This is a genomic window from Rhizobium sp. NLR22b, assembly GCF_019685295.1.
Lineage (GTDB): Bacteria > Pseudomonadota > Alphaproteobacteria > Rhizobiales > Rhizobiaceae > Rhizobium.
Genome location: NZ_JABDWM010000001.1, coordinates 1 through 114,290, shown reverse-complemented (window position 1 = coordinate 114,290; position 114,290 = coordinate 1). Strand labels below are relative to the sequence as shown.

The 114,290-nt window shown below is 62.6% G+C and carries 104 protein-coding genes and 1 pseudogene (1 of these 105 running past the window's edge); 51 read left to right on the top strand and 54 right to left on the bottom strand.

Annotated elements, in window-relative coordinates:
- The 3 genes from HJC00_RS00520 to ubiA all read left to right on the top strand — a co-directional run.
- On the top strand, positions 1-99 hold the final stretch of the coding sequence (locus tag HJC00_RS00520; protein ID WP_210628977.1) for a histidine phosphatase family protein. 483 nt of this gene lie to the left of the window's left edge; 99 of the gene's 582 nt are visible here — the last part of the coding sequence; the start codon falls outside the window, past its left edge; the stop codon is at positions 97-99.
- 306 nt (positions 100-405) lie between these two features.
- Positions 406-1,218, top strand: coding sequence for a MipA/OmpV family protein (locus HJC00_RS00515; RefSeq protein WP_221146682.1), 813 nt, complete (start codon positions 406-408; stop codon positions 1,216-1,218).
- Between the two features lie 163 nt (positions 1,219-1,381).
- Positions 1,382-2,341, top strand: coding sequence for a 4-hydroxybenzoate octaprenyltransferase (gene ubiA, locus HJC00_RS00510; protein WP_210628975.1), 960 nt, complete (start codon positions 1,382-1,384; stop codon positions 2,339-2,341).
- 95 nt (positions 2,342-2,436) lie between these two features.
- On the opposite strand, the gene HJC00_RS00505 is transcribed toward ubiA, so the two are convergent.
- Positions 2,437-3,003: a DUF6101 family protein gene (locus tag HJC00_RS00505; protein WP_210628974.1), complete on the bottom strand. Its 567-nt coding sequence runs from the start codon at positions 3,001-3,003 to the stop codon at positions 2,437-2,439.
- Between the two features lie 300 nt (positions 3,004-3,303).
- On the opposite strand from HJC00_RS00505, the gene HJC00_RS00500 reads away from it, so the two are divergent.
- Positions 3,304-6,639: a DUF1217 domain-containing protein gene (locus tag HJC00_RS00500; RefSeq protein ID WP_221163511.1), complete on the top strand. Its 3,336-nt coding sequence runs from the start codon at positions 3,304-3,306 to the stop codon at positions 6,637-6,639.
- A gap of 263 nt (positions 6,640-6,902) precedes the next feature.
- Here HJC00_RS00500 and HJC00_RS00495 read toward each other — a convergent pair whose 3' ends face one another.
- The 3 genes from HJC00_RS00495 to HJC00_RS00485 all read right to left on the bottom strand — a co-directional run bounded on the left by HJC00_RS00495 (position 6,903) and on the right by HJC00_RS00485 (position 10,024).
- Positions 6,903-8,339, bottom strand: coding sequence for an FAD-binding oxidoreductase (locus tag HJC00_RS00495; protein ID WP_221163510.1), 1,437 nt, complete (start codon positions 8,337-8,339; stop codon positions 6,903-6,905).
- Between the two features lie 33 nt (positions 8,340-8,372).
- Positions 8,373-9,347 (bottom strand): L-threonylcarbamoyladenylate synthase, encoded by a 975-nt coding sequence (locus HJC00_RS00490; RefSeq protein ID WP_221146749.1) that lies wholly within the window; start codon positions 9,345-9,347, stop codon positions 8,373-8,375.
- A 68-nt stretch (positions 9,348-9,415) separates the two neighbouring features.
- Positions 9,416-10,024, bottom strand: a complete 609-nt coding sequence (locus HJC00_RS00485; RefSeq protein WP_210628971.1) for a DUF6656 family protein — start codon at positions 10,022-10,024, stop codon at positions 9,416-9,418.
- Between the two features lie 404 nt (positions 10,025-10,428).
- Between HJC00_RS00485 and HJC00_RS00480 the strand changes: the two genes are divergently transcribed.
- The gene (locus tag HJC00_RS00480) at positions 10,429-11,673 is read left to right on the top strand and encodes an aromatic ring-hydroxylating dioxygenase subunit alpha (protein WP_210628970.1); all 1,245 of its coding nucleotides are present in this window, start codon (positions 10,429-10,431) and stop codon (positions 11,671-11,673) included.
- A 117-nt stretch (positions 11,674-11,790) separates the two neighbouring features.
- Entirely contained in the window at positions 11,791-12,258 is a 468-nt protein-coding gene (locus tag HJC00_RS00475; protein WP_168300709.1) for a BA14K family protein, read from the top strand.
- A gap of 113 nt (positions 12,259-12,371) precedes the next feature.
- Here HJC00_RS00475 and HJC00_RS00470 read toward each other — a convergent pair whose 3' ends face one another.
- Positions 12,372-12,635: a DUF982 domain-containing protein gene (locus HJC00_RS00470; protein WP_168300710.1), complete on the bottom strand. Its 264-nt coding sequence runs from the start codon at positions 12,633-12,635 to the stop codon at positions 12,372-12,374.
- 425 nt (positions 12,636-13,060) lie between these two features.
- Positions 13,061-14,056 carry a transporter gene (locus HJC00_RS00465; protein WP_168300711.1) on the bottom strand — a complete coding sequence of 332 codons (996 nt, stop codon included), beginning with the start codon at positions 14,054-14,056 and terminating at the stop codon, positions 13,061-13,063.
- 208 nt (positions 14,057-14,264) lie between these two features.
- On the opposite strand from HJC00_RS00465, the gene HJC00_RS00460 reads away from it, so the two are divergent.
- The 3 genes from HJC00_RS00460 to HJC00_RS00450 all read left to right on the top strand — a co-directional run bounded on the left by HJC00_RS00460 (position 14,265) and on the right by HJC00_RS00450 (position 19,089).
- A complete protein-coding gene (locus HJC00_RS00460) occupies positions 14,265-16,040 on the top strand; it encodes an acyl-CoA dehydrogenase (RefSeq protein ID WP_221163509.1) in 1,776 nt (591 codons plus the stop codon).
- 10 nt (positions 16,041-16,050) lie between these two features.
- Complete coding sequence (locus HJC00_RS00455; protein WP_221146679.1) at positions 16,051-16,803, top strand: crotonase/enoyl-CoA hydratase family protein; 753 nt, start codon at positions 16,051-16,053, stop codon at positions 16,801-16,803.
- A 204-nt stretch (positions 16,804-17,007) separates the two neighbouring features.
- Positions 17,008-19,089 carry a methyl-accepting chemotaxis protein gene (locus HJC00_RS00450; RefSeq protein ID WP_210628964.1) on the top strand — a complete coding sequence of 694 codons (2,082 nt, stop codon included), beginning with the start codon at positions 17,008-17,010 and terminating at the stop codon, positions 19,087-19,089.
- 64 nt (positions 19,090-19,153) lie between these two features.
- Here the strand turns inward: HJC00_RS00450 and HJC00_RS00445 are convergent, their stop codons facing one another.
- Together HJC00_RS00445 and HJC00_RS00440 are read right to left on the bottom strand one after the other, a co-directional pair.
- On the bottom strand, positions 19,154-20,404 hold the full coding sequence (locus HJC00_RS00445; protein ID WP_221163508.1) for a class I SAM-dependent RNA methyltransferase: 1,251 nt from the start codon (positions 20,402-20,404) through the stop codon (positions 19,154-19,156).
- Positions 20,401-21,147, bottom strand: a complete 747-nt coding sequence (locus HJC00_RS00440) for a TlyA family RNA methyltransferase (RefSeq protein ID WP_221163507.1) — start codon at positions 21,145-21,147, stop codon at positions 20,401-20,403. Before HJC00_RS00440 ends, HJC00_RS00445 begins: the two co-directional genes overlap by 4 nt.
- Positions 21,148-21,413: 266 nt before the next feature.
- On the opposite strand from HJC00_RS00440, the gene HJC00_RS00435 reads away from it, so the two are divergent.
- A complete protein-coding gene (locus HJC00_RS00435) occupies positions 21,414-23,357 on the top strand; it encodes a methyl-accepting chemotaxis protein (RefSeq protein ID WP_221163506.1) in 1,944 nt (647 codons plus the stop codon).
- Between the two features lie 298 nt (positions 23,358-23,655).
- On the opposite strand, the gene dxs is transcribed toward HJC00_RS00435, so the two are convergent.
- Complete coding sequence (gene dxs, locus HJC00_RS00430; protein WP_210628960.1) at positions 23,656-25,572, bottom strand: 1-deoxy-D-xylulose-5-phosphate synthase; 1,917 nt, start codon at positions 25,570-25,572, stop codon at positions 23,656-23,658.
- Between the two features lie 264 nt (positions 25,573-25,836).
- Between dxs and HJC00_RS00425 the strand changes: the two genes are divergently transcribed.
- Entirely contained in the window at positions 25,837-27,813 is a 1,977-nt protein-coding gene (locus tag HJC00_RS00425; protein ID WP_221146675.1) for a phospholipase D-like domain-containing protein, read from the top strand.
- 25 nt (positions 27,814-27,838) lie between these two features.
- On the opposite strand, the gene HJC00_RS00420 is transcribed toward HJC00_RS00425, so the two are convergent.
- From HJC00_RS00420 to HJC00_RS00405, 4 genes are all read right to left on the bottom strand, one after another.
- Positions 27,839-28,762 carry a pirin family protein gene (locus tag HJC00_RS00420; protein ID WP_210628958.1) on the bottom strand — a complete coding sequence of 308 codons (924 nt, stop codon included), beginning with the start codon at positions 28,760-28,762 and terminating at the stop codon, positions 27,839-27,841.
- A gap of 89 nt (positions 28,763-28,851) precedes the next feature.
- On the bottom strand, positions 28,852-29,619 hold the full coding sequence (locus HJC00_RS00415; RefSeq protein WP_221154281.1) for an SDR family NAD(P)-dependent oxidoreductase: 768 nt from the start codon (positions 29,617-29,619) through the stop codon (positions 28,852-28,854).
- An 87-nt stretch (positions 29,620-29,706) separates the two neighbouring features.
- Entirely contained in the window at positions 29,707-29,958 is a 252-nt protein-coding gene (locus HJC00_RS00410; RefSeq protein WP_039618216.1) for an exodeoxyribonuclease VII small subunit, read from the bottom strand.
- 2 nt (positions 29,959-29,960) lie between these two features.
- Positions 29,961-30,896, bottom strand: coding sequence for a histone deacetylase family protein (locus tag HJC00_RS00405; protein WP_221154279.1), 936 nt, complete (start codon positions 30,894-30,896; stop codon positions 29,961-29,963).
- A gap of 266 nt (positions 30,897-31,162) precedes the next feature.
- On the opposite strand from HJC00_RS00405, the gene HJC00_RS00400 reads away from it, so the two are divergent.
- Positions 31,163-31,564 carry a thioesterase family protein gene (locus HJC00_RS00400; RefSeq protein ID WP_085777184.1) on the top strand — a complete coding sequence of 134 codons (402 nt, stop codon included), beginning with the start codon at positions 31,163-31,165 and terminating at the stop codon, positions 31,562-31,564.
- Positions 31,565-31,857: 293 nt separating this feature from the next.
- Here HJC00_RS00400 and HJC00_RS00395 read toward each other — a convergent pair whose 3' ends face one another.
- Positions 31,858-32,508, bottom strand: coding sequence for a GntR family transcriptional regulator (locus HJC00_RS00395; RefSeq protein ID WP_221146671.1), 651 nt, complete (start codon positions 32,506-32,508; stop codon positions 31,858-31,860).
- Between the two features lie 165 nt (positions 32,509-32,673).
- Here HJC00_RS00395 and HJC00_RS00390 point away from each other — a divergent pair, with 165 nt between their 5' ends.
- The 3 genes from HJC00_RS00390 (at position 32,674) to HJC00_RS00380 (ending at position 37,051) form a co-directional block, all read left to right on the top strand.
- Complete coding sequence (locus HJC00_RS00390) at positions 32,674-34,098, top strand: malonyl-CoA decarboxylase (protein WP_221163505.1); 1,425 nt, start codon at positions 32,674-32,676, stop codon at positions 34,096-34,098.
- Complete coding sequence (locus tag HJC00_RS00385; protein WP_221146669.1) at positions 34,095-35,609, top strand: malonyl-CoA synthase; 1,515 nt, start codon at positions 34,095-34,097, stop codon at positions 35,607-35,609. The genes HJC00_RS00390 and HJC00_RS00385 overlap by 4 nt, the downstream gene beginning before the upstream one ends.
- A 92-nt stretch (positions 35,610-35,701) precedes the next feature.
- A complete protein-coding gene (locus HJC00_RS00380) occupies positions 35,702-37,051 on the top strand; it encodes an SLC13 family permease (RefSeq protein WP_221146668.1) in 1,350 nt (449 codons plus the stop codon).
- 107 nt (positions 37,052-37,158) lie between these two features.
- Here the strand turns inward: HJC00_RS00380 and HJC00_RS00375 are convergent, their stop codons facing one another.
- Entirely contained in the window at positions 37,159-37,545 is a 387-nt protein-coding gene (locus HJC00_RS00375) for an ectoine synthase (protein ID WP_221163504.1), read from the bottom strand.
- A gap of 232 nt (positions 37,546-37,777) precedes the next feature.
- Between HJC00_RS00375 and HJC00_RS00370 the strand changes: the two genes are divergently transcribed.
- Both HJC00_RS00370 and HJC00_RS00365 read left to right on the top strand, forming a co-directional pair.
- Complete coding sequence (locus HJC00_RS00370; RefSeq protein ID WP_221163503.1) at positions 37,778-38,671, top strand: LysR substrate-binding domain-containing protein; 894 nt, start codon at positions 37,778-37,780, stop codon at positions 38,669-38,671.
- Positions 38,672-39,247: 576 nt separating this feature from the next.
- Positions 39,248-40,387, top strand: coding sequence for an acyltransferase (locus HJC00_RS00365; RefSeq protein WP_210628950.1), 1,140 nt, complete (start codon positions 39,248-39,250; stop codon positions 40,385-40,387).
- A 348-nt stretch (positions 40,388-40,735) separates the two neighbouring features.
- Here the strand turns inward: HJC00_RS00365 and HJC00_RS00360 are convergent, their stop codons facing one another.
- From HJC00_RS00360 to HJC00_RS00350, 3 genes are read right to left on the bottom strand one after another with little or no spacing between them, the layout of a single operon-like run.
- Positions 40,736-41,299: a biotin transporter BioY gene (locus HJC00_RS00360; protein ID WP_210628949.1), complete on the bottom strand. Its 564-nt coding sequence runs from the start codon at positions 41,297-41,299 to the stop codon at positions 40,736-40,738.
- 24 nt (positions 41,300-41,323) lie between these two features.
- Positions 41,324-41,932 carry an energy-coupling factor transporter transmembrane protein EcfT gene (locus tag HJC00_RS00355; RefSeq protein WP_210628948.1) on the bottom strand — a complete coding sequence of 203 codons (609 nt, stop codon included), beginning with the start codon at positions 41,930-41,932 and terminating at the stop codon, positions 41,324-41,326.
- Positions 41,932-42,606: an energy-coupling factor ABC transporter ATP-binding protein gene (locus HJC00_RS00350; RefSeq protein ID WP_221163502.1), complete on the bottom strand. Its 675-nt coding sequence runs from the start codon at positions 42,604-42,606 to the stop codon at positions 41,932-41,934. The genes HJC00_RS00355 and HJC00_RS00350 overlap by 1 nt, the downstream gene beginning before the upstream one ends.
- A 278-nt stretch (positions 42,607-42,884) precedes the next feature.
- Between HJC00_RS00350 and HJC00_RS00345 the strand changes: the two genes are divergently transcribed.
- A complete protein-coding gene (locus tag HJC00_RS00345; protein ID WP_210628946.1) occupies positions 42,885-44,075 on the top strand; it encodes a winged helix-turn-helix domain-containing protein in 1,191 nt (396 codons plus the stop codon).
- A gap of 321 nt (positions 44,076-44,396) precedes the next feature.
- On the opposite strand, the gene ribB is transcribed toward HJC00_RS00345, so the two are convergent.
- From ribB to HJC00_RS00330, 3 genes are all read right to left on the bottom strand, one after another.
- Positions 44,397-45,500: a 3,4-dihydroxy-2-butanone-4-phosphate synthase gene (ribB, locus tag HJC00_RS00340; protein WP_221163501.1), complete on the bottom strand. Its 1,104-nt coding sequence runs from the start codon at positions 45,498-45,500 to the stop codon at positions 44,397-44,399.
- Positions 45,501-45,508: 8 nt separating this feature from the next.
- A complete protein-coding gene (aroC, locus tag HJC00_RS00335) occupies positions 45,509-46,606 on the bottom strand; it encodes a chorismate synthase (RefSeq protein ID WP_221163500.1) in 1,098 nt (365 codons plus the stop codon).
- 153 nt (positions 46,607-46,759) lie between these two features.
- A complete protein-coding gene (locus HJC00_RS00330) occupies positions 46,760-49,939 on the bottom strand; it encodes an EAL domain-containing protein (protein ID WP_221163499.1) in 3,180 nt (1,059 codons plus the stop codon).
- 238 nt (positions 49,940-50,177) lie between these two features.
- Between HJC00_RS00330 and HJC00_RS00325 the strand changes: the two genes are divergently transcribed.
- A complete protein-coding gene (locus HJC00_RS00325) occupies positions 50,178-50,438 on the top strand; it encodes a DUF1344 domain-containing protein (RefSeq protein ID WP_003569889.1) in 261 nt (86 codons plus the stop codon).
- Positions 50,439-50,628: 190 nt separating this feature from the next.
- Here the strand turns inward: HJC00_RS00325 and HJC00_RS00320 are convergent, their stop codons facing one another.
- From HJC00_RS00320 to HJC00_RS00305, 4 genes are all read right to left on the bottom strand, one after another.
- Positions 50,629-51,219, bottom strand: coding sequence for a histidine phosphatase family protein (locus HJC00_RS00320; protein WP_210628942.1), 591 nt, complete (start codon positions 51,217-51,219; stop codon positions 50,629-50,631).
- A gap of 19 nt (positions 51,220-51,238) precedes the next feature.
- Positions 51,239-52,057, bottom strand: coding sequence for an enoyl-ACP reductase FabI (gene fabI / locus HJC00_RS00315; RefSeq protein WP_210628941.1), 819 nt, complete (start codon positions 52,055-52,057; stop codon positions 51,239-51,241).
- Positions 52,058-52,178: 121 nt separating this feature from the next.
- Entirely contained in the window at positions 52,179-53,357 is a 1,179-nt protein-coding gene (locus tag HJC00_RS00310) for a DnaJ C-terminal domain-containing protein (protein ID WP_221154267.1), read from the bottom strand.
- Between the two features lie 319 nt (positions 53,358-53,676).
- The gene (locus HJC00_RS00305; protein WP_210628939.1) at positions 53,677-54,135 is read right to left on the bottom strand and encodes an RT0821/Lpp0805 family surface protein; all 459 of its coding nucleotides are present in this window, start codon (positions 54,133-54,135) and stop codon (positions 53,677-53,679) included.
- Between the two features lie 65 nt (positions 54,136-54,200).
- Between HJC00_RS00305 and pdxH the strand changes: the two genes are divergently transcribed.
- Entirely contained in the window at positions 54,201-54,821 is a 621-nt protein-coding gene (gene pdxH / locus HJC00_RS00300) for a pyridoxamine 5'-phosphate oxidase (protein ID WP_210628938.1), read from the top strand.
- A gap of 4 nt (positions 54,822-54,825) precedes the next feature.
- On the opposite strand, the gene HJC00_RS00295 is transcribed toward pdxH, so the two are convergent.
- The gene (locus HJC00_RS00295) at positions 54,826-55,863 is read right to left on the bottom strand and encodes a polysaccharide deacetylase family protein (protein WP_221163498.1); all 1,038 of its coding nucleotides are present in this window, start codon (positions 55,861-55,863) and stop codon (positions 54,826-54,828) included.
- A gap of 217 nt (positions 55,864-56,080) precedes the next feature.
- Here HJC00_RS00295 and HJC00_RS00290 point away from each other — a divergent pair, with 217 nt between their 5' ends.
- Both HJC00_RS00290 and HJC00_RS00285 read left to right on the top strand, forming a co-directional pair.
- Positions 56,081-57,364, top strand: coding sequence for a D-alanyl-D-alanine carboxypeptidase family protein (locus tag HJC00_RS00290; RefSeq protein ID WP_221146661.1), 1,284 nt, complete (start codon positions 56,081-56,083; stop codon positions 57,362-57,364).
- Positions 57,365-57,445: 81 nt separating this feature from the next.
- A complete protein-coding gene (locus tag HJC00_RS00285; RefSeq protein ID WP_210628935.1) occupies positions 57,446-57,751 on the top strand; it encodes a pyrophosphatase in 306 nt (101 codons plus the stop codon).
- A 16-nt stretch (positions 57,752-57,767) separates the two neighbouring features.
- Here the strand turns inward: HJC00_RS00285 and HJC00_RS00280 are convergent, their stop codons facing one another.
- The 6 genes from HJC00_RS00280 to HJC00_RS00255 form a co-directional block, all read right to left on the bottom strand.
- Entirely contained in the window at positions 57,768-58,781 is a 1,014-nt protein-coding gene (locus tag HJC00_RS00280) for an inorganic phosphate transporter (RefSeq protein WP_221163497.1), read from the bottom strand.
- Entirely contained in the window at positions 58,781-59,422 is a 642-nt protein-coding gene (locus tag HJC00_RS00275) for a DUF47 family protein (protein ID WP_221146660.1), read from the bottom strand. The genes HJC00_RS00280 and HJC00_RS00275 overlap by 1 nt, the downstream gene beginning before the upstream one ends.
- A gap of 164 nt (positions 59,423-59,586) precedes the next feature.
- Entirely contained in the window at positions 59,587-60,078 is a 492-nt protein-coding gene (locus tag HJC00_RS00270) for a GNAT family N-acetyltransferase (protein WP_221163496.1), read from the bottom strand.
- A 14-nt stretch (positions 60,079-60,092) separates the two neighbouring features.
- Positions 60,093-61,508 (bottom strand): metalloprotease TldD, encoded by a 1,416-nt coding sequence (tldD, locus tag HJC00_RS00265; protein ID WP_221146659.1) that lies wholly within the window; start codon positions 61,506-61,508, stop codon positions 60,093-60,095.
- A 199-nt stretch (positions 61,509-61,707) separates the two neighbouring features.
- On the bottom strand, positions 61,708-62,349 hold the full coding sequence (locus HJC00_RS00260) for a peroxiredoxin-like family protein (RefSeq protein WP_210628930.1): 642 nt from the start codon (positions 62,347-62,349) through the stop codon (positions 61,708-61,710).
- Positions 62,350-62,631: 282 nt separating this feature from the next.
- A complete protein-coding gene (locus tag HJC00_RS00255) occupies positions 62,632-63,288 on the bottom strand; it encodes an invasion associated locus B family protein (protein WP_210628929.1) in 657 nt (218 codons plus the stop codon).
- A 315-nt stretch (positions 63,289-63,603) separates the two neighbouring features.
- Here HJC00_RS00255 and coxB point away from each other — a divergent pair, with 315 nt between their 5' ends.
- From coxB to HJC00_RS00225, 6 genes are all read left to right on the top strand, one after another.
- A complete protein-coding gene (gene coxB, locus HJC00_RS00250; protein WP_210628928.1) occupies positions 63,604-64,488 on the top strand; it encodes a cytochrome c oxidase subunit II in 885 nt (294 codons plus the stop codon).
- Positions 64,489-64,505: 17 nt separating this feature from the next.
- A complete protein-coding gene (gene ctaD / locus HJC00_RS00245; RefSeq protein ID WP_210628927.1) occupies positions 64,506-66,206 on the top strand; it encodes a cytochrome c oxidase subunit I in 1,701 nt (566 codons plus the stop codon).
- A gap of 65 nt (positions 66,207-66,271) precedes the next feature.
- Entirely contained in the window at positions 66,272-67,222 is a 951-nt protein-coding gene (locus tag HJC00_RS00240) for a heme o synthase (RefSeq protein ID WP_210628926.1), read from the top strand.
- Positions 67,222-67,362, top strand: a complete 141-nt coding sequence (locus HJC00_RS00235) for a hypothetical protein (RefSeq protein ID WP_004672998.1) — start codon at positions 67,222-67,224, stop codon at positions 67,360-67,362. The genes HJC00_RS00240 and HJC00_RS00235 overlap by 1 nt, the downstream gene beginning before the upstream one ends.
- Positions 67,359-67,967: a cytochrome c oxidase assembly protein gene (locus tag HJC00_RS00230; RefSeq protein ID WP_221146658.1), complete on the top strand. Its 609-nt coding sequence runs from the start codon at positions 67,359-67,361 to the stop codon at positions 67,965-67,967. Before HJC00_RS00235 ends, HJC00_RS00230 begins: the two co-directional genes overlap by 4 nt.
- A 60-nt stretch (positions 67,968-68,027) precedes the next feature.
- Complete coding sequence (locus HJC00_RS00225; RefSeq protein ID WP_064800923.1) at positions 68,028-68,906, top strand: cytochrome c oxidase subunit 3; 879 nt, start codon at positions 68,028-68,030, stop codon at positions 68,904-68,906.
- A gap of 108 nt (positions 68,907-69,014) precedes the next feature.
- On the opposite strand, the gene HJC00_RS00220 is transcribed toward HJC00_RS00225, so the two are convergent.
- Positions 69,015-69,278 carry a hypothetical protein gene (locus HJC00_RS00220; RefSeq protein ID WP_097597707.1) on the bottom strand — a complete coding sequence of 88 codons (264 nt, stop codon included), beginning with the start codon at positions 69,276-69,278 and terminating at the stop codon, positions 69,015-69,017.
- Positions 69,279-69,519: 241 nt separating this feature from the next.
- Positions 69,520-70,161, bottom strand: a complete 642-nt coding sequence (locus HJC00_RS00215; RefSeq protein ID WP_221163495.1) for a chloramphenicol phosphotransferase CPT family protein — start codon at positions 70,159-70,161, stop codon at positions 69,520-69,522.
- Between the two features lie 142 nt (positions 70,162-70,303).
- Here HJC00_RS00215 and HJC00_RS00210 point away from each other — a divergent pair, with 142 nt between their 5' ends.
- The 5 genes from HJC00_RS00210 to rnhA all read left to right on the top strand — a co-directional run bounded on the left by HJC00_RS00210 (position 70,304) and on the right by rnhA (position 73,978).
- Positions 70,304-70,684 carry a DUF983 domain-containing protein gene (locus HJC00_RS00210; protein ID WP_210628923.1) on the top strand — a complete coding sequence of 127 codons (381 nt, stop codon included), beginning with the start codon at positions 70,304-70,306 and terminating at the stop codon, positions 70,682-70,684.
- Positions 70,677-71,432: an SURF1 family protein gene (locus HJC00_RS00205; RefSeq protein WP_221163494.1), complete on the top strand. Its 756-nt coding sequence runs from the start codon at positions 70,677-70,679 to the stop codon at positions 71,430-71,432. Before HJC00_RS00210 ends, HJC00_RS00205 begins: the two co-directional genes overlap by 8 nt.
- Before the next feature lie 74 nt (positions 71,433-71,506).
- Positions 71,507-72,508, top strand: a complete 1,002-nt coding sequence (gene ispH, locus HJC00_RS00200; RefSeq protein WP_210628921.1) for a 4-hydroxy-3-methylbut-2-enyl diphosphate reductase — start codon at positions 71,507-71,509, stop codon at positions 72,506-72,508.
- A gap of 52 nt (positions 72,509-72,560) precedes the next feature.
- Complete coding sequence (locus tag HJC00_RS00195) at positions 72,561-73,526, top strand: homoserine kinase (protein WP_221163493.1); 966 nt, start codon at positions 72,561-72,563, stop codon at positions 73,524-73,526.
- Positions 73,523-73,978 (top strand): ribonuclease HI, encoded by a 456-nt coding sequence (gene rnhA / locus HJC00_RS00190; protein WP_210628919.1) that lies wholly within the window; start codon positions 73,523-73,525, stop codon positions 73,976-73,978. Before HJC00_RS00195 ends, rnhA begins: the two co-directional genes overlap by 4 nt.
- 203 nt (positions 73,979-74,181) lie before the next feature.
- Here rnhA and HJC00_RS00185 read toward each other — a convergent pair whose 3' ends face one another.
- The 3 genes from HJC00_RS00185 to HJC00_RS00175 all read right to left on the bottom strand — a co-directional run bounded on the left by HJC00_RS00185 (position 74,182) and on the right by HJC00_RS00175 (position 76,263).
- A complete protein-coding gene (locus tag HJC00_RS00185; RefSeq protein ID WP_221122523.1) occupies positions 74,182-75,258 on the bottom strand; it encodes a putative zinc-binding metallopeptidase in 1,077 nt (358 codons plus the stop codon).
- Positions 75,259-75,346: 88 nt separating this feature from the next.
- Positions 75,347-75,538, bottom strand: a complete 192-nt coding sequence (locus HJC00_RS00180; protein ID WP_210628917.1) for a CsbD family protein — start codon at positions 75,536-75,538, stop codon at positions 75,347-75,349.
- Positions 75,539-75,657: 119 nt separating this feature from the next.
- Positions 75,658-76,263 (bottom strand): YqgE/AlgH family protein, encoded by a 606-nt coding sequence (locus HJC00_RS00175; RefSeq protein ID WP_088396070.1) that lies wholly within the window; start codon positions 76,261-76,263, stop codon positions 75,658-75,660.
- A 141-nt stretch (positions 76,264-76,404) separates the two neighbouring features.
- On the opposite strand from HJC00_RS00175, the gene HJC00_RS00170 reads away from it, so the two are divergent.
- The 5 genes from HJC00_RS00170 to HJC00_RS00150 all read left to right on the top strand — a co-directional run bounded on the left by HJC00_RS00170 (position 76,405) and on the right by HJC00_RS00150 (position 80,900).
- Complete coding sequence (locus HJC00_RS00170) at positions 76,405-77,244, top strand: protein-disulfide reductase DsbD domain-containing protein (RefSeq protein ID WP_221163492.1); 840 nt, start codon at positions 76,405-76,407, stop codon at positions 77,242-77,244.
- A gap of 81 nt (positions 77,245-77,325) precedes the next feature.
- On the top strand, positions 77,326-77,811 hold the full coding sequence (locus tag HJC00_RS00165) for a peroxiredoxin (protein WP_210628915.1): 486 nt from the start codon (positions 77,326-77,328) through the stop codon (positions 77,809-77,811).
- Positions 77,812-78,362: 551 nt separating this feature from the next.
- Positions 78,363-79,112 carry a metal ABC transporter ATP-binding protein gene (locus HJC00_RS00160; RefSeq protein WP_221163491.1) on the top strand — a complete coding sequence of 250 codons (750 nt, stop codon included), beginning with the start codon at positions 78,363-78,365 and terminating at the stop codon, positions 79,110-79,112.
- A complete protein-coding gene (locus tag HJC00_RS00155) occupies positions 79,109-79,981 on the top strand; it encodes a metal ABC transporter permease (RefSeq protein ID WP_221154253.1) in 873 nt (290 codons plus the stop codon). The genes HJC00_RS00160 and HJC00_RS00155 overlap by 4 nt, the downstream gene beginning before the upstream one ends.
- 16 nt (positions 79,982-79,997) lie before the next feature.
- Positions 79,998-80,900, top strand: coding sequence for a metal ABC transporter solute-binding protein, Zn/Mn family (locus HJC00_RS00150; protein WP_221146657.1), 903 nt, complete (start codon positions 79,998-80,000; stop codon positions 80,898-80,900).
- A gap of 61 nt (positions 80,901-80,961) precedes the next feature.
- Here HJC00_RS00150 and HJC00_RS00145 read toward each other — a convergent pair whose 3' ends face one another.
- The 6 genes from HJC00_RS00145 to thrC form a co-directional block, all read right to left on the bottom strand.
- Entirely contained in the window at positions 80,962-81,270 is a 309-nt protein-coding gene (locus HJC00_RS00145; RefSeq protein ID WP_210628911.1) for a Dabb family protein, read from the bottom strand.
- 106 nt (positions 81,271-81,376) lie between these two features.
- Entirely contained in the window at positions 81,377-81,796 is a 420-nt protein-coding gene (locus HJC00_RS00140; RefSeq protein WP_210628910.1) for a hypothetical protein, read from the bottom strand.
- An 84-nt stretch (positions 81,797-81,880) separates the two neighbouring features.
- Entirely contained in the window at positions 81,881-84,793 is a 2,913-nt protein-coding gene (locus HJC00_RS00135; protein WP_210628909.1) for a sensor domain-containing phosphodiesterase, read from the bottom strand.
- Complete coding sequence (locus HJC00_RS00130; RefSeq protein WP_210628908.1) at positions 84,790-85,404, bottom strand: GNAT family N-acetyltransferase; 615 nt, start codon at positions 85,402-85,404, stop codon at positions 84,790-84,792. Before HJC00_RS00130 ends, HJC00_RS00135 begins: the two co-directional genes overlap by 4 nt.
- Positions 85,405-85,432: 28 nt before the next feature.
- Positions 85,433-86,728 carry a pitrilysin family protein gene (locus HJC00_RS00125; RefSeq protein ID WP_221163490.1) on the bottom strand — a complete coding sequence of 432 codons (1,296 nt, stop codon included), beginning with the start codon at positions 86,726-86,728 and terminating at the stop codon, positions 85,433-85,435.
- A gap of 3 nt (positions 86,729-86,731) precedes the next feature.
- On the bottom strand, positions 86,732-88,156 hold the full coding sequence (gene thrC / locus HJC00_RS00120) for a threonine synthase (protein WP_221163489.1): 1,425 nt from the start codon (positions 88,154-88,156) through the stop codon (positions 86,732-86,734).
- A 263-nt stretch (positions 88,157-88,419) separates the two neighbouring features.
- Between thrC and HJC00_RS00115 the strand changes: the two genes are divergently transcribed.
- Positions 88,420-89,067 carry a hypothetical protein gene (locus HJC00_RS00115; protein ID WP_221163637.1) on the top strand — a complete coding sequence of 216 codons (648 nt, stop codon included), beginning with the start codon at positions 88,420-88,422 and terminating at the stop codon, positions 89,065-89,067.
- A gap of 625 nt (positions 89,068-89,692) precedes the next feature.
- On the opposite strand, the gene HJC00_RS00110 is transcribed toward HJC00_RS00115, so the two are convergent.
- From HJC00_RS00110 to HJC00_RS00090, 5 genes are all read right to left on the bottom strand, one after another.
- Positions 89,693-90,382, bottom strand: a complete 690-nt coding sequence (locus tag HJC00_RS00110; RefSeq protein ID WP_210628905.1) for an HAD family hydrolase — start codon at positions 90,380-90,382, stop codon at positions 89,693-89,695.
- Between the two features lie 187 nt (positions 90,383-90,569).
- Positions 90,570-91,013 (bottom strand): hypothetical protein, encoded by a 444-nt coding sequence (locus tag HJC00_RS00105; RefSeq protein WP_221163488.1) that lies wholly within the window; start codon positions 91,011-91,013, stop codon positions 90,570-90,572.
- A gap of 9 nt (positions 91,014-91,022) precedes the next feature.
- Positions 91,023-91,367 carry a hypothetical protein gene (locus HJC00_RS00100; RefSeq protein ID WP_221163487.1) on the bottom strand — a complete coding sequence of 115 codons (345 nt, stop codon included), beginning with the start codon at positions 91,365-91,367 and terminating at the stop codon, positions 91,023-91,025.
- A gap of 52 nt (positions 91,368-91,419) precedes the next feature.
- Positions 91,420-91,995: a hypothetical protein gene (locus HJC00_RS00095; protein ID WP_210628902.1), complete on the bottom strand. Its 576-nt coding sequence runs from the start codon at positions 91,993-91,995 to the stop codon at positions 91,420-91,422.
- A 135-nt stretch (positions 91,996-92,130) separates the two neighbouring features.
- Complete coding sequence (locus tag HJC00_RS00090) at positions 92,131-93,045, bottom strand: MarR family transcriptional regulator (RefSeq protein WP_221163486.1); 915 nt, start codon at positions 93,043-93,045, stop codon at positions 92,131-92,133.
- 201 nt (positions 93,046-93,246) lie between these two features.
- Here HJC00_RS00090 and HJC00_RS00085 point away from each other — a divergent pair, with 201 nt between their 5' ends.
- On the top strand, positions 93,247-96,768 hold the full coding sequence (locus tag HJC00_RS00085) for an autotransporter domain-containing protein (RefSeq protein ID WP_221163485.1): 3,522 nt from the start codon (positions 93,247-93,249) through the stop codon (positions 96,766-96,768).
- Positions 96,769-96,953: 185 nt separating this feature from the next.
- Entirely contained in the window at positions 96,954-97,193 is a 240-nt protein-coding gene (locus HJC00_RS33110) for a hypothetical protein (protein WP_405048780.1), read from the top strand.
- Between the two features lie 202 nt (positions 97,194-97,395).
- On the opposite strand, the pseudogene HJC00_RS00080 reads toward HJC00_RS33110, so the two are convergent.
- Positions 97,396-98,078, bottom strand: a pseudogene (locus HJC00_RS00080) (ArsR/SmtB family transcription factor).
- A 69-nt stretch (positions 98,079-98,147) separates the two neighbouring features.
- Here HJC00_RS00080 and HJC00_RS00075 point away from each other — a divergent pair.
- From HJC00_RS00075 to HJC00_RS00060, 4 genes are all read left to right on the top strand, one after another.
- On the top strand, positions 98,148-98,477 hold the full coding sequence (locus HJC00_RS00075) for an NIPSNAP family protein (protein ID WP_210628897.1): 330 nt from the start codon (positions 98,148-98,150) through the stop codon (positions 98,475-98,477).
- Positions 98,474-98,824, top strand: coding sequence for an antibiotic biosynthesis monooxygenase (locus HJC00_RS00070; RefSeq protein ID WP_210628896.1), 351 nt, complete (start codon positions 98,474-98,476; stop codon positions 98,822-98,824). Before HJC00_RS00075 ends, HJC00_RS00070 begins: the two co-directional genes overlap by 4 nt.
- Before the next feature lie 126 nt (positions 98,825-98,950).
- Positions 98,951-99,595, top strand: a complete 645-nt coding sequence (locus HJC00_RS00065) for a hypothetical protein (RefSeq protein ID WP_210628895.1) — start codon at positions 98,951-98,953, stop codon at positions 99,593-99,595.
- Positions 99,596-99,765: 170 nt separating this feature from the next.
- Positions 99,766-100,896: a site-specific DNA-methyltransferase gene (locus HJC00_RS00060; RefSeq protein WP_210628894.1), complete on the top strand. Its 1,131-nt coding sequence runs from the start codon at positions 99,766-99,768 to the stop codon at positions 100,894-100,896.
- A gap of 179 nt (positions 100,897-101,075) precedes the next feature.
- On the opposite strand, the gene HJC00_RS00055 is transcribed toward HJC00_RS00060, so the two are convergent.
- The 3 genes from HJC00_RS00055 to mutY are packed head-to-tail and all read right to left on the bottom strand — an operon-like array spanning position 101,076 to position 103,167.
- Positions 101,076-101,441: a nuclear transport factor 2 family protein gene (locus HJC00_RS00055; protein WP_210628893.1), complete on the bottom strand. Its 366-nt coding sequence runs from the start codon at positions 101,439-101,441 to the stop codon at positions 101,076-101,078.
- 5 nt (positions 101,442-101,446) lie between these two features.
- A complete protein-coding gene (locus HJC00_RS00050) occupies positions 101,447-102,061 on the bottom strand; it encodes an HAD family phosphatase (RefSeq protein WP_210628892.1) in 615 nt (204 codons plus the stop codon).
- A 2-nt stretch (positions 102,062-102,063) separates the two neighbouring features.
- Positions 102,064-103,167 carry an A/G-specific adenine glycosylase gene (gene mutY, locus HJC00_RS00045; RefSeq protein WP_210628891.1) on the bottom strand — a complete coding sequence of 368 codons (1,104 nt, stop codon included), beginning with the start codon at positions 103,165-103,167 and terminating at the stop codon, positions 102,064-102,066.
- Between the two features lie 96 nt (positions 103,168-103,263).
- Here mutY and HJC00_RS00040 point away from each other — a divergent pair, with 96 nt between their 5' ends.
- From HJC00_RS00040 to HJC00_RS00020, 5 genes are all read left to right on the top strand, one after another.
- On the top strand, positions 103,264-103,761 hold the full coding sequence (locus HJC00_RS00040) for a DUF721 domain-containing protein (RefSeq protein WP_210628890.1): 498 nt from the start codon (positions 103,264-103,266) through the stop codon (positions 103,759-103,761).
- Positions 103,762-103,990: 229 nt separating this feature from the next.
- Positions 103,991-104,215, top strand: a complete 225-nt coding sequence (locus tag HJC00_RS00035) for a DUF6290 family protein (RefSeq protein ID WP_210631686.1) — start codon at positions 103,991-103,993, stop codon at positions 104,213-104,215.
- Complete coding sequence (locus tag HJC00_RS00030; protein WP_221122530.1) at positions 104,199-104,468, top strand: type II toxin-antitoxin system RelE/ParE family toxin; 270 nt, start codon at positions 104,199-104,201, stop codon at positions 104,466-104,468. The genes HJC00_RS00035 and HJC00_RS00030 overlap by 17 nt, the downstream gene beginning before the upstream one ends.
- A 156-nt stretch (positions 104,469-104,624) precedes the next feature.
- Positions 104,625-105,395 carry a DsbA family protein gene (locus HJC00_RS00025; RefSeq protein WP_405047662.1) on the top strand — a complete coding sequence of 257 codons (771 nt, stop codon included), beginning with the start codon at positions 104,625-104,627 and terminating at the stop codon, positions 105,393-105,395.
- A gap of 102 nt (positions 105,396-105,497) precedes the next feature.
- Positions 105,498-108,959: a chromosome segregation SMC family protein gene (locus HJC00_RS00020; RefSeq protein WP_221146649.1), complete on the top strand. Its 3,462-nt coding sequence runs from the start codon at positions 105,498-105,500 to the stop codon at positions 108,957-108,959.
- A 521-nt stretch (positions 108,960-109,480) separates the two neighbouring features.
- On the opposite strand, the gene HJC00_RS00015 is transcribed toward HJC00_RS00020, so the two are convergent.
- Positions 109,481-110,134 (bottom strand): glutathione S-transferase family protein, encoded by a 654-nt coding sequence (locus tag HJC00_RS00015; RefSeq protein ID WP_221163484.1) that lies wholly within the window; start codon positions 110,132-110,134, stop codon positions 109,481-109,483.
- Between the two features lie 879 nt (positions 110,135-111,013).
- Here HJC00_RS00015 and ppdK point away from each other — a divergent pair.
- Positions 111,014-113,680: a pyruvate, phosphate dikinase gene (gene ppdK / locus HJC00_RS00010; protein WP_221122534.1), complete on the top strand. Its 2,667-nt coding sequence runs from the start codon at positions 111,014-111,016 to the stop codon at positions 113,678-113,680.
- Between the two features lie 18 nt (positions 113,681-113,698).
- Here the strand turns inward: ppdK and HJC00_RS00005 are convergent, their stop codons facing one another.
- Complete coding sequence (locus HJC00_RS00005; RefSeq protein WP_221163483.1) at positions 113,699-113,974, bottom strand: hypothetical protein; 276 nt, start codon at positions 113,972-113,974, stop codon at positions 113,699-113,701.
- Between the last annotated feature and the right edge of the window lie 316 nt (positions 113,975-114,290).

Sequence of the window (114,290 nt, the reverse complement as noted above, 5' to 3'; positions counted from 1 at the left end):
GCTGGCGCGCATTTCGTGCTCGATACCGCCAGCATCAGCGTGCTTGGTTATGAGCACGACCTGACCGAACCGGTCATCCGCCGGTGGAACCAGAGATAGGGCGACTATTTGCTGTTTTTCTCGTGCCGACAACGGCACCTTACCAACCTCTCCCGAGTAAAACGGGGAGAGGGGACGTGCCGTGCGAAAGGTTAGCGGGGACGGAGAGGCTGAGGTTTGTTCCCTTCGCCCCGCAGGCGGGGAGAAAGTGCCGGCAGGCGGATGAGGGGCCGCTCTCGCCGGTTTCCTAGGTCTCGATGACGCGCAATCCCCTCGCCGTGGTTAACATCGCGGTAACGACCTCACGATAAATGTAGCCACCGCCGCTCTCCGCGGCTGTGTTTTTGCGTTTTCTGGAGTGCGGACGTGTTTCATCGATCAGTCGTATCGATCTCCCTGGCTATTGCCTGTTCATCCCCGGCATTGGCGCTCGCGCAGGAAAGCGGCCAGCATTTCTGGTCCGGCGACTGGTATCTCAGCGTCGGTATCGCCGGCTTTTCAGCGCCGAAATTCGAAGGCTCACGGCGCTATGAGTTCCGGTTCAGCCCGCTGATTTCGGCCGGGCGGCAGGGCTCGGCTCCGCGCTTTTCCTCGCGCAACGACAATCCGTCCTTCGCCCTCATGGATAATGGTGCTTTCCGCGCCGGCCTCGTCGGCAAATTCGTGCCTTCGCGCGACGAGGGCGACGGTCATGAACTGAAGGGCATGAAGAAGGTCAAATGGGGAGCGGAAGCCGGCGGCTTCGTCGAAGTCTATCCGACCGATTTCCTGCGCGCCCGCGCCGAAGTTCGCCAAGGCATCCGCTCCCATGACGGGGTCGTTGCCGATCTCGCCGTTGATGCCTTCACCGATATCGCCCCCAACCTGCAATTGTCCGGCGGTCCGCGCGCGACATTCGCCACCAGCGGCTATTATGATGCCTATTACGGCGTCAACGCCAAACAGTCGGCGGCAAGCGGGCTTGATCAATACAAGCCGTCGTCGGGCGTCCAGTCCTATGGCGCCGGCGCGGCCCTGACATGGAAGGCGACGGAAAACCTGTCGGCCAGCTCTTTCCTCGAATACAAGCGACTGGCGGGTCCGGCGGCCGACAGCAGCCTCGTGCGGCAGCGCGGCTCGAAGAACCAGGTGCTCATCGGTGTCTCGGCGACCTACAGGTTCAATTTCTCGCTGCAGTGATTTAATGCATGTCGCCCGGAAGTGTGCCGCGGTTCCGGGAAAACGACATGCATAAACAAAGAGCCGAAGCGCGGCCATACGAAATCAGATTTAATGCGACACGCTTCTGGCGCGCTGCGATCGCTTCTTGACCGGATCGCCGGCCCGCCGCTAGATGAATGGCATGCAAGATACCGGCGAGTTCCACGATCGCGTCTCCGACGCACCTTCCGATAACTGGGTCTACCGGATCCTGCCGCCATGGCTCTGGCCTTATGCGCAGCTTGCACGCTGGGATCGACCGATCGGCTGGCAGCTCTTGATGTGGCCGTGCTTCTGGTCGGCCACGCTCGCCTCCAATGCGGCGATTGGCCAGGGGCTCTATTCCGGCAGCCTGCTGGTGTCCCACCTTTTCCTCTATTTCATCGGCGCCGTCGCCATGCGCGGCGCCGGCTGCACCTATAACGATCTCGTCGACCACGAGATCGATATGGAAGTGGCCCGCACCCGCTCGCGTCCGCTGCCCTCCGGCCGCGTCACCCGCGCCCGCGCCAAGATCTTCATCGGCATTCAGGCGCTGGTCGGCCTCTTCGTGCTCTTGCAGTTCAACTGGTTCACCGTCTTTCTCGGCCTCCTCTCGCTCGGCATCGTCGCGCTTTATCCCTATGCCAAGCGCTTCACCGACTGGCCGCAATTCTATCTCGGCCTTGCCTTTTCCTGGGGCGCGCTGATGGGCTGGGCCGGCATTCTGGGCGGCCTCTCCTTTGCCGCCATCCTGCTCTACGCCGCCTCCGTTGCCTGGACGATCGGTTACGACACGATCTATGCGCATCAGGACAAGGAGGATGACGAGCTGATCGGCGTGCGCTCCACCGCGCGCCTCTTCGGTGATAAGACGAGGCAATGGCTGATCGGCCTTTATGGGCTGACGCTGTTGCTGATGTTTGCGGCCTTCGCGCTCGCCGGCGCCAATCTCATCGCCTTTATTGCCTTGTTCGGCGCGGCCGGCATGTTCGCTTGGCAGATTGTCCGGCTCGATATCAACGATCCCGCCCAGTGCCTGGCGCTCTTCAAGTCGAACAACCGCGTCGGCCTGACCATCTTCCTCGGCCTGTTCTTTTCGCTGCTCTTCGCCCTTCCTTGAGGGCAATGACCCGTAACACGAAAAACCCGGCACAAGCGCCGGGTTTCGAAATTTTCCGAGATATTACCGCCGAAATGGCGCTGTCGCGATTTCGGTCAGTTGCGGGCGATGATTTCCTTGCCTTCGATCTTCATGGCGACGCCCAGCTGCCCGGTGGTGCGACGCACGAGGAAGCGCGGACGGCGATTGGCGAAGTAGGAATGACGGCGGCGCGGCTTGAGGTCACTGGTGCGCAGCGCCCCGATATGCTCTTCGAGCGGCCGGGCGACGCCATCGGCCTCGACCATCAGCATCGGAATGCGGAAGGCCTCCGACCAGCTGCGCCAGTCGGCGGCGATGTCGCTGAGATCATGGGCGACGAGCAGCGGAATGCAGAGTTCCGGATCCGCATGGTGAAGCTCGAGTGTGACGGTGACCTCGCCGTCGCCATGGTCGATGGCGCGGGCGGCGACACCCTTGAAGACGCGCCTCGGCAGGGCAATCGAGAGTGGCAGGCCGCTGGAGGGAAGGACTTTCCGCAGGACCGCGCCGCGTTCGTCGATCGTGATGCTGACGTCATCCGAACAATCATGGATGGCGTAGCTGACCTGCTGCGGAAAGCGGGACGGATCGAGACGCAGCGTCGTGTCAGCCCAAGCGGGCTTCAAAACGGGATTGTTCATTTCATTCTACCCTTGTCTTACCTGAGAGCCGGTTTTCGGTCTTCTCCTCGGGACTTTTCGTCCTCTATGTCCGACAATAGGCGGCCCCCCTTCCGTACAGCTTAAAAATTGCGGTTAAGAAAACTTTGCCTCCCCTGATGGTTATCAAAACCGAATCCGGCAGGGTTTCCGGAAGGTGAACGGCCCGCTGCCCTGAAATGGCGCAGTCCAAAGGTAAGTCTCGGGTAAGTTTTGCGTGGCAAAATGGGCTCACCAGCAGTTTGTCGTTCTTTAGAGATTTTGCCGAAAAGGGCGCTTTTGATGATCACGGCCTCCCTCGCTTACACGATCCTGTCGAAGGACATGACGTCGAGCTTGAACAAGGTCGCCTCGCAGGCGACGGTCAAGAAGGATGCCCAGTACTACGCGGACAATATCAACAAGGTCAAAGACGTCGACGACTTTCTCGGCGATTACAAGCTCTACAGCTACGCGATGAAGGCCTACGGCCTTGAGGACATGACCTATGCCAAGGCCTTCATGAAGAAGGTGCTCGAGAGCGATCTGACCGACCCGAACAGCTACGCCAACAAGCTTTCCGATACGCGCTACCGCGAATTCGCCGCCGCCTTCAATTTCAACGCACCCGACAAGGACGTTCAGACCGATGCTCAGGAGGACGAGCTCATCGGCCTCTACAAGCAGTCCTTCGTCGATGCCGACAAGGCGTCTGCCACCGAGAGCACATATTACAGCAACAATATCGACAGTGTGCAGACCGTCGACGACCTGGTCAACAACACCCGGCTGCGCACCTATGTGCTGAAGGCCTTCAAGATCGATCCCACCTATGCCTCAAAGGATTTCCTGCGGCAGGTGCTGACGAGCGACCTCAGCGACCCGACAAGCGTCGTCAACACGCAGGGCGGCGACAAATACAAGGCGCTTGCCGCCCAGTTCAGCTTCAATGCCGATGGTACGGTCAACGGCAGCGCCCAGACCGCGACGCAGAAGGCGTCGATCATCGAGACCTATACGCTGAACAACCAGTCTGTGATCATCGACAATTCCGTCGGTTCCGATGTCGTCTATGTCAGCAAGACGGCGGCCGAATACAATCAGGCCTATTACACCGCCAAGATCGGTTCGATCACCAACGTCGACGATCTCGTCGCCGACAGCCGACTGACCTCCTATATCAAGACCGCCTACAGCATGGGCGCCGATTTCACCGCGCCGGCGCTGCGCATGGTGTTGACCGACCCCGGTTATGCCCAGCTGATGGGCTTTACCGACGTTTATAACGCCTTCAATTTCAAGGCCGACGGCACGACATCGACAACGGCGCGTGCCCAGACGATCGACCAGTCGAACAAGCTGAAGGACGCGGCGGCAAGCACCGCCAATTATTATAGCGTGACCTCGCGGTCGAGCAGCATCACCAATGTCGACGACCTGCTCGCCGACAGCGTTCTGGCGCGCTATATCAAGGATGCCTACGGCCTCGGCACCAGCTTCAGCAATGCCGAGCTGAAGAGCATTCTGACGGACTCGACCTATGCCGCCGCCCAGGGGAAAGCCGGGCTCAATGCCGACTTCAACTTCAATGCGGACGGCTCGATCAACGGTTCGGTGATCCAGACCGACGCACAGCGCAAGTCGACCACCGACAAATCGGCGGCGAACGCAGCGCACTTCAACGCCATGATCGGCAATATCACCAATGTCGACGACATCATGTCCGATCCCGTCGCCGTCAGCTATCTCAGAACCAGCATGCAGATCGCCGACAGCGTTTCCGACGCAACGCTGAGGAGCTTCCTTGTCGATCCCGCGGCTGCCAGCGCCCAGGGCTATAGCGACGTCCACGATCTCTTCAATTTCAAAACGGACGGCTCGGTCGCGACCCTCTATGCCACGCAGAGTGCGGCGCAAAGCGCCAGCACGGCAAGCAAGGCCGACGATGCCGCCGTCTATTACCAGGCAACGATCGCCGGCATCTCCAATGTCGACCAGCTGCTAAGCGACCGCCGGCTGAACAATTTCATCCGCAACGCCTACGGCATCCCGTCGACCGTCAGCGATGTCGATCTGCGCGCTATCCTGACCGATCAGAGCGGCACCGGCACCTATGCCGACGTCGCCGCCGCCTTCAACTTCAAGGCGGACGGTTCGCTCGAGGATGGCATGGCGGCACAGACATCCGCCCAGATCACCAACACGAAAATTGCCGCCACGGCGCGCACGGACGACTATTCCGCCCGCATGGCGACGATCGCCAATGTCGATGATCTCATCGCCGATCCTGCCATCACCAACTTCCTGAAGAGCACCTACAATCTGCCGTTCGATATCTCGGACGCCGATCTCAAGAGCATCCTGACCGATGCGACCGCCGCTGCCGCGGCCGGCTATTCCGACCTCAATGCCGATTTCAACTTTGCCGCCGACGGATCGCTTCCCGTCGTCAGCTCGATCCAGACCGCAGATCAGGCGCAGACCACCAACGACAACTACATGGCGCGCTATGACGACGAGCGCGACGAGGCGATCGAAGAAGTTGCCGACAATTACAAGAGCATGATGGCCGACAGCACGAGCCTGCTCGATTTCTCCGAGATCAACAGCGTCAACGACTTCCTGCGCACCAATCGAACGGCAGATTTCAAGAAGAGCAACGACAATCTGCCGGATCTCTATCATGTCGCGCTGCAGGCCTACGGCTTGACCGATCAGGATGTGCCGCGCTCGATGATGCGTAAAATCCTGACGAGCGATGCCTATGATCCGGACGGCTATATCGCCTCGCTGAAGGACGAGCGCATCACCAACCTGGCGCGCGCCTTCAACTTCGGCCCCGACGGCAAGCCGGCGGCGCCACTCCAGGCGCTGCCGGACGCGACCATGGCCAAATACGCCACGGACTACAAGGCGCATGTAACCATGCTGCTGAAGGCTGGGCCGGTAAAGGACAAGGCATCGAAGGACGCAACGGCCGAGGTGGATTATTTCGCCAAGGGTATGGCGAAAGTGCAGTCGCTCGACGATTTCCTCGATGATAGCCGCCTGACCGATCTGGTGTTGAAGGCGAACAACCTCGACCCGAAGGATTACGACAAGGCGACGCTGAAGAAGATCTTCACCTCCGATCCCGACGACAAGAAGAGCTACCTCAACACCAAGGCCGATGCGCGCTTCAAGGATATCGTCGCCGCCTTCAACTTCGACAAGGACGGCAATCTGACCCGTGCCAAGATAGGCTCCATCCAGAACAAGGCGGCCGAGGAGAATACCCAGGAGCTCTACCTGCAGCAGACGCTGGAGACCCAGGAGGGCGAAAGCAACGACGGTGTGCGTCTGGCGCTCTACTTCAGTCGCAAGGCCTCCAGCATCACCTCGCTCTATTCGATCCTCGGCGACAAGGCGCTCTATCAGGTCATCACCACGGCCTACAGCCTGCCGTCACAGATGTCGAGCATGGATGTCGCCAAGCAGGCCGATCTCCTCAACCGCTTCGTCAAGCTCGAGGATCTCCAGGATCCGAAGAAGGTCGACAAGCTGCTGCGGCGCTTCACCGCGATGTACGACGTCCAGAACAGCACCCAGCAGTCGCCGGCGCTGCAGATCCTAACCGGCGGCGGCACGCAGCAGGCTTAAGGTGGTTCAGGCAGGAGCGCGCACAGCGGCGCGGGTGGCGGGCCCTCACCGTAACCTTACCGGGGGTGAGCCACTCGTCTCGCCCACGGCGGTGAAGCCGGCGCACCCGCTTCGTTTGGCGAAAAGCTAATCCCATACTCCGTCATCCCAGGCCTTGAAGCCTGGGATGACGGAGTGTGAGGTCGACGGAAGAGCCAATCAGGGCGCTCGACAACGGTCCGTGCCCGCAGGCGGACGAGGGACAATTCCCTGACTGCCGCCGCTCACGCCTCGAGACTGACGACCTTTCCCGGGTTCATGATATTGGCCGGATCGAATGCCCGCTTGATGCGGCGCATCAGTTCGATCTCGATCGCCGGGCGGATCGCCGCCAGTTCGTCGCGCTTCAGCTGGCCGATGCCGTGTTCGGCCGAAATCGAGCCGCCATGGGCGAGCACCAGCCCATGCACGATATGGTTCATTTCGCGCCAGCGGGCGATGAAGGCGGCCTTGTCGGCGCCGATCGGCTGGGAAATATTGTAATGAATATTTCCGTCGCCCATATGGCCGAAGGCGCAGATGCGCGCGCCCGGCATGGCCGCTATGACGGCTCTTTCCGCTTCGGCCATGAAATGCGGGATCTTCGACACCGGCACGGACACGTCGTGCTTGATCGAGCCGCCTTCCGGCTTCTGGGCGTCCGACATGCTCTCGCGCATATGCCAGATCGCCTTCTGCTGGGCGACCGATGAGGCGATCGCGGCGTCCAGCACCAGACCGGCCTCGAAGCCCTGCTCCAGCACGCCATTCATCATCCGCTCCGCCGTTTCGGCTGAATCCGATGTCGAAATGTCGATCAGCACGTACCAGGGGTAAGCCGCTTGCAGCGGATCGCGGACGCCGTCGATGTGGCGCGTGGTGATCTCGACGCCGAAGCGCGGCATCAGCTCGAAACCGGTCAGCGATGTGCCGCAGAGGCTGGCGGCAAGATTGAAAAGCGCAAGCGCATCCTCGACCGAATTGAGGCCGGCGAACGCAACCTGGTGGCCGAGCGGCTGGGGAAACAGCTTCAGCACCGCCCCGGTGATAATGCCGAGCGTGCCTTCGGCGCCGATGAAGAGATCGCGCAGGTCATAGCCGGTATTGTCCTTCTTCAGGCGGCGCAGGCCATCCCAGATCTCGCCGGTCGGCAGCACCACTTCGAGGCCGAGGCAGAGCTGGCGCATATTGCCATAGGCAAGCACGGCCGTGCCGCCGGCATTGGTGGAGAGATTGCCGCCGATGCGGCAGGAGCCCTCCGAGCCGAGCGACAGCGGAAAGAGCCGTCCATGCGCCTCGGCCGCCTTCTGCACATCGGCAAGGATGGCGCCGCCATCGGCGACCAGCACATTCGCCACCGGGTCGACGTCGCGGATCCTCGTCATGCGTTCGAGCGACAGGATGATGTCGGCCTGGCCGGTGCGCGGCGTCTGGCCGCCGACGAGGCCGGTATTGCCGGTCTGCGGCACGATCGCCGTTCCGGTCTCGGTCGCAAGCTTCATGATCTCGGAGACTTCCTCGACCGAACTTGGCTTCAGCAGGAGAGGTGAGGAGCCATGATAGAGCCCGCGGTTTTCGATCAGATGCGGCGCCAGATCGGCGTCATCGCGCAGCGCATATTTTTCGCCGACGATTGCGGCGAAACGGTCGAGAAGATCGGTGGAAATGCCGGCGCTGTTCATCTGGTCGATCCTCTATCGCTTCTATCAGGTCAGTCAGTCGCGGGGCGCGGCGGCCCTTTGCAGCCGGTCGTTGATGGCTTCGCCGAGTCCGTCGTCCGGAATGGGCGAAAAGGCGATGCTCGACACCCCGCAGGCATCGGCTCGCTTCATGTAGTCGAACAGATTGGCCGCCGCTTCCGCCAGATCGCCGCGCGGGCTGAGGTCGAGGGCGATGCGTGCCTGGCGCGCGCCTTCGACCGCCGCACCGCCGAAGACGATCAGCGCTTCGCCGGGTTCCACCGCCGTCGCATTGAGGCGCACGCTGGCGCCCGGCGCATAATGCGAGGCGAGCATGCCGGGCGCCTCGATTGCCGCCGATGCCTTTTTCGCGCGCAGCAGCGGCTGGCCCGCCACGCGCTCGATCTCGCGCGCCGCCAGCCCGCCGGGCCGAAGCAGCCGTAGCCGGCCACCCTCCGCCTTGACGATTGTCGATTCGACGCCGACCGCGCTCGGTCCCGCGTCGAGGATCAACGGGATTCTCGCCCCGAGATCGGCTTCGACATGGGCCGCACTGGTCGCGCTGATGGCGCCTGAGGTGTTGGCGCTGGGAGCTGCGAGCGGCCGTCCGAAGGCGCCGATCAGGGTGCCGGCGAAGCCCTTGGGCACGCGCACGCCGACGCTGTCGAGGCCGGCGGTCGCCAACGCGTGGATCGGGCTTTCAGCCTTCAGCGGCAGTACGAGCGTCAGCGGGCCGGGCCAGAAGGCTTCGGCGAGCGCCCGCGAGACGGGGTCGAACTCGGCATGCTGTTCGGCCATCTCGAGATCGGCCATATGGCAGATCAGCGGATTGAAGCGCGGCCGACCCTTGGTTTCGTAAATGCGGGTGATGGCGGTCGGATTGGTGGCGTCGGCCGCAAGGCCATAGACCGTCTCTGTCGGCATGGCGATGGCAAAACCTTGGGAAAGAGCGGCACAGGCCGCTTCGAGCGCCGCCTGCCTGTCTGCCCTGATGTCGATGATGCGTGCCATATGCTGCCCGTGTCTGGTTCCGGCAGTCATTAGGCTTTCCGCGGCCGGCGATCAATCGCCTTGTTGGCTCACAGTTGGCGGATGATTTCGCGCAGCTGTTCGTTGCGGGCGCCGAGCAGCAGGATGTTTCGGATCGCCGCCTGCGGATCGTGGGTGCGAAAGAGCAGCCCATTGCCGCGCACCGAGCGGTCGATGGTCATCTTTTCGGCGGAATCCTCCCCGGGCTTGATCGCGACGGCGAAATACATCCGGGAATAGCCGACGTCGATCCGTTCGAAGAAATTGTCGTTGTCGCCGATATCGGAATAGAAATTGGAGATGTAGAAGGCCCAGCTCACCTCTTCATAATGGGCGAATTTGGTGCGCGCCGCGGTGACGTGGCAATAGCCGAGATGCGGGCTGTCCTGCAGCGTCCGGTGAAAGATCATCTTCGGAAACTGGATCGAGTGGTGGAAGCCGTTGATGTGCTGATGCGTCTTCTCGCCGGCCGCCTCCAGCTTGCGGCCGGTCTTTGCGGCGACCTCGTCATGGGTGAGGTAGCGCCTTTCCTCGGCCAGCCAGTGCCGCCGTTCGCGGGGGATGCGGCCGGTGCGCAGGAATTCGGAATGCGCGGCGACCAGTTGCCGCTCCTGCGGCCGGATTACTTCTTTCGCGTCGAAATAGCGGAGTCTGGCCATGGTTTACGTGCTTCGTCGGTCTGAGGTCGACAGCGGGATAAGAGCGTATGCTTAAAGCGGTATTAAGAGGCGACCGGCGCATCGGCGGAAGCCGGCGATGTCGTAAATGCGACAATCACCAATATCGGGGAGCCGCCCTCTTTGCCAATCCGGTCTTTACGCAATGTCGCAATTGACGATAATTGCCTGCAGAGTCCGACATCGGGTCGATCGCGAGGGGCTGTGTCGAAGCCTCGGCGCATCCTGTCGTCAATTTCGAAGCCGATGTCGCATTACAACCAAGCGGCAGGAATGCCAGGTGATTAAATGGCGTCATGAACAATTCTCCCGCAGGAGAAGGAAGCAGGCGCGCTTCCATAGCCTTCCGCTTGAAGGCGCGGCAGCCGGTGCACGAGGACATGAAGATGGATATTCGCAGCAACGTATTACGTCAGCTCAAGAACCGCCGCGAGGGCTTCAGCCTCGAACAGCCGTTCTACACCGACGAGGATTATTTCAAACTCGACATGGAGATGATCTACTATCGCGACTGGCTGTTCATGGGCCATGATTGCGAGTTGCCGAAGCCGGGCGCCTATTTCACCGTCCAGATCGGCTCTTATCCGGTCGTCATCGTCCGTGGCCGTGACAATGTCATCCGCGCCTTCCACAACAGCTGTCGTCATCGCGGCTCGCGCGTCTGCACGAAGGAGCACGGCTCTTCCGTGCGTCTCGTCTGCCCCTATCATCAGTGGACCTACGATCTCGACGGCAAACTTGCCTTTGCCCGTCACATGGGCGACGATTTCGACAAAACCGGCTTCAATCTGAAGCCCGTCCACTGCGAGAGCGTGGCAGGCTATATTTTCATCTGCCTCGCCGACACGGCCCCGGATTTCAAGCCGGTGCGCGACAAGATCGAGCCCTATATGGCGCCGCACCGGATCGGCGAGACCAAGATCGCGTTCCAGAGCACGATCATCGAGAAGGGCAACTGGAAGCTCGTCTGGGAAAACAACCGCGAGTGCTACCACTGCGCCGCCAATCACCCGGAACTCTGCCGCACCTATCCGGAAGCGCCGAGCGTCACCGGCACGGACGGCGGCGCCGACGATCCGGAGATCGCCGGCCATTGGGCGCGCTGCGAGGCCGCCGGCCTGCCGAGCAAGTTCCAGATCTCGCCGGACGGTCAGTTCCGCACCGCCCGCATGCCGCTGATCGAGGACGCCGAAAGCTACACTATGTCCGGCAAGCCCGCCGTGCAGCGCCGGATATCCGACGACATCTCGATCAATCGTATCGGCACGATGCTGCTCTTCCACTATCCGACGACGTGGAACCATCTGCTCGGCGACCACGCCATCTCCTTCCGGGTGCTGCCGCTCAACGCCAACGAGACGGCGGTGACGACCAAGTGGCTCGTCCACAAGGACGCGGTGGAGGGCGTGGATTACAATCTCGAGGAACTGACCCACGTCTGGACCGAGACCAACGACCAGGACCGCCGGATCGTCGAGGAAAATGCCTTCGGCATCCACTCGCCCGCCTATGAGCCCGGCCCCTATTCCGCCCTGCACGAGGGCGGCGTCATGCAGTTCCTCGAGTGGTATTCGAACTTCATGGTGAACCGCCTGCAGGGCGACCAGGCGAAAATCTCCGCCGTCGCCTGAGCGCGCCGGTTGACCCCGCTTATCCAAAAGCGGCCCGTTCCGGCCGCTCTTGGAACCATTTTCTCCCGAAAGCGTTGCAAGACCAAGCGGTTATCGTTACTGAACGGAGAGAGAGAAATGATCGGCCTGAGAAACAAAATTGCGACCGCGGTATTGGCCGCCGCCGTCGTGCTGACGGGCTTCGTGCCGTCGCAAGCAATACAGATGCCGGCCGCGCCGCAGGTTGAAAAAACCTCGGCTGTCGAGAACGTCCAATACTACCGCGATTATTATCGGCCTTACCGCCGCGACTACTACCGGCCCGGCTATCGCCCCGGCGCCTACTACCGCCCCGGCTGGTATGGCGGCTATCGCGGCTATTCCTACTACCGCCCCGGCTATCGCCGCTATAACGGCTACTGGTATCCGCTCGCCGCCTTCGGCGCCGGCGCGGTCATTGCTGCTCCGCGCTACGCCGCGCCCGCGCCGCGCATGGGTTCGGCTCACGTCGCCTGGTGCGCGAACCGCTACCGGTCCTACCGCGCCTACGACAACACCTTCCAGCCTTATAACGGCCCGCGCCAGCAGTGCTATTCGCCTTATTGATAGGCCCTGAATGCTGCCCGTCACCCTTCCCCTTTCCCGCAAACGGAAGAGGGGAAGGGCCAAACGTGGGGAGCGAAGCGGAGGGCCGTGGCACGAAGGAACGGCGCAACAACTCAGTGAACGACGGTGATCACCGGAATGCCTGCTTCCTTGGCGGCACGGATTAGCGCTTCCCGCGCGTCCTCAGCCGGAACATCCCCATGGATCGCATCGCGGCACACCATGATAGCTGTAAGATATTCCTCCCCATCGTCGAGGGGCCAGCAGGCGGTCAGCATTTGGGCCGCCTCCCAGAGGCTCGCGACGAGCTTGTATTTTTCCGGCCCGTTCACGACGAGCATCAGAGGGCAAAATTCTCCAGGTGTGTGCCACTTCATGACATTAGACCTCCACACGGTGAACATATTAGTAACCGTGCAAGAACCGTTCCGGGCGAGGTGGTGGCATGAACCAACTGATCACGCGGGCACCGATGTCTGAGATTGCCCGCCATCACCGAGGCCATAATCAGATGGACGAAGCGTCGCAATGCTGAGAGCGGCCGCGTGCCGCATGATGCGATAGGCGCAACGCCGCGGCATCCGCTGCGTCGGCGGCGAGTTTGGCAAGAACGCTAACCCACCCTCCGTCATCCTTCGGCCTTGAGCCGAGGATCCATGCCCGGTACTGGTGGAGGAGGTGTACGTGGATCCAGGGTCAAGCCCTGGGATGACGGAGTGTCGGGCGAGCCCTGTGCCAAACCTCGCAACTCACGACAGAGTAACAACGGAGTTGCCCAGCACGCCAACCGCACCTGTCACATTCAAAGTATATTCACCCGCCGCAGCAGCCACCAGGCGAATGCGATCGAGGCGATGATGAGAGCGACGGCGTATTCGGTGCCGTAGTCTCCGACGGCGAAGGGCAGGTTTGCCGTATTCATGCCGAAGAAACCGGTCACCAGCGTCGGTGGTAGCAGGAAGGCCGTCATGATCGACAGCAGGTAGAGGTGGCGGTTGGTCTCGGAGGATTGCTTTGAATCGATTTCTTCGTGCAGCAGGCGCGCTCGGTCCTGCAACGCGTAGATATCGTGGTCGACCGTTTCCAGCCGGCTCGTCAGCCGCCGCGCCACGTCGTCGAAGCCGAAGGGCATCTCGTCCTCGTCCGCCGCCGCCGCCCGGCGCATCAGCGCCAGCACCGTGCGCAGATGCCGATGCAGCCTGACCACGGTTCGCCGCACCGGCGCCAGCCGGCGGCGCTCGTCGCGCGGGGCGTTGTCGTAGACGATATCCTCGATCTGGTTCAGTTCTTCGGTGAGTTCGATAACGATGGCAATCAGCGTGCGCTGAAATTCGATCACCAGCAGTTCGAAGAGATCGACCGGCCGTGAGAATTTGCCCGGATTTTTCTCGATGAGTGCCCGCGCTCGCTCGACGCTGCGCAGCGGCTGCAACCGGGTCGTGATGATGAAACGGTCGGACATGGCGAAATGCAGCCAGCCGAGATTGTTGGTATCTTGAGCGAAATCGCGCTGACAGTCGACCAGCGTGCCGTAGAGCATCTGCTCGTCGACGGTGATGGCCGCATGCGTGTCATGCGTCGTCAGCGCCGATTTCGCGTCCTCCGTCAGCCCGTTGAGCGTCTCGAGCAGGGCCGGCACGCGGGCGTCGACGAGGTTGAGATGCAGCCAGTAGAAACAGTTCTCCGCCGTCAGATCCGCCACGGTCGCGCTGTTGGTCAGCCGCACTGCCCTCTTTTCTTCAGGTGAGAAGCGATAGGCCCAGACGAAACCGGGTATGTTGACGGGCAATGTATCCACTGTTCGCCGATCCTCTGCGAAGGCGATGTCCATCCTGGAGATTCTTCATGACGCCCATTTGTGCAACTGTGCAAGAGCAAACCGCCACAGCGTGCGAAATATGGCACGGCGGCAGGTGAATCGAAATTGACGTTTACGTAAAAATCAATTAGCCCTTGCCTGGCAGGGACTTTGTGCGAGGTGCAAGCCGGTCCCCCGGAGGAGAAGCATGTACAAGGCGCCCGTCGAGGAAATCGCGTTCACATTGAAGCACGTAGCCGGTATGGGCGAGGCGATGTCCAGCGGTGTTTTTGGCGATCTCGGTGAAGATCTCGTCGAGGCGATTCTCTCCGAGGCGGGACGTTTTGCCACAGAGGAAGTGACGCCGCTCGCCGACATCGGCGACCGCCAAGGCGCCCGTCTCGTCGACGGCGAGGTCCGGTTGCCGGATGGCTGGCGCGATCTTTACCGCAGTTGGATCGCCGGCGGGTGGAACGGTCTAACGGCGCCGGAGGCTTTCGGCGGCCAGGCCCTGCCTGACATGCTGAATGTCGCGGCGCTGGAAATGTGGAATTCCGGCTCCATGGCCTTCGCGCTCGCCCCGACGCTGACGATGGGCGCCATCGAGGCCGTCTACACCCATGGCAGCGCCGCGCTAAAGGAGACATATCTGGCAAGGATGGTGTCCGGCGAATGGACCGGCACCATGAACCTGACCGAGCCGCATGCCGGCTCTGATCTCGGCGCCCTGAAGGCCCGCGCCGAACGCCGGCCCGACGGCAGCTACCGCATCTTCGGCCAGAAGATCTTCATCACCTGGGGTGAGCACGACGCGGCCGACAACATCATCCACCTGGTGCTGGCGCGGCTGCCGGATGCGCCGGCCGGCACGCGCGGCATCTCGCTCTTCCTGGTGCCGAAGTTTCTGGTGAACGACGACGGCTCGCTCGGGACCCGCAACGATCTCTTCTGCCATGCGCTGGAGCACAAGCTCGGCATCCATGGCTCGCCGACCTGCACGATGATTTATGGCGACGGCCGGTTCGGCGACGAAAAGGGGGCGATCGGCTGGCTGGTCGGCGAGGAGAACAAGGGGCTCGCCTGCATGTTCACGATGATGAACAATGCCCGCCTGGCGGTCGGCATGCAGGGGGTGGCGATCGCCGAGGCCGCCACTCAGAAGGCTATCGCCTATGCCGGCGAACGCACACAGGGCAAGGCCCCGGGCTGGTCGGCCGCCGGCATGAGCCCGATCATTGAACATTCTGACGTCGCCCGCATGCTTCTCACAATGAAGGCGCTGACCCAGGGCTCGCGCGCCATCTCCTATGCCTGCGCCCATGCGATCGACATGTCCCGCCGGGCAGGCGACCGCCGCCACTGGCAGGAGCGTGCCGCGCTGTTGACGCCGATCGCCAAGTCGTTTTCAACCGATGCCGGCGTCGAGGTCGCCTCGCTCGGCATCCAGGTGCATGGCGGCATGGGCTTCATCGAGGAGACCGGTGCGGCCCGTTATCTCCGCGACGCCCGTATCGCGCCGATCTACGAGGGCACCAACGGCATCCAGGCGATCGATCTCGTCACCCGCAAGCTGCCGCTTTCCGGCGGCGATCAGGTAAAAGGCTTCATCGCCGAGTTGAAGGGGATCGCCGACGGTGTCCGCCGCTCGAATCTCGATGGTTTCGGCGAGACAGGCGCGCGGCTCGATGCAGCCATCGCCGACCTTGAGCAGGCCACGGCCTGGCTTCTGGAGGCGCTGGCAGACGACAGAACCGCGGAAGCGCTCGCCGGCGCCACGCCCTATCAGCGCCTGTTCGGGCTGGTGCTCACCGGCTGTTATCTCGCCAAGGGGGGCCTGGCCGTGAGCGGCGACGGCAAAGCCGAGGGCCGAATCGCGCTCTGCCGCTTTGCCGCCGAAAACCTGCTCGCCGAGACCGCAGCCCTTCGCGACCGAGTCGTCAATGGCGCGGCAAGCCTTGCCGCCGCCCGCATTCTGCTTGTCTGAGGAAAACTCCATGACCGATCACATCATCGTCGAGCAGCCTTCCGCCCATCCCGGCGTCCAGCTCATCCGCTTCAACCGGCCGGAAAAGAAGAATGCGTTCACGCGGGCGATGTACCGCAGCATGACCGATGCGCTGAATGGCGCCAATGCGGACGCGAAGATAAGGGTGACGGTGTTCCTCGGCACCGATGGCAGCTTTTCGGCCGGCAACGACATCGCCGATTTTCTGGCCGCCGCAACGGGCGGCGGCATGGGAGAGGAGCTGATCGATTTTCTCTACGCGCTCGTCAGATCCGAAAAGCCGCTGGTCTCCGGGGTCGACGGCCTGGCGATCGGCATCGGTACGACCCTCAACCTGCATTGCGACCTGACGATCGCTTCCGACCGCAGCCAGTTCCGCACGCCCTTCGTCGATCTGGCGCTGGTGCCGGAAGCGGCGTCCAGCCTGATTGCTCCGCGCATCATGGGACACCAGCGGGCTTTTGCCATGCTCGCCGCCGGAGAGACCTTCAGCGCCGAGGACGCACGGGAAGCCGGGCTTGTCTGGAAGGTGACGACGCCGGAAGAGGTTGAAAGCCAGACGCTGGCTGCTGCCGCAAAGCTTGCCGCCAAGCCGCCCGAGGCGCTGCGCATCGCCCGCGAGCTCGTCCGCGGCCCGCGCGAGGAAATTATCGCCCGCATCGATGAAGAGGCTCGCCATTTCTCAGCCCGGCTGAAAAGTGCAGAGGCGCGGGCCGCCTTCGAAGCTTTTATGCGACGTTGAGCCCCTATAATCTAACGGTTCTTGATGAGATTTTAAGCTCCTTTTAAGTATAAGCTAAATAACTAGAGCGCGACGGATTCCTCGGCCGTCCGGGCGCATGATGTGCTTGACCCCCTTGTTCAAATTCATCCAACGGTTGCCGCCGCCCATTTGGCAGCGTGCTTAACCGTTGCGCCCCCGAATCTATTTGAAGGAGTGCATGGCATGACAAAGAAGACCAATCTGATGACGCGCATCCTGGTTGCAGCGTCTATCGTGGTTCTAGCCGCTTTCGCCGCCTTTTCCTATTATATCGATTACGTTCAGCGTAGCGTGACCACCTCTTCAATCGAAGCGAATATCAAATCCTCGGGCGAGCAGGCTGCCCACAGCCTTGCCAACTGGATGAATGGGCGCGTCATCCTGACCGCCATGGTAGGCGATGCTGTCGGTAAGGCGGTCGATCGCGACAGCGTGCGCAAAGTCCTGCAGAATGACGTGCTCGTCACTCAGTTTGTCAGCACCTATTTCGGCGATGAGCAGGGCGTCTTCACATCGTGGCCCGACCTGCCGCTGCCGGCGGGTTACGATCCGCGCAAGCGCCCCTGGTATCAGGATGCCGTCAAGGCAAATGCTCCCGTGCTGACTGAACCCTATACCGATGCATCCAGCGGCAATCTAATCATCAGCACCGCGGTCCCGGTTTCCCGCGACGGCAAGCTTGCCGGTGTTGCCGCCAGCGACTTCTCGCTGGAAACCATGGTCAAGATGATCAAGGAGATCAATCTTGGCGGGCAGGGAGAGGCTTTCCTCGTTAATAGCAGCGGCCAAATTCTCATCCACCCCGATGCAAAGCTGGTGACGAAGACATTGGCCGATGCCTTTCCGACGGTCACCCCCTCGATCGGCGGCAGCCTCACAGAGACCGAATTTACCGGCAAACCGGTGCTCGTGTCCTTCGTACCCGTCGAGGGTCTTCCGACTGTAAAGTGGTATCTCGGCTTCGTGGTCGACAGCGACAAAGCCTTCGCCACGCTCAACCAGTTCCGCATCGCGGCCTTCGTCGCCACGTTTCTGGCCGTCGGCATCATGATTGCCGCCATGGCATGGCTGTTGCACGGCCTCGTCATCCGTCCGATCACGGCGATGACCGCCGCCATGCAGAAGATTGCCGGCGGAGATCTTTCCGCCGCCATTCCGGGCGAGGAACGCCATGACCAGATCGGCTCGATGGCGGAGACCGTTGCCGTGTTCAAGGCCAATGCCATCGACCGGGAGCGCCTGGAAAGCGAGGCTGAGCAGGGTCGCTCGCTGACGGAACGCGAGCGCCGGGAACGCGAAGCGCAGAAAACGCGTGAGGCCGCGGAGATCCGTGAGGCCGTCGATGCGCTTGCTGGCGCGCTCGGAGCACTTTCCGAAGGCAATCTTGCCCATCGCATCGATACGCCTTTTGCCTCCCACCTCGATCGCTTGCGCAGCGACTACAACACCTCGGTCGCCAAGCTGGACGCTGCCCTCCAGGCCGTCGGCAGCAATGCCCACGCAATTGACGCTGGAGCGACGGAAATCCGTACCGCCGCGGACGGTCTTGCCCGCCGCACCGAACAGCAGGCCGCCTCCGTCGAGGAAACGGCTGCCGCTCTGGAAGAGATCACCACGACCGTCAAGGATACCGCTCGCCGCGCCGAAGAGGCCGGCAGTCTGGTTGGCCGCACACGCAACGACGCCGAACATTCGGGCGAGATCGTCAGCAAGGCCGTCGATGCCATGACCGGCATCCAACAGTCCTCGGAGAAGATCTCAAGCATCATCGGCGTTATCGATGATATTGCCTTCCAGACAAACCTGCTGGCTCTCAACGCTGGCGTCGAAGCCGCACGCGCTGGTGAAGCCGGCAAGGGTTTTGCCGTCGTTGCCCAGGAAGTGCGCGAACTGGCCCAGCGTTCGGCCCAGGCCGCCAAGGAAATCGAAGGCCTGATCACGACTTCGAATGCTCAGGTTCGTTCAGGCGTCACACTCGTCGGCGATACCGGCAAGGCGCTCCAGTCGATTGTTACGCAGGTGCAGGAAATCAGCCGCCATGTCGAGGCGATTGTGATCGCCACGCGTGAACAGTCGACAGGCCTCGCCGAGATCAACACTGCCGTCAACACAATGGATCAGGGCACCCAGCAAAATGCAGCCATGGTCGAGGAACAGACGGCCGCCAGCCATGGTCTTGCCCAGGAGGCCGCGAAACTGATGCGGCTTCTGGCGCAGTTCAGACTCGGCGCTCAGGAAGCGTTGGCTGTCCGCCGCGCAGCTTGACAAAGGTTATCATCGGAGATGCCCGCGCTCGCCGCGGGCGTTTCCGATTGCCGAATGACGCCGGTTACTTCTCCAGCGTCGCCACCACCTCGACATGCGAGGTCCACAGGAACTGATCGATCGGCGTCACCCCGGTGATGCGGTAGCCGCCCTCGACGAGGATCGCCAGATCGCGCGCCAGCGTCAGCGGATTGCAGCTGACAGCGGCGATCTTCTTCACCGCCGATCGGGCCAGCTCCTTGCACTGGAACTCCGCGCCGGCGCGCGGCGGGTCGAAGACGACGGCGTCATAGGGCTTCAGCTCCTGCGTCATCAGCGGACGGCGGAAGAGATCGCGCTTTTCGATCGTCACCGGCTTCAACCCCTGGGTATTGCGGGCGGCCTGGTCGAGGGCTGCGAGCGCCTTCGCCTCGGCTTCGACCGCATGGACGCGGCCGACCCGCGCCAGCCTGAGCGAAAACGTGCCGGCGCCGGCAAAGAGATCGGCGATCCGTTTCGATTTCCCGGCATGGGCAAGCACCAGCTCCGCCATCGCCTCTTCCGCCGGCTTGGTCGCCTGGGCAAAGCCGCCTGACGGCGGCGAAACCGAGACACCGCCGAAATCGACGAGCGGCTTCGACGGCTCGACCAGGATCTCGCCATTCACCGTCACGCGGGCGATGCCGCGCAAGGCCAGCACGGTTTCGATCGCCTTGCGCCGCTGCGGGTCGGAGAGTTTCTTGATCTCGTCGACCGCCAGGTCGAGGCCGGAGAGCGTTTCGAGCACCGCGATCCGGAAGGGGTCGGCGCTGGACGCGAGCGACGCGGCGATCGCCGTGATCGCCGGCAGCCGGGCAACAATGCCCGGAGACGAGATCGGACATTCCTCGATGGCGACGATATGATGGCTTTCGGCCTGGTTGAAACCGATCAGCATTTCCTTTTCGGTCCTGCGCGCCGCAAACACCACGCGCCGGCGCTCGCCCGGACGGGCCGGGACGATCTCGCCGACCTCAGGCGTCAACCCCTTCGATCTCAGCGCATCGATGACCAGCTGTCGCTTGAAGGCGCGGTAGGGGCCGTCTGCCAGATGCTGCAGTGTGCAGCCGCCGCAGGTGCCGTTGACGCCGTCGGGACCGAAATGCCGGCAAGGCGGCTCCTGCCGGTCGGGTGAGGGCGCCGCGATCGACATGATCGTGCCATGGCTTTTGACGCGGGCGATCGCCACTGTTTCCCCCGGTAGGGAAAAAGGTACGTAGACCGGCCCCTCGGCCTGGTTTGCAATGCCATCGCCCTGGGCGCCGAGTTTCTCGATCGTGACGGTTTCGGTGCTCACGCTTTCAATCCTGCCAGAAGGTATTCCCGATTGCCGTCGCCGCCTGGTATCGGCGAGGGGATGAGGCCGAGGCTCTTCCAGCCCATGTCCTCGGTGAACCAGCGCTCCAGCTCGGAGGCAACCGCGGGAGCAGAGGAGGGATCTTTCAAAAGCCCGCCCTTGCCGATCGCCTCGCGCCCGGCCTCGAACTGCGGCTTGACGAGCAGCACGGCAACGGCGCCCGGCGCGGCGAGATCAAGCGCCGGCGCCAGCGCCAGCTTCAGCGAGATGAAGGAGACGTCGGAGACGATGAAGGTGGCGGGCTCGCCGATATCGTCGGCGCTGAGACTGCGGGCGTTGAGGCCCTCGCGGTTCGTCACCCGCGGATCGGCCGAGATCCGCGGATGCATCTGCCCATGCCCGACATCGATGGCGGTGACATGCGCAGCACCCCGCTGCAGCAGCACCTCGGTGAAACCGCCGGTGGAAGCGCCGATATCGAGACAGTGATGGCCGGCAGGATCGAGCCGGAAATGGTCGAGAGCGGCGGCGAGCTTCAATGCGGCGCGTGAGACGTAAGCCTGTGCCGGGTCGTGGATCTCGATCTCGGCATCGTCGCCGAAGAGCGCGCCGGCCTTGGTTACAAGCTGGCCGCCGATCCTGACGGTGCCGCGCTGCACGGCGTCGCGCGCCCGCGAGCGGCTGGCAAAGAGGCCGCGGGAGACGAGAAGCTGGTCGAGGCGTTGGCTGTTCTGAGCTGACATCGGCTGTGAATGACCGGCAAAGCCGTCGGTTGCAAGCTTTTTATTCCCTGCGGATTGCCGGGCAATTCCTGAGGTGCGCAATTTAAGCAAATTTAAAGTCTGCCCGCATAGGGTCGGCACGATTGCAGCGGTTGGTTCAAACCGCTTGGCGCCATGAAAGCGCAGGCGTCTTCCGCCGATCATGTTTCCGATTCCCAGTCTCTGCGGTTGCGCCTTGTGCGCGGCCGTCTCTCGCCGCGTCGACTGTCGCCAGGAGAAATTCATCGATGTCTGCCAAAAATATATCCTTGAACGGGAAGCTTGCGGCCACGTTCGCAGCCCTCATTCTGATCTTCGTGTCCGTTTCGGCTTTCGTCTATTCGAAGGCGACGGCGTCGGCGGCCGCCTCCGCCGAGCAGGAAAAATCGGAGCTGCTCGTCAATCAGATCGATGATGCGCTGCAGGCCATGCTCGAGCAGGCGGTCAACCTGCGCGGCTTCATTCTCTTCCGCAGCGACAGCACCTATGGCGACGTCTTCGCCAATCGCGAGCGCATGCTGAAGGCGATCGCCGCCGCCAGGCAGACGGCGGCCGGCGAGCCGCAGCTGCTCGAGATGATCGACGGCATGCAGAAGGCTGCCGACCTCTATTTCCATGAGCTTGCCGAACCGCAGACCAAGGCACGCAAGGAAACCGACATGCCGATCGAAGAGGTCGTCAAGATCGGCGTCAACGCGACCAAGGGCCAGCTTGATGGTTTCCGCCAGGCGTCCGCCAAGATCAAGGCCACCGCCCGCGAAAAGTCGAATGCGCTCGCCGCGATCCGGGCCGATGCCAACAGCGATCTGACGACGACGCTGCTGGCCGGGGGCATCGTCGCCTCGCTTGCCGCCACCCTTCTTGCCTGGCTGATGTCGCGCACCATCGTCCGCCCGGTCGTCGGCATGACCGCCGCCATGGATCGTCTCGCCGGCGGTCAGAACGATATCGAGGTCCCGGCTGTCGAGCGCGGTGACGAAATCGGCCGCATGGCCCAGTCGGTTCTCGTCTTCAAGCAGGCGGCGATCGAGAAGCTGCGTCTTGCCGGTGAAACCGACCGCATGCGCGACGATGCAGAGCGCCAGCGCCAGGCAAGCGATGAGCAGAAGGCGCGCGAGGAGGGCGAGCTCCGCTACGCCGTCGACGCTTTGGCCGGTGGCCTGGCCGGCCTTGCCGTCGGCGATGTCGCCGCCCGCATCCAGACGCCCTTCGCATCGCAATATGACAGCCTGCGCAACGACTTCAATAATGCCGTGGAAAAGCTTCAGGCGGCACTCCAGTCGGTCGGCCGCAATGCCTCGGCCATCAATGCCGGCGCCGGCGAGATCCGCTCGGCCGCCGACGATCTTGCCCATCGCACCGAGCAGCAAGCCGCCGCGGTCGAAGAGACCGCCGCAGCGCTCGAGCAGGTGACGACGACGGTGCGCGACAGCGCCAAGCGCGCCGAGGATGTCGGCAATCTCGTCGAGCGCACCCGCCTCGGCGCCGAAAAATCCGGTGATGTCGTCCGCAAGGCGGTCTCGGCAATGCAGCAGATCGAAAAGTCCTCGGGCGAAATCTCCAACATCATCGGTGTCATCGACGACATCGCCTTCCAGACCAACCTCCTGGCGCTGAACGCTGGCGTCGAGGCCGCACGCGCCGGTGAGGCAGGCAAGGGCTTTGCCGTCGTTGCCCAGGAAGTGCGCGAACTGGCGCAGCGTTCCGCCAAGGCTGCAAAGGAAATCAAGGACCTGATCACCAATTCCGGCACCCATGTCCAGACCGGCGTCACGCTGGTCGGCGAAACCGGCAAGGCGCTGGAAGAGATCGTCGCCGAGGTGCAGGAGATCAACCGCAACGTCAACGCGATCGTCACCGCCACGCGCGAACAGTCGATCGGGCTGCAGGAGATCAACACCGCCGTCAACAACATGGATCAGGGCACGCAGCAGAATGCGGCGATGGTCGAGCAGCAGACCGCTGCAAGCCATGCGCTTGCCCAGGAAGCAAGCGCCCTGGACGAGCTGCTGCGCCAGTTCAAGCTCGGAACCGAGCCTGCCGCTTCGGCCCAGAGGACGGCAGTCGCGACACCTGCCTCCCGCCCGGTCGCCTCTCCGGCCCGCGCCCTTGCCAGCCAGGTCACCAAGGCCTTCGCCGGGCGCCAGGCAACCGCCGCAGCTGCGGTGCAGGAGGAGTGGACGGAGTTCTGAGAGCGCTCAGAGTGGGATGCTAGATGAAGAGGGCGGTGCAGTGATGCGTCGCCCTTTTTCGTTGGAGGGACCGCAGATAAACACGAGAATCATACAGCGATCCACTGCGCCAGCGACGCGTTGGGCAAATACGGAGATGGGAGGTGGGGGAGATGCGCCGCCCTTTTATTGAGGGACTTGCGTGTGGCCCCCTCATCCGCCTGCCGGCGGCGGCGTGTCGATTCCCTCTTCTCCCCAGCGGAGAGAAGGTGCCCGTAGGGCGGATGAGGGGGCCACATGGCATGCCCTCACAATTCATCTACCCCGCAACTCCAACAGCAACACCGCGCCCGAGCGCCCGGAACACGGTCGAAACAATCCCGGCGCGGTCCAACCCGGCATGGGCGTTCATCGCTTCCGGCTTGGCCTGTTCCATCCAGATGTCGGGCATGACGAGCGAGCGGATCTTCAGGCCGTTGTCGAGCAGGCCTTCGCTCGAAAGGTATTGCATCACCTGGCTGCCGAAGCCGCCGACCGAGCCTTCCTCGACGGTGATCAGCATCTCGTGGTGGCGGGCGAGCTGGCGGATCAGGTCGCGATCGAGCGGCTTGGCGAAACGCGCATCGGCGACCGTTGTCGAAAGGCCGGCAGCCTCGAGATCTTCGCTGGCGAGCAGGCAGTCGGCAAGCCGGGTGCCGAAGGAGAGCAGCGCCACCTTGGTGCCTTCCTTGACGATGCGGCCCTTGCCGATCTGCAGGATTTCGCCGCGCGCCGGCATGTCGACGCCGACACCTTCGCCGCGGGGATAGCGGAAGGAGATCGGGCCGGCATCATAGGCGGCTGCCGTGCGCACCATGTGCTTGAGTTCGGCCTCGTCGGCCGCCGCCATCACCACGAAGCCGGGCAGGGTCGCGAGGAAGGCGGTGTCGAAGGAGCCGGCATGGGTCGGCCCGTCGGCGCCGACGAAGCCGGCGCGGTCGATCGGGAAACGCACCGGCAGGCCCTGGATCGCCACATCGTGCACGACCTGGTCATAGGCGCGCTGCAGGAAGGTGGAATAGAGTGCGGCGAACGGTTTGTAGCCTTCCGCCGCAAGGCCGGCGGCAAAGGTCACGGCATGCTGTTCGGCGATGCCGACGTCGAAACAGCGCGACGGGAAGGCTTCTGCGAGCTTGTCGAGACCGGTACCATTCGGCATGGCGGCGGTGATGCCGACGATCTTGTCGTCGAGAGCGGCTTCCTGCACCAGCGCTTCGGCAAAGACGCTGGTATAGCTCGGTGCGTTCGGCTTGACCCGCGCCTGCGCGCCCGTGATGACGTCGAACTTGTTGACGCCGTGATATTTGTCGGCAGCGGCCTCCGCCGGCGGATAACCCTTGCCCTTCTGGGTGACGACATGGATCAGCACCGGCCCGCGGCCATTGTCGCGCACATTGCGCAGCACCGGCAGCAGATGGTCGAAGGAATGCCCGTCGATCGGCCCGATATGATAGAAGCCCATCTCCTCGAACATCGTGCCGCCAGTGACGTAGCCGCGCGCGTGCTCGACGGCGCGCGTGATCGCCCGGTCGATATTCTTGCCGAGATAGGCCGTCAGCTTCTTGCCGAAGTCGCGGAAGCCCATATAGGTGCGCCCCGAAGCGAGGCGGGCGAGATAGGCGCTCATTGCGCCGGTCGGCGGCGCGATCGACATGTCGTTGTCGTTGAGGATGACGATGAGGCGGGCATCGAGGGCACCGGCATTGTTCAGGGCCTCATAGGCCATGCCGGCCGACATCGCCCCGTCGCCGATGACGGCGATGACGCGGCGGTCGGTTTTGTCGAGATCGGCGGCAATCGCCATGCCGAGGCCGGCCGAGATCGAGGTCGAGGAGTGCGCTGCCCCGAACGGATCATATTCGCTCTCGGCCCGGCGGGTGAAACCGGAAAGGCCGTTTTCCTGGCGCAGCGTGCGGATGCGGTCGCGCCGGCCGGTGAGAATCTTGTGCGGATAGCATTGGTGGCCGACATCGAAGATCAGCCGGTCGTTGGGCGTATCGAAGACGCTGTGGATGGCGATCGTCAGCTCGACCACGCCGAGGCCGGCGCCGAGATGACCGCCGGTGCGCGACACCGCATCGATCATTTCATCCCGGACCTCGCGGGCAAGCTGCGGCAGGTCGCGATCCTCGAGCTTGCGCAGGTCGGCGGGATAGACGACCTGGTCGAGCAGGGGGGTCTTCGGCAGTTGTGTCACGGGCGGGCGCTCTTTCTTGCTTTTCCTCGTTTCGCTTTATTCGATTAGATCGGGGCAAAACAAGTGCATTTCAGGAACCGAAGGTTTTCACCTTAGAGCATGGCGGAAAAAAGTGTGAGCGGTTTCGGTAGATATCACTTTCTATTTCTGTGAGTTGCATTTGCCCGATTTTCCCAGCCGATCGAACGCGCGAAGAGCTGGCGAGCAGCTTGAATATGACACGGAAGGGTAGCAATGTTGCCTTGCTCACTGGGGAGACGGGTCATGGGAACGATTGTTGCAGCGCATGCCTATGTGAACAACGAGGTCGCCTATGTGGCCTGGGAGATAGACGACAAGATCGACGGATGCCTCGGCTTCGAAGTCGTCCGCGTGTATCTCGACGAGCAGGGAAACGTCGCGAAAAGAGCCGATGGCAGCGAGGACCGGGTGACCTGCGCCGCCTGGGTAGCCTTCAAGGGACAGCGCAATCCGCATTGGCTGCCGCAAACGACCTCGCTCTGGCCGGTGCAGAAGCTCTCCTGGCGCGATCTGACGCTGCGCAAGCGGCGCAACGAGATGAGACGACGGCCGGACGAGGTCCGCGTGCGTTACGAGATCCGTCCACTTGGCGACCTGAAGCCGGGCCTGCAGGCCGCGCCCGATCCGACACCTGAGATCGTCCAAATCAACAAGCGGGACGAAAAGGGCAGGCCGATCAGGAAGCCTGACGGCACCTTCGAGAAAATCTCAGTCAAGGCCTATGAAGGGCCGCCGCGGCCGCTCGGTTATCTCGGGCCGGCCGTCGCCTCCAATCGGGTTCATGTGACGCGCAAGCGCGGCCAGTTCGAATCGACCTTCACCAACGGTATCCTGGCTGCCCAGTGGCTGCGAAACGTCCTGCTGGAAGACGGTGTGAAGAAGCCGAACGAGCTGATCGACATGATTTCCGATCCGGCGAACGGCATCCGCAAATATCTGGCCGGCGATGTCATTCCGATGCTCAGGGAGTTCATGAATGCGCCTGGACGCTTTCTGATCGCCCTCTATGAGTTGGAGGACAAGGAACTGCTCGAGCTTCTGCTGGCCAACAAGGACAGGTTACGCATCATTCTCGCCAACACCGGCAAGGTTAGCGACGATTGGGATGTGCGCAATCATGAGGCGCGCAAGGCGCTGATTGAGGCCGGCGTCGAGATTCACCACCGGATGTTCAACAATTCGAGCCAGATCGGCCACAACAAATTCGTGGTGCACATAGCGCCCGACGGGACGCGCAGCGTGTTCACCGGCAGCACCAACTGGACGGCCACGGGACTTGCCGGCCAGTCCAACAACGCCTTGATCGTCCGCAACGATGCGGTCGCCGCGGCCTATGTTGCCTATTGGGAGCGGATGCTGGAAGATAATGCGACGCTGGAAGCTCCCGTCGAATTCGACGACGGCATGCCGGACAACCAGCAGAGCAAGGCGTTCCGTCGCTCGAACGAGACGCCGTCCATTGTGCCCACCGGCAATGGCGCTTCGGTGGAAGCATGGTTCTCGCCGAACATGCAGAGCCGAAGGAAGGGCAAGGATACACCGCCCGACCTTCGCGAGGTCTACCGGCTCATGCGCCGCGCCGAGCATGCGGTGCTGTTTCTGGCCTTCTATCCCGGACAGTCCGGCAAGGATTGCATCGTCGGCGAGGCGATCGACATCGGCCTCAAGGACCAGAAGCTGATCGTCACCGGCGCCGTTTCCAGCCCCCAGGCCATGCCCAACTATGTCCCCAGCAAAAAGAACGATCCCGACGACGAGGACGACGATGTCGACGCCACCTCGCCGCATACGTTCGACGAGGCCAACGTCTCGATCGTCCGGGCCTCGCGCATCGACGACCGGCAACTGCTGGCGGATTTCGGCGCGGAGGAACTGACGGCCAAGAAGGTCGGCGCCATCATTCACGACAAGGTGCTGGTGATCGATCCCTTATCGGATGAGTGCGTCGTCGTCCTCGGCAGCCATAATCTCGGTTTCAAGGCCTCCTACGCCAATGATGAGAACATGCTGATCGTCAAAGGCGACCGCGCCCTTGCCGAGGCCTATGCGGTGCATATCCTCGATGTCTACGACCACTACCGCTTCCGTGCGGTCGAGGCGGAACTGAAGCGCCAGGGCAAGAAGGGCTGGTCGGGCTTCCTCAACGTCGACGACAGTTGGCAGGACGGCTACGTCAATCGCACGAAGGGGGCGCTGACGCGCTATTTCGCGGCGGGTTGATTTCCAGGCGGCCTATCCGCCGCCGTCACCCCTCCGGCAGAGGCACGAATTCCTCTTCGTCACCCGGCACGATATCGAAGCGGCCAGTGCGCCATTCCTCCTTGGCCTTTTCGATCCGTTCCTTCGAGGAGGAGACGAAATTCCACCAGATATAGCGTTTCGAATTCAGCGCCGCGCCGCCGAAGAGCATTAGATGACAGCCGTCGCCGCCGGCTTCCAGCGTGATCGGATCGCCGGGCCGGAAGACCAGCAACTGATCGGCGACGAAGCGATCGCCTGCGATGACCACCTCGCCCGACAGCACGTAGACGGCGCGCTCCTCATGGCCGGCGCCGAAGGGAAAGCGGACGCCCGGCTGCAGGTTGAGATCGACATAGAGCGTGTCGGAGAACGTGCCGACCGGCGATCTCATGCCTTCGAACGAACCGATGACGACCCGGCCGCGCACCCCTGATGTTTCGATCAGCGGCATGTCGGTCTTTTCCGTATGGGCGAAGGAAGGATCGATCTCCTCCTTGTCGTCGGGCAACGCGAGCCATGTCTGCAGCCCGGACATCAGCAACGGGTGGCCGCGCAGATTGTCCGGCGTGCGCTCGGAATGGACGATGCCGCGGCCGGCCGTCATCAGGTTGATGTCGCCGGGACGGATGACCTTTTCGGTGCCGAGGCTGTCGCGATGGCGGATCTCGCCGTCGAAGAGGTAGGTAACGGTCGACAGGCCGATATGCGGATGCGGCTTGACGTCGAGCGCCTCATTGGGCTTCAGGATCGCCGGTCCCATGCGGTCGAAGAAGATGAACGGCCCGACGAGCCGCCGCTGCCGCGTCGGCAGCGCGCGCCGCACCTGGAAGCCGCCGATGTCGCTCGTGCGCGGAATGATCAGGTTCTCGATCGCATCGCAGGCGAAGGCATCGCCGGGCAGGGGATCTTTACCGGGAAAGAAGGACATGAGGGATCTCCGCTTGCAGGGACGTCGACCACAAATAGTCCCTGCAGCGCCGCGCGTCCAACAGGATGTGCCGAAGAGGCTCCATGATGTCAGATCGCGGTGAAGCCGTTATCGACGAAGAGATGAGCGCCATTGACGAAGCTCGATTCATCGCTGGCGAGATAAAGGGCGGCGCGCGCCACGTCTTCCGGTTCGCCGATCCGTCCCTGCTGCGCGGCAATGGCGGCATCCGAAACATCGACGCCGAGCGCCTGCAGGTCGGCGACCTCGCGCAGCCCGTGCGGCGTGCGGATGAAACCGGGGCAGACGGCGTTGCAGCGGATGTTTCGGTCGCGGAACTCGACGGCGATGGCGCGGGCGAACATGTGCACCGCGCCCTTGGTGGTGTCGTACAGCACTTCCATCGGGGTGGCGGCGACCGCCGAGATCGACGAGGTGCAGACGATCGATCCGCCGCCGGCGGCGATCATCTTCGGCAGCACCGCCTTGGTCATCAGGAACATCGAGCGCACATTGACGGCGTGCAGCCAGTCCCATTCCTGAAGCGTCGTCTCCAGGAAAGGCTTGATGACGATGGTGCCGGCATGATTGAAGAGGACCGTCACCGAGCCATAGCGTTCCTCGACGCCGGCCACGGCGGCATTGACGGCGGCTTCGTCCGAGACATCGGCCGTCCAGCAGTCGGCCTCGCCGCCGTCATCACGGATCTGTTTCACCGTCTCGGCGGCCGCCTGGCCATTGCGGTCGATGATCGCAACGCGCGCGCCTTCGGCCGCAAACAGCTTCGAGGCAGCCCCCCCCATGCCGGTCGCGCCGCCCGAGATGATGGCGACCTTGCCCTTCAATCTGTCCGTCATTGTTTGTCCCCTGATGGTTCCGGAAGGGGATCATAGATCGACCGAAAGCCGATCGCCAAGCGTCTTCAAGTGCCGCGTTCGCTACGCTCAGGCGCCGTCCAGCGGCTCGACGCCCTGTGGCCTGCCGGCGCGGTCGAGCCTGATCTTCTCGATGCGGTTCTCGGCCGCCGAAAGCAGCGTCTCGCAATGTTTCTTCAGCGCTTCGCCGCGCTCGTAGATCTCGATCGATTCATCAAGCGCCACGTCGCCGCGTTCCAGCCGGGCAACGATGCTTTCGAGTTCGGCGACCGCCTTTTCGAAGGAAAGGCCTGATACTTCAGGCTTGGCGCTGTCAGTCATTCTCAACCCTTCATCATTCTCAGAATATGCATGCCCGCCGATTCGGCCAGCCCCTCGAGATCATAACCGCCTTCGAGCAGGCTGACGACCCGGTTCTTCGCGTGCCGGTCGGCCAGTTCCAGGACTCTGCCCGTCGCCCAGTCGAAATCCTCACCCGTCAGATTAATCTGCGCCAGCGGATCACGGTGATGCGCGTCGAAGCCGGCGGAGATGATGATCAGATCCGGCCGGAAATCGTCGAGCGCCGGCAGCACGCGCGATTTGAACGCTTCGCGGAAATGGTCGCTGCCGACATTCGGCGAAAGCGGCGCATTGACGATGGTATTGTGCTTGCCCTTCTCCTCCTTGGCGCCGGTGCCGGGATAGAGCGGCATCTGATGCGTCGAACAGAACAGCACCGAGGCATCGTCCCAGAAAATATCCTGGGTGCCGTTGCCATGATGCACGTCCCAATCGACGATGGCGACGCGCTCGGCGCCATGCCTCTTCTGCGCATGGCGGGCGGCGATCGCCGCATTGTTGAAGAAGCAGAAGCCCATCGCCGTCATCTTCTCGGCATGGTGCCCGGGCGGCCGCGCGGCGACGAAGACATTGTCGGCCTGGCCGGAAAAGACGTCGTCGACCGCCGCCATCGCCCCGCCGATCCCGGTCAGCGCCGCCTGCAGGCTTTTGACGCTGGCATAGGTATCGGCTTCGAGTTGATTGATCCGATCTTCCTCCTCGGGGATCTCCCGCATGACGGCGGCAAGATGCTCCTCCGGATGGGCAAGCAGCACCGCATCCTCGCTCGCCTGCGGCGCCTGCCGGCGCTCCAGCCGTTCGAAATTCGGATGCTCCAGCGCGACGTTGATGGCGCGGATCCGGTCCGACCGCTCGGGGTGTCCGGCGGGCGTCACATGTTCCAGGAAGATCGGGTGTTCGTAAAGACGGGTGCTCATGGAGACACTCTATCGGCCGCTTCTGTCATGTTCCACAGCAGATGGGGCATAGCCCGCCGATTTCAACAAGTGCTCCCGCGGCGCTTGCCCACGCTCGGGGACGCGAACCGTTGCTCGCAATATTTGCTCCGATCGCATCGTCATACCCGCGGCGCGCCTTCGAGAACCTGCAAGCCAGGCTCTAACGCTTTGAATCAAATCTGTTTCGATCCAATGAATTATGCAGTAATGTCGGTTTGGGGGAATGTTGTAAGGCAGTATTGTTGATGAGTGAGTCAAAGCGTCCTGGGGTGACGGAAATACGCGTGCCGTTTCGCGATGTCGATATGAACGGCAAGATGTTCCTGGCCTCCTATATTTCTTACGCTGAATCCGTCATTGCGAGCTTCTGGTCGGCACGGCCCGATGTAGACGACGAACCGCTCTATAGCGCCAGCAAGATCTCCTGCATGCTTCACCGCCCGCTGCACCATGACGAGCCGGCAATCTTCACCGCCGCCATCGACAAGATCGGCGTGCGCTCCATCGGCTTTTTGGTTTCGATCGACACGGGGGAGGAGCGCGCCGCCGAGGTCGAGATCATCTGGCAGGCCCGCAACAGAGAGGACGAGCAGCCGGCCTCCCTGCCGGAGGAAACGCGCGACTGGCTGTATGGGTTTTTGGATTAGGGGCGTTGCGGCGGGTAGCGATGAAGGACGAGCGAGAGACCGGTCGGTGGGACGCCGACGACGTCGTGACGTTCATGTATGGAACACAGAGAGCCGCGTAGCTTCTGGCGCTGCGGGATTTCTGGAAAGCACTTCTCTCGGCCTGGCCCAATAAGAAAAACATTTTCGTTTCCCCGCATCGTGGAGATGAACCTCAAGAGTAAGAGCCCGGTGCTTGCGGTTTTTACGCAGATGGTTTCCTTGATCTCCGCGATGCGCCTCGGCTTTCCGCCGGCTGAAATTTGGGCCTCTCGTCATCTCGACGCCATGCTGGCCACCAGATCGCTGAACCTCTCGCCCTGAATGCCGACATGCGTTCGCAGCAGGCGGCGGGCGGCATCTCCATCTCCGGCAAAGATCGCGTCGACGATGGCGCAATGTTCAGCGAAGGACGTCGAGAGCCGATTGCGTACGCGCAGCTGCAGACGGCGATAGGGTCGCAGGCGTCGATGCAATTGCTGGCATTGCTCCTCAAGGAAATCGCTGCGGCTTGCCGCGTAGATCGCCTTATGGAATTCCTCATTGTCGTAATAATAGGCATCGCTGTCGCCGGCGCCGGCCGATTGTTCGCAGCGGCTGTGGGTGGCGGTGATCGCTTCACGGGAGGCCTTGTCCAGCCGGCGTGCGGCGAGCGATCCCGCCAGGCCTTCGAGTTCCGCCATCACCTCGAACATCTCATAGATCCGGTGCGGCCCGGGATCTATCACGATCGCACCGCGGCGCGGGCGGATTTCGATCAGCCCGATGGCGTCAAGCTGCATCAACGCCTCGCGCACCGGCGTTCGCGATACGCCGAACCGATTGGCAAGCACCGTTTCATCAAGCCGTTCACCGGGGGCGAACTCGTAGGAAAGTATCGCGTTTTCAATCTCATCCCGAAGCCACCGACCGGCATTCTCTGACATTTGTCTCGCATCCTTCATACACAAGCGCCATTCTTGTATACACGAATGTTGACGCCGTATACGAAAGATGACACTCTACATACTACCGATGAAGCCCGACGATGGGAAGCAGATCGTCTGAATGGCCGCACAATACGGCTGGTCTTCGGAAGAGAGGAGAATGGCATGCCCGAGGCGTCTTTCTTCACCGACATGCTGCAAAGCATCACGGATCACGGTCGCCAGCTTTTGTTTTCCGGCTCGCGCAACACACAGGCCGCCGCCAAAGCCGATCTTCAGACCCTCTGTGAAATGCTGCTGTCGAGCCGGGGCGAAGCATCCGGCATGGCCCTTGCGGCCGAGATACTCGATCGCTGGGAGGCCCTCGACAGCGAGGGCGCGCAGACATTCCTCCAGATGCTTCACGAAAAATTCGGACCTGATGCGAGCAAGCTCGACCAGGCGATTGAACGCTACCGCACCGACAAGAGTTCGGCCGCCGTTATTGCGCTCCACCAGGCAGCCGAGCCGCGGCGGCAGGAGCTTCTGCGCCGGTTGAATCACGCGCCGAACGGCACCGCCACGCTCGTTCGCATGCGTCAGCAGCTGCTTGCTTCCAAAGACCGATCAGAAGCCTATGACGCGCTTGATGCCGACTTCACGCATCTGTTCGGCTCCTGGTTCAATCGCGGCTTCCTGACGCTGCGACCCATCGACTGGTCGACGCCGGCAAACATCCTGGAGAAGATCATCAAATACGAGGCCGTGCATGAGATCGCCAGCTGGGAGGAGTTGCGCCGTCGCTTGGCGCCGGCCGACCGTCGATGCTTTGCCTTTTTCCATCCGCGACTGGCCGACGAGCCGCTCGTCTTCGTTGAGGTGGCGCTTACCCGATCCGTGCCGAAGGCGATCGCCGATGTGCTCGATGAGGGCAGGGAGCAGATCAATGCCGACGAGGCGACGACGGCCGTCTTCTATTCGATCTCCAACTGCCAGGATGGCTTGCGCGGGATCTCCTTCGGCAATTTCCTGATCAAGCAGGTGGTGGAAGACCTGCGCCGGGACCTGCCCGGCCTGAAGAATTTCGTCACACTCTCGCCGGTCCCGGGCTTTGCCCGTTGGCTTGCCAAGGTGCGCGCCGCGGCAGACGGCTTGGTTCTATCCGAAGCGGTCCTGAAAATGCTGGCCTTGCTCGACGATCCGAACTGGCCCGGCAAGGAGAACGGCGCGGCCGAAGTGGAGCGCATATTGCTGCCGCTTGCGGCGCGCTACTTCCTGACCGAGCGGACGCCGGAGGGCCGTCCCGTCGATCCCGTTGCCCGCTTCCATCTCGGCAATGGCGCGCGGCTTGAACGATTGAATTTCCTCGGCGACCGCTCGCCCAAGGCTATCCAGCAGGCGCACGGTCTGATGGTCAATTACCTCTACAAGCTCGACGACATCGTCGCCAACCACGAGGCGCTGGCGCAGCGCGGCGAAGTGATCGCCTCGCCCGCCGTCAAAAACCTGCTCAGCCAGAGCGATGACGGCCGCCGCGGCGGCCATGGCCAGCAGGGCTCTCGAGCATTCGTACAACTGATGAATTCCACGCTTGGAGGAGGGCGAAAGTGAGCAACCATCTTTTCGACGCCATGCGGGCCGCCGCGCCCGGCGACGCAGCGTTCATCCGGATCGATAGCACCCGCCTATGGACCTATGACGACGCCTTCGCTCTTTCCGGCCGCATCGCCGGCGCGATGGACACGCTCGGCATCCGCCCCGGCGACCGGGTTGCGGTGCAGGTCGAAAAAAGCGTCGAGGCGCTCATCCTCTATCTCGCCTGTCTTCGCAGCGGTGCCGTCTATCTGCCGCTCAACACCGCCTATACGCTGGCCGAGCTCGACTATTTCATCGGTGATGCGGAGCCGCGTCTGGTGGTCGTCGCCCCGGCCGCACGGGAAGGCGTGGAGACCATCGCCAAACGCCACGGCGCGATCGTCGAAACCCTCGACTCCGACGGTAGCGGCTCTTTGCTCGATCTTGCGCGCGACGAGCCGGCCGACTTTGTCGATGCCTCGCGCGCCGCCGATGATCTGGCCGCGATCCTCTACACCTCGGGAACAACGGGCCGTTCGAAGGGAGCGATGCTCACCCATGGAAATCTGCTCTCCAACGCCCTGACCCTGCGGGACTACTGGCGCGTCACATCAGATGACCGGCTGATTCATGCCCTGCCGATCTTCCACACGCACGGGCTCTTCGTCGCCACCAACGTCACGCTGCTCGCCGGCGCCTCGATGTTCCTGCTGCCGAAGTTCGACGCCGATGAGGTCGTTTCGCTGATGCCGCAGGCAACGATGCTGATGGGCGTGCCGACCTTTTACGTGCGTCTCCTGCAAAGCCCGCGCTTCGACAAACAGGCGGCGGCCAACATTCGCCTGTTCATCTCAGGCTCGGCGCCGCTGCTGGCAGAGACGCATACCGCGTTCCAGGCGCGGACAGGCCACGCGATTCTCGAGCGCTACGGCATGACCGAAACCAATATGAACACGTCGAACCCCTATGACGGAAAGAGGATTGCCGGGACGGTGGGCTTGCCGCTGCCTGACGTGACGGTGCGGGTGACCGATCCCGCCACCGGACAGGTGCTGCCGCCTGAAGAAACCGGCATGATCGAAATCAAGGGGCCGAACGTCTTCAAGGGCTATTGGCGCATGCCGGAGAAAACCGCGGCCGAATTCACCGCCGACGGCTTCTTCATCAGCGGCGATCTCGGCAAGATTGATCGGGACGGCTATGTCCACATCGTCGGCCGCGGCAAGGATCTGGTGATTTCGGGCGGCTACAACATCTATCCGAAAGAGGTCGAGAGCGAGATCGACCAGATCGACGGTGTGGTCGAAAGCGCTGTCATCGGCGTGCCGCATCCCGATTTCGGCGAAGGCGTCACCGCCGTCGTCGTGTGCAAGCCTGGCGCCGTCCTGGATGAAAAGAGCATTGTCAGCGCCCTCCAAGACCGCCTCGCGCGCTACAAGCAACCCAAACGCATCATCTTCGCCGACGACCTGCCGCGCAACACGATGGGCAAGGTTCAGAAGAACATCCTGCGGCAGCAATACGCCGATCTTTACACCAGGACGTAAGGCGACCGCCCTTTGGGAGGAGGCGTGTCGGCATCCGCATCAAACTTGAACGCAACAGCTACGGCGCTGGAGGCGCCGGAGGGAGGGGAATCATGGGTATTGAAATACTGGCCATAGGCCTGCTGGTCGCGATGTTCATCATTGCGACGATCCAGCCGATCAACATGGGCGCGCTCGCTTTTGCCGGCGCCTTCGTCCTCGGCTCCATGACAATCGGCATGAAGACCGGCGATATTTTTGCCGGCTTCCCGAGCGATCTGTTCCTGACGCTCGTCGCCGTCACCTACCTCTTCGCCATCGCGCAGATCAACGGCACCATCGACTGGCTGGTCGAATGCGCCGTGCGCCTGGTGCGTGGACGCATCGGTCTGATCCCCTGGGTTATGTTCCTCGTCGCCGCCGTCATCACCGGTTTCGGCGCGCTTGGGCCGGCCGCAGTGGCCATTCTCGCCCCTGTGGCCCTGAGCTTTGCCATTCAGTACCGCATTCACCCGGTGATGATGGGTCTCATGGTGATCCACGGCGCCCAGGCAGGCGGCTTTTCACCGATCAGCATCTATGGCGGCATCACCAACCAGATCGTCGCGAAGGCCGGCCTGCCTTTCGCTCCGACGTCGTTGTTTCTCTCGAGCTTTTTCTTCAACCTGGCGATATCAGTGCTGGTGTTCTTCGCCTTCGGCGGCGCAAAGGTCATGAAGCACGCGCCGGCAACATCACCTGGCCCCTTGCCCGAACTGCATCCCGAGGGCGTGTCGGCCTCGATCAGGGGCCACGGCGGCACGCCGGCAAAGCCGATCCGGGACCATGCCTACGGCACTGCGGCCGATACGGCGGCGACGCTGCGTCTGAACAATGAGAGAATCACCACCCTGATCGGCCTGACGGCGCTCGGCATCGGCGCCCTGGTTTTCAAGTTCAATGTCGGTCTGGTCGCCATGACCGTCGCCGTTGCGCTGGCGCTGCTGTCCCCGAAGACCCAGAAGGCGGCCATCGACAAGGTCAGCTGGTCGACCGTGCTTTTGATTGCCGGCATCATCACCTATGTCGGCGTCATGGAGAAGGCCGGTACGGTCGACTATGTCGCGAACGGCATATCCAGTCTCGGCATGCCGCTGCTGGTGGCGCTCCTGCTTTGCTTTACCGGCGCCATCGTCTCGGCCTTTGCATCCTCGACCGCGCTGCTCGGCGCCATCATCCCGCTTGCGGTTCCGTTCCTCATGCAGGGACATGTCAGCGCCATAGGCGTGGTCGCGGCCATCGCGATTTCGACGACGATCGTCGATACCAGCCCCTTTTCCACCAATGGCGCTCTTGTGGTCGCCAATGCGCCGGATGACAGGCGAGAGCAGGTCCTCAAGCAGTTGCTGATCTATAGCGCGCTGATTGCCATTATCGGCCCGATCGTCGCCTGGTTGGTGTTCGTCGTGCCGGGGCTGGTTTGACGGCCACCGCCGAACCCATCGCTTTCCGCCCCGGCCCATCGCCCGCGGCGGCGAAAAAACCTGAACGGCGTGGTGTGCGGTATTGGTCGCGGGGCGGGGCGGCCGGCTCAGTATTCCGAACCGCTTCTATTGCTTAGATCGTGACGTTCCGTGCCATTCAATGGTGGATTGAAGACGCTGACGAGGATGAGATCCTCATCCTTGCCACCCCGCAAATAGTGCCGATCGTGTTTGTCGAGAACGTAGATATCGCCGGCGCGGATGGGGAAGACATTGCCGTCCATATCCTCGAGTTCGCCTGCTCCCTGGATGCAGTAGCAGGCCTCCAGATGGTTGCGGTACTGCAGCAGGGCTTCGGTGTTGGCGCGAACAACGGTGTGGCAGACGGTAAACCCCATCCTGTCATCCCTGGTCAGCAGACGATGGCTTGTGCCATTGCCCCAATCGACGAAACGCTCGGTCTGCTCGACTTCTCTCAGGCTTCTCACAAACATGTTCGTCTCCTCGCGAATGGCTGAGATGTGTTGATCTCCGTGATCCATTAGGCACTGCAGCCGCGACTCTTTCAAATGATCTAATTTGAGAGACTTGTTAGAATATTCTACACATAATCTGGCGCGGGCCGAGGGCGATCGGATATTCTCCGGCACGTTCGAAGTGATACTAAAAGATTTGACATATCGGGCGGCCAATGGATCCTGCTGCTTATGTGAGGAATTCGAACATATGCAATTGCCGCCGCTGAACGCATTGAGAGCCTTCGAAGCAACCGCCCGGCTCATGAGTCTTTCAAAGGCCGGAGACGAACTGCACGTGACCCATGCCGCGATCAGTCACCAGGTCAAACATCTGGAGACATGGATGGGACGCAAGCTGCTGCAAAAATCCGGACGCGGCGTTGCACTGACGCCGGCGGGCGCCGAATATTATCTGGCCGTCTCGGGCTCGCTGGCCGCCATCGCCCACGCCACCGGCAACATGCGCAGAGACCACAATATGCGTTCGATAACCGTGGGATGCATTCCTTCGATCGCGTCGCGCTGGCTGGTTCCGGCACTTCCATCTTTCCGGGAGAGCGATCCTGATCTTGATGTCAGGATCGTCTATGCAAAAGCGGAAGAGCGCTTCGATGACGAAAGCCTGGATGTTCTCATTACCATGGGAGAAGACGTGTCAGGGGGACGGGAGAGCCGCCTGCTTTTCTCCAGGCGCAACCAGCCGGTGGCCAGCATTCATTATCTGGCAAAGCGAAACTGGACGGCCGACGGCGTTCCCTTTGCGGCAGCCGAGCTGCTGCACGATGAATCCATGGACGGCTGGAAAGAATGGTTCCGAAAGACTGATATAACGGCGCCCGACCCGCTTCGCGGGCCGATATTCCAGGACTTCAACATTCTTGCCACGGCGGTAATCGCTGGGCATGGCGTCGCACTATGCCCTGTCGAAGTGTTCCGGCGAGAGATCGATCGCGGCGACCTCGTTGTGCTCTCGGACATTTCGACGGCAGAGACTCAAGGCTATTACATGATCACCAGCTCCTGGGCGAAGAAGCCGGTTCGCCGCTTTGCGGAATGGTTCACGGCGGAGTGTCGATCCGGCGGCCCGCCGACCATGGAATAGGCTGGAAACCACGGGCACGGTTCGTTTTGACCCGAGCTGAAATGTCATGAAAGTTTCATATTGGTGCTATTGCGGCGCTTGAAAAATAATCTACACTTTTGATCAGGAAACGCGATTTCCTGAAGCAAACGAAAGGAAACTGATTGGATTCATATCTTCTGACGACCATGCTCGTTGCAGGCCTCCTCGCTTTCGCCGTAACCGCGGTAAAAGCCGGAACAACTGCCCAGACCACCGCAAATACCAGGCGCAGTCCCGATTCGGGTGGCGATGGCGGAATTGGGTTCGAGGTCTCTGATGACGGGGGCTGCGATGGCGGCGACGGTGGAGGAGGAGACTAGATCAACGGAAATCGATAGAACGCCCGACCGCCTCAAGGCGGTTTTTTGTTGCCCGAACAAGACTCTGTTCCAGCCCGGCAAAACAGGCCGCAATCTCAGACGCGCGGGGGTTGCAGAACTGATCCGACGGGCTTAGACGAACGCATCACGCAATGCATTTTTGGGTCGTCGCAGGAAATGTGCGCCCTATCTCAGTCGAGGCGGTGCCGGGGCATAAGTGTTGGAGACAATCAATATGGCAAAATCTGAAGCTGGAAGCCCGTATATTTACGGGATCGACGCACTGCGATTTGTATGCGCGCTGATGGTGACCGTATTTCATCTTGGATTTGCTTCCTGGGCTTCGCCTTTATATCTCCGACCGTATCCAATGCCCGAGATCGAGAACATCGCCCAACCCGGCTGGGTTGGCGTCGAATTGTTCTTCGTCATATCGGGCTTCGTCATCGTTAACTCCGCAGCTTCCGCCAGCGCCTTGTCCTTTCTCAAGGGGCGCATTCTGCGGCTCTACCCAGCGGTATGGATCTGCGCATCGCTGACGCTGATCATCATCGCGACGCAAGACGTCAACAGGCGCATCCTCTGGAATTATCTGCGCTCGATCACGCTCTATCCCGGCGGGCCCTGGATAGACGGCCAATATTGGACGCTGGCATGTGAGATCTGTTTCTACGCCATCGTCTTCATCATGTGCGCGGCTAGGCAAAAGACGAGGATGCCCGCCCTGGCGCTAGGCCTGTCGCTGTCCAGCACGGCATTCATTGCACTGTTATACGCCTTTCCCGATGCAGCCATCCCGTCGATATTCACCGAGACGGCCTGGCGGGCCATTCCCTTCTATTATGGCTGCCAATTCGCTATCGGCATCTACATATGGCTGCTCTCTCAGGGTCGGATGAACCGAATTTCCTGGCTGGGTTTCCTCTGCGCCCTGGCGACGGGGGCTGTTCAGATCTACATGGCAGGCGAGAACACCAGCAACCGTACGCTCGCCGCTGCGGGCCATGGCTTCTCGTCGTTTCCCGCAATCGCTATCTGGGCGGCCGGGCTGGCGTCGATCGTTGCAAGCGTCGGCTACAGCAAGCGGATCAGTCACCTGCCGGCCTCCTTCCTTCAATCGGTGAAGACCCTCGGCTCGATGACCTATCCGCTCTATCTCCTGCATTTCGCCATCGGCGTCCAGCTTCTCGACTGGTTGACTGCTCTGGGATTGGCGCCGCTCCTGGCAATGGTTCTAGCCGTCGCGATCGTCTGCGCAATGTCGCTTGCGGTGTGCAAATGGGGAGAGCCGCCGATCCGGAGGATCTTGCGAGGGTTCCTCGACCGGCTTGGGCAGCGCGCTGCCGAATTTCAGGCGAAGGAGTCTCGGGCTTAGGTGTGAAATCGAGGAGGCCGGGCGCGCAATGACGTCCGATTTCCCCGTCTCGGTTCTTGCCTTGGGGTTTACCCCACTCTCCGTCCTGCTCGGGCTTGACCCGAGCATCCATGTGGCCTCTTGCAGCACGAGGAATGGATTCCAGGCTCAAGGCCTGGAATGACGGAGGTTGAGGAGAGCGATCGGCAGGCCCCCCGCTCAAGGCCCCTGCCGCAGAGCTCACTCCACCCTTGCTCCTGCTCAGGCTTGACGCGCGCATCCACGCGACTTCCTTCAACGCACAGTGGCCGCATTCGGCGGAAGGCGGCCATTGTCGGAATGCTCAGCAGGTATCGGCCGTTACGCGGCTCAAGCGCGCGCCGGCAGCAGGGGATAGCCGACCATGACGGCGCGGCCGAGGAGGGCAGCGACGACGGCCTTGATCACATCGCCCGGGATGAAGGCCATCGAGCCGACGAAGGCTTTCGTGAAGCCGAGGCCTGCGACGGTTGCGAGATAGGTGATGCCGAAGGCGTAGAGCACGATGATGCCGCCGATCATGGCGGCGAGGAAGAAGCTCACCGTCTGGACCAGGCCGGACTGCTTGTCGTTGACCAGCCGTTCGCTGAGATAGCCGGTCACGAAGGCGGCAAAGATCCAGCCGACGAGAAAGCCGGCTGTCGGCGAGGCGAAGATCGCCAGGCCGCCGCGGCCGCCGGAAAGCACCGGCAGGCCGATCGCGACGAGCAGCAGCACGATCAGCACGGCGATCGCGCCGCGCCGGGCGCCGAGCACGACGCCGGCCATCATGACGCCGAGCGACTGGGCGGTGATCGGCACCGGAATGAAGCCGAGCGAGATCGGCGGCAGCAGGCCGAGCGCCACGATGATCGCGGCAAAGAGGGCGGTAAGGACGAGGTCGCGGGTGCTCATCATGAACTCCGTATTAAAAAATCGTTAACTTCCATGCCGCCGAATGCGGCGCGCGTCAATCGCAGCGGCGACATTATCCGCGTCCTTCAGCGTCAGAATGATCAGCGGCGCGAGCAGGCTCGTCGGCCGGACCTTCAGCCCCCGAGCCCTGTGCGCCTCACGGATCGCCTGGTAACGGTTGACGATCTCAGGCACGAAGCGCAGCACCAGGCCGAGAGCGAGGCCGATATCGTCGGCCTGAACCCGGCCGGTGCGTTCGAGCGGGCGGGCGAGCGCCGTCACCTCGTCGATGAACTCGGTAATGGTCGTCGTCGCCGTCACGCTGGCGGCGAGAAGCATCAGCGCCGTCAGCCGCAGCACGGGCACGAGCGCTGCCTGCCATGGGTTGAAGATGAGGTTGAAAAGGGCGACGACCGCAATCGTCAGGAAGATCGGCCGCAGCCGTCGCAGCGCCTCGCCGAGCGGCAGGCCGACCGTGCCGTAGAGGACCGCCGCCACCAGCACGGCGCCCGAGAGCAGAAGGAGATTGTGGTTGATGAACAGCAGGATGGCGAAGGTCGTCAGCGACAGGAGCTTTGCCCGCGGCGAGAGCCGGTGCATGCGGCTGTTGCCTTCGACGTAGAGCGATTGCATCAGGCGGCGATCTCCCTGTAGCGCGCGATGGCTTCGGCCGCCGGCGCATCGGCGGCAAGCCGCCCTTGGTGAAACAGCAGAACCCGCTCGAACCCGGCGATCAGTTCGAGGTCGTGGGTGATGACGATGGCGCTTTCCGGCAGTCCGGCGATGATGCTCTCGACCAGTGCCCGGTTTTTGAGGTCGAGCTGGTTGGTCGGCTCGTCGAGGATGAGAATGCCGGGGCCGGTCGCCAGCACCGAGCAGAGTGCGGCCACCTGCAGTTCGCCGCCGGAAAGCTCGTGCGCGCGGCGATCAGCCAGCGCCTCGGCGCCGAAGCGGGCAAGCACGCCCTCGACCTTTGCCTCGATCTCCGCTTTGTTGAAGCCGCGCCGCTTCAGCCCGAAAGCGATGTCGTCCTTGACGATCGGCAGGATGATCTGGTTCTGCGGCGACTGGAAGATGAAGCCGACATCGGCGACAACAGTCTTCTCGTCGGCCGTGTCGCGGCCGTTGACCATGACGCGGCCACTGGTCGGCTTGGTCAGCCCGTTGATCAGCCGCGCAAAGGTGGTCTTGCCCGAGCCGTTCAGCCCGATGACGCCGATGCGTTTGCCGCGGATGCCGAGCGTCAGCGGCTCCAGCGCCACCCGTGCCCCGAAACTGACCCCGGCATTTTCGAATTGTATGTCCAAACCAGTCCCTCGCATTTTTCACGACAGGGTGATTGCCGACACCAGCCCCTCATCCGGCTACCGCCACCGTCTCCGCGCTTTCGGGGAGACGGGACAAGCCGCGAGCTCTCAGTTCCCATATGCCTATCGTATGGCACGTCCCCTCTCCCCGCGAGCGAGGAGAGGGTTAGGGTGAGGGGCAGCCGCTGGCGCCAACCTGATAGCAGTGCTTCTACAAAGAGCAAATCTCCCTGTCGATATCGGGTGGCTAGGAAGATTTTCCGGATTATGATGCGGCCATGACGAATCTGCTGTCCAATTCCGATGCCCGCCGCGTCTTTCTTGCCAAGCAGGGCCTCAGCGCCCCACCGAACCGCGCCTTGACCAAGGCCGGCCTGCTGCAACTCATCCACGATCTCGGCTTCGTCCAGGTCGACAGCATCCAGACGGTGGAGCGGGCGCATCACCAGATCCTGTTTTCCCGCAACCAGACCTATCGGCGCGAGCATCTGAAGGCGCTGCTGGAGAAGGAACGTGCGCTGTTCGAGCACTGGACGCACGATGCCTCGATCCTGCCCAGCGCCTTCTTCGTCTATTGGAAGCACAAGTTCCGCCACCAGGAGAAGGTCCTCGTCGAGCGCTGGCGCAAGTGGCGCGGCGAGGGTTTCGAGGCGGCTTTCGAGGAGACTTATGAGCGTGTGCGGCGCGACGGCGCGATGCTGGCGCGCGACGTCAAGGCCGATGGCCATGTCTCCGGCGGCTGGTGGAACTGGCATCCGAACAAGACGGCGCTCGAATATTTCTGGCACACCGGCAAGTTCGCCATCGCCGGCCGCTCGAATTTCCAGAAGATCTATGATCTGACCGAGCGTGTCATCCCGGCCGAATTCCGCGAGCCGGAGGTGAGCCGCGAAGATTTTGTCGACTGGGCCTGCCGCAGCGCGCTTGCCCGCCTCGGTTTTGCCACCCACGGCGAGATCGCCGCCTTCTGGAACCTGGTCTCGCCCGACGAGGCCAAGGCCTGGGTATCGGCCCATCGCGACGAGCTGACCGAAGTGCTGATCGAACCGGCGCTCGACGGCAAGGCGCGGCCGTCCTGGGCCCTTGCCGATTTCCTCTCGACGCTCGACAGCCATCCCGATGCCCCGCCGCGCATCCGCGTGCTCAGCCCCTTCGACCCGATGATCCGCGATCGCAACCGCACCGAACGCCTGTTCGGCTTCTTCTACCGCATCGAGGTCTTCGTGCCGGAAGCCAAGCGCGAGTATGGCTATTACGTCTTCCCGCTGCTCGAAGGCGACCGCCTGATCGGCCGCATCGACATGAAGGCCGACCGCAAGAAATCAACGCTCGACGTCAGGCGGCTCTGGCTGGAACCGGGCGTGAGGGCGTCGGCCGGGCGGCTGGAGCGGCTGGAGGCGGAGCTCGAGCGGGTGGCGAGGTTTGCGGGGGTGGAGAAGGTGGTGCTTTTGGAGGGGTGGAGAGGGTAGTCGAATTACTCTCTGCCTGTCTCTCGCCTTTACAAGGGAGGCCGTCATGAGAGCCGGCCGAATGAAGGCGTTTCTGTGCGCCGACGGCGGTTTTGGCAACAACGCCAACCACACTCTCCGTCATCCCAGGCCTTGAGCCTGGGATCCATGCGACTGCTGCTGATGGATGCGGCGTGGATGCTCGGCTCAAGGCCGAGCATGACGGAGAGTGGGGTGCACACGAGGAACCCATTCACCGCGCAGAGGCCTGTTGCCAACGCCATCTGCTAGCGAAATCAGATAGCCAGTCGTGGCCTTGATGAGGGAGGAGAGGGCCTGGCCTCAGCAGATCTCCGTCTTGCTGATCTTGATCCCGAAACCTTCCAGGCCGACATAGTGGCGCTCGCGGCTGGTGAGCAGCCTGATCGAGCTGACGCCGAGATCCTTGAGGATCTGGGCGCCGAGGCCGATTTCCAGCCATTCACTCTCGCGCGTCTGCGCCTCGGCATGGGCTTCGCGGCCCTGGTTGCGGGCCTTGCGGCCGTTGTCGTAATGGCCAACGCCGACGGAGCCCTCTCGCAGGTAGACGATGACGCCGCGGCCTTCCGCAGCGATCTTCTCCATGTAGAAATCGACTGGGCTCTTCCTGCCGAAAAGGTCCTCGGCGACATTTTCCGGATGCAGGCGTACCGGAATGTCGACGCCGTCGCGGATGTCGCCGAAGACGACGGCAAGATGCTGCATCGGGTCCCAGGGCAGGGCATAGGTATGGGCCTTGGCCTTGCCGAACGGCGTGTCGATGTCGAAGCTGGCGCCGTGCTCAACCAGCGTTTCCTTCCGCTGGCGATAGGCGATGAGATCGGCGACGGAGACAAGCTTCAGCCCGTGCTTCTCGGCGAAATAGACCACCTGCGGACCGCGGGTGACGGTGCCGTCGTCATTGACCAGTTCGGAGATGACGCCGATCGGCGGCAGGCCGGCGAGCCGGCAGAGGTCGACGGCCGCTTCCGTATGGCCGGAGCGCATCAGCACGCCGCCTTCACGCGATATCAGCGGAAAGATATGGCCCGGACGGACAAAATCGGCGGCCCCGACATTCGGATTGGCGAGGTTGCGCACCGTCAGCGTCCGGTCGTCGGCCGAGATGCCGGTCGTCGTGCCGTGCTTGAAGTCGACCGAGACGGTGAAGGCCGTCGTATGGGCCGAATCGTTCTCGGCCACCATGGCGTTGAGGTTGAGGCGCTTGGCCTCCTCCTTCGGCATCGGCGCGCAGACGATGCCTGAGGTGTGGCGGACGATGAAGGCCATCTTCTCCGGCGTGGTATGCACGGCGGCAACGATCAGGTCGCCCTCGTTCTCGCGGTCATTGTCGTCCATGACGACGACAATTTCGCCGGCCTCGAAGGCCCTGATGGCGTCGACGACGCGTTTCTGATCGTAAGACATGGACGCTCCTATTTCAGACGGCCGGTCTGGCCGCGATCCCGAAGATAATGATCGGCAATGGCGCAGGCGACCATCGCTTCGCCGATGGGTACGGCGCGGATGCCGACGCAGGGGTCGTGCCGGCCCTTGGTGCGCACGTCGACATTCTTGCCATCGGCGTCGATCGACTGGCGTTCGGTCAGGATCGACGAGGTCGGCTTGACGGCGAAACGCGCGACGATCGGCTGTCCGGTCGAGATCCCGCCCAGAATACCGCCGGCATTGTTGGAAAGGAAGATCGGCGTGCCGTCATTGCCCATGCGCATTTCGTCGGCATTGTCTTCGCCGGAGGTTTCGGCGGCGGTAAAACCATTGCCGATCTCCACGCCCTTGACGGCATTGATCGACATCAGCAGCGAGGCGATGTCCTGGTCGAGCTTCGAATAGATCGGCGCGCCGAGGCCGGCGGGCACGCCTTCGGCGATCACTTCGACGACCGCGCCGATCGAGGAGCCGGCCTTGCGAATGCCGTCGAGATATTCCTCCCAGACCGGGACGATCGCCGCATCCGGCGAGAAGAACGGGTTCTGCCCGATCTGGTCCCAGTCCCAGTTGCGGCGGTCGATCTTGTGCTTGCCGATCTGCACCAGCGCGCCACGCACGGTCACGCCTGGCACGACGAGGCGGGCGATGCCGCCGGCCGCAACCCTTGCTGCGGTTTCGCGCGCCGAGGAGCGGCCGCCGCCGCGATGATCGCGAATGCCGTATTTGAGGTCATAGGTGTAATCGGCATGGCCGGGGCGGTATTGCCGGGCGATCTCGCCGTAATCCTTGGAACGCTGGTCGGTGTTCTCGATCAGCATGGAGATCGGCGTGCCTGTCGTCGTCATCGTCTCGCCGTCGGCATCGAGCATCACGCCCGACAGCACCTTCACCAGGTCGTCCTCGCGCCGCTGCGTGACGAAGCGGGATTGCCCCGGCTTGCGCTTGTCGAGCCAGACCTGCAGGTCTTCGAGCTTGAAGCGCAGACCTGGAGGGCAGCCGTCGACGACGCAGCCGAGCGCCGGACCGTGGCTTTCGCCCCAGGTGGTTACGCGGAAGAGGTGACCGAATGTATTGTGCGACATGTGTTCCCACGGCGGCGCGCCAAAGCCGATCGCGCCATTGCTTGAAAAGGCGCGCCACTCATAGGCCAAAAAACCGCCGAGGCAAAAGCCTTTCTTTGCGTCAAACCGGCAGCGGCGGAAATGCTGTTTCGCTCCTTTGCCGAGGCATCGCCATCACGAAGCCAACCGCCATCCGGTTGCGGCCGCCTCAGCGGCGAAATCGTCGAAGGAGAGGGCCGGCGAGAAGGCATAACCCTGCAGCAGGTCGCAGCCGAGATCGCGCAGCAGCGTGGCATGGGCTGCCGTCTCCACCCCTTCGGCCACCGTCTCGACGCCGAGCGAGCGGGCGATGTCGATGATCGAGGTGACCAGCGCTCGCTCCTGCGACGCGCCGATGATCGGCTGCACCAGCTGGCGGTCGATCTTCAGCCGCTTCGGCTTCAGCTTCAACAGGCTGACGATCGAGGTGTGGCCGGTGCCGAAATCGTCGATCTCGATATCAATGCCGAGCGCCTTGATGCGTTCCAGATTGTGCGAGACCACGTCCTCGCTCTCGTCGAGGAAGATCGATTCCACCAGTTCGAAGGAGATCTCGCCGGGGCGGATATTGAGGCCGGCGAGGGATTCCATCAGGCTGCCGTCATGCAGCCGTCTGGCTGAAACATTGACCGCGACCTTGGGAACGACAATGCCCAGCGCCAACAAGCGGGCCTTGTCGCGCAGCGCCGTTTCCAGCACGATCCGGTCGAGCGTCTGCACGACATTGATCTCGTCGGCAATGCGCAGGAACTTGTCTGGCGTCAGCAGCCCCCTGGAGGGATGCTTCCAGCGCACCAGCGCTTCGACGCCGGTCAGCTCCATCGTCCGGGCGCAGAATTGCGGCTGATACCAGGCGGCAAATTCGCCATTATCGATGCCGGCGAGGATTTCATCGGCCGTGCGCTTGGTGTTGATGATATCGGCCTGAAGAGTGTGATTGAAGAATTCGAAGCGGTTACGGCCCGTGCTCTTTGCGCGGTAGAGGGCGATATCGGCATTGATCAGCACCTTGCGCGCGTCGACATGGATGCCGTTGGCGAGTGCGACGCCGATCGACACGCCGCAGCGGCAGGCAAAGCCCTGGAAATCGATCGGCTGGCGCATCTCCTCGATGATCCGCGTCGCAAGCTCCGCCATCTCCTTATCGCCGACATCGCAGGCGAGGATGACGAATTCGTCACCGCCGATGCGCGCCACGAGGTCGCTGCCGCGGACATTCCTGGCGAGCACCTTCGAAGCATGCACCAGCATCGCATCACCGGCGGCATGGCCGAGCGTATCGTTGATGTCCTTGAAGCGGTCGAGGTCGATGTGCAGGATGGAGAATTTCTGCCGCTGCCGGCGCCCGTCATTGGTCAGGCTTTCCAGCGCGATGTCGAGTTTGCGGCGGTTGGCGAGCGCGGTCAGTGGATCGTGCAGCGAATTGTGCTCGATCCTGTTCTTGGCAAGTTCGAGCTCGATATTCTTGGCGACGGCCTCGTCCTTGGCCGCCTTCAGCCGGATCGTCATCAGCATGTCCTCGGTGGCGTCGAAGGCGATGCCCATGATCTTCATTTCGCCGGTCCCGGTCTGGTAGACCTTGCCGACCGAGCGCACATAACGCACCGAGCCGTCGTTGGCGAGCACCCGGCAGACGAGCGTATGCGTATCGCCGCTTCGCTTGAAGTGGCGCGCGCTTTCGAGCGCCAGCCCGCGATCCTCGGGGTGGATGCGGGAAAGCCAGGTCTCCTCGGTCATGAAGCCATTGCGCGGCGCCAGCCCGTATAGCTCGTGCATCCGTTCATTCCAGATCGAGCCGCCTCTATCCGGCCGCGCCTCCCATATGCCACACTGATAGGAATTGAGCGCCAGGTCGAGCCGGCTCGAAAGCTCGGCGAGCTGACCCTCGCGGCTTGAAAGCTCTTCAAGCGCCAGCTCGAGCTCGGCATTCTTGACCTCACTGACATCCCTGGCCTTGCGCAGCGCCTCGGTGGCCTCCGCATCGGCGGTGACGTCCCAGACGATGCCGATCGTCTTGCCGGCGCCACCGACATCTCTGTAGAGGGCGCCGACAGAGCGCAGGTGCCGGATGCCGCCATCGGCAAGCATGATCCGGTACTGCGCCGTGCAGGCGGCGCCGGCGATGCTGCAGCTGAAGAAATGCACCTCGGCGGTCTCACGATCCGCCGGCAGGATCGCCGCCAGCCATTCGTCGAGCGGCCGGCTTCCTTCCTCCGCCGGCTTGCCGTGCAGTGCAGCGGCGCGTGCGTCCCAAAGGAGGCTGCTCGAATGATCCTGCAGCTCCCAAATGCCGATATTGGACGATTCGAGCGCAAGGTTCAGCCGCTGCGACAGTTCCATGAGCTTTGCTTCGCGCGTCTCCAGTTCGGCAATGTTGCGGTTGCGTTCGCCGAGCAGCAGTGTGGCGAGGAAGATCGGGACGATGATGATGCATCCCGCGGCAACGACGATCAGCCGCAGCTCGCTCCGGTTTTCCGGTATTGCAGCCCAGCCGCCTTTGGGGACGGCGGAAAGCTCCCATTTGCCGCCGGCAAAGCTGATTTCGCGGCGGATCGGATCCTTGTCGTCGATGTCGGCCGAACCGAAGAACGGCGCGGAAAGCGCGGCGTTCCCGGTTGACCGGCCAATATCCCGCACCGCGATGGAAAGATGGTCGAGATTGGGATAGCGCTCCTGGTTTTCGCGGTCGCGCGCCGCCACCAGGCCGGTCGCCTCGTAAAAGCTTTTCCGGTCGATGGCGACCTCCACGGCGCCCCAGAGGCGCCGCTGGCCGCTCTCCTTGACGAAAACCGGGAAGAAGACGGCGAAGGCGTCCCGGCCGTCAACGCTGATCGGGCCGTAGAAGCGCGCCGTCTGGTCGCCGGCGGCCCGGGTCGTCGCTTGCTGCGAGATGGAGGTTTCGCGCACATCGCGGCCGATCCGCCCGCTGCCGGGGCGTCGCGGATAGAGGTCGCTGACGATGAAATCAGGCGCGACGGCGATATGGATGAAAGCCGGGTTCTGGATCAGCAGCCAGTTGATCTGGCGCTCCGTTTCCTCCCGGCTTGCAGCGTTGTTGACGGAGGTCAGATTTGCAAGATCGCGGACCATGGTGAGGCTCATATTGATCTCGGCCTTCACCCTGGCGCGCAACAGGTTCGTCTCGTTCTCGGTGCGGATGTGAAGTTCGCGCATATGAGCGGCAGTATTGGCGCGATCGAGCGCGAAGCCGACCATGGTGACGACGAGGGCGACAAACGCGGAAACCAGAAACGAGAGGCGGCTATTCTTCAAAACGCGTCGCAACCGCTTGCTGTCGCCCAGCCTGGATAGCAAAATGAGACCCCCATATTCGCGGTAACTCTAAAAGGCAGGGGTTAATTTACGATTGCCTGTTGTCGATGTTGAAAACCCGGCAGGCCGGACGGGCGTGGTTAACGCAGCGTCTTGATTATGTTTAAAATGCTATTCATCAATTAGGCGGGAAAAGCCATTCTTACGGGCAATTTTCGCCATATTCAGGAGATTATCTGTGGCAAGTGTTCTCGTGCAGCGTTTCAAGAGGATTGTTGCCATGCGTTTCGTCGTCGCCACGCTTTTGGCCACAGCAAGTTTCCTGTCGCCGATGAGCGGTTTTGCCGAGAGCGCCGATGTCGAGGCGACGATCAAGAAGGTCGACACGGCCAATCTCGTGCTGACGCTCGACGACGGCAAGACCTATCAGGCGCCGGAGGAATTCAATTTCGACGGCCTCGAAGCCGGCGTGAAGGTCATCGTCTTCTACACCGAGGTCGACGGCAAACGCGTCATCAACGATCTCGATATCGTCAAGTAAGCAGACTTCAAGAGAATGACTGGATGAGGTTTGCGCCCAATGGCTGCCCCTCACCCTCTCCCCGTAAAAGCGGGGCGAGGGGACATGTCCACGAGAGCTCAGCGGGGAACGGAGAGTTCGCTGCTTGTCCCTTCTCCCCGCAGGCGGGAAGATGCCGGCAGGCGGATGAGGGGTAAAGCCAGTCGATCCCTTACAGCCAGACGATCGTCCGCTCGCTCGTATCGATCCTGACAATCCGGTCCTGCGGAATGCCGCCTTCGGCGGCGGTGCTCTTCGGCAGGTCGGCAATCGCCTGGAACAGTGTGCGGATAACGCCGCCATGGGTGACGCAGACGGTCGGACGCTCGACGGAGCGCAGCCATGCGCCGGTACGCCAGGAGAGGATTTCGTAACTTTCGGCATCGTCGCCGGGCGGGATGAAATCCCATTTGGAGACGTTGCGTTCGGCCACCCGCTCGCGCTGCGTCGCCTTCAGCTCCTTGATCGTCGAGCCTTCCCAGTCGCCGAAGGAAATCTCCACCAGCCGCGGATCGGTGCGATAGGCAAGCGGCGGGAGGCCCATTGCGGCGCGCATGATTTCCATCGTTGCGCGTGTGCGTCCGAGCGGGCTTGCGACGAAATCGAATTCGCCGACCGTCTCACCGAGGATCTCGGCCAGTGCGATGCCGTTCTGCCGGGCCTGTTCCTGGCCCGTGGCATTCATCGGAACGTCTTTCTGGCCCTGCAGGCGACGCTCGGCATTCCAGTCGGTCTGACCGTGTCTGATCACGTAGATGAGCACGGTCTCGACTCCGGGGAACTTAGTCCTTGACGACCGAAATATCCGGCGCGTCGACCGCCTTCATGCCGATGACATGATAGCCGCTGTCGGCATGGTGCACCTCGCCGGTGACCGAGCGCGACAGGTCGGACAAGAGATAGAGGCCGACATCGCCGACTTCCTCGATGGTAACCGTACGGCGCAGCGGAGCGTTATACTCGTTCCACTTCAGAATATAGCGGAAATCGCCGATGCCGGAGGCGGCAAGTGTCTTGATCGGCCCGGCCGAAACGGCGTTGACGCGGATGTTCTGCGGCCCGAGGTCGACAGCGAGATATTTGACGCTCGCTTCGAGCGCGGCCTTGGCGACGCCCATGACATTATAGTTCGGCATCACCTTTTCGGCGCCGTAATAGGTCAGGGTCAGCATCGAACCGCCTTCCGTCATCAGCTTCTCGGCGCGGCGTGCGACCGAGGTGAAGGAGTAGACGGAAATCTGCATCGTCTTGGTGAAATTATCGGGCGAGGTGTCGATGTAGCGGCCGGTCAGCTCGTCCTTGTCGGAAAAGCCGATCGCATGCACGAGGAAATCGATCTTGCCCCACAGCTTTGCGACATTTTCGAAAACAGCGTCGATGGTGGATTCGTCGGCGACATCGCAGTGGCCGACGAGGGTCGCGTCGATTTCGGCTGCAAGCGGCTCGACACGCTTCTTCAGCGCATCGCCCTGATAGGTGAGCGCAACTTCTCCGCCCTGCGCATGAATGGCCTTGGCAATACCCCACGCAATCGAACGATTGTTGGCGACACCCATGATGACGCCGCGTTTGCCTGCCATGAGGCCGGATGCTTGAGCCATATTTCGCTCCCTAGGATTCTGATCGATCCTGCCTATGGCATAGGCCGTTAATCGGTTCAAGCTTGGCCTGGATCATCAACTGTTAGGGATCGTAACAAAGGGTGCGAATGTCATAAAAATTTCACAGGAACAGGCCTTCGCGCATGCTCCGCATCAGATCGGTGATCTTGTCGTCGGGTTTTTCCCACAGGATGATGCGCAATTCGACGACGAGATCGCCTCTGCTGCCGTCCTCCCGCGGCAATCCCTGGCCGGTAATCGCGATCGTCTTGTCCGAGCCCGACCATGCGGGAACGGTGATGTTCAACGGCCCGGCCGGGCCGTCGATGCGTGCCTCGGTGCCGAGCACGGCATTTTCGATGCTGATCGGGAGCACGGCGTGCAGGTCGAAACCATCGACGGTGAAGCGCGGGTCGGGGGCGATGCGGATATTGACGACGGCATCGCCGCGCTGCATGCCCGGCAGCTTGAAGCCCTGTCCCTTGAGCCTGATCTCGTGACCATCCGTGGTGCCGGCCGGCAGCGCGAAGCCGATTTCGCGGCCTTCCGGCAGCGACGCGGTGATCCAGCCGCTCTTCAGCACGTCGTCGATCGTCACCGTCGCCGTCGTCACCTCGTCGGGCGCTTTCTCGAGGCCCGCATCCTTGGCGCCGGTGAAGCGGCGCACCAGTGATGTCAGAATGCTGAGCGGCAGCGGCAGGTTGGCGCCGGCACTAGTTGGCGTTTCGCCGAGTTCCTCGCTGGCTTCGGTGGTCTCGCCATCCGCACGTCTGCCCTCTTCGGACTGGCCCTGGCCCTGCGTCTGCTGATTATGGGGCTGCTGGTTCTGGGGCTGCTGGGCGCGGCCTTGCGCCTGGCCCCCCGCCGCAGCGCGCGCTTGCGCGCCGAAAATGCGCTCCACCATCTCCTCGGCGCCTTCGCTGGCGCCGGCCTGCTGTCTCTGACCGTCGGCCGCGGCCTTCTGGGCAGCCCGGGCAAGTTCTTCCATCACCCGCTCGGCATTGGCCTGCGCCGCCTTGGCGCGAGCCGCCGCCTCACGCGCGGCCTGGCGCTGCTGCATGATCGTCTGTTCCTGTCTCCTGGCTTCCGCCATCCGCACGGCATTGTCGAACAGGCTGCGCTTGCGCGGATCCCGCAGCGTTTCATAGGCGCGGCCGATCTCGGCGAACCGGGCCGTCGCCGTCGGATCGTCCTGATTGTGATCGGGATGGGCTGCTTTGGCCAAGTTGCGCCAGGCCGCCTTGATCTCGTCTGCCGCCGCGTCGCGCTTGACGCCCAGAATTTTGTAAGGATCGCGCATGTCAAAACCGCCGGTGTTGCGATGCGGGCGCCTGTCCTTGCCCGGCATCCCCGCCCAATATCGAAGTCCAATATCAACATCTGAGGCACCACCGCCCAAAGGCAGGGAGAGCCACTCTCGACACCGATCGTGCGGCCGAGTTGCTAATCACTTCTTATTTCTGTGGAGGGATAGGGAGTGTTTTGCCGTAAATGGTTAGCTCTTTGCTAAGCATTCGGCGGAAAACCGGTGGCCGTTAACCTGTCGCGCGCCGGATCGGTTCCGGCAGATCAAATTTCGGGCGCGATCAGGTTTTCCCGGATCAACTTTCCCGCCGGAATTAACTTTCCGGCTGAAAGCTCAGCAGCTGCCAATTGCCGCCGCCGACGAGGCAGGTCTTGCCGTAGAATTTGGCGATTCCGACATAGGAATGCCGTGTCGTGCGGAACTGCCGGCAGACCTGGCCCGATTCGTTGTTTTCGACGATCGTATCGATGACACCGGCGCTGCCGGTCGATGCATTCGCCCAGGGAAGCGGCTGGCCTTCAAGCTTATGCACATCGGCCGAAGTCACGGCATTGCGCACTGTCATCTCGTCCGAGAGCGTGTCGGTGCTCGGCGGCGTCTGCGGCACGGTGCCGGTGGCCACCGACCGGTCGACCTTGGCCTCGCTCAAGAAATCCATCCCGCCCGCAAGGCAGCCGGAAAGCGACAGCATTGCGGCGCCGACAACCAGGAAGGCGCTGCTGCGTTGCCGCAGGCCCTTTGTATGGCGATATGACTTTGCTATGACTTCCACCCTGCGTCCTGTCCAGTTATCAAAAGCTGGGCGAGTTTTGAATAATCCGGGGCATTTGAACCAATATGTCGGCAAACGAGTTAACAAGCGGTGACTTTACCGAAAGTGGCGAGCCCTTCAAGCTCTTTGCCGAATGGCTGAAGGAAGCGGAGGCCTCAGAACCGAACGATCCCAATGCCGTGGCGCTGGCAACGGTCGACGAAGATGGTCTTCCCAATGTCCGCATGGTTCTCCTGAAGGGATTCGACGATGACGGTTTCGTCTTCTACACCAATTTCGAGAGCCAGAAAGGTCGCGAAATCTTGGGGCAGAAGAAGGCCGCCATGTGTTTCCACTGGAAAAGCCTGCGCCGGCAGGTGCGGTTGCGCGGGCCTGTCGAGATCGTGAGCGACGCCGAGGCCGATGCCTATTTCAAGACGCGGGCGCGCGGCAGCCGCATCGGCGCCTGGGCCTCCAAACAATCGCGTCCGCTCGAAAGCCGATTCGCGCTGGAGAAGGCGGTGGCGGAATACACCGCCCGCTACGCGATTGGCGAGATACCCCGGCCTCCCTATTGGTCGGGCTTCCGCATCCGGCCGACGTCGATCGAATTCTGGAAGGATCAGCAGTTCCGCCTGCATGACCGCATCGAATTTCGCCGCCCGTCCCCAGTCGGGGCTTGGGAAAAGGTGCGGATGTATCCGTGAGCCGCTAGCGGCCCATGATTTTCAGCGGAATGCCGGAGGCAAGCGCCGAGACATAGCGCTGCTTCTGGTAGAAACCGTTCAGCGACATGCGCGGAAGATAGCCGGGCTTGCCCGCCGCCGGCAGCCCCGGCTGCGTCGTGACGGCGACCGAAAAGCCCAGCCGGCGGACAAGCGCTGCCTCGCGGGCGCTTGCCGCCTCCGGCGTGCCGTAGGGATAGGCGATCGTGGCGGGACGGATGCCGGTCAAGGCCTCGACGTAATCAGCCGAAACTTCCATCTCGATTCGCGCTTCGGCCTCCGGCAGGCGGGCAAGGGCGCGATGGCTGATCGTGTGGGCGCCGAGCGCTGCAAGCGGATGTCGGGCAAGCTGCTGCAATTGCGCCGGCCCCATCACCAGGTCGCGCACGATATCGGTCGGCTCGATGCCGTTTTCCCGCGCCAGCGTGTCGATCGCGGCGACGGCGCGGGCCTCGTCGAAGCTGTGGATATACCGGGTGAAGCGGTCGAAGGCATCCCATTGCTGCCGCGGGTCGGCGAGCGCCAGCCGCTCGCTGCCGCGGCCGAAATCGAAGCGGATGTCCTTTGCCTGGCGCAACAGGACGGCGAGCGTTTCCCACCAGATGCTGTGGGAACCTTCGGCAAAACCCTTGGTGACGAACACCGTGAAAGGCGCCCGATGCCGCTCGAACACCGGCAGCGCATGCTCCATGTTGTTGGCGTAGCCGTCGTCGAGCGTAAAAGCCGCAAACGGTCTGCCGCCCTCCGGCTCTGCCAACAGCGCCGGCAGCTCGTTAAGCGGCACGAAGCGATAGCCGTCGCGTGTCAGCCGCCTGAGCGCCGCATCGAGAAAATGCGGGGTGATTTCGAGATGCGCGTTCGGGGCAAAGGCCCGGGCTGCGTGCGGGCGAACATGATGCAGCGTGAAGATGACACCGCGCCCGCGCGCCTGCCGCATCAGGCCGGCCGCGGCGATCAGAAAGGACGCCTCGAGCCCGGCGCCGATCGCCGCCCGTTTTGCCAGTCGCTTCAATTGCCCCGCCATGCGCCGCCCATTGCCTTTTGCGGCAACCTAGCAACCGCAGCTTAAGCCTTGCTGAATCCCGGTTTCGCACAGCTTCTTTCGTTTTCTGTTAACCAAGACGATGAAAAGACTAGAAAAATGGTAGGCGTTGCCGCAAAGTCGCGCCAAACTTGCGGCTTCTGTCACATTGCGAGACATGGCCGGCCCGATCGAGAGCCAGCGCATCAGGGGGAACTCCATGAGAAAGCTTTTGGCGGCTGTTTTGACCGTGACGCTTGCCGTTTCGGCGCCGCTTGCGGCTCTTGCCGGCAGCGCCTCGCTGATCCTTGATGCCCGCACCGGCAAGGTACTGGCGTCCGAAAACGCCGACACGCTCAACCATCCGGCCTCGCTGACGAAGATGATGACGCTCTATCTCACCTTCGAGGCGCTGAAACGCGGCAAGATCGCCTGGGATACGCCGATCAAAATGTCGAGATACGCTGCCGCGCGGCCGCCGACCAAGCTCGGCGTCAAGGCGGGCGGCACCATCACGGTGCGCGAGGCGGTCTACGGCATGATCGTCAAATCCGCCAATGACGCCGCTGCCGCGATCGGCGAGACGCTCGGCGGCTCGGAGAGCGGCTTTGCCCGGATGATGACGGCCAAGGCCCGCCAGCTCGGCATGAGCCGGACCGTCTTCGTCAACGCATCGGGCCTGCCGAACAGCCGCCAGGTGACGACGGCGCGCGACATGTCGACGCTCGCCGTGGCGCTGATGAAGAATTACCCCAACGAATACCGCCTGTTCTCGATGGCAAGCTTCAGTTTCCGCGGCAAGACCGTGCGCGGCCACAACAATCTCATGTACCGCTACCAGGGCATGGACGGCATCAAGACCGGTTATACCAACGCCTCCGGCTTCAACCTCGTCAGCGCCGTCAGAGACGGCAACCGCCGCGTCGTCGGCGTGGTGCTCGGCGGCCGCACCGCCCGCAGCCGCGACGCCAGGATGGAAGCGCTGCTCGACCGCTATCTCGGCCGCGCTTCGTCGTCAGGCGGCGCAAGGCTGGTGGCGAGCGTCGGCGCCAGGGAGCCGGTCGAAGTGGCTTCCGCCGCCGATTCTTCCGACGTTCCGGTGCCGGCGAACGCGCCGCGTCCGGCCGACGATCTCGCGGCAAAGAGCCTGGCCTATGCCGATGACGCCGTCGTGCCGCTGGAGCGCCCGGTCGCGATGGACGAAATCCTGAACGCCGGCAAGACATCGAAGACCGCGGCGAAAAAGGCCGACGGCGACTGGCAGATCCAGATCTCGGCCGCCCCGAGCGCCGATGCGGCGCGGGCGCTTCTTGCCCAGGCGCAGTCGGAAGGCGGCGCGCCGCTCGTTTCCGCCTCGCCCTATACCGAAGCGGTCGGGCAGGGGGCCAACAGGATCTATCGCGCCCGCTTCGTCGGCTTCGCCAGCAGGGAGGACGCCGCCTCAGCCTGCGATGCGCTGAAGCAGCGCTCCTATGACTGCATGCTGCTCCCGGACCGCGGCTGATCGCAACGCCCCACTGAGGCAGTGCGCTCTGGACAAGCAGCGGGAATCAGCGTCTCCTCCATAAACAAAAGGAGAACATTGATGCTGCGCCGTCTTGCCGACCAGTTCGAAGCCGCTTCCTCCGCCCATGTCGCCGAGAGCGGCATCGAGCGCGACGCCGACTGGTTTCTGTTGAAGCTGCAGGAGGAGATGGGTGAACTGACCCAGGCATGGAACCGCCTGACCGGCCGCGGCCGTGCCAAGGGCCGCTCCCCTGAGGACATCAGGCGCGAGCTCGCCGACGAGACGGCCGACCTGCTTGGTCACCTCATGCTGTTTGCTCGCCGTAACGACATCGACCTCGCCGCCGCGATCGAACGGAAGTGGCGGTTTCAGCCGAGCTGGTAAGAAATCGGGAGCGACATCAGAAGATTTTGCTCAAGCCGGTCACCAGCCAGAACGAAACTGCCGAAATCATTGCCGCTGCCGGCAGGGTGATGATCCATGCGATGACGATGTTGCCGGCTAGCCCCCACCTGACGGCGGACACGCGCCGGGCGGCGCCGACGCCGATGATGGCGCCGGTAATGGTATGGGTGGTCGAGACGGGGATACCGAGCCAGGTGGCGCCGAACAGCGTCAAGGCGCCGCCCGTTTCGGCGCAGAATCCCTGCATCGGATTGAGCCTGGTGATCTTCGAGCCCATCGTATGGACGATGCGCCAGCCGCCGAACAAGGTGCCGAGCGCCATCGCTGCCTGGCATGAGATCACCACCCAGAGCGGCACGTGGAAGCTGCCGCCGAGGTAACCCTGCGAATAGAGAAGCACGGCAATGATGCCCATGGTCTTCTGGGCGTCATTGCCGCCGTGGCCGAGCGAATAGAGCGACGCCGACACGAATTGCAGGAAACGGAAGGATCGGTCGACGGCAAAAGGCGTCTGCCGGATGAAGGTCCAGGTCACCGCCAGGATGAGGAACAGTGCCAGGAGAAAACCGATCATCGGCGACATGACGATGGCGGAGACGGTCTTGAGAAGACCGCTCCAGACGATCGAGCTCAACCCCGTTTTGGCAAGGCCCGCACCGACCAGCCCGCCGACCAGAGCATGGGATGAACTGGAGGGAATGCCGAAGACCCAGGTCACGACATTCCAGACGATGGCGCCGATCAGGGCCGCGAAAATCACCTGCGGCGTGACGATCGCCGGGTCGATGATGTCGGTCCCGAGCGTCTCGGCCACATGCAGGCCGAAGAACAGGAAGGCGATGAAATTGAAGAATGCCGCCCAGAAGACCGCATATTGCGGCCTCAGGACCCGTGTCGAGACGATTGTCGCGATCGAGTTGGCCGCATCATGCAGGCCATTGAGAAAATCGAACAGCAGTGCGACGCCGATCAGGCCGACAAGAAGCGGAAGAGCGAGGGCGGCTTCCATCAGACATTCTCGATCACGATGCCGCTGATCTCGTTGGCGACGTCCTCGAAACGGTCGACCACCTTCTCCAGCTCGCCGTAGATCTCGCTGCCGATCATATAGGCCATCGCATTGCCGGCGCCGTGCCGGCGAAAGAGATCCTTGAGCCCCTGCTCGTGCAACTCGTCGGAGCGCCCTTCCACCTGCGTGACCTGCTCGACGATGGCAGAAAGCCGCGGCGCATTGGCGCTGATGCGATCAAGCAAGGGAATGGCCTCGGCAATGAGATTGGCAGCTTCCACAACGGTCTTGCCCATTTCCTGCATCCGTGGATCGAAGCTGGTCTGCTCGAAGAGCCGGATGGTTTTGACGGTTTTGTGCATCATGTCGATCGCATCATCCATGGATTGGATGAGATCCTTGATGTCGCCACGATCGAAAGGTGTGATGAAACTCCGCCGGACGGCCAGCATGACTTCGCGCGTTATATCGTCGGCCTGATCTTCCAACCGCACGATCGTTTCGCATTGATGCTCGATCTCTATTCCCGACAGCAACCTGTCCAGAGCCTGTGCGGCGTCGACGATCGTTCTGGAATGTTGTTCGAAAAGGACGAAGAACCGGTCTTCGCGCGGCATCAACTTTCGAAACCAACCCAGCATGAACACCTCGCAATCCTGGTCTGCGCTATGAACGACGAGCCGTCCTAAACCCTATCCCGTTGAAGAGATAGGGCCGAATTTCGGTTTGTGACAGATTTATGACAGTTGTGCCGCGGCAGGGACATGGCCGTTGCCGGCAGCTGAACCCTTTCCGCCATCGGCGGTCAGCCGACCTTGTACCGGTAAAACTTGCTGTCCACCGCCATCAGCGGGAAGGAGCGGGGCAGGGCGCTCTTGGCAATTTCGGTAAAGCCGTTCTTTTCGTAGAAGCGCTGGGCGGCGACGAACTTGTCCGTCGTGTCGAGGAAGATGTCGGTGAGGCCGGCATCTCTGGCGTGGTCGAACAGGCGCTCGAGAAGCCGCGCCGCCACGCCGTGCTCGCGGCCGCGCACCTCGGCGGCGACGAACATCTTGCGCAGCGCCGCCTGATTGTTGCCGATGTCCTTCAGCCCAAGGGTGCCGACGATGGCGCCGTCCTTGACGGCGACCCAGAACTGACCTTTGCCGGACTGGTAGAAATCCGGGATGACCCGGAGATCGGGCTGCGCATCGGCAGTGATATCGATGCCGAACTCCTCGCGCTGGATCGGCAGGATCACCGACAGCACGTCATCGGCATCGCCTTCGGCAAAGGCTCTGATTTCGATCTCTCCCATCAGATCCTCCCGCCTCAGGCCTGGGTGCCGCCGACGGTGACCTGATCCATGCGCAGATGCGGCTGGCCGACGCCGACCGGAACCCATTGGCCGGCCTTGCCGCAATTGCCGATGCCGGTATCGAGCTTCATGTCGTTGCCGATCATCGACACCCGCTTCATCGCATCCGGGCCGTTGCCGATCAGCATCGCCCCCTTGATCGGCGCGCCGATCTTGCCGTTTTCGATCAGATAGGCCTCGGTGCAACCGAAGACGAATTTGCCGGAGGTGATGTCGACCTGGCCGCCGCCAAAGGAGACGGCATAGACGCCCTTCTTCACCGAGGCGATGATTTCTTCCGGAGTCTTGTCGCCGCCGAGCATATAGGTGTTGGTCATGCGCGGCATCGGCACGTGGGCATAGCCCTGGCGGCGGCCGTTGCCGGTGGGCGCCATGCCCATCAGCCGGGCGTTCTGCCGGTCCTGCATATAGCCGACGAGCTTGCCGTTCTCGATCAGCACGTTGTAGCCCGACGGTGTACCCTCGTCGTCGATGGTGATCGAGCCGCGGCGGTTGTCGATCGTGCCGTCGTCGACGACGGTGACGCCGGGCGCGGCAACGATCTGGCCGAGAAGCCCTGAAAAGGCCGAGGTCTTCTTGCGGTTGAAATCCCCTTCCAGCCCGTGGCCGACCGCCTCGTGCAGCATGACGCCCGGCCAGCCGGAGCCGAGAACGACATCCATCGTGCCGGCGGGCGCGTCGATCGCTTCCAGATTGACGAGCGCCTGGCGCAGCGCCTCGTCGGCGCCGTACTGCCAGCTGCCCTCGGCAATGAAATCGCCGAAGCCGATGCGCCCGCCGCTGCCGTAGGAACCGCTCTCCTGCCGCTCGCCTTCACCGACCACGACGGAAATGTTGATGCGGGTCATCGGTCTTATGTCGCGCACGCGGTGGCCGTCGGCGCGCAGGATGTCGACCACCTGCCAGCTCGCGGCGACCGAGGCGGTGACCTGCCGGACCTTGTCGTCCTTGCCTCTGAGATAGGCGTCGATGTCCTGCAGGACCTTGACCTTCTCCTCGAAGCTCGGCTGGCCGATCGGGTTCTGGTCGCCGTAGAATTTCTTGTTGGTGCCCTGGGGAGCGGCGGCGTAGGTGCCGGAATAGCCGCGCGTCACCGCGCCGACCGCATCGGCCGCCCGCTTCAGCGCCGCCACCGAGAGATCGCCGGCATGGGCATAACCCACCGCTTCGCCGGCAACGGCGCGAAGCCCGAAACCCTGTTCGGTGTTGAAACTGCCGCCCTTCAGCCGGCCATTGTCGAAGGTCAGCGCTTCGGCCTGCGCATGCTCGATGAACAGTTCGCCGTCATCGGCGCCGGCGAGCGCCTCGGCGACAAGGCCGCGCATCGTGGCTTCGTCGGCATCGAAAAGCGTCAGGAGATCGGTGGTCATGGTCTGGCTCCAATGGGCATGTTCGGGAATGCGCTTATCCCCTAGATAGGGCTCCATATAACAAGGAGTGAAGCCCTCGCGGCGAATATTCTTTGTCTCGGGAGGTGGGACGCGCCTCGAAGAGATGCAAACGGTTGATCGCTTTGCGCGGGGTAGACAACGCTAACCACCCGTCGGGGCGTCGAGCGATTTTTTGTCGTCAATGTGCGACTTGCGAAGCTGCCGACATCAATTCCCGGGAATTCGGAGCCTTGAACGTTTGCAGCCCGGCCTCCAGAACTTCAGTGAAGCTCCAGCGGACGATGCCCTCGCGGTCGATCAGGAACTGACCGACAAGCTGCCCATGGTCGGCGGTCATCATCTGCTGATCGGCTTCCGTAATTTGATATCCTTCCTTCTTGTTGAGAAAATCGTCCATCGCCATCACGCCCATAGGCTCTGGCAATTCGCCCGGCAGATCGATTCGTATCGCCATGACCGTGTCGATCCCGACCTCGCGTAAGCCGAAGGCTCGGTGCGAAGCCCGTATCGGGTCGGAAGCCGCAAGAATACCGGGGATCGGATGGTAACGGAAATACAGCCGCGCGCGTTCGACCGGGGTGTTTACCACTGCCAGCGATTGGACGCCTTTCTCACGCAGCATCGGGTTGAGATATGCCATGGCCGCGACATGGCGCCGGCAGAAGGGACAATGCAGGCCTCGAAACAAACCGATCAACAATGGGCTGCGGCCGCGAAAATCATCAAGCGCGATCTTCCCTTCGCGCGAGACTGCATCAAACACAACGTTCGGCACCCGGTCGCCCGGTTTTAGCGGATGGTCGACATAGCGCGTGGACATGGACAACCTCCTCGCTCGGGATCAGTCGAGAAAAGGCGACACGTTAAGTGTTTCGAGGTCGAGACTGAGCGTTGCGAGGCCCGACCTCTTGTCTTACCGCACCGCCAGGATCCGATCCAAGAATGGTCCCACATTGGCCCGCGGGCAAGCGGTAAACGGCGTATCGTGAACGGAAAAGTCCGTTTTCTCAAAATTCAGCCTTTCACCAGAGCGGGGCCGCTGGCGGAAGTGAAGCTGGATTGAGCGGATGAGGGGCGGACCCGCGACAGGCCGCAGCCGCCCTCAAGGCAGCGCGTCAAAACCTTCGGCGAAACCCTTGAGATCAACAGGAATGCCGATCCCTTCTTCCGGGGTCTGGAAGACGATGAAGGTGGCCTGGGCGCCGCTGCGGAAGGTCTTGAGCAGTTCGTCCTCGAGCACGACTTCGGCATAACAGCCGTCGGCGAAGCAGCGGACGAAGTAGGCGCGGCCGATATCCTTGCCGTCGACATTCAGTCCGAGACCGTTCGGCAGGAGCACGCCGAGCGGCGCCAGCACGCGCAGGATCTTCGATTTGCGGTCGGCCGTCTTCAAGACGACGACGGAAAGCCCGACCTCCGGCCGGTCCTCGGCGATGACGTTCTGCATCAGCGCGCATTGTTCCGTCGCCGCACCGGCCGGCTTGTCGCAAACAACCGACCATGCGCCGTGGTTGGATTTCACCGTGCCGGGCGCCTGCGGCTGCGTCTGGCCGGGCGTTACCTGGATATTCGGGTTGGCAGCCGGGGGCTGCTGCGCCGGGGCAGGGGCGGCCGGTGCCGGTGTGGTGGGTTGGGCGGGGGAAGGGGCGGGTTGCTGTGCGAAGACGGGCGTCGTCGCTGCGGCCGCGATGCTGGCAGTCACGAGAAGCGACCGCGCGAGGGAACGGAAACCCATGGAAACCTCTGGATATCGAATCATTGCGGCTATTGTTGAAGCTGCCCACCGGAAATGAAAAGCCCCACCCCGTGAAAACCGGGGGACTGCGGCAGAAATTGGACCTCTGTCAAATAATGTGCGGTGGTCGGATCGGCCGGAAATGGCATTTTTCATATGCTGATGAAAAACTTGGGATGTTTTGCCGTTCGGCCTGCCTGTGCTTTAAGCAAAAATGCCGCATAGACAATTGCTCCTGCCTGTTGCGGCAAATGCCAAACTGTGGTTTGAAGCGCTGAAGATGGCAAGGATTCTGCGTTCGATTTAGCAGGTCAAGCGCTCGAGGGAGATAATAAGGTGATGAAGAAGGCTTATGCAGCTCTGACCGCGCTGGTCTGTCTGCTTTTTGCTTCCGGCACATATGCCGACCAGCCGACGCCGTGGCAGGCGACGCTGCAGCCGGCGGCGACGCCGATTATGCGGGAAATTCATTGGTTCGAACAATATACCCTGTGGTTTATCGTTCCGATCACGCTCTTCGTTCTGATCCTGCTCATCGTCGTCTGCTTCAAGTTCCGCGCCAGCGCCAATCCGGTTCCGTCGCGCACGAGCCACAATACGCTGATCGAGGTCATCTGGACCGTGGGGCCGGTCCTGGTGCTGCTCTTCCTCGCCATTCCCTCGTTCAATCTTCTGACGGCGCAGCTGACGCTGCCCGAAAATCCTGACGTGACGATCAAGGCGACCGCCACCCAGTGGCAATGGAATTATGAATATGAAGGTTCGGGCGACAGCCCGCTCGCCTTCGATTCCTACCTCTTGAAGGATCAGGATCGCGCGGCCGCCGGCAAGGAAGACAAGTCGGTCTATCCGAGACTGCTCGCCGTCGACAACGAACTGGTGCTGCCGGTCAACAAGACGGTGCGCGTTCTCGTGACCGCGGCACCCACCGACGTCATCCACGCTTTCGCCATGCCGTCCTTCGGCATCAAGATCGACGCCGTACCGGGCCGCCTGAACGAGACCTGGTTCAGGGCCGAGCGCGAAGGCCTGTTTTATGGCCAGTGTTCCGAGCTCTGCGGCAAGGACCATGCGTTCATGCCGATCGCCATCCGCGTCGTCTCCGAGGACAAGTACAAGCAGTGGCTGACCGCGGCCGCCAGCGACCTGCCCGGCGCCTACAAGACACTCATGGCCGCAACCGATGGTCCCGCAAAGACCGTCGACGTTGCCGAAGCACAGTAATTAAGGGGATCGGGACAATGGCTGGACCTTCCGCTCACGATGATCATTCTCACGCCCACCACGACCATGCGCATGATGATCACGATCACCATGATCACGGGCACAAGCCGAGCTTTGTCAATCGCTGGCTGTTCTCGACCAACCACAAGGACATCGGCACGCTCTACCTGATCTTCGCGATCATCGCCGGCATCATCGGCGGCGCGCTGTCGGTGGCCATGCGCATGGAGCTGCAGGAGCCGGGCATCCAGATCTTCCACGGCCTGGCCTCGATGGTCTACGGCTATGAAGGCGATGCCGCGATCGACGGCGCCAAGCAGATGTTCAACATGTTCACGACGGCGCACGCGCTGATCATGATCTTCTTCATGGTCATGCCGGCGATGATCGGCGGTTTTGCCAACTGGATGGTGCCGATCATGATCGGCGCGCCCGACATGGCCTTCCCGCGGCTGAACAACATCTCCTTCTGGCTGATCGTCCCGGCCTTCGCGCTGCTCTTGCTGTCGATGTTCGTCGAAGGCCCGGCAGGCGCTTACGGTACGGGCGGCGGCTGGACTATGTATCCGCCGCTGGCAACGAGCGGCACGCCGGGACCGGCGGTCGATCTGGCGATCTTCGCGCTGCACATTGCCGGCGCCTCGTCGATCCTCGGTGCGATCAACTTCATCACCACGATCCTCAACATGCGCGCCCCCGGCATGACGCTGCACAAGATGCCGCTCTTCGCCTGGTCGGTGCTGATCACCGCCTTCCTGCTCTTGCTGTCGCTGCCAGTTCTGGCAGGCGGCATCACCATGCTGCTGACTGACCGCAACTTCGGCACCTCCTTCTTCTCTCCGGAAGGCGGCGGCGACCCGATCCTCTACCAGCACCTGTTCTGGTTCTTCGGTCACCCCGAGGTCTACATCCTCATCCTGCCGGGCTTCGGCATGATCAGCCACATCATCTCGACCTTCTCGAAGAAGCCGATCTTCGGCTATCTCGGCATGGCCTACGCAATGGTTGCGATCGGCGCCGTCGGCTTCGTCGTCTGGGCCCACCACATGTACACGGTCGGTCTGTCGCTCGATGCGCAGCGTTACTTCGTCTTCGCCACGATGGTCATCGCCGTTCCGACAGGCGTGAAGATCTTCTCCTGGATCGCGACGATGTGGGGCGGCTCGATCTCGTTCCGCACGCCGATGATCTGGGCGATCGGCTTCATCTTCCTGTTCACGGTCGGCGGCGTCACCGGCGTCCAGCTTGCCAATGCCGGTCTCGACCGCTCGCTGCATGACACCTATTACGTCGTGGCTCACTTCCACTACGTTCTGTCGCTCGGCGCCGTCTTCGCGATCTTTGCCGGCTGGTATTACTGGTTCCCGAAGATGACCGGCTACATGTACAACGAGTTCGTCGGCAAGCTGCATTTCTGGGTCATGTTCATCGGCGTCAACCTGGTGTTCTTCCCGCAGCACTTCCTCGGTCTCGCCGGCATGCCGCGCCGCTACATCGATTATCCGGATGCCTTTGCCGGCTGGAACTATGTTTCCTCGATCGGCTCCTACATCTCGGCCTTCGGCGTGCTGATCTTCCTCTTCTCGGTCTTCGAGGCCTTCGCCAAGAAGCGCATCGCCGGCGAGAATCCGTGGGGCGAGGGTGCGACGACGCTGGAGTGGCAGCTGCCTTCGCCGCCGCCCTATCACCAGTGGGAACAGCTGCCGCGCATCAAGTAAAGCGCTTGGAAAACCGGACGCCGCATTCGAAACGGCGTCCGGCATAGTAAATTCAGGACGGAATGATGACGGTTATCGACAATCACGAGGCGCTTGCAGAGGACGGCGAAATGTCGGAAGCGAGCGCGCGCGATTATTTCGAGCTCTTGAAGCCGCGGGTGATGTCGCTCGTGGTCTTCACCGCCTTTGCCGGCCTGGTGCTGGCCCCGGGCCACATCAACCCCGTCCTCGGCCTGATCGCCATCCTCTGCATCGCCGTCGGCGCCGGCGCCTCGGGCGCGCTGAACATGTGGTACGACGCCGATATCGACGCCGTCATGAGCCGCACGGCCAAGCGCCCGATCCCGGCCGGCCGCGTCGCGCCGTCGGAGGCGCTCGCCTTCGGTCTGGTGCTGTCGGGCTTTTCCGTCGTCATTCTCGGCCTTGCCGTCAATTGGCTGTCGGCCGGCATCCTTGCCTTCACCATCTTCTTCTACGCCGTCATCTACACCATGTGGCTGAAGCGTTCGACGCCGCAGAATATCGTCATCGGCGGTGCCGCCGGCGCCTTCCCGCCGATGATCGGCTGGGCCTGCGTGACGAATACGGTGACGATCGAGAGCACCGTTCTCTTCCTGATCATCTTCCTCTGGACGCCGGCGCATTTCTGGGCGCTTGCCCTCTTCAAGATGCGCGATTACGAGGCCGTCGGCGTGCCGATGCTGCCGAACGTCGCCGGCGAGCGGGTGACCAAGCATCAGATCGTCGCCTATGCGGTGCTGACCGCCATCTGCGCGGTGCTGCCGTCCGTCCTCGGCTTCGCGAGCTTCGGCTACGGCCTCGTCGCCGCCGTGCTCGGTACGATCTTCATCACCTGTTCCATCGCCGTCTGGCGCATGCCCGACGGCGATCTGAAGATGGTGCCGGCAAAGAAGCTCTTCGCCTTCTCGATCTTCTATCTCTTCGCTGTATTCTCCGCTTTGATGATCGACCGGCTGGCCGCCATGCTGGTTTCGCAAGTGGGAGGCTCGCTCTGATGGATCTCGTCAAGCTCACCGAAAAGCAGATGAAGTCGCGCCGCAACCGCAACATCGCCCTTGGGCTGGTGCTGGCCGGTCTCGTCGTCCTCTTCTATGCGATCACGATCGTCAAGATCGGCGGGGGGATGGCCGGATGAGCGAAAAAGCCGCCGCACCGAGGAAGCAAGGCCGCAACAACGGCGCCGTCGTGCTGATGTGCCTGAGTTTCGTCTTCGGCATGGGTGCGATGAGCTATGCCGCCGTGCCGCTCTACCGCATCTTCTGCCAGGTGACCGGCTATAACGGCACGACCCAGCGCGTCGAGCAGATGTCGAGCATCGTGCTGGACCGCAAGATGCGCGTCACCTTCGACGCCAATGTCGCCCCCGGCCTGCAATGGAATTTCAAGCCGGTCGAGCGCGAGGTCAGTCCGAAGATCGGCGAAACCATCCAGGTCAATTTCGTCGCCGAGAACCGCTCGAACGAGACCCAGCGCGGCCAGGCGGTGTTCAACGTCACGCCGGGCGAAGCGGGCGCCTATTTCAACAAGGTGCAATGTTTCTGCTTTACCGAAACGGACCTGAAGCCGGGCGAGAAGCTGGAAATGCCGGTCGTGTTCTATATCGACCCTGAAATCGTCAAGGCGGTGGAATCGAAAGATATCCACACGGTGACGCTGTCATATACGTTCTACCCGAAAGAGGGTCCGAAGCCTGTCGCTTCGAATGAGGGTGGAACGGTAAAGATTGAAAAGAAACTTTGATCAAGGCTCGTTTCCGGCTATGCCGGGAGCGAAGTGAGGAAGACATCCGGGGATAGCCACATGGCCGATGCGCATCAGAAGAACCACGACTACCACATCATCGATCCGAGCCCGTGGCCGATTCTCGCCTCGCTCGGCGCCTTCATCATGGCGATCGGCGGCGTCTGCTATATGCGTTACCTGAACGGCGGCTCCTTCAAGCTCGCTGGCGCTGAACTCGCCAATCCCTGGCTCTTCTTTATCGGCCTCGTGCTGGTTCTTTACGTCATGTACGGCTGGTGGGCCGATACGGTGAAGGAAGCCCATGAGGGCTCTCACACCCGCGTCGTCTCGCTGCACCTGCGTTACGGCATGATCATGTTCATCGCTTCGGAAGTGATGTTCTTCGTCGCCTGGTTCTGGGCTTATTTCGACGCCAGCCTGTTTCCGAACGAGGCGATCCAGGCCTCGCGCATGGCCTATACCGGCGGCGTCTGGCCGCCGAAGGGCATCGAAGTCCTCGATCCCTGGCACCTGCCGATCTACAACACCGTCATCCTGCTGCTCTCCGGCACGACGGTCACCTGGGCGCACCATGCGCTGCTGCACAATGACCGCAAGGGCCTCGTTCAGGGCCTGACGCTGACCGTGCTGCTCGGCATCCTGTTCTCCAGCGTGCAGGCCTACGAGTATGCCCACGCCCCGTTCGACTTCAAGAATTCGATCTACGGCGCGACCTTCTTCATGGCGACCGGCTTCCACGGTTTCCACGTCCTCGTCGGCACGATCTTCCTGCTGGTCTGCCTGCTGCGCGCGCTGCGCGGCGATTTCACCCCGAAGCAGCATTTCGGCTTCGAGGCAGCCGCCTGGTACTGGCACTTCGTCGACGTCGTCTGGCTGTTCTTGTTCTTCTGCATCTACGTCTGGGGCGGCTGGGGCGCACCCGTCGCAGCCGGCTGATCGGAAGCGATGTTCAAGCGAAAGGCGGGCCTCGGTCCGCCTTTTCTGTTTTGGCTCCACGCACCGTGATCGCAGGGCTTAATCCACGGCGCGGCCCCTGACGTCCCGCTACGATTGAGTGAGAATCACCAAGGTCTCCGGCAATACTCCGTCATACTCCATCGCATCCGCAGCTTGCTTGGACTTCATAAATTCCTCCAGGCGGCCCATGTCGGGAACGTCCATGACGAGGCCAACGCGATTGGACGCCTGTGGATCGACAAACGTACGAATGTTTGTGCAGCCGAGGGGCTCGAAGACCTCTTTGCGGCGCGGTGAAGTGAGCCAATGTTTGACGTCCTTGACGTCGTGGTAGGCCAATATGGTAGGCATAGCATCCTCCTCTCAAAGCCAAGTGGAACACTACGCCGCGATCGATCACATTGATATTACCCGGATGGGCGGGGCGCATCGTCGTCGGCAAATGGCAAAGATGTCGATGTTCTCGTCGATTCCTGCCCCAGCTTCGCACCTGGAAGCGATCATGGTGGCATTTGCCGCCGAACTCGGCGTCGATGCTCGCGTCAAGTCGGTCAAGCCTGAGCCTAATGGAGAGTGGGACGTACGATTGGCATCAACGTCCGCCAGCGATCCTTTCGAAGGCCGAAGGTGCGGGGATGCCGAGATCGAGGCGTTGGCGGATTGCCTCGGCGCATTCGTCGGCGGTCAGCACCGAGGTATCGACCTCCATGTCGTAGATGCCTGGCCGGTGCACCTCGTCCTGCCAGCGCTGCACCGGTTCGGGAACCGGCATGTCCGCAGTGGCGCGGAGATACAGCGTCTCGCGGCCGTCTTGTTCAATGTCTCGCCGCTGCATGATCGTCTCGAGCGGACAGCGCACGCCGACGAACAGCACGGAAAATCCATCGAGACGCCGGGCGCAGTCGGGAAGTATGCCGAGTGGGTGCGAATAGCTGTCGTGATGGCCGAGATCGGCGACGACGTTGAGGCCCAATCCGGCATGGATGGCGATCGACTCGTAAAGGGCGGCATAGAGGAAAGGTATCAGCTCTTCGAGCTCCGGCCGCTCGCCGCCGGGCCTGAGCCCGATGCCGGGCAAATAGCGCTGCGGCGTCATCGCATTGTAGCTGTCGACGCCGAGGTTGATCCACGGTCCCTCGAATTCGTCCTGGATCGCCCGGGCAATGCTGGATTTGCCGCTGCGCGGCGCGCCGTTCAGGATAATGATCTGTCCGGCATGGCTGTCATTGGTCATCAGTCTTCTTCTTCTTCTGTTTGGCGCGAATCGGTGAGGCGAAATCGCGCAGGCATTTCCATTCGGGATGCGAATACTTTATGGGAGAGTTAAGGCAGCATCGAAAAAGCCGCGGTCGCAAGTGGCCGCGCAAAGGAACAGCATGAGCGAGGACAGCGCGCAATTTCCCCCTCTCGATCCGGTGAAAACCGGTATCAAGGGCTGCTGCCCGCGCTGCGGTCATGGCAAGCTGTTCGATGGCCTGCTCGGCCTGAAGCCGCGTTGCGCCTCCTGCGGCCTCGATTATTCCTTCGCCGATTCCGGTGATGGCCCGGCCGTCTTCGTCATCCTCATCGTCGGCTTCATTATCATTGGCATGGTGCTGTGGCTGCAGGTCAATTATGGGCCGCCGATCTGGGTGCACATCCTTATTTTCGCGCCGCTGACGATCATCCTGTCGCTCCTGACGCTGCGCTGGTTCAAGGGCATCCTGATTGCCATGCAGTACCGCCATAATGCCCGCGAAGGACGTCTGAGTGACTGATGTCGATCACGCCGTGCCGCGCCGCCGGCTGCCTGTCATAACCGGCTTTCTGGTGCTGGTTGCCCTTGCCATTCTGGTTTCGCTCGGCACCTGGCAGCTGCAGCGCCTCACCTGGAAGCAAGGCCTGCTCGCCGACATCGCCGCGCGCCAGGCTGCCGCGCCGGTGCCGCTCGCCGGCATCGAGGCGATGGCGGCTTCCGGCGGCGACATCGAATACCGCAAGGTTACCGCCACCGGCCGCTATATCAACAACAAGGAGCGGCACTTCTTCGCCACCTGGCGCGGCCAGACCGGCTTTTACGTCTATACCCCGCTCGAGCTTGCCGACGGGCGCATCCTCTTCGTCAACCGCGGCTTCGTTCCCTATGAGAACAAGGAGCCGGAAATGCGCATGCAGGGCCAGCTGACTGATCAGCAGACGGTCACGGGCCTCGCGCGCGCCAAACTTGCCGGCAAGCCCTCCTGGCTGGTGCCCGATAACGACGTCGCCAAGAACATCTTCTACTGGAAGGACCTCGACGTCATGGCTGACAGCGTCGGCCTGGAGAAGGCGCGCGTCATCCCGTTCTTCGTCGACGCCGATTCCACGCCCAACCCGGCCGGCCTGCCGATCGGCGGCGTCACCCAGGTCGATCTCCCGAACGATCATCTGCAGTATGCCCTGACCTGGTACGGGCTTGCCGCCGTGCTCGTCACCGTGGTGGCGATCTCCTGGTTCCGAAAACCCGGCAGGGCACCTCGGCAATAGTATCGCTTCAATTCCCGGCCATATTGGGCTAGAGGTCCCTTACTCCCATCGGACGGAATTTTGACGGAACGGACATGAATATTGCGGCGAAACCTCCCTTGACGATCAGGCTCTGCGGGCCGCGCGGCTTCTGCGCCGGCGTCGACCGCGCCATCCAGATCGTCGTGCTGGCGCTGAAATCCTATGGCGCGCCGGTCTATGTGCGCCACGAGATCGTCCACAATCGTTATGTCGTCGAGGGGCTGGAGGCCAAGGGCGCCGTCTTCGTCGAGGAACTGGACGAGATCCCGCCCGAGCATCGGGCCCAGCCGGTGGTCTTCTCGGCCCATGGCGTGCCGAAATCGGTGCCTGAGGATGCCGCGAGCCGCAACCTTTTCTATCTCGACGCCACCTGTCCGCTGGTCTCCAAGGTCCACAAGCAGGCAATGCGCCACAATCGACTTGGCCGCCACGTCGTCCTCATCGGCCACGCCGGCCACCCGGAAGTGATCGGCACGATGGGGCAGTTGCCGGAAGGCGCGGTTTCACTGATCGAGACGATCGAGGATGCCGACGCCTACGCCCCGGCCGACCCCGACAATCTCGGTTATGTCACCCAGACGACGCTGTCGGTCGACGATACCGCCGGCGTCATCGCCCGCCTCCAGGAGCGATTTCCCAACCTGACTGCGCCGGCGGCGGATTCGATCTGTTATGCGACGACCAACCGCCAGGAAGTGGTGAAGCAGGCGGCCCCCGGCTGCGATCTTTTCATCATTGTCGGCGCACCGAATTCCTCCAATTCCAAGCGCCTCGTGGAAGTGGCGCTGAGGGCAGGGGCGAAGAAATCGATCCTCGTCCAGCGCGCCGCAGAGCTCGACTGGGAGGAGATCGGCGCGATTTCGACGCTTGGCCTTTCCGCCGGCGCCTCGGCGCCGGAGGTGATCGTCAACGAAATCATCGAAGCCTTCCGCGCCCGCTTCGATGCCCGCGTCGAACTGGCCGAGACGGTGCAGGAAACCGAAAACTTCCTGGTCAACCGCGAATTGCGCAGCATCGAGCTGACCGCGGCCGACATGGCGTTCGTCAACGGCTAGGCCGCGATCGCGTCCCAGGTCATCCATCCATCATACAGAGACGAGACTTCACTTGGCAGTCTACACCGATATCGCCGAAGACGATCTGAAATGGTTCCTGACGGAATATGATGCAGGCACGCTGCTCTCCTACAAGGGCATCGCCGAAGGCGTCGAAAACTCCAATTTCCTGCTGCATACCTCCAAGGCGCCGCTGATTCTGACGCTTTATGAGAAGCGCGTGGAAAAGAGTGACCTGCCTTTCTTCCTCGGCTTGATGCAGCATCTCTCGGCCCGCGGCCTGTCCTGTCCATTGCCATTGCCGCGCCGCGACGGCGCGCTGCTCGGCTCGCTCTCCGGCCGCCCGGCCGCGCTGATTTCCTTCCTCGAAGGCATGTGGCTGAGAAAGCCGGAGGCAAAGCATTGCCGCGAGGTCGGCCGGGCGCTGGCCGAAATGCACGTGGCCGGCGAGGGCTTCGAGTTGAAACGGCCGAACGCCCTGTCGCTCGATGGCTGGCGGGGGCTCTGGGAGAAGTCCGAGGCGCGTGCCGACGAGGTCGAACCCGGCCTGCAGGGCGAGATCCGCAAGGAGCTTGATTTTCTCGCCGCCGCCTGGCCGAAGTGCCTGCCGTCCGGCGTCATCCATGCCGACCTCTTCCCCGACAACGTCTTCTTCCTCGGCGACGAGCTCTCCGGCCTGATCGATTTCTATTTCGCCTGCAACGACCTGCTCGCCTATGACGTCTCGATCTGCCTGAACGCCTGGTGCTTCGAGAAGGACGGCGCCTACAACATCACCAAGGGCATGGCGATGCTCGAGGGTTATCAGAGCGTCAGGCCGTTGAACGGTGAAGAAATCGCCGCCCTGCCGGTGCTCGCGCGCGGCTCGGCGCTGCGCTTCTTCCTGACCCGGCTCTATGACTGGCTGATGACGCCGGAGGGCGCCATGGTCACCAAGAAGGACCCGCTCGAATATCTGCGCAAGCTGCGCTTCCACCGCCAGATCGGCTCGGCCGCCGAATACGGATTGAGCCTATGAAACACGTCGATATCTTCACCGATGGCGCATGTTCCGGCAATCCCGGTCCCGGCGGCTGGGGCGCAGTGTTGCGTTATGGCGAGGTCGAAAAGGAGCTTTGCGGCGGCGAGGCGGAGACGACCAACAATCGCATGGAGCTGATGGCGGCGATCTCGGCGTTGCAGGCGCTGAAGAGCCCTTGCGAAGTCGACCTCTATACCGACAGCGCCTACGTCAAGGACGGCATCTCCAAGTGGATCTTCGGCTGGAAGAAAAACGGCTGGAAGACATCGGACAAGAAGCCGGTGAAGAATGCCGAACTCTGGCAGGCGCTTGAGGAAGCCCGTAACCGCCACAAGGTGACGCTGCACTGGGTCAAGGGCCACGCCGGCCACCCGGAAAACGAACGCGCGGATGAACTTGCGCGCCGGGGCATGGAGCCGTTCAAGAAGGGCAAGGCGATTTCGTTTTAAGTGTGGGAGGTTTTGCCGTTACGCACCTCTCTCAATAAAGCACTGGCGGCGTGAATGTGCCCGTGGGTTCAACCCAATCTCCGTCATGCTCGGGCTTGACCTGCTCGAGGCCGAGGATGACGGAATATCTGGTGTCGTCCCAGCCAATTCGTCCCCGAAAGCCGACAATGGGCGGACTCATCCGATGACGAGCACTTTTCATCTCAATGCTGCGACGCCGTCGCCGCCCCCTGGATCAGCCGATGCAGATATTCGAGCTTGGCCACAACAGGCGAGGAGAGCACGAAGGGATAGGAGTCGGGCTGGCCCATGCTGCGCTGGATGGCGTTGATTGCGAGGCTGAGCGGCACCCAGGCGCTGACGAGCTGCTCGGCGCTCTGTGCCCGATAGGGAAGAAAATCGACCTCGCCTGCGATTTCCTCGTGGCCGCGCGGATCGATGGCGATGCCGAAGGCGCGGGCCGTCTCCAGCGTATCGACGATATGGAGGTAATGCGCGAAGCATTCGGCGAAATCCTCCCAAGGATGTGACGAAGCATAGGCGCTGATGAAATTATCCTGCCATCCCAAGGGCGGGCCGGCGGCATAGTGTTTCTGGAGGGCCGCCGCATAATCCTGCCGCTCGTCGCCGAAGACGGCGCGGAAATCATCGAGGCCGTTCTGATCGCGCACCAGCTTGTTCCAGATGAAATGGCCGGTCTCGTGGCGGAAATGGCCGAGCAGCGTGCGGTAAGGTTCGTTCATCGAGCTGCGCGCTTGTTCGCGGGTGGCGTCGTCGGCTTCGGCGGCGCGGATGGTGATCAGGCCTTCCTCATGGCCGGTCATGGCCGGCACGACATTGCCGTTGCCCTGCAGGGAATCCTCGAGGAAATCGAAGACCAGGCCGCCATGCGGATCTTCGCCGCGATCGGGATGCGGCAGCCTCCAGCGCAGCAGCGAATAGAAGAGATGACGCTGCGCCTGACCGATGCGCCGCCAGCGGTCTATGCCGTTCTGGGTATCGGTGTTCGGAACCAGCCGGTTGTGGCGGCAGGCGGCGCAGAATTCACTGTCGCTCTCGTCCTCCACCAGCCAGTTGCAGATGTCGAGGCCGGCATTGGCGCAGAAGCCCACGTGCCGGTCGGGATCGGAAACGAGCTGCCAGGCCGTCTCATCGCGCGGCTCCAGCGCATGCATCGCGAGGTCGCCGGGCAGGAAGCCGAGGCGATGGTTGCAGCGCACGCAGTGACGATTGTCGAAGTGGACGACCTGGTCGCAATTGTCGCAGGCAAAGAGTTTCATCGTACTGATCTCTGCAAGGCGGGGGGCGGATTAAAAATGCCCGCTGCGCGCGTGCGCAGCAGGCATGGTTTATCCGGGCTGCTGTGGTTCAGAGCCGGTCGACGGCGCCCTTGAGCTTGTCCTTGACCTTGCCGGCTGCGACCTGCCCCTTGCCCTTGGCTTCCTGGACGTCGCCCTTGGCCTGCATGTCGCGATCGCCCATGGCCTTGCCGGCGGCCTGCTTGGTCTTGCCGGCAATTTCGTTTGCCTTGCCTGAAATCTTGTCGCTGGTGCTACCCATCTGTGATGTCTCCATTCTCGGCGACGGACCTCTCGTCCGCGCGGGAAGGGAACGTCACTCGCGCCTATTCGTTCCCGCGACCGTCAGGTGAGCCGCGACCGTCAGGTGAGCCGCGACCGTCAGGCGTGGCCGGCTTCAGCCGAAAGCATGGCGGCGTTGATGCCCATGCCGGCGAGCGCCCGCTCGTATTTGTCGTCGAGATTGCGGTCGAAGATCAGTTCCTCATTGGCAGGGCAGGTGAGCCAGCCATTGTTGGCGACCTCGTTTTCCAGCTGGCCGGCCGCCCAGGAGGAATAGCCGAGCAGCATCGTCGCGCGCTTCGGCCCCGCGCCCTTGGAGATGGCGCGCACGATGTCGAGCGTTGCCGTCAGGCAGATGTCGTCGCTGACCGGGATCGAGGAGTCGCTGGCATAATCGTCCGAATGCAGCACGAAGCCGCGGCCGCTCTCCACCGGGCCGCCCGTCTGGATCGGGAAATCGCGCGCCCGCTGCGGCAGCACGATCGGTTCTTCCTGCTTGATCATGTCGAGATGCTGGAGCACGTCGGTGAAGGTGAGGCTCTGCGGCCGGTTGATGACGAAGCCCATGGCGCCGGCATCCGAATGCGCGCAGATGTAAATCACCGTGCGCGCAAAATTGCGGTCTTCCATGCCGGGCATGGCGATGAGGAACTGGCCATCGAAGAAGCCACGTTCCCGCCTGTTCTTCAGCGTCGATAAGGACATCGTTCCTCCTGCTGCCAGACCGCACCAAGGCCCCGACAAGAGAAAGATGGGCCAATGTCACAAATCAATCAACCGAAAATGAAGATTTAAATGGCCGCGGCTTCTGGCGGCCAGAGAGCACTTTCGGTAAACCGTTGTTCCATGATGATTATTTTCATGGCCCCGCGACGGCTTTTGATGGCGGTCATTTCCGTGGCCGCGGCCCTCGTCCCCTTTTGTTCCGCAAAAGCGGAGATGAGCGCCTGGGCCGAAGCCGAGGGCGGCCGCATGCGCCTGGTGGCGCTGGCGCCCGATGCCAGCGGGAAAATCCGCGCCGGCCTGCAGATCGAACCGAAACCCGGCTGGATCACCTATTGGCGCGAGCCCGGCAACAGCGGCATTCCGCCTCAGGTCACCATCGCGCCGGCCAGCGGTGTGACCCTCGATGCCATTGCCTATCCCGTCCCGAAGCATTTTTTCAAAGGCGGGATCGAGGATATCGCCTATGACGCGCCGGTGACGCTGCCGCTATCCTTGACGGCGGCTGGCAAAGGCGGAGTCGAGATCGACGCCTCGGCTTTCATCGGCATCTGCAGGGATATCTGCGTTCCCTTCCAGGCGAATTTGAGCCTGAAGCTCGGCCGCGCCATGCAGTCGCACCCGGAGGAAGAGGCGATCCTGGCGGCCGCTGACGCGACGCTGCCGAAGCCGCCGTCGGATGATTTCAAGGTGACGGCGCATGCGATCTCAGCTGATCGGAAGACGCTGTCGCTGACGCTCGCTCTGCCGGGTGACGGCAAGGGGACCCCCGATATCATCGTCACCGGCCCGAGCGGTTATGCCTTCACCAAGCAGAGCGGCGGCAAACGCGATGGCGCCACCTTCAAGACCGATATGATGATCGGCAGGCTGCCCAGGGATTACGACATGTCAGGCAAGCGCTGGGGCGTGCTTGTCATCGATGGCGACAGGGCGATGGAGACCACGCTTGCCTTTGAGTGACCGGCACTTATAGTCGCCCTATTCCCAGGCGGCGCCCGCCGCAGAACACGAACCTAACAAGCCAAACCCGAGGAGAAAACCATGACCATCGCGATCGGCGACAAGCTTCCGGCCGCCACCTTCAAGGAAAAGACCACCGACGGCCCGGTCGAAATCACCACCGAGCAGCTCTTTGCCGGCAAGCGCGTCGTGCTCTTTGCCGTGCCGGGCGCCTTCACGCCCACCTGCTCGCTGAACCACCTGCCGGGCTATCTCGAAAACCGCGATACCATTCTTGGCAAGGGCGTCGACGACATCGCCGTTCTCGCCGTCAACGACTGGCATGTGATGGGCGCCTGGGCGCAATCCTCGGGCGGGCTCGGCAAGATCCACTTCCTCGCCGATTGGGACGCCGCCTTCACCAAGGCCGTCGGCCTCGAAGCCGACCTCTCCGCCGGCGGCCTCGGCCTGCGCTCCAAGCGCTATTCGATGCTGGTCGAAGACGGCGTCGTCAAAGCCCTCAACGTCGAGGAAAGCCCCGGCCAGGCGACGGTTTCCGGTGCAGCGGCGATGCTGGAACTGCTTTGAGTTTTCATTCGGAGAGATAAAGGGGCGGCCATTCGGTCGCCCTTTTCAATTGTTGCCGCGCCGCTCGTGTGCTGGCGAATTGGCGGAGACGCCCTCCTTCTTCCCAGGCCACGGCTGCTCTGTCATGCGGAGTAGCTGCCCCTCACCCTAACCCTGTCCCGGTAAACGGGGAGAGCGGACCTGCCACGCGAGAGTCTACCGGGGAACGGAGAGGTCGCGGCGTGTCCCTTCGCCCCGCAAGCGGGCAGAAGGTGCGGGTAGGCGGATGAGGGGCAGCCGCCATCTCCTGGGCCGAGATGAAGGGGCCGACGCCAAGAAAGGGCATGGCGTTCGCGCCCTTTTCAATTCCACGATAGTCCAAGCCTCAATCTTGCCGCAATTGTTATAACATTACAGCAGTAATGTTATTACATTTTAGGATCAGCCATGCCGCGAAACCCCGATCGCCTTCCCATCAGCCTCATGGGACAATCGGCCTTATCGAGGGCAGTCGGCATCACACTGGTCATTGCCGTCCTCTGGCTCGCCATCCGCTGGGCGGTTCTGCTGCCATGACGCCGTTGATCCGTCTCGACAATCTGACCATCGCCTACAACAGGCATCCAGCCGTCCATCATGTCTCCGGCGTCTTTGCGCCGGGCAGCCTGACGGCGATTGCCGGGCCGAACGGGGCGGGCAAGTCGACGCTGCTGAAGGCGATCATGGGTGAGCTTCGTCCGGCCGAGGGCCGGGTCGAGCACCGGCTCGGCCGGGCGGAATTCGGCTATCTCCCGCAGGCGGCCGAGATCGATCGCCGCTTTCCGATCTCGGTCATCGACACCGTCATGCTCGGCGTCTGGAAGGCGAGGGGAGCCTTCAGCCGTGTCGGCCCCCTCGACCTGAAGAGAGCAGGCGAGGCGCTTGCCGCCGTCGGCCTCGACGGCTTTGCCAGTCGCCATGTCGGGTCGCTCTCGGCCGGCCAGTTCCAGCGTGTGCTCTTTGCCCGTCTGCTGCTGCAGGATGCCGGCGTCATTCTGCTCGACGAGCCTTTTACCGCAATCGATGCCCGCACGACCCGGGATCTCGTCGAACTCGTCATCCGCTGGCACGGCGAGGGCCGCACTGTCATCGCCGTGCTGCACGATTTCGAGCTCGTCCGGGCGCATTTCCCACAAACCTTGTTGCTTGCCCGCGAGCTTGTCGGATGGGGCTCGACCGCCGAGGTCATGTCCTCCGCTAATCTGATGAGGGCCCGCGCCATGTCCGAGCGCTGGGATGAGAACGCCGCGGCCTGCTCACCGCAAGAGGCGCCGGCGGCATGACGGTCTACGATCTCTTCTTGGCGCCCTTTGCCGATTTCGGTTTCATGCGGCGTGCCCTCGTCGCCTGCCTCTGCCTCGGGCTCGGCTCGGGGCCGATCGGCGTCTTTCTGATGCTGAGGCGCATGAGCCTGATGGGCGACGCCATGAGCCATGCGGTGCTGCCGGGGGCGGCGATCGGCTATCTCCTCGCTGGCTCGTTGTCGCTGACGGCCATGGGCCTGGGCGGCCTTGTCGCCGGCCTTTCGGTGGCGCTGCTTTCGGGTGCCGTCAGCCGCATGACCGTGCTGCGGGAGGATGCGAGCTTCGCCAGCTTCTATCTCGCATCGCTGGCGCTCGGCGTGCTGATCGTCTCGCTGCGCGGCTCGAACATCGATCTGCTGCATGTGCTGTTCGGCACCATCCTGGCGATCGATGCGCCCGCTCTCTATCAGATCGGCGCGATCACTTCGCTGACGCTCGTCGTCCTCGCCGCCATCTACCGGCCGCTGGTGGCCGAATGCTTCGATCCGGGTTTCCTGCGCGCCGTCGGCGGCCGCGGCCCGGCCTATCATGTCCTCTTCTTGCTGCTGGTGGTGCTGAACCTCGTCGCCAGCTTCCAGGCGCTCGGCACGCTGATGGCGGTCGGCCTGATGATGCTGCCGGCCGCCGTCGCCCAGCTCTGGTCGCGCAGCCTGCCCGCCATGATGCTGATTGCCACCGCCAGCGCCGCCGCCTCCGGCTATCTTGGCCTGATCGCCTCCTACCATCTCGAACTCGCCTCCGGCCCGACGATCATCATGACGGCAGCCCTGATCTACGCCTTCTCAATCCTTTTCGCGCCATCCGGCATCGCCCGGCGCCTCTTTCCCCGCCCGCATCTGAAGGGCTGACCCCAAGGAGACTTCGATGACCTCACGCAGACTGCTTCTCTCCGCCGCCGCACTGCCCTCCCTGATGGCGCTCTCGGCCGCACCCGCCTCGGCCGAAACGCTGAAAATCGTTGCCTCCTTCACCGTGCTTGCCGATGTCGTCAAAGAGGTCGGCGGCGATCATGTGAAGGTGACGAGCCTCGTCGGCCCGAACGGCGATCCGCACGAATTCGAACCGTCACCCGCCGATGCTAAGAATTTGAAGGCGGCGCAGGTCACCTTCGTCAGCGGCGAAGGGCTGGAAGGCTGGATGGACCGGCTGATCACCGCCTCCGGCTACAAGGGCAAGCCGGTGACGGTCTCCGAAGGCATCGCCACCCGCACGATGGAAGAGGATGGTTCTGAGATCACCGACCCGCATGTCTGGAACAGTCCCGTCAACGTCAAGGTCTGGGTTGCCAATATCGAAAAGGCGCTGTCGGCGGCCGATCCGGCCGATGCCGCTGCCTTCAAGGCCAATGCCGAGAAATATTCAAAGACGCTCGACGAGCTCAACACATACGCCCATTCGAAATTCGACAAGATCGCCGACGACCGCCGCAAGGTGCTGACCAGCCATGATGCCTTCGGCTATTTCGGCCGCGAATATAATGTCAGCTTCCTCGCGCCGCTCGGTCTTTCCACCGAGAGCGAGGCTTCCGCCGCCGACGTCGCCAAGCTGATCGAGCAGATCAAGAGCGAGCATGTGAAGGCCTATTTCTTCGAGAATTCCAACGATCCGCGCCTCGTCAAGCAGGTCGCCAAGGCAACCGGCGCCGAGCCCGGCGGCGAGCTCTTTGTCGAATCGCTCTCCGACGCCGAGGGCCCGGCGCCGACCTATGAGAAGATGTTCCGCTACAATGTCGACCAGCTCGCCGCCGCCATGGCGAAATCGAGCTAAAGGCTGGCCGCTCTGAAAGCGCGTCGCATGAGGCTTTGATTCAAGCGGCGCGCTTTAGACGCTAAAGATTGAGGTCGAAGACCAGGATGCCGGCAAGGCCGCCGTCCGTCGAGGCGACGATACGTTCGCCGACGGCAACATGGGCGGGATGGACGAGATAGGCATCCCGCGCTTCAGCGCTTTCGAAGGTCACGGCAAAGCCATCGACGAAGCCGGCATGCAGGCCCTCGGGCGAAACATTCGGCCCGTACTTGATATCCAAAATGCCGGGGATGACCTGTTTCAGCGCGACGATCGCCTCGAACAGCGATTGCTTGTCGTCCATCGTCAGCGCCGTCTTCAGCCGCAGGAACACGCAGTGCAGGATCATTATGGTCCTCCCGATTTTCTGTGTCGGCAGCATAGCTGCGAAAGCCGGGACGGCAACGGGATTTATTTTTCGAGCCAGCCGTTGCCGAGAACCGGAGGAGGCCAGGCTACATCTGGTCGGTCGCCGCCATGTCACGATTGTAGATCTTGCGGACGAGCTCGCCGGCGTGAGCACGGGCTTCGTCCTTCTGAGCCGGCGTCATCGGCCGGCAGGTGTTCCTGAGGTTGGACCGGTCGAGCACGGTGGCCGCAGCCGAATTGGTGATGACGAGGTGCCAGCTGCAGGAGGCCACCTTGTCGACGTTCACCGCGCCATGGCATCCGGAAGACAAGCAGAAAGCCACGGTCTGCTGTGCGGCATGATCGCCCTTCTGTGCCAGCGCCAGCGCCGTCTGGAATTCCTGAGTCCATCGTTCACAATGCTTCACCCCAGGCACGCAGGCCTTCATGACGGGAGGGACGTCACCGGCCTGAAGCGGCGAAACGAAAAAGACGCCGATCGACAGGGCGAGCAGAAGTTTGAGCATCGCAAATTCCTTATGTGATAGGGGAGTGGCGCATATTGCCGGCCGCCGGTCAATCGCCATTTCTAGGGAGGTCGTCGCCGGTGATCACGCCCGTTTCGTCAGCGGAAACCGGTCACGAAGCAGCCGCAGCACCGAGTCCGAGGGCATCGGCGGGCCGAACAGATAGCTCTGCCCGTAGCTGCAGCCCATCTTGGCAAGCTCGATCGCGTCCTCGTTGGATTCGATTCCCTCGGCCACCACCTTCATCTCCAGCTCGCGCGCCATTGATATCACCGATCGGAGCACGGTCGCCTTCTTGTCGCTGCTGTCGCGCACCAGCGCCTTGTCGAGCTTGATCGTATCGAAGGGGAAGCGGGTGAGATAGGCAAGCGAGGAATAGCCGGTGCCGAAATCGTCGAGCGCCAGGCCGATGCCGGCTTCCTTCAGCTTCTGCAGCACGAGGCGGGCCTGTTCCGGATTCTCCATCACCATGGATTCCGTCAGTTCCAGTTTCAGCCGCGAAGGCGGGCAATGCGTCTTGGCGAGAACCGAACGCACGTCGTCATAGAGCTCGTTGTTGAGCAGCTGCACGCTCGACAGGTTGATCGACACGAAGATCGGCAATTCGCCGGTCTGGCTCTGCCAGCTCATCAGGTCGTTGGTCGCCTGTTCGAGCGCGAACATGCCGAGCGCCCCGATGATGTCGGAGGACTCGGCAAGCGGGATGAATTCCGACGGCGGGATATTGCCGCGCTTCGGATGTTCCCAGCGCATCAGCGCCTCGAAGCCGGCGACCTCGACGTCCTCGAGCCGGGCGATCGGCTGGTAGACCATCGACAATTCCTTGCGCTCGATGGCCCGGCGCAGATCGGTTTCGAGCTGCAGCCGGTCGGTGCCGAAATCGCGGAAGGCCGGCTGGAACGGTTCGACGCGGTTGCCGCCGGCCCGTTTTGCCCGATACATCGCAAGCTCGGCGTCGCTCAGCAGCCCGCTGGCGCTCTCCTGCCGGTCGACCCAGGAAGCGAGCCCGATCGAGGCCGTCAGGATGATCTCACGACTGGCGAAGTTGATTGGCACCATGATCGCCTTGCTGACTGCATCGGCAAAATCGGCGACCTTGGCCGGATTGTGCTCGGAGACCAGGATGAGGCCGAACTGGTCGCCGGCAAGCCGCGCCAGCGTGTCCTGTGGTTTCATCAGACGCCGCAGGCGCCGCGTCAGGGCAATCAGGATATTGTCGCCGGCGGCCACTCCAAGCGAATCATTGACCAGCTTGTAGCGGTCGATATCGATCACCATGACAGTCGGACGCAGCGTCTCGCCGGCCGGCGCCAACGCCAGCACAGACTGCAGGCGGTCGAGGAAGACCTGCCGGTTCGGCAGGCCGGTCAGATTGTCGTGCAGCGCATCGTGCAGCAGCCGCTCGACGGAGTTCTTCGGCTCGGTCACGTCGACAATCGTGCCGACGCAGCGGATGATTTCGCCGTTGGAGCCGAGCACCGGCCGGGCGCGGATCAGCAGCCAGTGGAAATGCCCGTCCTCGGCGCGAATGCGGAACTCGTGATTGAGCCGGCCGCGCCGGTGTTCGAGCAGCACGTCGAGCGTGGCGCGGAAGCGGTCGCGGTCGTCGGGGTGCAGCCGCGGCAGCCAGTTGCGCGCTGCCCCATGCATGGTGCCGGGGGAGAGGCCGAGCTTGACCGAGACGTCGGGGATGGTGACCACGCGGTCGCGCGCCACATCCCAGTCCCACACCATGTCGCCGGAGCCGGTCAAGGCCAGAGACTGCCGCTCGAGGTCGGAAAACAGCCCCTGCTGGAAGGCACCACCGGCAAAGGCGTGCTGCATGACGGTAAAGCCGATCAGCAGCACGATCAGCACCAGGCCGCCGCCGAGTGCCGGCTGGATGATGTCGTTGTCGAGCCGGCCGGTGACCGTCAGCCATGCGCCGAACAGCCAGACAAGCGTCAGCGCCCAGGCCGGCACCAGCAGAATGGCGCGGTCGTAGCGGTTGAAGCCGAGATAGATGATGAGCAGCAGGCCGGTCGCCGCCGTCAGCGCAAAGGAAAGCCGGGCAATGCCGGCGGCGATCGACGGATCGTAGATCGCCACGCCGAAGAGCAGGGCCAGGCCGAGCACCCAGGCGAGCGTGGCGTAGCCGAGATGCGCGTGCCAGCGGTTGAGGTTCAGATAGGTGAAGAGGAAGATGACGAAACTCGAGGCCAGCGCCACCTCCGCGCAGGCCCGCCATATTCGCTGGTCGGCCGAGGCGACGCTGATCAGCTTGCCGAGAAAACCGAAGTCGACGCAGATATAGCCGAGCACCGCCCAGGCAAGGGCGGCGGTTGCCGGCAGCATCGACGTGCCCTTGACGACGAAGAGGATGGTCAGGAACACGGCGAGCAGGCCAGCAATGCCGAGCACGATGCCGCGATAGAGCGTGAAAGCGTTGATCGTATCCTTGTAGGCGTTCGGTTCCCAGAGATAGATCTGCGGCAGTTCCGGCGTCGACAGCTCAGCGACGAAGGTGATGACGGCGCCGGGGTTCAGCGTGATGCGGAAGACGTCGGCCTCGTCGCTCGGCTGCCGGTCGAGCGCAAAACCTTCGCTCGGCGTGATGGCGCTGATGCGCTGCGAGCCGAGATCCGGCCAGAACAGCTTGGAATTGACCAGACGGAAATGCGGCGCGACGATGACGCGCTCCAGCTGTTCCTCCGAGACGTTGGCGAGCGCAAACACCGCCCAGTCGCCCTGATGGTTTTCCGAGCTCGCCCGGACCTCGATGCGCCGGCGGATGCCGTCGGCACCGGCGGCCGTCGACACCTGGAAGGCCTCGCCCTGGTTGGCATAGATCTCGGTCGTCGCAGTGAGATCGAGCGCGGTATCGTCACGGGAAATCTTCACCGGTTCGGCCGCCTGGGCAACGCCCGCCGAAAGGGCGAAGACCGCCAGGAAAAGGGCTGCGATCACCGCGATCACTCGTCCGGACGGTGACTTGGGCAGCATGCTGTTTCTGGTCATCGGCTGTCGGTTTTCCTGCCTTTATCCGTATCGGTGGCGAGCCGTGAGAACATCACGTGGTCGTGCCACTGACCGTTGATCTTCAAATATCCGCGCAGATAACCTTCCCGCTGAAACCCGGCCTTTTCAAGCAGACGCATGCTGCGCGCGTTATCTGGAATACAGGCTGCTTCAATACGGTGCAACTCAAGCCCGGAGAAGATGTAAGGAATAACCAACTGAAGGGCCGCATACATATGCCCCTGGCCGGCATGGCGTTCGCCCATCCAGTAGCCGATCATGCAGCTTTGTGCCGCACCGCGCCTGATATAGCCGATGGTGATGCCGCCGACGAGCGTGCGGTTTTCCTTGAGGAAGATGAACAGCGGGATCGACTGTCCCGAGGCATATTCCTGCTTGCCGCGGATGACGCGCGCGCGGTAGGCGCCCTCCGTCAGCTCATCGCGCCGCCAGGTCGGCTCCCAGGGTTCGAGGAATTTGCGGCTTTCGGCGCGCAGCCGGTGCCACTGGGTGAAATCCTGGTAGCGCGGCAGGCGCAAGAGGTATTTCTCATTCTCCAGCTCCACCGCATCCGGCTGCCGCGACAGGAACCGAAACACCGATTTTGGCATCGATCACTCCCGGCAGACGGACGTCGGCTCAGCTGGCCTGCATCGTCTTCGGCGCCGGGACCGAAAGCGAGGCGATGATGTCTTCCATCGGCGCGAGCTGTTCCAGCGGCCCGATTGCCGAAAGCGTCGGCACCGTATCGTAGAACAGCCGGCCGGCGAGGTCGGTCAGCCGCTCGATGGTGATGCCCTCCAGCCGTTGCATCATCTCCGGATTGGAGATCGGCCGGCCGTAGAGCATCATCTGCCGTGCGATCTGGCCGGCGCGGGCGGCCGGGCTCTCCTGGCCCATCAGCAGCTGGGCGCGGATCTGGGCGCGGGCGCGTTCGATCTCCTTCTGGTGGATCTCGCTGGCCGACTTGTGCAGCTCGTCGATGATCACAGGCACCAGCTCCGGCAGGTTTTCGCCGCCGGTAGCGGCATGAATGCCGAAGATGCCGGTATCGGAAAAGCCCCAGTGGAAGGCGTAGACGGAATAACAGAGGCCGCGGAACTCGCGCACTTCCTGGAACAGCCTGGAGGACATGCCGCCGCCGAGGATATTGGCGAGGATCTGCGAGCAGTAGAAGTCGCGGGCGTGGTAGGGCTTGCCCTCGAAACCGAGCAGGATCTGCGCGTCCATCAGGTCGCGCGGCTCGCGCACGCTGCCGCCGATATAACGCGCCGCTTCCATCACCGGCGGCGCCGAAGGCTGCGTCGGCAGGCTGGCGAAACGCTGCTCGACCATGCGCAGGAATTCCTGGTGGTCGACGGCGCCGGTGGCGACCACGAACATCCGATCGGTCGTGTAGTTGCGGCCGAGATAGGTGCGGATCTGCTGCGGCGTGAAGGAGACGACGGTCTCCGGCGTGCCGAGAATGGCGCGTCCGAGCGTCTGGTCACGATAGGCGGCCTCGGAGAAACGGTCGAACACGACGTCGTCGGGGGTATCGTTGGCGGCGTTGATCTCCTGCAGGATCACCTGCTTCTCACGCTCCAGCTCCTCCTCCTCGAAGGCCGATTCCGTCAGGATGTCGGCGAGGATGTCGACGGCGAGCGGCACGTGGTCCTTCAGCACCCGGGCATAATAGGAGGTCGTCTCGGTCGAGGTGGCGGCGTTGACCTCGCCGCCGACATCCTCGATCTCTTCGGCGATCTGGCGGGCCGTGCGGCGCGCCGTGCCCTTGAAGGCCATGTGTTCGAGCAGGTGGGCGATGCCGTGCTCGTCTTCCGTCTCGTTGCGCGATCCCGATTTGATCCAGACTCCGAGCGCAACGCTTTCCAGGTGCGGCATGGTTTCTGTGACTACTGTCAGCCCGGATTTGAGCCGGGTGCACTCAACTGTCATTGGCTATCTTTCTGCGCCTGCTGTCGTCTCGCTGCGGGCGTGCTGGCCGATAAAGGTTTCAACGGCTTTCAGCTCCGGTTTGATGATCTGGAAGCGCTCCTCCCTTTGCATCAGACCAGCAAGCCACGTCGGAAGCGCCGGGTCAATACCGCTGGCCGATTTTACGGCGACGGGGAATTTCGCCGGATGCGCGGTCGCAAGCGTCACCATCGGCGTATTCGCCTTTTCCTTCTTCTTCGCCACGAAGACGCCGATCGCCGAATGCGGATCGAGCAGATAACCGGTCTCGGCATGGGTCTTGCGGATCGTCTCGGCCACCTGCCGCTCACTGGCGCGGCCGGCGCGGAAATCGCGGCGGATCGCCTTCAGCGCTTGCGCGCCGATCTCGAAGCCGTTGGATTGCTTGAGGCTTTCCATCGCGGCGCGCACCTTCGAGGCATCGCGCCCATAGGCTTCGAACAGCAGCCGCTCGAAGTTCGACGAGATCTGGATATCCATCGACGGCGAACTCGTCGCCTTGACCGCCTTCATGTCGTAGCGGCCGGTCTTCAGCGTGCGGGTGAGAATGTCGTTCTCGTTGGTGGCGATGACGAGCCGGTCGATCGGCAGGCCCATGCGCTTGGCGCAGTAGCCGGCGAAGATGTCGCCGAAATTGCCCGTGGGCACCGTGAACGAGACCTTCCGGTCCGGCCCGCCGAGCGCCACCGCCGTCGTGAAATAATAGACGATCTGGGCCATGATGCGGGCCCAGTTGATCGAGTTGACGCCGGAGAGACGGACCCTGTCGCGGAAGGCCGCGTCGTTGAACATCGCCTTCACCAGGTTCTGGCAGTCGTCGAAATTGCCTTCGACGGCGAGCGCATGCACATTCGAAGACGTCGAGGTGGTCATCTGCCGCTGCTGCACCGGCGAGACCTTGCCGTGCGGGAAGAGGATGAAGATGTCGGTGCGCTCGCGGCCGGCAAAGGCGTCGATCGCCGCGCCGCCGGTATCGCCCGAGGTGGCGCCGACGATCGTCGCCCGCTCGCCGCGCTTTTCCAGCGCATAATCCATCAGCCGGGCGAGCAGCTGCATCGCCACGTCCTTGAAGGCAAGCGTCGTGCCGTGGAACAGCTCCATGACGAAGCTGTTCGGCCCGGTCTGGACGAGCGGCGCGATCGCCGGATGGCGGAAGGTGCCGTAGGCCTCGTCGATCATAGCCCGGAAGGTCGCCTCGGGGATCTCGCCATTGGTGAAGGGCGAGAGAATGGTGAAGGCGATCTCCTGATAGCTCTTGCCCCTGAGCGCACGGATCTCCTTCTTGGAGAAGTGCGGCCATTCACGCGGAATATAGAGCCCGCCGTCGCGCGCCAGCCCCGTCAAGAGGGCGTCGCAAAAGCCGAGGGAAGGGGCCTCGCCGCGGGTCGAGATATAGTCCACGTTCGTCATCCTTGATCTATCGCTGGAGAAAATCCGGCCGGGCGCGGCCGTGGCTTGCTTCGCCGGAAACCGAGAAGGTGCGGCCCTGCCGACATATGATCGCCGTTATCTTGTTGAAGTTGCCCGCATCCGGCGGCGAAAAGTGCATCAAAACGGCGCGTACCCAATCGATTTTTGTTTGAGCCGCTGATATAGACCATCGCCAACCGTCGTGAAAGGCCTCACGCAAAAGACATGGGGCCTCCAAGAAACGCTTGTGCAAGGGGTGGAATATCGTGCTCGGCAAGGTCTCGCGTCTCATCGTCTCCGCTTCTCTTGTCGCCCTGCTCGCCGGCTGCAATTCGCTCGGCATAGGCGGCGACAGCAAACCGGAGGCAGCGCCCGCCCAGCCGAACGGCAATGCCCAGATCATGCCGCTGGCGCCCGCCAATCCGTCGTCCAACAATCCGTCGATCGGCACGGCCACGACTGCGCAGGGCACCGTCGCCCCGGTCGTCCAGGGCGCCTGCCCGCAGATCTTCATGCGCGATCAGGATGCGATCTTCCGCACTTACGCCAAGGGCAAGAAGGACGATCCGCAGCAGATCGCCGTCCAGGCCTCCTTCGGCGATTACACCCGCCAGTGCATGCTGAACGATACCAACCTGACGATGACCGTCGTCGCCCAACTGCGCCTCATCACGGGCCCGGCGGGCGCTCCCGGCCCGGTGACGCTGCCGATCCGCGTCAGCGTCCTCGACGGCGAGAACGTGCTCTACTCCGAAGTCACCAAGTTCCCGACCGAAATCCCGGCGGGCTCGCCGGGCACGCAGGTCATCTTCCGCAAGGAAGGCATCAAGATGCCGGTCGGCGCCGGCGCCCTGGTGCGCGTCAACGTCGGCTTCGACACCCAGCCGGCGAAGACGAAGAAGGGCAGCTAGGCCTGCCTTTGTCATGCTCGGGATATCCGTTGGATGCCGAGAGGACATAGCCGCAATCTCAGCCATTGCAACGCCCACACCGTCATTTCAGGGCTTGACTCTGGGATCCACGACCGGCACTCGGCCTCAATTGCTTGCCCACGGGGAAATGTCGCCGCTCCTCACGCAGTGCCAGCCGCATGGATCCCAGGGTCAAGCCCTGGGATGACGGAGGAGAGGTGGTGCCGTGACCCATAATCCCATCTGCGCGGGAGAGAGGCAGTGCCGGGGTGCATAGGCCCCGTCGGCGTGCAAGAGAGGTGGTGTCTGGGTACATCGCCTCAGCAGCCACATGAAGCGACACCAGATGCGGCGCCGCACGAGCTTCGGCAACAGCGGCACTTCACAAGCTGCGCCGCCGGCGCGTTTGGCGAGAACGCCAACCCCACACTCCGTCATCCCAGGGCTTGACCCTGGGATCCACAGCCAGGCACTCGGCTTCAATTAATTGCCCACAGTAAAGATCCCAGGGTCAAGCCCTGGGATGACGGAGGAGAGGCGGTGCCGGGATGCATAAGCCCCGCCGGCGCGGAGGAGAGGTAGTGCCGCGACCGCATCGGCAGCAGCCGAGCGAAATGGTCCGGGCCTAGAGCACGCCTTCCCACGCCGCCAGCGCGGCAACCACGCCCGGCAGGTCGTTCATGCGTGAGATCACCGTCTCGGCGCCGGCATCGGTGAGTTTGTCGGCATGGGCGGGGTAGCTGTGCGAGGCGCCGGTGAAGCCGATGACGCGCATGCCGGCGGCGCGGGCGGCGTGCACGCCGTGGACGGAATCCTCGACCACGACCGTCTGGTCGGGAGAGACGCCCATGCGGCTTGCTCCGTGCAGGAAGATATCCGGCTTCGGCTTGACGCGGTCGGCGCCGAGATCCTTGGCGGAGAAGACGTTGGGCGCAAACAGCGGCTTCAGGCCGACCTTGCCGAGCATCATGTCGAGCCGCTTCGTGCTCGAATTCGAGCAGATGCAGCGCTTCATCGGTAGCCTGGAGACGGCGAATTCGACGCCCGGGATCGCCTTGACGTCATTCGCCAGCCTGAGGTCGAGCAGCTGCTCGGATTTATCCAGCAGCGAGGCCGAAAGCGGGATGCTGGCCTCGCGCTCGACCTGCAGCAGGATGTTGTGCCAGGTCATGCCGGCGAAACGCTCGCCCATTTCCTCGACGCCGATCGGATATCCGGCCTCCGTCAGCAGTGCGGATTCGACTTCGGCCGCGATGATTTCGGAATCGACGAGGACACCGTCGCAGTCGAAGATGATGAGATCGAAGCCGTCCATTGTTCACGCCTTGCTGGAAATCTGGTCTTGTGCGGGGATGCTGCGGCTTTACACGATCACCGGGCAAAGCTCAACCTGATCTCAAGCATGGCTGCGATGCGGCAAGCGACCGGCTCCGTGGTCGCTGCTCAATGGTGATACTGGAGGGGCAGGGCTCGTCGAAGTTCAAGCGGCGAGCCCCGGGCAACTATTGTTCCGGCAGAATGATCTTCTGAGTGGTGGTGCTTTTCACCGGCTTTTCGCCCGGAACATGCGACATCGTACGAGTCGTGCTGTCGAGCGAGCTGCCGTCCGTGCTGGTCTTGGTGCGGGACTTGCTGAACGTGCCCTTGTCGACGGCCTGGGCCTTGGTCTGCGCCTTCAGCTTGTCGCCATTATCGTTGACATGAGTCTTGCTTTGCGCCTTTCCGTCGACCGTGGCCGCACTTCCGCCAGATCCGATCGACGATGTCGTGCCGCCATCGGTCTGGCAGGCGCCCGCCGTTCCGACCGAGCTGGCGGATGTGCCTCCGGCCGAAGCGCTTCCCGCCGTGCCGACGGTTCCGGCCGCATTACACTCCTCCGCAAGGGCGGCCGGGCTCGATGCGAGGAGCGCGATCGAGGCGGCGGCGATAAAGTTGATGGGTTTCATTGCCATCTCCTATTTGTTCGGCTTGGTGATGGAGCAGGTTCCATCGGACCGTTTCGTGATGACGGTGCCGTCCGGCCGGGTCACGCTTGCCGTCGAAAAGCTGTCGACGCTTCCCGATCCAGCCGAGGAGCCCGCCGAGGCGGATGACGAAGTGGAGCCGGTCGAACCGCTGCCTGTCGTGGTCGACGAGGACACGTGCCCGTTGCCGGCCGTGACGGTGGTTGACGTGTCTCCCGCCTGGGATTGGACGATCGTGCACGTCGTCCCGTCGTCGAGCTTGATCTCTTCCGACATTGTCGGGCCGGCGATCAGAATGAGCGAAGCGGCAAGTGCGATTGTGGAAAACCGGGTCATTGGTTTCTCTCCAAGAGTTTGGCCGGCGCCCGGAAGGCGCCGGCCGGGATCATCATTTGCAATCCTCGGTGCCGGCGGCACCCTTCTTGACCTGGCCAGGCGCGCAGCCTTTCTTGCCCTTGTTGTCGTGCGAGCTGCCTGCCGCGCTGCTGCCGGTGCCGACGGTGCTGCCGGTCTTGTCTCCATCCGCCGACGAAGCGCCGGTTCCGACACTCGAGGCCGAATTTGCATCGCCCGAACCTGCGGCGGAACCGCCGGTGCCCACGCTGCTGCTGGACGTGCCGCCGCCGGCCGACGAGCCACCGGTGCCAAGCGTAGAGGCGGAACCGGATCCAGAGCCCGAGCCCGCGGCCGAGCCGCCGGTACCGACCGTGCTGCTCGACGTCCCGCCGCCAGCCGACGAGCCGCCGGTGCCGAGCGTCGAGGACGAACCGGAATTGCAGTTGGTCGCACCAGCCGGGCAGGTGCCCCCGGCAGAGCTGCCACCAGTACCGACGGTGCTGCTCGCAGTTCCGCCGCCCGCCGTCGAACCGCCGGTGCCGACTGTGCTCGAAGACTGCGCAAAGCCGGACGCCGCCGTGCCGGCCAGAAGGGCCGCTGCCAATGCCAGATGTGTTACCTTCATCATAGGATATTCCTCCGATTGTTTGTCAGTTGCCGTCGCATCCGGAGTGGATGGACGACTGTTTGACAAACGACGGTTTTACCCGGCTGTTCCTGATCTAGGCACTCAGTCGGACAAGGCCTCGGACCTTAGGCCGATTTAATCGTTCGGCGCGGCGGCTTCGACTTTTTTGCCGCCGATCAGCGCCGTCAGGCGGCTGTAATGGACCATCTGTCCGGCCACCCAGGTCTCGAACTGAAGGAGCGTCCCATCGGGCATCGAGGCGAGTTCGCCCCCCGCGGAGACGCAATACCAGCCCTTCTCAGCGGCTTCGTCGAGGATGTTGCTGATATGCTGACGGGACACGCCGAAGCGCTCCGCAAGCGCTCGATAAGTCAGGCTTGCGGGGACCTTCGCGTCGGCCGGGCGCTCGCGCAGCGCCTCGGCGATGACGGCGCAGAAAACGAGGTGGCCGGCATCTCTTTCGCTGTGGCGCACGATGGCCGGAAATGGGCCGAATAGGTCGTCCTTCAACGCATAACGTTCCGCGGAGAGCGCCAGCCAGCGCGCCAGCACGTCCTCGTCCTGGGCGAGTTCGTCCGGGCGGATGGGCAGAGGCGGCGCCAGGAGCTCGAAGGATCTCAAAATGGCCAATGGCGAGTGTGCGATTTCCCGCATCAATGCCAGACCCGGCTTCAGGATTTGCGTACGGCGATCCGTCTCCAGTGACATCGCGGTGACAAGGCCCCGGTCACGCAGCCCGCCGATGAAATCGGCGATCTGGCGCGGGCTGCCGGGTGCAGCGCGCTGAAGAAGGGCAAGCGATGGCGCTGGGCCACGCGCTTGAAGCCACTGAATGTAAAGACAAATCAGCACGAAGGAAACGTGATAGCGCTGCTTCTGGGCAAAAAGCTTGTTCGCCGGCAACACCTTCGGCACGCGTGCAATCATTGCCTCGCAATAGGACAGCACCGCGACGCTATAGGAGGGATGGCGCATCAAGCGGGCCGCCTCGACCCACAGAGTGTCCGCGGCGAAGTCATTCACTCCGGCATAGAGGCGTGTCTCGCTCATGTTTCTTTCGTCTGCTTAGATCAATGCAAAGTTTAGACTCTGCCATTGGCGGGAGGCGGTTTATACAGCCTCTGCGTTTAATTTTCTTCAATAAAGTTGATTTTGATGAAAGCACAGGGCCGTATCTCAGTTCACTTCGCCGTTGCCGGTTCAGCATTTATTACACTCTCTCTTTCAGCCGTTACCGCGCAAAGCGATCCCTTGCTCGATTCCTATGTCGAGATCAGCAACGGCGGCGAGTTGGGAACGGATCAGGTCGACATGTCGACGGGTGGATGGATCAGATCCGTGGGGGCCGGAACCGTCAGTCTGGTGCCGGAAATGGATATTATGGACGGCGCCGTTGTGCGTTTCTCCGCCATTGCCGGCAGTGATCTGAATCTCAGGCTTTATCGGGCCGGGAGGGGCGCGGAACTTCATTTCGGCGGCGCCGGCGACACAGGCACCGTCACGCTTGCGGATAACTTCTTCTCGGGCTCAAGCCAGGACGTTTATGTCGATTCTGGCACGCTACTGATCCCGGGGGACGGTCAAGGGGCACTGCTCCGCGCCACCACGACAACCGTTGCATCCGGCGCAACCATCGACTTCGGGACGCACAACGATTGGATAGCCTCTCTTGCCGGCAGCGGCACCATCCGCCTCAACAATGCTAATCTTGAGATCCGAGACTTCACATTCGATGGAACGATCGACGGCGCAAACAGTGTGACCTTCAGCCGGGGCGGAAACTGGCAGGGCAGGTTCGTCGGCGTCGGCGAAGTCGCGCTCTCCGCCAACCGGACGCTAAACATTCTCGATGCCGCCACCGCTGCAAATCTTTCGACGCTCGATTCGCTTCGATTGTCGTCAGGCTCGACCCTGGATCTAAGAACGTACGACGCCTCGCTCAACAACCTCTACGGCTCCGGCATGATAGGCACGACGGAAACGCTGGCGATCGGATCCGGAAATTATTCCGGCGAGATCATCGCCACCCGCGGGCTGACGATTTCCGGGGATTTTCTCTGGTCGGGAATCGCGCAAGGGGGCCTCTCGATCGATGTCCTGTCCGGCGCGACACTGACTGCTGATGGCGGCAAGGTGTTCGGGGGCCTTGCGGACATCAATCTCGACGGGACGTTGACTATCAAGACAAGTGAAGCTGTCGATGCACTAACCGGTAGTGGGAGTGTCGACGTCGCCGGCAACGCCGTTCTTTCCGTTGGAGCTGACAATAGCTCGACCACTTTCGACGGAGTTATATCAGGTGACGGCGGCCTGACCAAAGCCGGCACCGGCACCTTCACGCTCAGCAGCCAGCAGTCCTATACCGGTGCAACGACCATCTCAGCCGGCAAATTGCAGTTGATGTCGGCAAACGCGCTTTCCACCTCGTCCGGACTCTTCATGAATAACGGCACCCAATTGGATATGGGCGGCTTCAACCAGGCTATTGCGAGCCTTTCCGGCGGCGGCGACATTCTGCTCGGCAGTGCCAGCCTGTCCCTTGGCGCTTCCGGCGCGAGCGGGACGTTCAGCGGCGTCATATCCGGCAGCGGCTCCGTTACCAAATCGGGCGCCGGCACTTTTGGGCTATTTGGACCCAACAATTTCTCCGGCGCGATGAATGTGCTGGGAGGAACCCTCTTCGTGTCCTCATCCGCATCTCTCGGTGATGGCAGCGCCACCAATACCGTGACCCTCGACGGCGCGACGTTGCAGACATTCGGCACTGTTGCGTCTCCAGTCGCCCGGGGTGTGGTCATCGGAGGCGCCGGCGGCACCGTGAACACGAACGGCTATGCTGTGACCTTCGCCGGCAACGTGTCGGGTACCGGACGGCTGACCAAGACTGGCGCGGGGACACTGACCCTTTCCGGCAACAACACGCGTTCCGGCGATACGGTGATCGACCAGGGGCGGTTATTCATCCAGAACGGCAATGCATTGGCCGACGGAGCGGGCGTGACCATTACTGATCTTGCCGGAACCGGGCTCGACGTCGCCACCTCCGAAACCATCGGCTCGCTCGCCGGCGGCGGTTCGTCGGGCGGAGATGTGAACCTTTTTAACACGGCGACACTCACGGTCGGCGGCGACGACAGTTCAACCACTTTCGCCGGGTCGATCACCGGCGATGGCAGTCTCGTCAAGACTGGCCATGGCCTCTTTCACCTGACTGGAAACAGCAGCTATAGCGGCGATACGGATGTGCTTGACGGCACGCTGTCGGTCAATGGCAGCCTGACTGGTGCGGTCAACATCGGTTCCGGCGCAAGACTTCAGGGAACGGGAAGCGTCGGCACCGCCTCGCTTGCCGCAAACAGCGTCCTTGCTCCTGGCAATTCGATTGGAACCCTCGCGGTCTCCGGAGATCTGAACCTCGATCCACTCACTCTTTTCGAGGTCGAGATCGGCAGCGCCGGGCTGAGCGACAAGGTCGATGTCACCGGCACCGCCTTCCTGAACGGCGCCAAAGTCCAGGCAATCCTATGGGACCCGGCCGTGAGTTACATCAACGGCCAGTCCTACACGATCGTCTCCGCCGGCGCCGTGTCGGGCACCTTCGGCGATCTGGAGATCGATTCCGCCTTCCTGAAGTCTTTCCTCAGCTATTCCGCCACCGACGTAACCTTGACCCTGCGTACCGTGCTGAGCCCCGGCTCTCTGTTCCCGAGCGCCGCCCTCACCTTTAATCAGCAACAGTCGGCTTACGGGCTCGACTTTCTCGACCAGACGAGCGGTTCCAGCAGCCTGGCGCTCTACAATGCGATTCTTTATAGCGACAGGGCAGAAGCGAGAGATGCGTTCGATCAGCTCTCCGGCGAGATTCACGCCTCGTTGCAAAATGGCCTTTTCAGCGAAGCCGATGACGTGCGCAATGCGGTCTATGACCGGCTGAACGAGGCGTTCGAGACCGGCGGCAAGGCATGGACGAGCGCCTATGGCAATCTTTCCTGGTTGAAGGGCGACGGAAACGCCTCCAGCGCGACGACGGCGCGCGGCGGTGCGCTGTACGGTGTCGACTGGGTGATCGACGATCGTTCGGCCGGGGTGTTCGCAGGCGTCGGACAATCGTCTTTCCAGATCCCGGACCTTGGCTCCACGGCCAATATCGACAGCGTGCATCTTGGCCTCTATGCCGCCCAGCGATTCGGCGGACTGCAGGTCAAGTTCGGGGCGTCGAATAGCTGGCACGACATCGAAACGCGCCGCGACATCGCCTTTGACGGTTTTTCCGACAGTCAAACGGCAAGCTATCATGGCAGTACCGCCCAGTTTTTCTCGGAGGCGTCATTCGACTTCGGCCTTTCCCCTGACCTGATCGTGACGCCGTTCGGCAGACTGGACTATGCCATCGGCCAGCGCGACAGCTTCCACGAGGACGGCGGCGCAGCCTCCCTTTCGGGCGAGAGCGCACGCGAAGATCTGTTTGCGACGACTGTGGGGCTACGGACGAAACGACAGGCTTCGATCGCCGGAAAGAGTGTCACCACTGGTTTTGATGTCGCCTGGAGACGGATTGCCGATCAGGATACGCCGCTCGCCGCTCTGGCATTCGAAAATGGCGGCAGTTTCGTCGTGAGAGGGCTGCGCAATGCCGAAAACAGCGTCGTTGCGGGCGGATCCGTGACGTTGCAGCTGACGGAGGCAGCGGCCGCTTCCCTGTCGTACCGAGGAGAATTCGGCGGTGGCCTCAACCGCCACAGCGCCAATGCCCGGTTGGACGTGAGATTCTAGAGCATGAGTGTGAGCGATTTTCGGAGGAAATCATGCTCTAACTGTTTGAGGATTAAAATTTAAGGCCCACCCGGCCTTAGATCATCCTGTTCTAGCGAGGCGCTTTCGCATCCGGAGCGGATGGATAGCTGCTTGGCGAACGTCGGTTAAACCTCACTGTTTCTCTCCTAAGCCTCGCTCGGATAATCCCCCGACTTTTTCTATCCGATCGCGATCGGCCAGCGGCGAAGAAATTTGCAACGCACTTCTGTGGCGGCGCGACACGAGCCGCCGCCAAGGGCGGAAAGCACCACAATCACAGAAGCTGTGCACAGCTGCAGGCGATGATGGATCATGGTTTGACCGGCGGAAAACATGCCGACGATGGCGTCGAAAGGAAGGCAAAGATCGAAAAGAAGATGAGGAAGAAAGGCTGCCAGGGGTGATGAAGCCGCAAACGGCTTCGCGTGCCAGCAAAGGACGCCGGATGGGAGCCCGCGCTCGGCCGAATGCGAACATGCCTCGACTGGAGCGGGGGCGCAGGGGTGGCAATCAAGCGAGGCGAGTGACGGATATGCCCGACGGTCGGTTCGGCGCATTCATCACCTGCGCCTTTACGCTGGCAGGGTTTTGCAGATCTGCACCCGTCTATCCAGCCGGAAAAAGCAATAGAAATTGCCGGTCGCCTTCCGGTGTAAAGAGGATCGAGCGGCTTTCGGCGGTGCGCCTCGCCCAGCCCCTGTCAAGGAAGCTCGACAGCAGCGCCTTGCCGAGGCTGCCCGCCAGATGCGCTCGCCTTTCGCTCCAGTCGAGGCAGGAGCGGCAGAGCGGGCGGCGCGAGGATTTGAGATTGCCGACGTCGATGCCGATGCGGGCGAGATCGCTCTCGCCTTTTCCGTCAGCGCCAGACCCTCTCCGACCGCCTCGATCGCGCCTGATGCAATCAGGCTGTCGAGCATGCGCACGCCATAATCGCCGGCCAGATGATCGTAGCAGATGCGCGCCTTGCGCAGCGCCGGCTCCTTCGGCCCTGGCTGGTGGCGCAGATGCCCGCGCCCGGCGGCAAAACCCATCATGCTTTCGATCAGCCGGGCGGCGGCCTCGTCGGCCAGCGTGAAATAGCGGTGGCGCCCCTGCTTGCGCTGGGCCAGCAGCCCGCCGGCTTCGAGCTTGGCGACATGGGTGCTTGCCGTCTGCAGCGTGATGCCGCCGACGCCGGCAAGCTCGGTCGCCGTCAGCGCCCGCCCACCGGTCAGCGCCGCCAGCATGTTGGCCCGCGCAGGATCGCCGATCAGCGCGCCGATCTGGGCAATGTCTGGTCCTTCCTTCATAGTTCGATCGTAACCGAAGCATCTTCGTCCGGCAATGTGCGAAAACGGGGAAGCACAAAGGAGAACCCGATGATCACCTGCTTCATCCGCTATGAGATCGACCCCTTCAAGAAGGACGTCTTCACTGAGTATGCCCGCAACTGGGGCCAGGCGATCCCGAGGAATGGCGCCGACCTGATCGGCTATTTCGCCCCGCATGAAGGGTCGGCGACGACGGCTTACGGCGTCTACAATATCGAAAGCCTCGCCGCCTACGAAGCCTACCGCGCCCGGCTGGCCGCCGACCCGCTCGGCCGCGAGAATTACGAGTTCGCCCGTCGCGAACGCTTTATCCTGAAGGAGGATCGCGTCTTCCTGAAAAACGTCTCTGCTCCCCACGCAAAGCTGGTGCTGCCATGATCGCCGTCATCTTCGAAGTCGTGCCCTATATGGGCGAGCGCCACAAATATCTCGATCTCGCCGGCGAGCTGCGTGCCGAACTCGAAACCATCGACGGCTTCATCTCGATCGAACGTTTCGAAAGCCTGACCAACCGCGGCAAGCTGCTGTCGCTCTCCTTCTTCCGCGACGAGGCGGCGGTGAAGGAATGGCGCAACCGTGAGGCCCATCGGTCCGCCCAGCAGGCGGGCCGCGGCGGCATCTTCGCCGATTACCGCCTGCGCATCGCCAGTGTCCTGCGCGACTACGGCATGTTCGAACGCGGCGAGGCGCCGGCCGACAGCCGCAGGGTTCATGATGCGGTGTGAGGACGGCGAGAAGTGGTAGAGCTCCGCCCGTTTTCGTCTGAAACAGGTTTTCTCGCTTTTACTTGCAATGCTGTCGGATATCTTCGAAATGTAAGGCTCAAGTTGCATTGAAGGCGCAAATCTCGAATGGATGATAGAAAAAATTGTTCGCGCTCTTGCCTCATTCGAGCAGTCTTTACGGTATTTGCTTTAGCCGCTGCTCTTACGCCAATTGCAGTTTTTGCCCAGACGGCTGATGAGCAGCCAGCCCTTGAGAAGCAAGCATTTAATCTGATCCGCAAGGGCAATTGCGCAGAAGCATGGAAAATCGTTTGGCATGAAGCGCGCCAGGGAAATTCAGAAGCTTTGGCCTCGCTTGCGGATCGGCTAGTGCCTTTGGGAATTCTTGTGCCGCCGTCGTATTTTCCCATGAGGGAGAATATCGTGCAGAATTTCGAGGATCAGGTTACAGCACTCAGGCTATACGCCTGGAAAGACGCTGGAGTAAGTAACGCTCTCAAAGATCATGGTCTTGGGGTGGACCAAATTATTCCCAGGCACTTTTGGGATAACAAAGTGATAGGAGATTACAGGCGCGTGGATGCTTGCTTGAAAAGCAACAAGAACACTGGGGACTGTGTCCAGCTTGCAATCAAATTGAAAATCATTCCGCCTTTCGATGTTTATGTCTCAATGATGGACGCTGCACCCCGGCAGGCATTCTGCATCGCCCTGACCGAGAAACCAAAAGGTACTCCTCATTCGGTGCCCCTCCAGTCTCAACAGAGATAAGCTTTTCAAGCAAACGATTAAAACAATCGCCTCATGGCGCCGCTCTCGGACCGTTACCCGATTGCCCGCCACAATAAATTCCCGAAATCGGCCAGTGCTTCAGGCTTTGGTAACTAAGTTGGGTAACCATAACGGAGAGTTAAGCGTAAAGCGTATGAGTGAGTATCAGAATGGCGTCAGTTTTTCCGCTTGCCGACCTCAAGGCTTCCGTCAAGGCGGACTCCTGGGTTGACACGATCATCAAGGGCGACTGCGTGAGCGCCCTTGAAGCCTTGCCCAACCACTCCGTCGACGTGATCTTCGCCGACCCGCCCTATAATCTCCAGCTCGGCGGAACGCTGCATCGTCCCGACCAGTCGCTGGTCGATGCGGTCGATGACGAATGGGATCAGTTCGCCTCTTTCGAGGCCTATGACGCCTTCACCCGTGCCTGGCTGCTCGCCTGCCGCCGGGTGCTGAAACCGACAGGCTCGATCTGGGTGATCGGCTCTTACCACAATATCTTCCGCGTCGGCGCCACGCTGCAGGATCTGAATTTCTGGATCCTGAACGACATCATCTGGCGCAAGACCAATCCGATGCCGAATTTCAAGGGCCGCCGTTTCCAGAACGCCCATGAGACGATGATCTGGGCAAGTCCGAATGCCAAGGCCAAGGGCTATACCTTCAACTACGACGCGATGAAGGCCGCCAATGACGACGTCCAGATGCGCTCCGACTGGCTGTTCCCGATCTGCAACGGCAATGAGCGGCTGAAGGGCGAGGACGGCAAGAAGGTGCATCCGACGCAGAAGCCGGAAGCGCTGCTTGCCCGCGTCATCATGGCCTCGACCAAGCCCGGCGATATCGTGCTCGATCCCTTCTTCGGCTCGGGAACGACGGGCGCCGTCGCCAAGCGCCTCGGCCGCCACTTCGTCGGGATCGAGCGCGAGCAGGAATATATCGATGCGGCTTCGGCTCGCATCGCCGCCATCGAGCCGCTCGGCAAGGCGGAACTCACCGTAATGACCGGCAAGAAGGCCGAGGTTCGCGTCGCCTTCAACGTGCTTGTCGAAAGCGGCCTGATCAAGCCCGGCCAGGTGCTGACCGACGCCAAGCGCCGCTACAGCGCGATCGTGCGCGCCGATGGCACGGTAGCCTCGGGCGGCGAGGCCGGCTCCATTCATCGTCTCGGCGCCAAGGTGCAGGGGCTCGATGCATGCAACGGATGGACCTTCTGGCACTTCGAAGACGGGCAGTCCCTGCGCCCGATCGACGAGCTCAGGTCCGTCATCCGCAGTGATCTGGCAAAGGTGGATTGAGCAGCGCCTAAACCAGATAATTGGAGCATGATGTCGTCCGAAAACCGCTTACACTTTTCGGCATCATGCTCTGGCGAATCGAAATAACTTCTTCCGGTTTCCTCCAGTTGCGGAAGAAGACCAAGGCGCCCGGGGTTCAAGCCTCGGGCGTCTTCTATTTGAGCTGGGAAGCGCAATGATCAGAACTGGCGATAGTCGGTGACTTCGACCCGCGTGATGCGGCCATCTTCATTGAAGGTGATCGTTTCCTCGCCCTCGCGCAGCAGCGGTTTGCCGGTCCGGCTGTGGGTGGCGCTGAGCGACCAGACCGCGCGGCCGGAGAGGGGCGTCAGGCTTTCCACCAGCGAATTCTCCGCCGTCTGATCGGGATAATCGTCGAAATAGCGCCGGAAGGCAGCCATGATCTCTGGTCGCCCCGAGAGGCTGCCGACGCCGTTCGAGACATAGGTCGCGTCCTCGGCGAAATAGTCCTCGATCGCCGGAAAATCCAGCGCGTTGATGGCGGCGTGGAAGCGTTCGATTTCCTCTGCCGGGTCGAAGGCCATGGCTCTCACACCTTCACGCCGTAGGCAGCGAGATCGCTGCGCAGTTTGTCCGCGCCCGAAAACCGCACCGCGTTCCAGCCGAAGGCCTTGGCGCCTTCGACATTGGCCGGTGCGTCGTCGATGAAGATCGTCGCGGCGGGATCGAGGCCGAAGCTCTTCGTATGCGTCTCATAGATCGCGATGTCAGGCTTGATCAGGCCGACATCGCCGGAAACGGTGACGCCTCGCGGTTTCGTCAGGAACGGGAAACGTTGCTGCGCCTCGCGGAAAGTGTCGGAGGCGAAGTTGGTGAGCATGGTCACGTCGCGGCCTTCGTCGATCAGCCCCTCCATGATCGCGACGCTCTCCTCATAAGCGTGCGGGACCATCTCGTGCCAGTATTTGCGGAAAGCGCGGATGTGCTCCTCGCGCGTCGGATGCGCTTCGATCAGCTGCGCTTCGGCCTCCGCCCAGGTGCGGCCGCGGTCCTGCTCGACGTTCCAGTCATGGGTGCAGATATTGGCGAAAAACCAATTGCGCTCGGCCTCGTCGGGAATGAGGCGGGCGAAGGGGAGATTGGGATCGTAATGAATGAGAACTTTGCCGATGTCGAAAACGATATGCCTTATTTCGATGGTCATGTTTATGCCCTGGATGTTTTGAACGCGAGAGGAATAGCCGCTGCGATCGCTTTTTTCATGACGGTCGGCAAGGCCTGCGCTTCAAGATTTGTAACCGGTTCCCACCATCCGTCATCCACGCCAGCATTCGGCTTCGGCTTTGCAGCGATCGCCGCCCGCCAGATCGACAGCCGGAGTTCGAAATGGGTGAAGACATGGATGACGGTGCCGCAGGATTGCCAGGCCGCCTCGAAGGGGGCGGCGGTGACGGAGGTCTCGCCGTCGATGCGCGCCGTCCAGCCCGTCGTCGGCACCTCGGTCATGCCGCCGAGCAGGCCGCTATCGGCCCGCCGCCTGAGCAGGATCTCGCCCTCTGCGGTCACCGCGATGAAGGCCGCGCCCTGGCGAACCGGCTTGTCCTTCTTCGCCCCCTTGACCGGAAAGAGCTCGGGATCGGAAAGCTTCAGCGCCTGGCAGGCATCGCGAAACGGACAGAGCGAACAGGCCGGCCGCTTCGGCGTGCAGATCGTCGCCCCGAGATCCATCATCGCCTGGGCGAAATCACCGGGCCGAGCCGCTGGCGTCAGCAGCGCCACCTTCGCCTTCATCAGCGGCTTGGCGCCCGGCAGCGGTGTTTCGATGGCATAAAGCCTTGAAATCACCCGCTCGACATTGCCGTCCATGACGGCGGCCCGCCGATTGAAAGCAATGGCGGCGACGGCGGCAGCGGTATAATCGCCGATGCCGGGAAGCGATTTCAGTCCCTCTTCGGTGTCGGGAAAGACGCCGCCATGTTCCCTAGCTACCGCTTCGGCGCATTTCTTCAGATTGCGGGCCCGCGCATAATAGCCGAGCCCCGCCCAGGCGGCCATGACCGCCTCGTTTTCGGCTGCGGCAAGATCGGAGACTTCGGGCCAGCGCTCGAGAAACTTCTCGAAATAGGGTTTGACCGCCTGCACCGTCGTCTGCTGCAGCATCACTTCGGACAGCCAGACGCGATAGGGATCGGCGCGGACGCCGCGCGCCGCCATGCCGGGCGAAACGCGCCAGGGCAGGTCGCGGTGATGGCGGTCGTACCAGTCGAGGAGGGGCTTTGCCGAGGGCGTGTCGAGTGTCGTGGTCGTCATGATTTGCCGCAATGGGGGGAAGGCCCTATACTTGGCGAAGCAACGCCGCGCGATCAAGTCGGCCGCACCAATTCGTGACGCCGTTCAAAGGTTTCGATGAGTTATCCACGCAAAGATGTGAAGCAGATTTCCGAACTGGCGAACGGGCTGATCGATCCGGTCCTGGCGCGCCGCGCCGGCATCAACACGGCGCTACTCGGCTCGTGGAGCGAAATCGCCGGCGAGGATTTCGCCGATTGCACCCGGCCGGAAAAGATCGCCTGGGCCCGCGGCGGCGGCGATGACGGCAGCTTCCGCCCCGGCGTGCTGACGATCGCCTGCGAAGGCGCGCGCGCGCTCTTCCTCACCCATGCCCAGGGCGAACTTATCCAGCGCATCAACAGCTTCTTCGGCTTCGCCGCCGTCCACCAGATCCGCATCGTCCAGAAGCCGGTGTCGCAAGCCGTCCGCCGCTCCCGCCCGCCCGCGCCGCTGAAGGGCGAGGCCGCGCGCAAGCTCGAAGGCATGATGGAGGGCATCGAGGGCGACAAGCTGCGTCAGGCGATCCAGCGCTTGGGAACTGCGGTGATGGGCAAGCGGGGAAGAGGGCGCTGATGAGCAAATCTGAGTGGAAGTTTGTCCGCTTCTGGCGACCGAGGCGTCCTACGGGCGTTTAATTTTTTGATCCTGCTTCAACACGCTCGCGGGTCACAAGGAATTCGACTCTGCCCGAGACCGACGTATAGGGCTCGCATTGCGTAGTCGCATCAGCGAGATTTCCGGGAGGAGACTGGTGACCGAACGCTTCGGGTGCTATATTTGTATAGCAGACAGGAGAAAAATCATGTTGGCCTTGCGGTTGCCACCTGAAATCGAAGCACGCCTCGATGAGCTTGCCAGGCGCACGGGCCGCAGCAAGAGCTTCTACGCGCGTCAAGCCATTCTCGAACATCTCGATGATCTCGAGGATGTCTATCTCGCCGAAAAGCGCCTCGAAGAGCTTCGCCGAGGTGAGAGCGATACAGTGCCGCTGGCCGAGCTGATGGCACGTCATGGCTTGGAGAATTGAGTTTCACCGGGCAGCCGAGCGTGAGCTTGAGAAGCTTGGACATGAGGCGGCTCGCCGAATCCTCCGGTTTCTCAATGATCGCGTTGCCAAGCTGGACGATCCACGATCCATCGGAGAGGCGCTTAAAGGATCTGAACTTGGGGACTTCTGGAAGTACCGCATCGGGGACTATCGGGTGATCGCAAGCATCGACGATGGAACCGTGCGAATCCTCATCGTGCGGATTGGCAATCGCCGTGATGTCTATCGATGAAATCCGGGAGCTGACCGATAGCAATTTTGTCCGGCGGTCCCATCACGGTCACAATTCTTTGAAGGAAGTTGGCCAACCGTGCCTTGTAGGCGGCTGCCAGCCGTTATATCGCACAATCATGCCGTCACTCTCATTACTTATGGGGAACCCATGCAGATGTCCGAAATGCAACTGACGAAACGCCGCCTCCTGGGTGGGATCGCCATCGCCGCAGCTGCCGCAGCGCTTGTCGCCTGCAACGACAGCAAGGACGCTGCCGATGCTTCGTCCTCCGGCAAGACCATGGCCGACGGCACCGATGTCGATACCATGCAGACGGCGGCCACCTCGGCGGGGGACATGCCCCAGTCCGACGGCGATGTCGACATGGCCGAAGTGCTGAAGCCCGGCGCGCTGCCCGAGATGGCGCTTGGCAAGGCCGACGCGCCGGTCAAGATCGTCGAATATATGTCGATGACCTGCCCGCATTGCGCCCATTTCCACAACACCACCTTCGACACGATCAAGCAGAAATACGTCGATACCGGCAAGGTGCAGTTCATTATCCGCGAATTCCCCTTCGATCCGCGTGCCGCAGCCGCCTTCATGCTCGCCCGCTGCAGTTCCTCCAATCCGGAGCAGTTGAGCACGCCGGAACAGTATTTCCCGATGGTTTCGATGCTGTTCAAGCAGCAGCAGGTCTGGGCCGCCGCCGATGACGGCCGCGCCGCACTGCTGCAGATGTCGAAGCTTGCCGGATTTACTGAGGATAGCTTCACGAAATGCTTGACGAACCAGAAGCTTCTGGATGAAGTGAACGCCACGCGGGAAAGGGGATCCAAGGATTTCGGCGTCAACGCCACGCCAACGTTCCTCATCAATGGCAAGCGCTATTCTGGAGACATGCCGGTTGACACCATGTCGAAGCTCATCGACAGCCTCATCTGAACCGGACCGTTCGACCACAGCGGGCGACGGCGAAAGCCGTGCGCCCGTTTTTTGTTTTCAGCGCAGTTTGCGGGCGGGGCTTCCTGCCGTGGATATTTCCGCATGAAGTTCAACAAGCTGCGCCTGGTCGGCTTCAAATCCTTCGTCGAGCCGACGGAATTCATCATCGAACGGGGGCTGACCGGCGTCGTCGGACCGAACGGCTGCGGCAAGTCCAATCTCGTCGAGGCGCTGCGCTGGGTGATGGGCGAGAATTCCTACAAGAACATGCGCGCCTCCGGCATGGACGACGTGATCTTTTCCGGCTCGGGAAACCGCCCGGCCCGCAACACCGCCGAGGTGGCGCTCTATCTCGACAATGGCGAGCGGACCGCACCCGCCGCCTTCAACGACAGCGACGAGATCCAGGTCACCCGCCGCATCGAGCGTGAACAAGGCTCGCTCTATCGCATCAACGGCAAGGAAAGCCGCGCCAAGGATGTGCAGCTGCTCTTTGCCGACGCCTCCACCGGCGCCCGCTCGCCCTCGATGGTTGGCCAGGGCCGCATCGGCGAGCTGATCCAGGCAAAACCGCAGGCCCGCCGCCAGCTCCTGGAAGAGGCGGCCGGCATCTCCGGCCTGCATTCGCGTCGCCACGAGGCCGAACTGCGGCTGCGCGCCGCCGAAACCAATCTCGAGCGCCTCGACGACGTCACCTCGCAGCTCGAAAGCCAGATCGAGAGCCTGAAGCGTCAGGCCCGCCAGGCCAACCGCTTTAAGACGCTGTCGGCCGATATCCGCGCCCGCGAGGCGATGCTCCTGCATATCCGCTGGGTGCAGGCCAAGGAGGCCGAGGCCGAGGCCGACAGCGCCCTCAACCAGGCAACCGTCATCGTCGCCGAAAAGGCGCAGATCCAGATGGAGGCGGCCAAGCAGCAGGGTATTGCCAGCCTGAAGCTGCCGGAATTGCGCGAGGGCGAGGCGCGTGCGGCTGCCGCCCTGCAACGCCTGCAGATCGCCAGAAGCCAGCTGGAAGAGGATGCCGGCCGCATCCTGCGCCGCCGCGACGAGCTGACCCGCCGTCTCGCCCAGCTGGCCGAAGATATCCGCCGCGAGGAACGGCTGGTCGCCGACAATGCCGTCATCCTCGCCAAGCTCGACGCCGAAGAGGCCGAGATTTCTCAAATCCTCGCCGATTCCGGCCGTTTTGCCGAGGAGACCCGCGAAGCCTTCGAAGGGGCGGCGGCGAAGCTCGCCGACAGCGAGCGCATCTTCACCCAGCTGACGGCCGAGCGGGCGGAAGCCGCCGCCGGCCGCAACCAGCTGGAGCGCGCCATCCGCGATCTCGCCGACCGCCGCATGCGCCTCGAGCGCCAGATGCACGAGGCGAATGCGGAATTGTCGGCCATCGCAGAGAAGATATCAGGCCTGGCCGATCCCGATGAAAAACGGGCGATCGTCGAGGCCGGTGAAATCGCGCTGGCCGATGCCGAAGCCGCGGCCCAGACAGTCGAACGGGCGCTCGCCGCCGCCCGCCAGGCCGAGGCCTTGTCGCGCGCGCCGGTCGATCAGGCCCGCTCCGCCCTGAATGCGCTGGAAACCGAGGCCCGCACCATTTCCCGCATGCTTGCCGCCGGTGCGGCCGCCGGCAAGTTTCCGCCGGTTGCCGAGGAGCTGAAGGTCGATCGCGGCTTTGAGACGGCGCTGGGTGCGGCACTCGGCGACGATCTGGAATCCCCGCTCGATGCCGAGGCGCCGGCCCATTGGTCTGTCAATGGCGACGGCGCCGCCGACCCGGCGCTTCCGCCGGGCGTGACGCCGCTCATCGCCCATATCAGCGCACCCGCCGCTCTGACGCGCCGGCTGCGCCAGATCGGCATGGTTGGCGAGGGCGACGCGCGGTCGCTGATGGCGGCGCTGAAGCCCGGCCAGCGCCTGGTGACGAAGGAGGGCGCCGTCTATCGCTGGGACGGCCATGTCACCGGCGCAGATGCCCCGAGTGCCGCGGCACTGCGCCTTGCCCAAAAGAACCGCCTGGCCGAACTCGAAAGTGAAGTGGCGATTGCCCGCGACGTGCTTGCCGAGGCCGAGGAACGGCAGGCAGCCGCCGCCGAAGCCATCCGCATCGAGGAACGCAGGCTCGCGGAAGCCCGCGACATGAGCCGCCTGTCGGCGCGTCATCTCGCCGAGGCGCGCGAGGCGCTGGCTGCGGCCGAGCGCGCTTGCGGCGATCTCATCCGCCGCCGCGACGTCGTCAGCGAGGCCGCCAGCCAGTTGGGCACGCAACTGGAGGAGATCGGCGTTCAGGAAGAAAATGCCCGCATCGAGCTGGAGGATGCGCCTGATCTCACGCTGATCGACGAGCGGCTGCGCTTCCAGCAGGCGGAGGTTGCGACCGACCGCGGCGCGCTCGCCGAGGCCCGCGCCCGGCACGAAAGCCTGGCGAGGGAAAATGAGGCCCGCCAGCGTCGCATCATGGCGATCGGCCAGGAGCGCGAGACCTGGCGCCAGCGGGCGGCAAGTGGCGAGGATCATGTCGCCACACTGCGCGAGCGCGAGGAAGAGGCGCGCGAGGAGGCGGCCGAGCTCGAAATGGCGCCGGATGAATTCGACGACAAGCGCCGCGCTCTGCTCAGCGAATTGCAGAAGGCCGAAGAAGCGCGCCGCAACGCCGGCGATCTGCTCGCCGAAGCCGAACGCATCCAGCGCGACGCCGACCACAAGGCGGCGACCGCGCTTTCCGAACTTGCCGAATACCGCGAACGCCGCGGCCGCGCCGAGGAGCGCCTCGTCTCTGCCCGTGAGCGGCGGCAGGAAAGCGAAAGTCGTATCCGTGAGGCGTTGAATGTGCCGCCGCATGAGGCGCTGCGGCTTGCCGGCCTGCAGCCGATGCAGGCGCTGCCCGATCCGCGCGAGGTCGAGCGCGAGCTGGAGCGGCTGAAGATGGAGCGCGAACGGCTCGGCGCCGTCAATCTGCGCGCCGACGAGGAGCAGAAGGAGCTGAGCGAAAGGCTCGAAGCCCTGATCAAGGAGCGCGACGACGTCATCGACGCGATCCGCAAGCTGCGCGGCGCCATCCAGAGCTTGAACCGCGAGGGCCGCGAGCGCCTGGTCGCCGCCTTCGACGTCGTCAATGGCCAGTTCCAGCGGCTGTTCACCCATCTCTTCGGCGGCGGCACCGCCGAGCTGCAGCTGATCGAATCCGACGATCCGCTGGAGGCGGGCCTCGAAATCCTGGCGCGGCCGCCCGGCAAGAAGCCGCAGACCATGACGCTGCTGTCGGGCGGCGAGCAGGCGCTGACGGCGATGGCGCTGATCTTCGCCGTCTTCCTCACCAATCCGGCGCCGATCTGCGTGCTCGACGAGGTCGACGCGCCGCTCGACGACCACAATGTCGAGCGCTACTGCAACCTGATGGACGAAATGGCGGCATCGACCGAAACCCGCTTCGTCATCATCACCCACAATCCGATCACCATGGCCCGCATGAACCGCCTCTTCGGCGTCACCATGGCCGAGCAGGGCGTCTCCACCCTCGTCTCCGTCGACCTGCAGACGGCCGAACGCCTGCGCGAAATCGCCTGAAGGCGTCCGCGCGAGCCGCGGAGACCAGGCTCAGGGCCCAGGGTGATGGGATTGAGGCAAGGGACCGGCCGGAAACGCGGACGCGGCAGGAGGCCGCGGACAGACACACGGGCGCCACCGAATTGGTATTTGGCGGTCCGCCGCTATTTTGCTGCGGCTGTCACCCTATCCTCCGTCTTCCTCGGGCTTGACCCGAGGATCCATGCGGCATCCACCAGCGCCAGGCCGTGGATCCCAGGCTCAAGGCCTGGGATGACGGAGGAGAGGTGGTGCCCGGATGGTGAGGAGAGGTGATGCCGGGCTGGCGGGAAGGGTGGTGCTTGGGTTGGCAGAGGAGAGAATGAACCGGGCTCGAAGGACGAGAGGTAGTTGCGGTTGAGGGGCAGCCCCCCCACCGATCTCCCAGCCTGGGACGTTGCACGGATATTGAACTCCTGCGTATCTCGACCAACGAAAACGCCAGAACACGAAGCAATCAATGACTACTTCCGTCCAAGCGGTTCACCCCCCATGATCCCTGGTCAGCCGCCCGATGCAGCCTGGAAGACCGCCAGCTGCGCGGCGAAGGCGCGCTGATAGGCCGGCCGTGCTTCGGCGCGGGCGACATAGGCTGCAAGGCTGGGATAATCGTCCAGTATGTTTGACGACTTCAGCCGCAGCAGTACCGAGACCATCAGCAGGTCACCGGCGCTGAAGGCGCCGTCGAGCCAGTCGGCATGGCCGAGATGGGCAGAAAGGCTGTCCAGTCGTTTGCGGATGCTGCCCTCTAGGGAACGCAGGCGCTTTTCGTACCAGGGTTCGTCGCGCTCCAGGATCCTGGCGAGGCTGTGCTCGAAGATCGGCGGCTCAACCGTATTGAGCGCGGCAAACATCCAGGCGATCGCCCGCGCCCGGCCATTGCTATCCCCAGGCAACAGGCCGCCGCCGTGGCACTCGGCGATATGCAGGACGATCGCGCCGGATTCGAACAGGGTAAGATCGCCTTCCTCATAGGTCGGGATCTGCCCGAAAGGCTGACGCGCCAGATGCGCCGGCTGCTTCATCGTCTCGAACGTGACGAGGCGAACCTCATAGGATTGGCCCGCTTCCTCGAGCGCCCAGCGAACCCGCATGTCGCGCGCGAGACCCCGGCCCCGATCGGGCGAACGTTCAAAGGCGGTAATGGTGATCGTCATCGCTTTCTCCATCGCTTGTCCACATTGAAGACGTGCGGCCAAACGGGATTCCGACATTCACCACCGTCCGGCATCAGCTTTTGCGGGAACGGCTGTCTGCCATCGGCGCAGGATCTGCCTCGCATTTCGAGAGGGTCGCATCGACGACGAGGCGGCTGCTCATCGGCCGGCCAAAACCCGAACTCCAGCCGGACTGTGCACAAATCGCGCGCAATTTTCCCGCATTCGGTGATAAACACCAAAAAAGGTCGGCTGTCTTGCGGTCCGTACCCCATTTGGATGATGCTCTTTTCTCTGACTTGCATTAGAAGTTGTTTCAACGCAACCTGATGACTTTGCTGAAAAGCGGGCGGTCAACGTTGCGTATTGTCGAATTTGCGATGCGCTTTCCGGGTAGAGGGCAAAGACCCGGGAGGTGTTGAGCAATCCCGGGAAATCCTGAGGTATTGCCGAACACGAAGATCAGGGTGGTTCCATGAACCGTCCTGGGTTGAGGGACCCCCCGTCCGGTTTTCCTGGCCGGACGGAAACAAGGCTTTGCGGGACATTGTTGCAGTCCCGCAAAGCTTTTTTTATGCCTTCTTCAGATCGGGTGCGGTTTGCATGCCTTCGGCCGCCACTCTCGCGAAAATTATTGTGCGACGCAGCATTTTTGCCGCATTTGTCGATTTTCATTTCAACTCCAAGGCATTAAGCTGATTTGTCAGGCTGACGACACTGCCTTCTTCTCTTTCGTCATGCTCGGGCTTGTCCCGAGCATCTGCGACCGGTCACACGCAGCAGATCCTCGCCACAGGGGCGAGGATGACGCCGAGAAAAGAGCGAGGGTCGTCGACAGCCGAGGGATCACACTGATCCCGATCTGGAGTTGGGGGGAAGATGACCAAGTGGGTCTATAGGTTCGGCGACGGACAGGCGGAGGGTGGCGCGCGCGACCACGAGATGCTCGGCGGCAAGGGCGCCAATCTTGCTGAAATGTGCGCTCTCGGCCTTCCTGTTCCGCCGGGACTGACGATCGTCAGCGATGCCTGCAACACCTATTACAGCAATGGCGGCCATATCGACGACCGGCTGAAGGCCGAGGTGCGCGACGGCATAGCGGCGATCGAGGCGATCACCGGCCGCCATTTCGGCTCCACCAGCCAGCCGCTGCTGCTGTCGGTGCGCTCAGGCGCCCGCGTCTCCATGCCCGGCATGATGGACACCGTGCTCAATCTCGGCCTCAACGACGAGACCGTGCAGGCGCTCGGCCATGATGCCGGCGACGCGCGTTTTGCCTGGGACAGTTACCGCCGATTCATCCAGATGTATGCCGATGTCGTCATGGGCCTCGGCAACGACGCCTTCGAGGAAATCCTGGAGGACGAGAAGGCCAAGCTCGGCCACGAACTCGACACCGAGCTCAGCGCCACCGAATGGCAGCATGTCGTCTCCCTCTACAAAAGGTTGATCGAAGAGGAGCTGGGACAGCAGTTTCCGCAGAATCCGGAAGTCCAGCTCTGGGGTGCGGTCGGCGCCGTCTTTTCCAGCTGGAAGAGCGCGCGCGCCGTCACCTACCGCCAGCTGCACAACATCCCGGAAGGCTGGGGCACGGCGGTCAATATCCAGGCGATGGTCTTCGGCAATCTCGGCAACAGCTCGGCGACCGGCGTCGCCTTCACCCGCAATCCTTCGACCGGCGAGAAGGCGCTCTACGGCGAATTCCTCGTCAATGCGCAAGGGGAGGATGTCGTTGCCGGCATCCGCACGCCGCACAGCATCACCGAGGACGGGCGGCTTTCCTCCGGCTCCGACAAGCCCTCGATGGAAAAGCTGATGCCGGAAGCCTTCCGCGAGCTCACCCGCATCTGCACCGAGCTCGAGATGCATTACCGCGACATGCAGGATATCGAATTCACCATCGAGCGCGGCAAGCTGTGGATGCTGCAGACCCGCTCGGGCAAGCGTTCGACCCGGGCGGCGATGAAGATCGCCGTCGACATGGTCGACGAGAAAGTGATCACCGAGGAGGAGGCGGTGCTGCGCATCGAACCTTCGAGCCTCGACCAACTCCTGCATCCCACCATCGATCCGCGCGTCAACCGCCAGGTGATCGGCACCGGGCTGCCGGCCTCGCCGGGGGCGGCGACCGGCGCCATCGTCTTTACCGCCGAAGAGGCGGTCGAGGCGGAAGCCGAGGGCCGCAAGGTCATTCTGCTGAGGGTCGAGACCAGCCCGGAGGATATTCACGGCATGCATGCCGCCGAAGGCATCCTGACGACCCGCGGCGGCATGACCAGCCATGCGGCGGTGGTTGCCCGCGGCATGGGCATTCCCTGCGTCGTCGGCGCCGGCACCATGCGCATCGATCAACGCAACGAGCGCCTGCTCGGCATCGGCGTGACGCTGAAGAAGGGCGATATCATCACCATCGACGGTTCGGCCGGCCAGGTGCTGAAGGGCGAGGTGCCGATGATCCAGCCGGAACTGTCGGGCGATTTCGGCCGCATCATGGGCTGGGCCGACCGCGCCCGGCGCATGACGGTGCGCACCAATGCCGATACGCCGGCTGATGCCCGCGCCGCCCGCTCCTTCGGCGCCGAGGGCATCGGCCTTTGCCGCACCGAACACATGTTCTTCGAGGGCGAGCGCATCCATGTCATGCGCGAGATGATCCTGGCCGAGGATGAGAAGGGCAGGCGGCTGGCGCTCGACAAGCTGCTGCCGATGCAGCGCTTGGATTTCACCGGCCTTTTCACCGTCATGCACGGACTGCCGGTGACGATCCGCCTGCTTGATCCGCCGCTGCACGAATTCCTGCCGAAGACCGACGACGAGGTCGCCGAGGTCGCCTTCGCCATGGGGTTGGAGCCGCTTGCGCTGCGCCAGCGCGTCGATGCGCTGCACGAGTTCAACCCGATGCTCGGCCATCGCGGCTGCCGGCTGGCGATCTCCTATCCCGAGATCGTCGAGATGCAGGCCCGCGCCATCTTCGAGGCGGCGGTGGCTGCGGCGCATGAGACCGGGGCGGCCGTCGTGCCGGAGATCATGGTGCCGCTGGTCGGCCTGCGCTCCGAGCTGGATTACGTCAAGGCCTGCATCGACGCCATCGCCGGCAATGTCATGGCCGAAGCCGGCATGAAGATCGATTATCTCGTCGGCACGATGATCGAGCTGCCGCGCGCGGCGCTGCGCGCCCATGTGATCGCCGAGGCCGCCGAATTCTTCTCCTTCGGCACCAACGACCTGACGCAGACCACCTTCGGCATCTCACGCGACGACGCGTCGGCCTTCATCCCCACCTATCAGCGCAAGGGCATCATCGAGCACGATCCCTTCATCTCGCTCGATTTCGATGGGGTGGGGGAGCTGATCAGCATCGCCGCCGAACGCGGCCGGCGCACCCGCAACGACATGAAGCTCGGCATCTGCGGCGAACATGGCGGCGACCCCGCCTCGATCCGCTTCTGCGAAACGATCGGCCTCGACTACGTCTCCTGCTCGCCGTTTCGCGTGCCGATCGCCAGATTGGCGGCGGCGCAGGCGGTGATTTCGGAAAACATGTAGGACCGCGCAGCGCCGACGTCAGTGATGGTACCGCCAGCGATCGTGATAGATATAGGGTCCGTTCAGATCCCAGGCCATGCTCTGCATCAGCTCGGCACTCTGCGCCCGCGACTCGGCCCGCCGGTCGAGATCGATGCGCTGCAGGCAGGTGGCGAACGCATCGGTTCCGCGGCGAAAACCATAGCTCAGGCACTTCTGCTCATCGGCCGCCCGCCGCTCCTCCGGCGTCATCGTCTGGCAGGCGGAAAGGCCGGCGGTCGCGGCGAGGAGGGTAAGGAGAAGGGCGATGCGCATTGGTTTGGTCCTTGCTTTTCCCTGAGGAAAAGCCATTCGGGCGAGGGCGTCAAGCGACCGCTCGTCCCTTGCCGAGTGGCCCAGGCCGGGAATGGTTTCTCCTGCGCATCCCACGCTCCGTCATGCTCGCCCTTGAGCTGCCTTGGGATCAGCCCCGGCATGCGGCCTCAGTCAATCTTCCCGCAGTGTCAGCCGCATGGATCCCAGGGTCAAGCCCTGGGATGACCGAAGAGAGGTGGTGCCGCGCCCCATAAGTCCGCCCCCGCGGAAGCGAGGTGGTGCCGCGACGCATCGGCTCGGCGGCAGCGATGAAGCT

Bases quoted from the DNA above. Each gene is read 5' to 3' on its own strand.
- ubiA (WP_210628975.1), top strand. From the start codon at position 1,382: ATGCAAGATACCGGCGAGTTCCACGATCGCGTCTCCGACGCACCTTCC.
- HJC00_RS00505 (WP_210628974.1), bottom strand. From the start codon at position 3,003: ATGAACAATCCCGTTTTGAAGCCCGCTTGGGCTGACACGACGCTGCGT.
- HJC00_RS00500 (WP_221163511.1), top strand. From the start codon at position 3,304: ATGATCACGGCCTCCCTCGCTTACACGATCCTGTCGAAGGACATGACG.
- HJC00_RS00495 (WP_221163510.1), bottom strand. From the start codon at position 8,339: ATGAACAGCGCCGGCATTTCCACCGATCTTCTCGACCGTTTCGCCGCA.
- HJC00_RS00490 (WP_221146749.1), bottom strand. From the start codon at position 9,347: ATGGCACGCATCATCGACATCAGGGCAGACAGGCAGGCGGCGCTCGAA.
- HJC00_RS00485 (WP_210628971.1), bottom strand. From the start codon at position 10,024: ATGGCCAGACTCCGCTATTTCGACGCGAAAGAAGTAATCCGGCCGCAG.
- HJC00_RS00480 (WP_210628970.1), top strand. From the start codon at position 10,429: ATGGATATTCGCAGCAACGTATTACGTCAGCTCAAGAACCGCCGCGAG.
- HJC00_RS00475 (WP_168300709.1), top strand. From the start codon at position 11,791: ATGATCGGCCTGAGAAACAAAATTGCGACCGCGGTATTGGCCGCCGCC.
- HJC00_RS00470 (WP_168300710.1), bottom strand. From the start codon at position 12,635: ATGAAGTGGCACACACCTGGAGAATTTTGCCCTCTGATGCTCGTCGTG.
- HJC00_RS00460 (WP_221163509.1), top strand. From the start codon at position 14,265: ATGTACAAGGCGCCCGTCGAGGAAATCGCGTTCACATTGAAGCACGTA.
- HJC00_RS00455 (WP_221146679.1), top strand. From the start codon at position 16,051: ATGACCGATCACATCATCGTCGAGCAGCCTTCCGCCCATCCCGGCGTC.
- HJC00_RS00450 (WP_210628964.1), top strand. From the start codon at position 17,008: ATGACAAAGAAGACCAATCTGATGACGCGCATCCTGGTTGCAGCGTCT.
- HJC00_RS00440 (WP_221163507.1), bottom strand. From the start codon at position 21,147: ATGTCAGCTCAGAACAGCCAACGCCTCGACCAGCTTCTCGTCTCCCGC.
- HJC00_RS00435 (WP_221163506.1), top strand. From the start codon at position 21,414: ATGTCTGCCAAAAATATATCCTTGAACGGGAAGCTTGCGGCCACGTTC.
- HJC00_RS00425 (WP_221146675.1), top strand. From the start codon at position 25,837: ATGGGAACGATTGTTGCAGCGCATGCCTATGTGAACAACGAGGTCGCC.
- HJC00_RS00420 (WP_210628958.1), bottom strand. From the start codon at position 28,762: ATGTCCTTCTTTCCCGGTAAAGATCCCCTGCCCGGCGATGCCTTCGCC.
- HJC00_RS00415 (WP_221154281.1), bottom strand. From the start codon at position 29,619: ATGACGGACAGATTGAAGGGCAAGGTCGCCATCATCTCGGGCGGCGCG.
- HJC00_RS00410 (WP_039618216.1), bottom strand. From the start codon at position 29,958: ATGACTGACAGCGCCAAGCCTGAAGTATCAGGCCTTTCCTTCGAAAAG.
- HJC00_RS00405 (WP_221154279.1), bottom strand. From the start codon at position 30,896: ATGAGCACCCGTCTTTACGAACACCCGATCTTCCTGGAACATGTGACG.
- HJC00_RS00400 (WP_085777184.1), top strand. From the start codon at position 31,163: ATGAGTGAGTCAAAGCGTCCTGGGGTGACGGAAATACGCGTGCCGTTT.
- HJC00_RS00395 (WP_221146671.1), bottom strand. From the start codon at position 32,508: ATGTCAGAGAATGCCGGTCGGTGGCTTCGGGATGAGATTGAAAACGCG.
- HJC00_RS00390 (WP_221163505.1), top strand. From the start codon at position 32,674: ATGCCCGAGGCGTCTTTCTTCACCGACATGCTGCAAAGCATCACGGAT.
- HJC00_RS00380 (WP_221146668.1), top strand. From the start codon at position 35,702: ATGGGTATTGAAATACTGGCCATAGGCCTGCTGGTCGCGATGTTCATC.
- HJC00_RS00375 (WP_221163504.1), bottom strand. From the start codon at position 37,545: ATGTTTGTGAGAAGCCTGAGAGAAGTCGAGCAGACCGAGCGTTTCGTC.
- HJC00_RS00370 (WP_221163503.1), top strand. From the start codon at position 37,778: ATGCAATTGCCGCCGCTGAACGCATTGAGAGCCTTCGAAGCAACCGCC.
- HJC00_RS00365 (WP_210628950.1), top strand. From the start codon at position 39,248: ATGGCAAAATCTGAAGCTGGAAGCCCGTATATTTACGGGATCGACGCA.
- HJC00_RS00360 (WP_210628949.1), bottom strand. From the start codon at position 41,299: ATGAGCACCCGCGACCTCGTCCTTACCGCCCTCTTTGCCGCGATCATC.
- HJC00_RS00355 (WP_210628948.1), bottom strand. From the start codon at position 41,932: ATGCAATCGCTCTACGTCGAAGGCAACAGCCGCATGCACCGGCTCTCG.
- HJC00_RS00345 (WP_210628946.1), top strand. From the start codon at position 42,885: ATGACGAATCTGCTGTCCAATTCCGATGCCCGCCGCGTCTTTCTTGCC.
- ribB (WP_221163501.1), bottom strand. From the start codon at position 45,500: ATGTCTTACGATCAGAAACGCGTCGTCGACGCCATCAGGGCCTTCGAG.
- aroC (WP_221163500.1), bottom strand. From the start codon at position 46,606: ATGTCGCACAATACATTCGGTCACCTCTTCCGCGTAACCACCTGGGGC.
- HJC00_RS00325 (WP_003569889.1), top strand. From the start codon at position 50,178: ATGCGTTTCGTCGTCGCCACGCTTTTGGCCACAGCAAGTTTCCTGTCG.
- fabI (WP_210628941.1), bottom strand. From the start codon at position 52,057: ATGGCTCAAGCATCCGGCCTCATGGCAGGCAAACGCGGCGTCATCATG.
- HJC00_RS00310 (WP_221154267.1), bottom strand. From the start codon at position 53,357: ATGCGCGATCCTTACAAAATTCTGGGCGTCAAGCGCGACGCGGCGGCA.
- pdxH (WP_210628938.1), top strand. From the start codon at position 54,201: ATGTCGGCAAACGAGTTAACAAGCGGTGACTTTACCGAAAGTGGCGAG.
- HJC00_RS00295 (WP_221163498.1), bottom strand. From the start codon at position 55,863: ATGGCGGGGCAATTGAAGCGACTGGCAAAACGGGCGGCGATCGGCGCC.
- HJC00_RS00290 (WP_221146661.1), top strand. From the start codon at position 56,081: ATGAGAAAGCTTTTGGCGGCTGTTTTGACCGTGACGCTTGCCGTTTCG.
- HJC00_RS00285 (WP_210628935.1), top strand. From the start codon at position 57,446: ATGCTGCGCCGTCTTGCCGACCAGTTCGAAGCCGCTTCCTCCGCCCAT.
- HJC00_RS00280 (WP_221163497.1), bottom strand. From the start codon at position 58,781: ATGGAAGCCGCCCTCGCTCTTCCGCTTCTTGTCGGCCTGATCGGCGTC.
- HJC00_RS00275 (WP_221146660.1), bottom strand. From the start codon at position 59,422: ATGCTGGGTTGGTTTCGAAAGTTGATGCCGCGCGAAGACCGGTTCTTC.
- HJC00_RS00270 (WP_221163496.1), bottom strand. From the start codon at position 60,078: ATGGGAGAGATCGAAATCAGAGCCTTTGCCGAAGGCGATGCCGATGAC.
- tldD (WP_221146659.1), bottom strand. From the start codon at position 61,508: ATGACCACCGATCTCCTGACGCTTTTCGATGCCGACGAAGCCACGATG.
- HJC00_RS00260 (WP_210628930.1), bottom strand. From the start codon at position 62,349: ATGTCCACGCGCTATGTCGACCATCCGCTAAAACCGGGCGACCGGGTG.
- HJC00_RS00255 (WP_210628929.1), bottom strand. From the start codon at position 63,288: ATGATTCGATATCCAGAGGTTTCCATGGGTTTCCGTTCCCTCGCGCGG.
- coxB (WP_210628928.1), top strand. From the start codon at position 63,604: ATGAAGAAGGCTTATGCAGCTCTGACCGCGCTGGTCTGTCTGCTTTTT.
- ctaD (WP_210628927.1), top strand. From the start codon at position 64,506: ATGGCTGGACCTTCCGCTCACGATGATCATTCTCACGCCCACCACGAC.
- HJC00_RS00240 (WP_210628926.1), top strand. From the start codon at position 66,272: ATGACGGTTATCGACAATCACGAGGCGCTTGCAGAGGACGGCGAAATG.
- HJC00_RS00235 (WP_004672998.1), top strand. From the start codon at position 67,222: ATGGATCTCGTCAAGCTCACCGAAAAGCAGATGAAGTCGCGCCGCAAC.
- HJC00_RS00230 (WP_221146658.1), top strand. From the start codon at position 67,359: ATGAGCGAAAAAGCCGCCGCACCGAGGAAGCAAGGCCGCAACAACGGC.
- HJC00_RS00225 (WP_064800923.1), top strand. From the start codon at position 68,028: ATGGCCGATGCGCATCAGAAGAACCACGACTACCACATCATCGATCCG.
- HJC00_RS00220 (WP_097597707.1), bottom strand. From the start codon at position 69,278: ATGCCTACCATATTGGCCTACCACGACGTCAAGGACGTCAAACATTGG.
- HJC00_RS00215 (WP_221163495.1), bottom strand. From the start codon at position 70,161: ATGACCAATGACAGCCATGCCGGACAGATCATTATCCTGAACGGCGCG.
- HJC00_RS00210 (WP_210628923.1), top strand. From the start codon at position 70,304: ATGAGCGAGGACAGCGCGCAATTTCCCCCTCTCGATCCGGTGAAAACC.
- ispH (WP_210628921.1), top strand. From the start codon at position 71,507: ATGAATATTGCGGCGAAACCTCCCTTGACGATCAGGCTCTGCGGGCCG.
- rnhA (WP_210628919.1), top strand. From the start codon at position 73,523: ATGAAACACGTCGATATCTTCACCGATGGCGCATGTTCCGGCAATCCC.
- HJC00_RS00185 (WP_221122523.1), bottom strand. From the start codon at position 75,258: ATGAAACTCTTTGCCTGCGACAATTGCGACCAGGTCGTCCACTTCGAC.
- HJC00_RS00180 (WP_210628917.1), bottom strand. From the start codon at position 75,538: ATGGGTAGCACCAGCGACAAGATTTCAGGCAAGGCAAACGAAATTGCC.
- HJC00_RS00175 (WP_088396070.1), bottom strand. From the start codon at position 76,263: ATGTCCTTATCGACGCTGAAGAACAGGCGGGAACGTGGCTTCTTCGAT.
- HJC00_RS00170 (WP_221163492.1), top strand. From the start codon at position 76,405: ATGATGATTATTTTCATGGCCCCGCGACGGCTTTTGATGGCGGTCATT.
- HJC00_RS00165 (WP_210628915.1), top strand. From the start codon at position 77,326: ATGACCATCGCGATCGGCGACAAGCTTCCGGCCGCCACCTTCAAGGAA.
- HJC00_RS00160 (WP_221163491.1), top strand. From the start codon at position 78,363: ATGACGCCGTTGATCCGTCTCGACAATCTGACCATCGCCTACAACAGG.
- HJC00_RS00155 (WP_221154253.1), top strand. From the start codon at position 79,109: ATGACGGTCTACGATCTCTTCTTGGCGCCCTTTGCCGATTTCGGTTTC.
- HJC00_RS00150 (WP_221146657.1), top strand. From the start codon at position 79,998: ATGACCTCACGCAGACTGCTTCTCTCCGCCGCCGCACTGCCCTCCCTG.
- HJC00_RS00145 (WP_210628911.1), bottom strand. From the start codon at position 81,270: ATGATCCTGCACTGCGTGTTCCTGCGGCTGAAGACGGCGCTGACGATG.
- HJC00_RS00140 (WP_210628910.1), bottom strand. From the start codon at position 81,796: ATGCTCAAACTTCTGCTCGCCCTGTCGATCGGCGTCTTTTTCGTTTCG.
- HJC00_RS00135 (WP_210628909.1), bottom strand. From the start codon at position 84,793: ATGACCAGAAACAGCATGCTGCCCAAGTCACCGTCCGGACGAGTGATC.
- HJC00_RS00130 (WP_210628908.1), bottom strand. From the start codon at position 85,404: ATGCCAAAATCGGTGTTTCGGTTCCTGTCGCGGCAGCCGGATGCGGTG.
- HJC00_RS00125 (WP_221163490.1), bottom strand. From the start codon at position 86,728: ATGACAGTTGAGTGCACCCGGCTCAAATCCGGGCTGACAGTAGTCACA.
- thrC (WP_221163489.1), bottom strand. From the start codon at position 88,156: ATGACGAACGTGGACTATATCTCGACCCGCGGCGAGGCCCCTTCCCTC.
- HJC00_RS00110 (WP_210628905.1), bottom strand. From the start codon at position 90,382: ATGGACGGCTTCGATCTCATCATCTTCGACTGCGACGGTGTCCTCGTC.
- HJC00_RS00105 (WP_221163488.1), bottom strand. From the start codon at position 91,013: ATGAAACCCATCAACTTTATCGCCGCCGCCTCGATCGCGCTCCTCGCA.
- HJC00_RS00100 (WP_221163487.1), bottom strand. From the start codon at position 91,367: ATGACCCGGTTTTCCACAATCGCACTTGCCGCTTCGCTCATTCTGATC.
- HJC00_RS00095 (WP_210628902.1), bottom strand. From the start codon at position 91,995: ATGATGAAGGTAACACATCTGGCATTGGCAGCGGCCCTTCTGGCCGGC.
- HJC00_RS00090 (WP_221163486.1), bottom strand. From the start codon at position 93,045: ATGAGCGAGACACGCCTCTATGCCGGAGTGAATGACTTCGCCGCGGAC.
- HJC00_RS00075 (WP_210628897.1), top strand. From the start codon at position 98,148: ATGATCACCTGCTTCATCCGCTATGAGATCGACCCCTTCAAGAAGGAC.
- HJC00_RS00070 (WP_210628896.1), top strand. From the start codon at position 98,474: ATGATCGCCGTCATCTTCGAAGTCGTGCCCTATATGGGCGAGCGCCAC.
- HJC00_RS00065 (WP_210628895.1), top strand. From the start codon at position 98,951: ATGGATGATAGAAAAAATTGTTCGCGCTCTTGCCTCATTCGAGCAGTC.
- HJC00_RS00060 (WP_210628894.1), top strand. From the start codon at position 99,766: ATGGCGTCAGTTTTTCCGCTTGCCGACCTCAAGGCTTCCGTCAAGGCG.
- HJC00_RS00055 (WP_210628893.1), bottom strand. From the start codon at position 101,441: ATGGCCTTCGACCCGGCAGAGGAAATCGAACGCTTCCACGCCGCCATC.
- HJC00_RS00050 (WP_210628892.1), bottom strand. From the start codon at position 102,061: ATGACCATCGAAATAAGGCATATCGTTTTCGACATCGGCAAAGTTCTC.
- mutY (WP_210628891.1), bottom strand. From the start codon at position 103,167: ATGACGACCACGACACTCGACACGCCCTCGGCAAAGCCCCTCCTCGAC.
- HJC00_RS00040 (WP_210628890.1), top strand. From the start codon at position 103,264: ATGAGTTATCCACGCAAAGATGTGAAGCAGATTTCCGAACTGGCGAAC.
- HJC00_RS00035 (WP_210631686.1), top strand. From the start codon at position 103,991: ATGTTGGCCTTGCGGTTGCCACCTGAAATCGAAGCACGCCTCGATGAG.
- HJC00_RS00030 (WP_221122530.1), top strand. From the start codon at position 104,199: ATGGCTTGGAGAATTGAGTTTCACCGGGCAGCCGAGCGTGAGCTTGAG.
- HJC00_RS00025 (WP_405047662.1), top strand. From the start codon at position 104,625: ATGTCCGAAATGCAACTGACGAAACGCCGCCTCCTGGGTGGGATCGCC.
- HJC00_RS00020 (WP_221146649.1), top strand. From the start codon at position 105,498: ATGAAGTTCAACAAGCTGCGCCTGGTCGGCTTCAAATCCTTCGTCGAG.
- HJC00_RS00015 (WP_221163484.1), bottom strand. From the start codon at position 110,134: ATGACGATCACCATTACCGCCTTTGAACGTTCGCCCGATCGGGGCCGG.
- ppdK (WP_221122534.1), top strand. From the start codon at position 111,014: ATGACCAAGTGGGTCTATAGGTTCGGCGACGGACAGGCGGAGGGTGGC.
- HJC00_RS00005 (WP_221163483.1), bottom strand. From the start codon at position 113,974: ATGCGCATCGCCCTTCTCCTTACCCTCCTCGCCGCGACCGCCGGCCTT.